This is a genomic window from Pseudomonas sp. GW822-FHT02G04, from assembly GCF_058802085.1.
On record NZ_JBXANU010000002.1, the window covers coordinates 226,705 to 337,814 of the forward strand.

Annotated in this window: 113 protein-coding genes and 2 pseudogenes (1 of these 115 running past the window's edge); 53 read left to right on the forward strand and 62 right to left on the reverse strand. The window is 58.0% G+C overall.

All coding sequences use genetic code 11. The features are described 5' to 3' along the window. The first annotated feature begins 132 nt into the window (after positions 1–132). Both AC1RO5_RS03505 and AC1RO5_RS03510 read left to right on the forward strand, forming a co-directional pair. Positions 133–585: an Lrp/AsnC family transcriptional regulator gene (locus AC1RO5_RS03505; protein WP_493172769.1), complete on the forward strand. Its 453-nt coding sequence runs from the start codon at positions 133–135 to the stop codon at positions 583–585. 164 nt (positions 586–749) lie between these two features. Continuing rightward, positions 750–1,733 carry a GlxA family transcriptional regulator gene (locus AC1RO5_RS03510; RefSeq protein ID WP_493173214.1) on the forward strand — a complete coding sequence of 328 codons (984 nt, stop codon included), beginning with the start codon at positions 750–752 and terminating at the stop codon, positions 1,731–1,733. A gap of 113 nt (positions 1,734–1,846) precedes the next feature. Here AC1RO5_RS03510 and AC1RO5_RS03515 read toward each other — a convergent pair whose 3' ends face one another. Next, positions 1,847–2,962 carry an alkene reductase gene (locus AC1RO5_RS03515; protein ID WP_493172771.1) on the reverse strand — a complete coding sequence of 372 codons (1,116 nt, stop codon included), beginning with the start codon at positions 2,960–2,962 and terminating at the stop codon, positions 1,847–1,849. 49 nt (positions 2,963–3,011) lie between these two features. Then, complete coding sequence (locus AC1RO5_RS03520) at positions 3,012–3,494, reverse strand: nuclear transport factor 2 family protein (protein WP_493172773.1); 483 nt, start codon at positions 3,492–3,494, stop codon at positions 3,012–3,014. A 135-nt stretch (positions 3,495–3,629) separates the two neighbouring features. Between AC1RO5_RS03520 and AC1RO5_RS03525 the strand changes: the two genes are divergently transcribed. Beyond that, complete coding sequence (locus AC1RO5_RS03525; RefSeq protein WP_493172775.1) at positions 3,630–4,556, forward strand: LysR family transcriptional regulator; 927 nt, start codon at positions 3,630–3,632, stop codon at positions 4,554–4,556. A 119-nt stretch (positions 4,557–4,675) separates the two neighbouring features. On the opposite strand, the gene AC1RO5_RS03530 is transcribed toward AC1RO5_RS03525, so the two are convergent. From AC1RO5_RS03530 to AC1RO5_RS03540, 3 genes are all read right to left on the reverse strand, one after another. After that, positions 4,676–5,602, reverse strand: coding sequence for a sugar ABC transporter substrate-binding protein (locus AC1RO5_RS03530; protein WP_493172777.1), 927 nt, complete (start codon positions 5,600–5,602; stop codon positions 4,676–4,678). Between the two features lie 69 nt (positions 5,603–5,671). Continuing rightward, the gene (locus AC1RO5_RS03535) at positions 5,672–6,460 is read right to left on the reverse strand and encodes a TIM barrel protein (protein WP_007936881.1); all 789 of its coding nucleotides are present in this window, start codon (positions 6,458–6,460) and stop codon (positions 5,672–5,674) included. Further along, on the reverse strand, positions 6,457–7,479 hold the full coding sequence (locus AC1RO5_RS03540) for a Gfo/Idh/MocA family oxidoreductase (protein WP_493172779.1): 1,023 nt from the start codon (positions 7,477–7,479) through the stop codon (positions 6,457–6,459). The genes AC1RO5_RS03535 and AC1RO5_RS03540 overlap by 4 nt, the downstream gene beginning before the upstream one ends. A 193-nt stretch (positions 7,480–7,672) precedes the next feature. On the opposite strand from AC1RO5_RS03540, the gene AC1RO5_RS03545 reads away from it, so the two are divergent. Beyond that, positions 7,673–9,703 (forward strand): sigma-54 interaction domain-containing protein, encoded by a 2,031-nt coding sequence (locus AC1RO5_RS03545; RefSeq protein WP_493172781.1) that lies wholly within the window; start codon positions 7,673–7,675, stop codon positions 9,701–9,703. 60 nt (positions 9,704–9,763) lie between these two features. Here AC1RO5_RS03545 and AC1RO5_RS03550 read toward each other — a convergent pair whose 3' ends face one another. Next, positions 9,764–10,813, reverse strand: a complete 1,050-nt coding sequence (locus AC1RO5_RS03550) for a substrate-binding domain-containing protein (protein WP_493172783.1) — start codon at positions 10,811–10,813, stop codon at positions 9,764–9,766. Between the two features lie 182 nt (positions 10,814–10,995). Between AC1RO5_RS03550 and AC1RO5_RS03555 the strand changes: the two genes are divergently transcribed. The 4 genes from AC1RO5_RS03555 to AC1RO5_RS03570 are packed head-to-tail and all read left to right on the forward strand — an operon-like array spanning position 10,996 to position 14,566. Further along, positions 10,996–12,108: a fatty acid desaturase family protein gene (locus tag AC1RO5_RS03555; RefSeq protein ID WP_493172785.1), complete on the forward strand. Its 1,113-nt coding sequence runs from the start codon at positions 10,996–10,998 to the stop codon at positions 12,106–12,108. 36 nt (positions 12,109–12,144) lie between these two features. Next, positions 12,145–12,465 (forward strand): MocE family 2Fe-2S type ferredoxin, encoded by a 321-nt coding sequence (locus tag AC1RO5_RS03560; RefSeq protein WP_019648621.1) that lies wholly within the window; start codon positions 12,145–12,147, stop codon positions 12,463–12,465. 18 nt (positions 12,466–12,483) lie between these two features. Then, positions 12,484–13,725: an NAD(P)/FAD-dependent oxidoreductase gene (locus tag AC1RO5_RS03565; RefSeq protein ID WP_493172787.1), complete on the forward strand. Its 1,242-nt coding sequence runs from the start codon at positions 12,484–12,486 to the stop codon at positions 13,723–13,725. A gap of 1 nt (position 13,726) precedes the next feature. Next, on the forward strand, positions 13,727–14,566 hold the full coding sequence (locus AC1RO5_RS03570) for a sugar phosphate isomerase/epimerase family protein (protein ID WP_493172789.1): 840 nt from the start codon (positions 13,727–13,729) through the stop codon (positions 14,564–14,566). A gap of 121 nt (positions 14,567–14,687) precedes the next feature. Here AC1RO5_RS03570 and AC1RO5_RS03575 read toward each other — a convergent pair whose 3' ends face one another. Together AC1RO5_RS03575 and AC1RO5_RS03580 are read right to left on the reverse strand one after the other, a co-directional pair. Next, complete coding sequence (locus AC1RO5_RS03575; RefSeq protein ID WP_493172791.1) at positions 14,688–16,217, reverse strand: sensor domain-containing diguanylate cyclase; 1,530 nt, start codon at positions 16,215–16,217, stop codon at positions 14,688–14,690. Positions 16,218–16,342: 125 nt separating this feature from the next. Further along, a complete protein-coding gene (locus AC1RO5_RS03580) occupies positions 16,343–17,581 on the reverse strand; it encodes an SGNH/GDSL hydrolase family protein (RefSeq protein WP_493172793.1) in 1,239 nt (412 codons plus the stop codon). A gap of 108 nt (positions 17,582–17,689) precedes the next feature. Between AC1RO5_RS03580 and AC1RO5_RS03585 the strand changes: the two genes are divergently transcribed. Further along, on the forward strand, positions 17,690–18,595 hold the full coding sequence (locus tag AC1RO5_RS03585; protein ID WP_493172795.1) for a LysR family transcriptional regulator: 906 nt from the start codon (positions 17,690–17,692) through the stop codon (positions 18,593–18,595). 128 nt (positions 18,596–18,723) lie between these two features. Continuing rightward, the gene (locus AC1RO5_RS03590; protein ID WP_493173216.1) at positions 18,724–19,635 is read left to right on the forward strand and encodes a bifunctional helix-turn-helix transcriptional regulator/GNAT family N-acetyltransferase; all 912 of its coding nucleotides are present in this window, start codon (positions 18,724–18,726) and stop codon (positions 19,633–19,635) included. On the opposite strand, the gene mug is transcribed toward AC1RO5_RS03590, so the two are convergent. Together mug and AC1RO5_RS03600 are read right to left on the reverse strand one after the other, a co-directional pair. Continuing rightward, positions 19,586–20,152: a G/U mismatch-specific DNA glycosylase gene (gene mug, locus AC1RO5_RS03595; protein ID WP_493172797.1), complete on the reverse strand. Its 567-nt coding sequence runs from the start codon at positions 20,150–20,152 to the stop codon at positions 19,586–19,588. The genes AC1RO5_RS03590 and mug overlap by 50 nt on opposite strands. An 8-nt stretch (positions 20,153–20,160) precedes the next feature. Next, a complete protein-coding gene (locus tag AC1RO5_RS03600) occupies positions 20,161–20,787 on the reverse strand; it encodes a TetR/AcrR family transcriptional regulator (RefSeq protein WP_493172799.1) in 627 nt (208 codons plus the stop codon). A 259-nt stretch (positions 20,788–21,046) separates the two neighbouring features. Here AC1RO5_RS03600 and AC1RO5_RS03605 point away from each other — a divergent pair, with 259 nt between their 5' ends. From AC1RO5_RS03605 to AC1RO5_RS03625, 5 genes are all read left to right on the forward strand, one after another. Next, positions 21,047–22,174, forward strand: a complete 1,128-nt coding sequence (locus AC1RO5_RS03605) for an HlyD family secretion protein (protein WP_493172801.1) — start codon at positions 21,047–21,049, stop codon at positions 22,172–22,174. After that, entirely contained in the window at positions 22,174–23,658 is a 1,485-nt protein-coding gene (locus AC1RO5_RS03610) for a DHA2 family efflux MFS transporter permease subunit (protein ID WP_493172803.1), read from the forward strand. The genes AC1RO5_RS03605 and AC1RO5_RS03610 overlap by 1 nt, the downstream gene beginning before the upstream one ends. A gap of 20 nt (positions 23,659–23,678) precedes the next feature. Next, positions 23,679–25,169 (forward strand): efflux transporter outer membrane subunit, encoded by a 1,491-nt coding sequence (locus AC1RO5_RS03615; RefSeq protein WP_493173218.1) that lies wholly within the window; start codon positions 23,679–23,681, stop codon positions 25,167–25,169. A 31-nt stretch (positions 25,170–25,200) separates the two neighbouring features. Continuing rightward, positions 25,201–26,151, forward strand: a complete 951-nt coding sequence (locus tag AC1RO5_RS03620) for an aldo/keto reductase (RefSeq protein WP_493172805.1) — start codon at positions 25,201–25,203, stop codon at positions 26,149–26,151. Between the two features lie 66 nt (positions 26,152–26,217). After that, the gene (locus tag AC1RO5_RS03625; protein ID WP_493172807.1) at positions 26,218–27,165 is read left to right on the forward strand and encodes a LysR family transcriptional regulator; all 948 of its coding nucleotides are present in this window, start codon (positions 26,218–26,220) and stop codon (positions 27,163–27,165) included. Between the two features lie 53 nt (positions 27,166–27,218). Here the strand turns inward: AC1RO5_RS03625 and AC1RO5_RS03630 are convergent, their stop codons facing one another. The 3 genes from AC1RO5_RS03630 to AC1RO5_RS03640 all read right to left on the reverse strand — a co-directional run bounded on the left by AC1RO5_RS03630 (position 27,219) and on the right by AC1RO5_RS03640 (position 30,550). Then, positions 27,219–27,491 carry a DUF2790 domain-containing protein gene (locus tag AC1RO5_RS03630; protein WP_493172809.1) on the reverse strand — a complete coding sequence of 91 codons (273 nt, stop codon included), beginning with the start codon at positions 27,489–27,491 and terminating at the stop codon, positions 27,219–27,221. 303 nt (positions 27,492–27,794) lie between these two features. Further along, a complete protein-coding gene (locus AC1RO5_RS03635) occupies positions 27,795–29,510 on the reverse strand; it encodes an amidase (protein ID WP_493172811.1) in 1,716 nt (571 codons plus the stop codon). Positions 29,511–29,713: 203 nt separating this feature from the next. Beyond that, positions 29,714–30,550: an SDR family oxidoreductase gene (locus tag AC1RO5_RS03640; RefSeq protein ID WP_493172813.1), complete on the reverse strand. Its 837-nt coding sequence runs from the start codon at positions 30,548–30,550 to the stop codon at positions 29,714–29,716. 80 nt (positions 30,551–30,630) lie between these two features. On the opposite strand from AC1RO5_RS03640, the gene AC1RO5_RS03645 reads away from it, so the two are divergent. Further along, positions 30,631–31,524, forward strand: coding sequence for a LysR family transcriptional regulator (locus AC1RO5_RS03645; RefSeq protein WP_493172816.1), 894 nt, complete (start codon positions 30,631–30,633; stop codon positions 31,522–31,524). Positions 31,525–31,532: 8 nt separating this feature from the next. On the opposite strand, the gene AC1RO5_RS03650 is transcribed toward AC1RO5_RS03645, so the two are convergent. From AC1RO5_RS03650 to AC1RO5_RS03710, 13 genes are all read right to left on the reverse strand, one after another. Continuing rightward, entirely contained in the window at positions 31,533–32,702 is a 1,170-nt protein-coding gene (locus tag AC1RO5_RS03650; RefSeq protein ID WP_493172817.1) for a (R)-mandelonitrile lyase, read from the reverse strand. A gap of 21 nt (positions 32,703–32,723) precedes the next feature. Then, on the reverse strand, positions 32,724–33,776 hold the full coding sequence (locus tag AC1RO5_RS03655) for an alpha/beta hydrolase (RefSeq protein ID WP_493172819.1): 1,053 nt from the start codon (positions 33,774–33,776) through the stop codon (positions 32,724–32,726). A gap of 63 nt (positions 33,777–33,839) precedes the next feature. After that, complete coding sequence (locus tag AC1RO5_RS03660; RefSeq protein ID WP_493172821.1) at positions 33,840–34,934, reverse strand: alpha/beta hydrolase; 1,095 nt, start codon at positions 34,932–34,934, stop codon at positions 33,840–33,842. Positions 34,935–35,094: 160 nt separating this feature from the next. Further along, positions 35,095–36,660 carry an amino acid permease gene (locus AC1RO5_RS03665; protein ID WP_493172823.1) on the reverse strand — a complete coding sequence of 522 codons (1,566 nt, stop codon included), beginning with the start codon at positions 36,658–36,660 and terminating at the stop codon, positions 35,095–35,097. A 127-nt stretch (positions 36,661–36,787) separates the two neighbouring features. Continuing rightward, on the reverse strand, positions 36,788–37,948 hold the full coding sequence (locus AC1RO5_RS03670) for an iron-containing alcohol dehydrogenase (RefSeq protein WP_493172825.1): 1,161 nt from the start codon (positions 37,946–37,948) through the stop codon (positions 36,788–36,790). 3 nt (positions 37,949–37,951) lie between these two features. Then, a complete protein-coding gene (locus tag AC1RO5_RS03675; protein WP_493172829.1) occupies positions 37,952–39,343 on the reverse strand; it encodes an aldehyde dehydrogenase family protein in 1,392 nt (463 codons plus the stop codon). 7 nt (positions 39,344–39,350) lie between these two features. Further along, the gene (locus AC1RO5_RS03680) at positions 39,351–40,724 is read right to left on the reverse strand and encodes a glutamine synthetase family protein (RefSeq protein WP_493172831.1); all 1,374 of its coding nucleotides are present in this window, start codon (positions 40,722–40,724) and stop codon (positions 39,351–39,353) included. A gap of 263 nt (positions 40,725–40,987) precedes the next feature. Further along, complete coding sequence (locus AC1RO5_RS03685) at positions 40,988–41,350, reverse strand: DUF6124 family protein (protein WP_493172833.1); 363 nt, start codon at positions 41,348–41,350, stop codon at positions 40,988–40,990. A 424-nt stretch (positions 41,351–41,774) separates the two neighbouring features. Beyond that, a complete protein-coding gene (locus AC1RO5_RS03690) occupies positions 41,775–43,451 on the reverse strand; it encodes an MFS transporter (RefSeq protein ID WP_493172835.1) in 1,677 nt (558 codons plus the stop codon). A 224-nt stretch (positions 43,452–43,675) separates the two neighbouring features. Continuing rightward, positions 43,676–44,056, reverse strand: a complete 381-nt coding sequence (locus AC1RO5_RS03695) for a RidA family protein (RefSeq protein ID WP_493172837.1) — start codon at positions 44,054–44,056, stop codon at positions 43,676–43,678. 170 nt (positions 44,057–44,226) lie between these two features. Beyond that, positions 44,227–44,553: a hypothetical protein gene (locus tag AC1RO5_RS03700; protein ID WP_413697176.1), complete on the reverse strand. Its 327-nt coding sequence runs from the start codon at positions 44,551–44,553 to the stop codon at positions 44,227–44,229. 65 nt (positions 44,554–44,618) lie between these two features. Then, entirely contained in the window at positions 44,619–44,918 is a 300-nt protein-coding gene (locus AC1RO5_RS03705) for a hypothetical protein (protein WP_493172839.1), read from the reverse strand. Between the two features lie 56 nt (positions 44,919–44,974). Beyond that, positions 44,975–46,063: a LacI family DNA-binding transcriptional regulator gene (locus tag AC1RO5_RS03710; RefSeq protein WP_493172841.1), complete on the reverse strand. Its 1,089-nt coding sequence runs from the start codon at positions 46,061–46,063 to the stop codon at positions 44,975–44,977. Positions 46,064–46,201: 138 nt separating this feature from the next. On the opposite strand from AC1RO5_RS03710, the gene AC1RO5_RS03715 reads away from it, so the two are divergent. From AC1RO5_RS03715 to AC1RO5_RS03730, 4 genes are all read left to right on the forward strand, one after another. Then, entirely contained in the window at positions 46,202–47,125 is a 924-nt protein-coding gene (locus AC1RO5_RS03715) for a TIM barrel protein (RefSeq protein ID WP_493172843.1), read from the forward strand. Between the two features lie 26 nt (positions 47,126–47,151). Next, positions 47,152–48,321: a Gfo/Idh/MocA family protein gene (locus AC1RO5_RS03720; protein WP_493172844.1), complete on the forward strand. Its 1,170-nt coding sequence runs from the start codon at positions 47,152–47,154 to the stop codon at positions 48,319–48,321. Positions 48,322–48,424: 103 nt separating this feature from the next. Then, the gene (locus AC1RO5_RS03725; protein ID WP_493172846.1) at positions 48,425–49,645 is read left to right on the forward strand and encodes a helix-turn-helix domain-containing protein; all 1,221 of its coding nucleotides are present in this window, start codon (positions 48,425–48,427) and stop codon (positions 49,643–49,645) included. A gap of 50 nt (positions 49,646–49,695) precedes the next feature. Further along, positions 49,696–50,328, forward strand: a complete 633-nt coding sequence (locus AC1RO5_RS03730; protein ID WP_493172848.1) for a Vgb family protein — start codon at positions 49,696–49,698, stop codon at positions 50,326–50,328. A gap of 159 nt (positions 50,329–50,487) precedes the next feature. Here AC1RO5_RS03730 and AC1RO5_RS03735 read toward each other — a convergent pair whose 3' ends face one another. Then, positions 50,488–50,721 (reverse strand): hypothetical protein, encoded by a 234-nt coding sequence (locus AC1RO5_RS03735; RefSeq protein WP_349747345.1) that lies wholly within the window; start codon positions 50,719–50,721, stop codon positions 50,488–50,490. 57 nt (positions 50,722–50,778) lie between these two features. Continuing rightward, positions 50,779–51,048, reverse strand: coding sequence for a hypothetical protein (locus AC1RO5_RS03740; RefSeq protein ID WP_493172850.1), 270 nt, complete (start codon positions 51,046–51,048; stop codon positions 50,779–50,781). A 455-nt stretch (positions 51,049–51,503) separates the two neighbouring features. On the opposite strand from AC1RO5_RS03740, the gene AC1RO5_RS03745 reads away from it, so the two are divergent. Continuing rightward, entirely contained in the window at positions 51,504–52,592 is a 1,089-nt protein-coding gene (locus tag AC1RO5_RS03745; RefSeq protein WP_493172852.1) for a hypothetical protein, read from the forward strand. A 16-nt stretch (positions 52,593–52,608) separates the two neighbouring features. Further along, complete coding sequence (locus tag AC1RO5_RS03750) at positions 52,609–52,962, forward strand: DUF1428 domain-containing protein (protein WP_007938783.1); 354 nt, start codon at positions 52,609–52,611, stop codon at positions 52,960–52,962. A gap of 13 nt (positions 52,963–52,975) precedes the next feature. Here the strand turns inward: AC1RO5_RS03750 and AC1RO5_RS03755 are convergent, their stop codons facing one another. Next, complete coding sequence (locus AC1RO5_RS03755) at positions 52,976–53,170, reverse strand: hypothetical protein (protein ID WP_007938782.1); 195 nt, start codon at positions 53,168–53,170, stop codon at positions 52,976–52,978. A 125-nt stretch (positions 53,171–53,295) separates the two neighbouring features. On the opposite strand from AC1RO5_RS03755, the gene thpR reads away from it, so the two are divergent. Continuing rightward, positions 53,296–53,835 carry an RNA 2',3'-cyclic phosphodiesterase gene (gene thpR, locus AC1RO5_RS03760; protein WP_493172854.1) on the forward strand — a complete coding sequence of 180 codons (540 nt, stop codon included), beginning with the start codon at positions 53,296–53,298 and terminating at the stop codon, positions 53,833–53,835. Positions 53,836–54,106: 271 nt separating this feature from the next. On the opposite strand, the gene AC1RO5_RS03765 is transcribed toward thpR, so the two are convergent. From AC1RO5_RS03765 to AC1RO5_RS03785, 5 genes are all read right to left on the reverse strand, one after another. Beyond that, positions 54,107–55,204 (reverse strand): polyamine ABC transporter substrate-binding protein, encoded by a 1,098-nt coding sequence (locus tag AC1RO5_RS03765; protein ID WP_493172856.1) that lies wholly within the window; start codon positions 55,202–55,204, stop codon positions 54,107–54,109. Between the two features lie 218 nt (positions 55,205–55,422). Beyond that, positions 55,423–56,307: an ABC transporter permease subunit gene (locus tag AC1RO5_RS03770; RefSeq protein WP_493172858.1), complete on the reverse strand. Its 885-nt coding sequence runs from the start codon at positions 56,305–56,307 to the stop codon at positions 55,423–55,425. Then, positions 56,304–57,185, reverse strand: coding sequence for an ABC transporter permease subunit (locus AC1RO5_RS03775; protein ID WP_177318290.1), 882 nt, complete (start codon positions 57,183–57,185; stop codon positions 56,304–56,306). The genes AC1RO5_RS03770 and AC1RO5_RS03775 overlap by 4 nt, the downstream gene beginning before the upstream one ends. A gap of 29 nt (positions 57,186–57,214) precedes the next feature. Next, positions 57,215–58,357 carry a polyamine ABC transporter ATP-binding protein gene (potA, locus tag AC1RO5_RS03780; RefSeq protein WP_018930104.1) on the reverse strand — a complete coding sequence of 381 codons (1,143 nt, stop codon included), beginning with the start codon at positions 58,355–58,357 and terminating at the stop codon, positions 57,215–57,217. Between the two features lie 244 nt (positions 58,358–58,601). Then, the gene (locus tag AC1RO5_RS03785; protein ID WP_493172860.1) at positions 58,602–59,363 is read right to left on the reverse strand and encodes a gamma-glutamyl-gamma-aminobutyrate hydrolase family protein; all 762 of its coding nucleotides are present in this window, start codon (positions 59,361–59,363) and stop codon (positions 58,602–58,604) included. A 279-nt stretch (positions 59,364–59,642) separates the two neighbouring features. On the opposite strand from AC1RO5_RS03785, the gene AC1RO5_RS03790 reads away from it, so the two are divergent. The 5 genes from AC1RO5_RS03790 to AC1RO5_RS03810 all read left to right on the forward strand — a co-directional run bounded on the left by AC1RO5_RS03790 (position 59,643) and on the right by AC1RO5_RS03810 (position 65,520). Beyond that, complete coding sequence (locus AC1RO5_RS03790) at positions 59,643–61,019, forward strand: glutamine synthetase family protein (RefSeq protein WP_007938775.1); 1,377 nt, start codon at positions 59,643–59,645, stop codon at positions 61,017–61,019. A gap of 188 nt (positions 61,020–61,207) precedes the next feature. Then, positions 61,208–62,698 (forward strand): aldehyde dehydrogenase, encoded by a 1,491-nt coding sequence (locus tag AC1RO5_RS03795; RefSeq protein WP_493172865.1) that lies wholly within the window; start codon positions 61,208–61,210, stop codon positions 62,696–62,698. A 52-nt stretch (positions 62,699–62,750) separates the two neighbouring features. Further along, positions 62,751–64,046: an NAD(P)/FAD-dependent oxidoreductase gene (locus AC1RO5_RS03800; protein WP_019648644.1), complete on the forward strand. Its 1,296-nt coding sequence runs from the start codon at positions 62,751–62,753 to the stop codon at positions 64,044–64,046. A 350-nt stretch (positions 64,047–64,396) separates the two neighbouring features. Beyond that, positions 64,397–64,945, forward strand: coding sequence for a cupin domain-containing protein (locus AC1RO5_RS03805; RefSeq protein WP_007938772.1), 549 nt, complete (start codon positions 64,397–64,399; stop codon positions 64,943–64,945). Positions 64,946–65,073: 128 nt separating this feature from the next. Then, positions 65,074–65,520, forward strand: a complete 447-nt coding sequence (locus tag AC1RO5_RS03810; protein ID WP_493172869.1) for an NUDIX hydrolase — start codon at positions 65,074–65,076, stop codon at positions 65,518–65,520. A 181-nt stretch (positions 65,521–65,701) separates the two neighbouring features. Here the strand turns inward: AC1RO5_RS03810 and AC1RO5_RS03815 are convergent, their stop codons facing one another. Then, the gene (locus AC1RO5_RS03815) at positions 65,702–66,127 is read right to left on the reverse strand and encodes a hypothetical protein (protein ID WP_493173221.1); all 426 of its coding nucleotides are present in this window, start codon (positions 66,125–66,127) and stop codon (positions 65,702–65,704) included. Between the two features lie 252 nt (positions 66,128–66,379). After that, positions 66,380–68,200, reverse strand: coding sequence for a di-heme-cytochrome C peroxidase (locus AC1RO5_RS03820; protein ID WP_493172871.1), 1,821 nt, complete (start codon positions 68,198–68,200; stop codon positions 66,380–66,382). Between the two features lie 315 nt (positions 68,201–68,515). Between AC1RO5_RS03820 and AC1RO5_RS03825 the strand changes: the two genes are divergently transcribed. Genes AC1RO5_RS03825 through AC1RO5_RS03835 form a run of 3 tightly spaced genes read left to right on the forward strand, consistent with a single transcriptional unit; the run spans position 68,516 to position 72,012 of the window. Next, positions 68,516–69,508 (forward strand): L-tyrosine/L-tryptophan isonitrile synthase family protein, encoded by a 993-nt coding sequence (locus AC1RO5_RS03825; protein WP_493172873.1) that lies wholly within the window; start codon positions 68,516–68,518, stop codon positions 69,506–69,508. Further along, positions 69,508–70,224: an HAD family hydrolase gene (locus AC1RO5_RS03830; protein WP_493172875.1), complete on the forward strand. Its 717-nt coding sequence runs from the start codon at positions 69,508–69,510 to the stop codon at positions 70,222–70,224. The genes AC1RO5_RS03825 and AC1RO5_RS03830 overlap by 1 nt, the downstream gene beginning before the upstream one ends. A 27-nt stretch (positions 70,225–70,251) precedes the next feature. Further along, positions 70,252–72,012: an isocyanide synthase family protein gene (locus AC1RO5_RS03835; RefSeq protein WP_493172877.1), complete on the forward strand. Its 1,761-nt coding sequence runs from the start codon at positions 70,252–70,254 to the stop codon at positions 72,010–72,012. Positions 72,013–72,894: 882 nt separating this feature from the next. On the opposite strand, the gene AC1RO5_RS03840 is transcribed toward AC1RO5_RS03835, so the two are convergent. The 3 genes and pseudogenes from AC1RO5_RS03840 to AC1RO5_RS03850 form a co-directional block, all read right to left on the reverse strand. Then, positions 72,895–74,091 (reverse strand): DUF6166 domain-containing protein, encoded by a 1,197-nt coding sequence (locus tag AC1RO5_RS03840; protein ID WP_493172879.1) that lies wholly within the window; start codon positions 74,089–74,091, stop codon positions 72,895–72,897. A gap of 630 nt (positions 74,092–74,721) precedes the next feature. Then, a complete protein-coding gene (locus AC1RO5_RS03845; protein ID WP_443200767.1) occupies positions 74,722–75,489 on the reverse strand; it encodes a methyl-accepting chemotaxis protein in 768 nt (255 codons plus the stop codon). Positions 75,490–75,576: 87 nt separating this feature from the next. Then, a pseudogene (locus AC1RO5_RS03850) lies at positions 75,577–76,677 on the reverse strand (HAMP domain-containing protein); the annotation flags it as partial. 375 nt (positions 76,678–77,052) lie between these two features. Between AC1RO5_RS03850 and AC1RO5_RS03855 the strand changes: the two are divergent. After that, entirely contained in the window at positions 77,053–77,475 is a 423-nt protein-coding gene (locus AC1RO5_RS03855; RefSeq protein WP_493172881.1) for an HD domain-containing protein, read from the forward strand. A gap of 515 nt (positions 77,476–77,990) precedes the next feature. On the opposite strand, the gene AC1RO5_RS03860 is transcribed toward AC1RO5_RS03855, so the two are convergent. Then, positions 77,991–78,785 carry an NAD(P)H-dependent oxidoreductase gene (locus AC1RO5_RS03860; RefSeq protein ID WP_493172883.1) on the reverse strand — a complete coding sequence of 265 codons (795 nt, stop codon included), beginning with the start codon at positions 78,783–78,785 and terminating at the stop codon, positions 77,991–77,993. Positions 78,786–78,870: 85 nt separating this feature from the next. Between AC1RO5_RS03860 and AC1RO5_RS03865 the strand changes: the two genes are divergently transcribed. The 5 genes from AC1RO5_RS03865 to AC1RO5_RS03885 all read left to right on the forward strand — a co-directional run bounded on the left by AC1RO5_RS03865 (position 78,871) and on the right by AC1RO5_RS03885 (position 81,800). Further along, the gene (locus tag AC1RO5_RS03865; protein ID WP_493172885.1) at positions 78,871–79,764 is read left to right on the forward strand and encodes a LysR family transcriptional regulator; all 894 of its coding nucleotides are present in this window, start codon (positions 78,871–78,873) and stop codon (positions 79,762–79,764) included. Positions 79,765–79,887: 123 nt separating this feature from the next. Beyond that, positions 79,888–80,676 (forward strand): DeoR/GlpR family DNA-binding transcription regulator, encoded by a 789-nt coding sequence (locus AC1RO5_RS03870; protein ID WP_493172887.1) that lies wholly within the window; start codon positions 79,888–79,890, stop codon positions 80,674–80,676. A 61-nt stretch (positions 80,677–80,737) separates the two neighbouring features. Continuing rightward, on the forward strand, positions 80,738–80,974 hold the full coding sequence (locus AC1RO5_RS03875) for a hypothetical protein (RefSeq protein ID WP_007942075.1): 237 nt from the start codon (positions 80,738–80,740) through the stop codon (positions 80,972–80,974). 123 nt (positions 80,975–81,097) lie between these two features. Beyond that, on the forward strand, positions 81,098–81,334 hold the full coding sequence (locus AC1RO5_RS03880; RefSeq protein ID WP_081628196.1) for a hypothetical protein: 237 nt from the start codon (positions 81,098–81,100) through the stop codon (positions 81,332–81,334). A 64-nt stretch (positions 81,335–81,398) separates the two neighbouring features. After that, positions 81,399–81,800, forward strand: coding sequence for a YfeK family protein (locus AC1RO5_RS03885; RefSeq protein ID WP_493172889.1), 402 nt, complete (start codon positions 81,399–81,401; stop codon positions 81,798–81,800). A 70-nt stretch (positions 81,801–81,870) separates the two neighbouring features. Here AC1RO5_RS03885 and AC1RO5_RS03890 read toward each other — a convergent pair whose 3' ends face one another. Further along, entirely contained in the window at positions 81,871–82,722 is an 852-nt protein-coding gene (locus AC1RO5_RS03890) for a CAP domain-containing protein (RefSeq protein WP_258668869.1), read from the reverse strand. Between the two features lie 182 nt (positions 82,723–82,904). Between AC1RO5_RS03890 and AC1RO5_RS03895 the strand changes: the two genes are divergently transcribed. Next, entirely contained in the window at positions 82,905–83,525 is a 621-nt protein-coding gene (locus AC1RO5_RS03895) for a cell wall hydrolase (RefSeq protein ID WP_493173223.1), read from the forward strand. Between the two features lie 34 nt (positions 83,526–83,559). Here the strand turns inward: AC1RO5_RS03895 and AC1RO5_RS03900 are convergent, their stop codons facing one another. After that, positions 83,560–84,906 (reverse strand): PAS domain S-box protein, encoded by a 1,347-nt coding sequence (locus AC1RO5_RS03900; RefSeq protein ID WP_493172892.1) that lies wholly within the window; start codon positions 84,904–84,906, stop codon positions 83,560–83,562. 565 nt (positions 84,907–85,471) lie between these two features. On the opposite strand from AC1RO5_RS03900, the gene AC1RO5_RS03905 reads away from it, so the two are divergent. Beyond that, positions 85,472–87,373, forward strand: a complete 1,902-nt coding sequence (locus AC1RO5_RS03905; RefSeq protein ID WP_493172894.1) for a potassium transporter Kup — start codon at positions 85,472–85,474, stop codon at positions 87,371–87,373. A gap of 75 nt (positions 87,374–87,448) precedes the next feature. Here AC1RO5_RS03905 and AC1RO5_RS03910 read toward each other — a convergent pair whose 3' ends face one another. Then, on the reverse strand, positions 87,449–88,033 hold the full coding sequence (locus AC1RO5_RS03910) for an isochorismatase family protein (RefSeq protein ID WP_493172896.1): 585 nt from the start codon (positions 88,031–88,033) through the stop codon (positions 87,449–87,451). 110 nt (positions 88,034–88,143) lie between these two features. Between AC1RO5_RS03910 and AC1RO5_RS03915 the strand changes: the two genes are divergently transcribed. Beyond that, entirely contained in the window at positions 88,144–89,025 is an 882-nt protein-coding gene (locus AC1RO5_RS03915) for a LysR family transcriptional regulator (RefSeq protein WP_493172898.1), read from the forward strand. A 235-nt stretch (positions 89,026–89,260) separates the two neighbouring features. Then, entirely contained in the window at positions 89,261–90,310 is a 1,050-nt protein-coding gene (locus AC1RO5_RS03920; protein ID WP_493172900.1) for an alpha/beta hydrolase family protein, read from the forward strand. Positions 90,311–90,446: 136 nt separating this feature from the next. Here AC1RO5_RS03920 and AC1RO5_RS03925 read toward each other — a convergent pair whose 3' ends face one another. Further along, positions 90,447–90,608, reverse strand: a complete 162-nt coding sequence (locus AC1RO5_RS03925) for a DUF2986 domain-containing protein (protein ID WP_413696483.1) — start codon at positions 90,606–90,608, stop codon at positions 90,447–90,449. 227 nt (positions 90,609–90,835) lie between these two features. Between AC1RO5_RS03925 and AC1RO5_RS03930 the strand changes: the two genes are divergently transcribed. Beyond that, positions 90,836–91,558, forward strand: coding sequence for a tetratricopeptide repeat protein (locus AC1RO5_RS03930; protein WP_493172904.1), 723 nt, complete (start codon positions 90,836–90,838; stop codon positions 91,556–91,558). An 87-nt stretch (positions 91,559–91,645) separates the two neighbouring features. On the opposite strand, the gene AC1RO5_RS03935 is transcribed toward AC1RO5_RS03930, so the two are convergent. Beyond that, positions 91,646–92,044 (reverse strand): hypothetical protein, encoded by a 399-nt coding sequence (locus AC1RO5_RS03935; RefSeq protein WP_305412344.1) that lies wholly within the window; start codon positions 92,042–92,044, stop codon positions 91,646–91,648. A 500-nt stretch (positions 92,045–92,544) separates the two neighbouring features. Here AC1RO5_RS03935 and AC1RO5_RS03940 point away from each other — a divergent pair, with 500 nt between their 5' ends. Then, a complete protein-coding gene (locus AC1RO5_RS03940; protein WP_413696481.1) occupies positions 92,545–93,474 on the forward strand; it encodes a malate dehydrogenase in 930 nt (309 codons plus the stop codon). 334 nt (positions 93,475–93,808) lie between these two features. Here AC1RO5_RS03940 and AC1RO5_RS03945 read toward each other — a convergent pair whose 3' ends face one another. Together AC1RO5_RS03945 and AC1RO5_RS03950 are read right to left on the reverse strand one after the other, a co-directional pair. After that, entirely contained in the window at positions 93,809–94,237 is a 429-nt protein-coding gene (locus AC1RO5_RS03945; protein WP_493172907.1) for a RidA family protein, read from the reverse strand. A 31-nt stretch (positions 94,238–94,268) separates the two neighbouring features. Continuing rightward, the gene (locus AC1RO5_RS03950) at positions 94,269–95,267 is read right to left on the reverse strand and encodes a cyclase family protein (RefSeq protein ID WP_493172908.1); all 999 of its coding nucleotides are present in this window, start codon (positions 95,265–95,267) and stop codon (positions 94,269–94,271) included. 97 nt (positions 95,268–95,364) lie between these two features. Between AC1RO5_RS03950 and AC1RO5_RS03955 the strand changes: the two genes are divergently transcribed. Further along, on the forward strand, positions 95,365–96,297 hold the full coding sequence (locus tag AC1RO5_RS03955; protein WP_493172910.1) for a LysR family transcriptional regulator: 933 nt from the start codon (positions 95,365–95,367) through the stop codon (positions 96,295–96,297). A gap of 272 nt (positions 96,298–96,569) precedes the next feature. Beyond that, positions 96,570–96,983, forward strand: a complete 414-nt coding sequence (locus AC1RO5_RS03960) for a PaaI family thioesterase (protein WP_493172912.1) — start codon at positions 96,570–96,572, stop codon at positions 96,981–96,983. A 141-nt stretch (positions 96,984–97,124) separates the two neighbouring features. On the opposite strand, the gene AC1RO5_RS03965 is transcribed toward AC1RO5_RS03960, so the two are convergent. Next, positions 97,125–97,526, reverse strand: a complete 402-nt coding sequence (locus tag AC1RO5_RS03965) for a DUF8617 domain-containing protein (protein WP_493172914.1) — start codon at positions 97,524–97,526, stop codon at positions 97,125–97,127. A 97-nt stretch (positions 97,527–97,623) separates the two neighbouring features. Then, positions 97,624–98,079 carry a hypothetical protein gene (locus tag AC1RO5_RS03970; RefSeq protein ID WP_123493965.1) on the reverse strand — a complete coding sequence of 152 codons (456 nt, stop codon included), beginning with the start codon at positions 98,077–98,079 and terminating at the stop codon, positions 97,624–97,626. A 243-nt stretch (positions 98,080–98,322) separates the two neighbouring features. Here AC1RO5_RS03970 and AC1RO5_RS03975 point away from each other — a divergent pair, with 243 nt between their 5' ends. Together AC1RO5_RS03975 and AC1RO5_RS03980 are read left to right on the forward strand one after the other, a co-directional pair. Next, positions 98,323–98,619 carry a DUF3144 domain-containing protein gene (locus AC1RO5_RS03975; protein WP_493172917.1) on the forward strand — a complete coding sequence of 99 codons (297 nt, stop codon included), beginning with the start codon at positions 98,323–98,325 and terminating at the stop codon, positions 98,617–98,619. A 119-nt stretch (positions 98,620–98,738) separates the two neighbouring features. After that, complete coding sequence (locus AC1RO5_RS03980; RefSeq protein WP_493172919.1) at positions 98,739–98,885, forward strand: hypothetical protein; 147 nt, start codon at positions 98,739–98,741, stop codon at positions 98,883–98,885. 20 nt (positions 98,886–98,905) lie between these two features. Here AC1RO5_RS03980 and AC1RO5_RS03985 read toward each other — a convergent pair whose 3' ends face one another. From AC1RO5_RS03985 to AC1RO5_RS04025, 9 genes and pseudogenes are all read right to left on the reverse strand, one after another. After that, entirely contained in the window at positions 98,906–99,265 is a 360-nt protein-coding gene (locus AC1RO5_RS03985) for a hypothetical protein (protein ID WP_493172921.1), read from the reverse strand. Between the two features lie 55 nt (positions 99,266–99,320). Beyond that, positions 99,321–99,671: a hypothetical protein gene (locus AC1RO5_RS03990; RefSeq protein WP_493172923.1), complete on the reverse strand. Its 351-nt coding sequence runs from the start codon at positions 99,669–99,671 to the stop codon at positions 99,321–99,323. Positions 99,672–99,694: 23 nt separating this feature from the next. After that, entirely contained in the window at positions 99,695–100,267 is a 573-nt protein-coding gene (locus tag AC1RO5_RS03995) for a hypothetical protein (RefSeq protein ID WP_493172928.1), read from the reverse strand. Further along, positions 100,227–100,565 carry a CHAP domain-containing protein gene (locus tag AC1RO5_RS04000; protein ID WP_493173225.1) on the reverse strand — a complete coding sequence of 113 codons (339 nt, stop codon included), beginning with the start codon at positions 100,563–100,565 and terminating at the stop codon, positions 100,227–100,229. The genes AC1RO5_RS03995 and AC1RO5_RS04000 overlap by 41 nt, the downstream gene beginning before the upstream one ends. Positions 100,566–100,604: 39 nt before the next feature. Continuing rightward, positions 100,605–100,724: pseudogene (locus tag AC1RO5_RS04005) on the reverse strand (RHS repeat-associated core domain-containing protein); the annotation flags it as partial. 211 nt (positions 100,725–100,935) lie between these two features. Continuing rightward, positions 100,936–101,373 (reverse strand): GNAT family N-acetyltransferase, encoded by a 438-nt coding sequence (locus tag AC1RO5_RS04010; protein WP_493172931.1) that lies wholly within the window; start codon positions 101,371–101,373, stop codon positions 100,936–100,938. A gap of 300 nt (positions 101,374–101,673) precedes the next feature. Beyond that, positions 101,674–102,156 (reverse strand): GNAT family N-acetyltransferase, encoded by a 483-nt coding sequence (locus tag AC1RO5_RS04015; RefSeq protein WP_493172933.1) that lies wholly within the window; start codon positions 102,154–102,156, stop codon positions 101,674–101,676. 167 nt (positions 102,157–102,323) lie between these two features. Then, positions 102,324–102,749 carry a GNAT family N-acetyltransferase gene (locus AC1RO5_RS04020; protein ID WP_493172935.1) on the reverse strand — a complete coding sequence of 142 codons (426 nt, stop codon included), beginning with the start codon at positions 102,747–102,749 and terminating at the stop codon, positions 102,324–102,326. A gap of 47 nt (positions 102,750–102,796) precedes the next feature. Beyond that, a complete protein-coding gene (locus AC1RO5_RS04025) occupies positions 102,797–103,651 on the reverse strand; it encodes a LysR substrate-binding domain-containing protein (protein WP_493172937.1) in 855 nt (284 codons plus the stop codon). 103 nt (positions 103,652–103,754) lie between these two features. On the opposite strand from AC1RO5_RS04025, the gene AC1RO5_RS04030 reads away from it, so the two are divergent. The 3 genes from AC1RO5_RS04030 (at position 103,755) to AC1RO5_RS04040 (ending at position 105,203) form a co-directional block, all read left to right on the forward strand. Then, complete coding sequence (locus tag AC1RO5_RS04030) at positions 103,755–104,396, forward strand: FMN-dependent NADH-azoreductase (RefSeq protein ID WP_493172939.1); 642 nt, start codon at positions 103,755–103,757, stop codon at positions 104,394–104,396. 164 nt (positions 104,397–104,560) lie between these two features. After that, positions 104,561–104,836, forward strand: a complete 276-nt coding sequence (locus tag AC1RO5_RS04035) for a hypothetical protein (RefSeq protein WP_493172943.1) — start codon at positions 104,561–104,563, stop codon at positions 104,834–104,836. A gap of 79 nt (positions 104,837–104,915) precedes the next feature. Then, entirely contained in the window at positions 104,916–105,203 is a 288-nt protein-coding gene (locus tag AC1RO5_RS04040; protein WP_493172946.1) for a hypothetical protein, read from the forward strand. 70 nt (positions 105,204–105,273) lie between these two features. Here AC1RO5_RS04040 and AC1RO5_RS04045 read toward each other — a convergent pair whose 3' ends face one another. Further along, entirely contained in the window at positions 105,274–105,738 is a 465-nt protein-coding gene (locus tag AC1RO5_RS04045; RefSeq protein ID WP_493172950.1) for an Lrp/AsnC family transcriptional regulator, read from the reverse strand. A gap of 150 nt (positions 105,739–105,888) precedes the next feature. Between AC1RO5_RS04045 and AC1RO5_RS04050 the strand changes: the two genes are divergently transcribed. From AC1RO5_RS04050 to AC1RO5_RS04060, 3 genes are all read left to right on the forward strand, one after another. After that, positions 105,889–107,154: a Zn-dependent hydrolase gene (locus AC1RO5_RS04050; protein WP_493172952.1), complete on the forward strand. Its 1,266-nt coding sequence runs from the start codon at positions 105,889–105,891 to the stop codon at positions 107,152–107,154. Positions 107,155–107,229: 75 nt separating this feature from the next. Then, on the forward strand, positions 107,230–108,444 hold the full coding sequence (locus tag AC1RO5_RS04055; protein ID WP_493172954.1) for a diaminopropionate ammonia-lyase: 1,215 nt from the start codon (positions 107,230–107,232) through the stop codon (positions 108,442–108,444). Positions 108,445–108,738: 294 nt separating this feature from the next. Beyond that, entirely contained in the window at positions 108,739–109,248 is a 510-nt protein-coding gene (locus AC1RO5_RS04060; RefSeq protein WP_493172956.1) for a hypothetical protein, read from the forward strand. Positions 109,249–109,502: 254 nt separating this feature from the next. Here AC1RO5_RS04060 and AC1RO5_RS04065 read toward each other — a convergent pair whose 3' ends face one another. From AC1RO5_RS04065 to AC1RO5_RS04075, 3 genes are all read right to left on the reverse strand, one after another. Beyond that, a complete protein-coding gene (locus tag AC1RO5_RS04065; protein ID WP_493172958.1) occupies positions 109,503–110,150 on the reverse strand; it encodes a helix-turn-helix domain-containing protein in 648 nt (215 codons plus the stop codon). Then, positions 110,147–110,308, reverse strand: coding sequence for a hypothetical protein (locus AC1RO5_RS04070; RefSeq protein ID WP_493172960.1), 162 nt, complete (start codon positions 110,306–110,308; stop codon positions 110,147–110,149). The genes AC1RO5_RS04065 and AC1RO5_RS04070 overlap by 4 nt, the downstream gene beginning before the upstream one ends. A gap of 118 nt (positions 110,309–110,426) precedes the next feature. Continuing rightward, positions 110,427–111,110: the 3' portion of a LysR substrate-binding domain-containing protein gene (locus AC1RO5_RS04075; RefSeq protein WP_019648690.1), read on the reverse strand. The gene runs 177 nt beyond the window's last position; only the last 684 of its 861 coding nucleotides appear in the window; the start codon falls outside the window, past its right edge; its stop codon occupies positions 110,427–110,429.

Genomic DNA, 111,110 nt, shown 5'->3' on the forward strand with positions numbered 1-111,110 from the left:
GTGGCGACCGACTTGTCTCGAAGTGCGGACGACCAACAGCGCTAAAGTTCGCGAAAAAGAATAATTGAAACCGGCTAGAATATTTTCCCTATTATTCCAATACAGATACTGGTTTTAGGGAGATTCTTCTATATGGACAGAATTGATCTGAAAATTCTTGCCGAGCTTCAGGCAGACGGGCGCCTGTCGGTGACTGAACTGGCAGAGCGGGTCGGTCTCAGCCTGTCCCCATGCCATCGTCGAGTGCGTGCCCTGGAAGAATCAGGCGTGATCCTGGGTTATCGCGCACAACTCGCCCCCAGCGCGCTCGGCCTTAACTTCTCGGCAATGGTGTTTGCGACGCTTCGCGAGGGCGATCACCGGGCGGTTGAAGCGTTCGAGGTTGCGCTTCAGGAGATACCCCAGATTGTGGAGGCGCAAAGGCTTTTTGGAGAGCCCGATTACCTGCTCCACATCGTCACTAAGGATCTGCCGGCTTTCCAGCAGCTTTATGATGAACGCCTCTCCACGCTGCCCAACGTCCAGCGCCTGACATCCACTCTGGTGATGAAACGAGTCATTCAGGACCGGTCCCTTCCTCTGTGATTTGAACCTGTCTTTTGAGTGGCGCCGGATCGGCTTTCAACTGGCTTGATCGGTCGCATAATGGTGCTAGGGCTTTTTGCGCTTCTACAGTTAGCATTAGGCTTTATCTACGCAGTAACCGAGTGGGTCGAACATTGATCGAACGACGCCAATTTAGCGGAGGCATGAAGGGGAAAAATCTCCGCTATCTGAATGAAAACCCTGATGAGCCTGCTCGTATGACCCGAGCAGGCTTTGTGTTGCTCGAGCATTTCTCGCTGCCTGCGTTCACCCAGGCACTGGACACCATTGTCACCGCGAATCTTCTACGACCCAGGCTGTTCTCTTCGCGAACGTTCGGCTTGAACGACGGCGAGGTCATCAGCGATCTGGGCCTGGTCATTCGGCCGGATGCACGTCTGGATGCTTCAGCCATTCACGAGCTGGATCTGCTGGTGATTTGCGGCGGCTACAGGACAGAGCTCAAGGCTAATGATGAGTTCATTAGCTTGTTGCGAATGGCGGCGGACCAGGGTGTCTGCCTGGCCGGGTTGTGGAATGGCGCATGGTTCCTGGGCAGCGCAGGTTTGCTCGATGGGTATCGTTGCGCCATTCACCCCGAACATCGCCCCGCACTCGCGGAAATCTCCAAGGCGACGCAGGTCACCAGTGAGCCCTACGTCATTGATCGCGACCGGCTCACCGCATCCAGCCCCTCGGGGGCATTTCATATGGCGCTGGACTGGATCAAGGGCCTGCACGATAAAGCCCTCGTCGAGGGGATCGAGGACATTCTGGCGTTCGAGGAGTCCCGTTATCGGCGCATCAAACCGGCTGAAAATATCTGTGTGAGCGCGCCCTTGCGCGAGGTGGTCAAGCTGATGGATGCCAACCTCGAAGAGCCTCTGGAGCTGGAGCAACTGGCGGTTTACGCCGGCCGTTCCCGGCGGCAACTGGAACGGCTGTTCAAGGAGCAACTGGGAACAACGCCGCAACGGTATTACATGGAGCTGCGCATCACCGAAGCGCGGCGACTGCTCCAGCACACCGAACTGTCCCAGGTCGACGTGTTGGTGGCTTGTGGCTTCGTGTCGCCCAGTCATTTCAGCAAGTGTTATAGCTCGTACTTCGGGTACAGACCTTCCAAGGAAAAGCGGCTCGTTAAATAAGAGCTGCTTTCTTGAGTCTTTTACGAGATCAAAAAGTGTCGCCTGGCGCGTAGCGCATCTCTGATAAAAAAGTCGGGGCAGTGAAGTCAAGTCGCCCCCAACTTCCGGATTGCTTAATTCGCCACAGTCTCGTTGTAGGCGGGATAGTCGGTATAGCCCTTGGTTGGGCTACCGCTGATACCGTAAAAGGTAGTCCGGTCGCCTTCAACAATCGGCCAGCCGTGTTGCATCCGCTCGACAAGATCGGGGTTGGCAATGAACGGGCGACCAAACGCGATCAGATCCAGATCGCCTTCGTCCAGCACCGCTTCTGCCAGCTCGCGATTGAAGCCCCCAGCGGCGATCAGGGTGCCTTGATATGCTTGCCGGAATCGGGTGGCGAAGCCCTCCGGAATAGCTTCTGCGCCAATAGTAAGTTGATCGCTCAAATGCACGTACGCCAGGTCTCGGTCATTGAGTGCCGACGCCAGGCTCAGCCAGGTATCGAATTCTTCCGCATAGGGGTGCATGTCGAAAAGACGACCAAACGGGGACAGTCGCACACCCACCCGGGCACTGCCGATTTCTGCGGCCAGCGCATCAAGAGTTTCGAGGAGAAAGCGTTGACGGTTGGCAATGGAGCCACCGTAGGCGTCGGAACGAGTGTTCAATGCGCCGCTCAGGAACTGTTCGAAGAGGTAGCCGTTGGCGCCGTGCAATTCGATGCCGTCAAAACCGGCTTCTATCGCTCGACGTGCAGCGTTTACAAAGTCAGTGGTGATCCGTTGAACTTCAGTTGTGCTCAGTGCTTTTGGGATGCTGGCTTGCACCGGGCCCGGCTTGCCTTTTTCAACCCACGCATAGGCATTGGAGTTTGCGGCAACGGTAGCGACCGAAGACACCGGAGAGCCATTGTCTGGCTGAAGTGACACATGGGACATGCGCCCGACGTGCCACAGCTGCGCGAAAATCCGTCCGCCTTTGGCGTGGACTGCATCAGTGACACGACGCCATGCCTGGGTGTGTTCGTCGCTATAGAGACCGGGGTTAAACAGATAGCCACATCCCTCTCGGGAGATAGGTATGCCTTCACTGATGATTAAGCCGGCAGATGCTCGCTGGGCGTAATAGAGAACAGTGTGCTCATCCGGGATATCGTTCAGGGCTCTTGCACGAGTCATGGGTGCCATGACCACGCGATTGGCCAGCTCGGTGCCGGCAAGGTCGTAGGATTTGAATAAATTTTTCATCAGGAACGCTCTGAGGGTGATGGGAGAGGGGTGGAAGACAGGGGATGGGTCAGGACGGCAGAACCAGGCCGTTGCCTGGATCACCACCGCCGACATTGGGCTCAGGCCATACGACATCCAGGCGGGTACGGCTGATCAACCACTGACCATCCACACGACGATATTCGTCGGCATACAGCCCAAGGAGCAGTAGCGGGTTCTCCCCGGTAGCCCTTTGGGTGGCGAAGTCGATCAGGTAGCAACGACCTTCAGCGCGGTTCTCATCGAGAATCTCAATCCAGTGATTCGACACGGCGTGAATGAACGGATACATCCCTCGTTGTTGTGTATCGAATGCCGAAAATGCCTGGGACAAGCCCTCCTGGATGGCCTTGCGCCCCTTCCAGCGACCCCGATCGACCTGGCAAATGGCATCTTCGGTAAACAACTGTGCGAGCGCGTCCATTCGGTTTGAATCGAGGTGATGGCAGTAGCGCAGTCGCAAGTTCCTGATCGCTTCAAGGGTGAGCAGTCGGTTCAAGTCGGCGTGCATGGGGGCCTCCATAGGGAAGTAGCTCAAAAGTGAGGCCCACCTTAATCCGATCTCTAAATTCTATTAATTAGCGATAATTACAATCAGTTGATCCTGTCAGGATAGAATCGAGTTTTGATTCGGCGGGAGCTGTTTATGGAATCCCTTCTATTTGATGGCATCCCGGAGTTCACACTGGCGGCTCAGTACCGGAGTTTTACGGCGGCTGCATTGCAACTGGGCGTAACCAGTTCAGCAGTGGGCAAGAGTGTGACCCGACTGGAAAAGCGGCTGGGCATCAAGCTACTGCACCGCACCACGCGCAAGCTGAGTTTGACTAACGAAGGTGAGGCTTACCTGGCCAGTTGCTTACGGGTTTTGGATGAATTACGGGGAGTTGAAGGCAGCTTTTTGAATGGCGTTGCTGAACCGAAAGGACGTCTACGAATTGATCTTCCTGCCGCGTTTGGTCGACGGCATATCGCTCCGATGCTGATCGCCCTGGCACGGCAATACTCACAACTCGACTTAACCTTGACCTTTGGCGAGCGCACGGTCGACATGATCGAAGACGGCATTGATCTTGCCGTACGAATCGGTGACCTCAAGGATGATCCGGAGTTGGTGGCGCGCCGACTCGGCGACCAGCATCTGGTGATCTGTGCTGCGCCGGCCTACCTGAGTAGATGCCCACCGATTCTGCACAAGTCCGATTTGCTGGGGCACGACTGCATTATTGCCTGGCGCAAAGGGCTGCGCATGGCATGGCTGCTAAGGAATGCCAAAGGCGGGGTTGAAGAACAGGAAGTGCGAGTGCGCCATGAGTTTGGCGATGGTGAAATGATGCTGCGTGCGACCCTGGATGGGGGCGGACTTTGTCAATTGCCCACTTGGCTGGTTTCGGATCACTTGCGCAGTGGTGCATTGGTAACCGTTTTGGACAGTGATGCTGGCGCAACAATGCCTATCCACGTCATTTGGCCACGTACGCGTTATATCCAGCCAAAGGTGAGAGTCGTCGTTGATGCGTTACTGAACATGGCCGAAGAGCAAACAGACGTGTTCGGTGTGCGCCAAGGCTAGCCACACGATCGGCGTGTCGTGTGCGAATCCCTGCCAGGTAGATTCATATAGCTATCAATGAGCGTTTCTGGCCCGATTGCTGCCCCGTCCCGCAGGGCAGCAATCGAACGACTGCGACGCTATTTATAACGCTGCTCAAACATCGCCACCTGATCCGGCGTGATCAGCTGAAAGGGCACCCAGACATCCGCTTCGACCGGCTCGCCCTTGATCATCTTGATGGCCGCTTGCACCGCGCTGGTCGCCTGGGCCTTGGGGTCTTGAAAGACGGAGGCGACCAGCATCCCGCGCTTGATCGCCGCCAGGCCGTCGGGCAGCCCGTCGATGCCGACAATCGCAATCTCGCCCTTGGCTTTGCCGGCTTGCTGCAGGGCCATGGCCGCGCCGATGGCCATCTCGTCGTTGTTGGCGACGATGGCATCGAAGCCGGTGCCGGCCAGCAGCCAGTTGCTGGTCAGGTCCATCCCTTTGTTGCGCTGCCACTCGGCACTTTGTTGTTCGATGATCTTGATCCCGGGGTAGTCCTTGAGCACCTGTTTGACCCCTTCGGTGCGGTCGTGCGTGGAGTTCTGCGCCAGGTCGCCCATGATGATCGCGATGTTGCCTTTGCCCCCCAGCTTGTCGGCCAGGTAGCGCATTTGCAGTTGCCCGGCCTCGATGTCATTGGACGCCACCGTGACCACGCCTTTGGGTAGCACGCGCTCGTCCGGGTGACGGTTGACGTAGACCAGCGGAATCTTCGCCTCGACGGCGGCGCGGGTCATGTTGGCGGTGGCGGCGGTGTCCACGGGCAGGACGATGACGGCATCCACCTTCTGACCGAGAAAACCCTGAATCTGATTGAGCTGGCGAACCACATCGCCCTGGGCATCCTCGAACTGGATCTGGACGTTTTCCTTCCTGGCAGCATTTTCCAGGCCGCTGCGCACATAGGTCATGAAGTTGTCGTCAACCCTGGCAATGCTGACGCCGATGCGATAGCTGGCGGCGGCCCATTGGCTGGCGAGTAATAACAGCGTGGCAAATAGAAGTGTGCAGCGACGCATGATGGTTTTCCTTTTGTTGTTATGAGATGAGCCAGTCAGTCAAGCCGTAACGCGACCCGTAGCGGCATTTCAATCCAGCGTGAAGGCTTGCCGAAAACGCTCAAGTGCCACTTCGCTGTCACCGCTGGCCCAGCCCTCGAGCCCGACGACCCCGGTGTATCCCATGCGAAACAAGGCTTTGGCAATGGCCGGGTAGTGGATTTCACCGGTGCCGGGTTCCATGCGGCCGGGGACGTCGGCGACCTGGATTTCGCCGATGGCGCTGCCGGCGCGCTGGATCAGTTCGATCAGGTTTCCTTCGCCGATCTGGGCATGGTAAAGGTCCAGGTTCATCTTCAAATGCGGGCTGCCCACGGCCTCGATCAGCGCCAGGGTATCGTCGGCGCGAGCGAAGGGCGTGCCAGGGTGATCCACCTCGGTATTGAGGTTTTCCAGCAGGAACACCCGGCCGGCGTCTTCGCCCAGTCGAGCGATTTTCTCCAGGGTCTTGCAGGCGCTCAACCACATGCGTCCCGTGGTGTGGGCCACGGGTTTGACCGGCAGGCCCTTGTCGCCCAGGCCGGTGCCATGCAGGTTGAGGCTCGGGCAATTCAGCTGTGCGGCCACGGCCAGCGATTCCCGTGCGCTGTCGAGCAGATGCTGGATGCCTTCGGCGTCGGTCAGGTTGCCTGAGATGTAGCCGGTCATGGAGGTGAAGTCAGCGCCGGTGGCGACCAGGGCCGCAATGTCTTTCTGGGTCCAGTCCCAAATTTCGGCGCTGAAACCCAGCGCGTGAATCCGTTTGACGCGTTCGGTGAACGGCAGGTCGAGGAACACCATCTCGGCACTGATCGCCAGTTTGAACGGGATGAAACTCATGAACGGGCTCCTTGCACGCGCACCGCTTTGCCCTGTTGGACGGACTCGATACACGCGCGGGCAATGGCCAGTGCCGCTCGGGCATCTTCACCGCTGGCCAGCGGTTTTTCACCGGTGCGCAGGCAGTCGACAAAGTGATTGAGCTCGGCCACATAAGCATCACGCAGCAGGTCGGTGTCCATGCGTTGGGTGTCGGCCTGGATGCCGTTGGCCAGATAGCGCAACAGGTCTGAGTCATTGACGCTGCCCATGGTCAGCATGCCGGCGCTGCCGAACACTTCGCCTCGAACATCGTAGCCATAAACGGCCTGGAAATTGGCCTCGGCGGTGGCGATGGCGCCGTTGTCGAAACGGATCGTGACCACGGCGGTGTCGAGAAACCCTTTGCTCTTGTAGTCCGGTGCAATCAGCGCATCGGCCATGACATAGACCTCGACCGCTTCGGCACCGGGATTGAGGTAGCGCAGGGTATCGAAGTCATGGATCAGGGTTTCGAGAAAAATCACCCACTGCGGCGAAGCGGCCGGATTGTTCAGCGCCGGATCGCGGGTCAGTGAGCGCAGTAGTTGCGGCGTACCGATACGGCCGGCGACCACGTCCAGATGGGCGGTGCGGAAGCTTTTGGCAAAGCGACGATTGAAGCCGACCTGCAACGGCACGCGGGCATCGGCGGCTGCAGCGATGGCGCGGTCGGCCTCATCCAGAGTAATGGCCATGGGCTTTTCACAAAACACCCCTTTGCCGGCCCGTGCCGCGCTGATCACCAGTTCGGCATGGCTGCGGGCCGGGGCGGCGATCAGGACGCCGTCAATTTCCGGGTCATCGAGCAGTTGCTGTGGATCGGTATAGACCTTCTGCACACCCAACTCTGCCGCCAACCGAGCGGCCTGGCCGGGTGTCGGGTCGGCGATGGCGGCCAGGCAGGCGCCGGGAATGTGCAGGGCGGCCGTCTGACCGTGAAAACTGCCCATGCGGCCGGCGCCGATGAGGCCCAGGCGGATGATTTTGGACGTACTCATGAATTGACTCCCTTTTATTGTTGTTCAATGACTTGGCCGCAGGAATGTCCTCGCTGGCATAACCCTTGGAGCAAGCGCTGTGCCAATATTTAACTCATTGATAGTTAAGGAATTAATCAATATTTTCTGAAAGAAGTGTTCATTCTCAGGACATGTCTACACTGACATGTCAAAAACATGAACATGGAAGCGGATGTCAATGATGGTCAACCCACAGGTAACAGCCTTCAGCGCGCAAGACCTCGATTACATCACCGCTCTCGGTCCTGCGTCGTTGAACGAAGGACCGATCGCCGAGCTGGAGCAGGCTTGGCTGGACTGCCTGAAAGGGCGCATCGATCGACCTGTCGGGGTCAGGCAGGTGATTTGGGATTCCTGGCGGCGCAGCGTCGGTACTGGCCTCGATCCTGAGGATGGCGAATACCGGTTTGTTGTTCCTGCCGTTCTGACCGCGACGCTGGCGGCCAATCGCACGTTGATTGCAGCGGCGGCGCAGGTCATGGGGGGATTGCTGGCCTACAACCCCAGGGGCCATATCAACCTGACTGATGCTCAAGGCACGACCCTGTATTTCTGCGGCCTGGACCTCACGCCGGTGGGTAGCCGGCTGCTGGAGTCGGTGCAGGGCACCAACTGCACGGGGCTGGCGCTTGCCGAAGATCGCTTGGTGTATGTGCTGGCCGAGGAAAACTTCGCCAGCGGCTTGCGTCGACGGCGCATGCATTGCGCCGCCGCGCCGATCAGGGATGCGCAGGGCAGGACGCTCGCCATGCTGACCCTGACCGCCGAGCCGGGCTGGTTTCATTTCCATACGCTGGGCACCGTCCAGGCTGCGGCCGAAGCGGTCTCGCGGCAGATGGCGCTGCAAACCCTGCTGGAAGAACAACAAACCGTGCTTGAAGTGCTCAACGAGGGACTTGTGGTGCTGGATGAGCAGGGCTGCATCAAGGCGCTCAATCGTTATGCCCGGCAATTGTTCCGCGTGGGCCAGGATCTGCTCGGCAGCCCGTTCCAGCGCCTGGGTCAGAGCGAACTGAACGATGAAATTTTGCTGCGTGGCGGGGAAGGGCAGCAGTATGAAGGGATAAGAGATTTGGATTGCACCTTCGAGCTGCATGATCGCAGCCACTTGGCGTGTCTGGTGTCGGTATGCCCATTGGAGCAGGGTGGGCGGATTGTTTCGTTGCGTGAAAACCGGCGCATCCGCGAAATTACGCGCCGGGTCATCGGCACTCAAGCCAGCTACACCTTCGAGACCATTCAAGGCAATTCGCGAGCGATACAAGACGCCTTGCACCTGGGGCGGATCGCCAGTCGCAGTGAATCGACCACGCTGATCCTGGGTGAGAGCGGTACCGGCAAGGAGCTGTTCGCCCAGGCGATCCATAACGCCAGCGAGCGTTGCGGCGGTCCTTTCGTGGCGGTCAATTGCGGAGCCATTCCGCGCGATCTGGTGCAAAGCGAACTGTTTGGTCATGTCGAGGGGGCCTTCACCGGATCGGCCCGCGGCGGATCTGCCGGGAAGTTCGAATTGGCCGATGGCGGCACGATCTTCCTCGACGAAATCGGCGACATGTCGTTCGATGCCCAGGTCAGCCTTCTGCGGGTCTTGCAGGAAGGCGAGGTAACGCGCGTGGGGGCGAAGAAGTTGCAGCAGGTGGATGTGCGCATCATCGCCGCCACCCACCGCAACCTGAGTCAGGCGGTGGCCGATGGAGCTTTCCGTGAGGATCTTTACTACCGGCTCAACGTCCTGAACCTGACGGTTCCGCCGCTGCGGATGCGCCGGGAAGATGTGCCCTTGCTGGCGCGACATTTTCTCGCTCGTTGCGCGCGGTCATTGCGCAAATCGGTGCAGGGCATCTCGCCAGAGGCGCTGGATATTCTTTCGGCCTACAGCTGGCCGGGTAATGTTCGCGAACTTGAAAACACCATCGAGCGCGCAACGAATCTGGCGATGACCGAGATGATTCAGCCAGGTGATCTGCCACTTGAAATCAAGCAAAGGTTACGGCCATCGGCGCCGGGAAGTGTGCCCGAACCCCGGGCTGCGCTGGACCTTGGCACCCATGAAATGAACGCGATCATTGCCGCCCTCAGGGATGCCCGAGGCAACATCCGCCTGGCCGCCCGGCAGCTGAACGTTTCTCGTGGTGGGCTGTACAACAAGATGAATCGGTTCGGGCTGAGTGCCGATGCTTTTCGTGCGAGCCCCAACCTCTGACAGGCAGCCCCCCTGTGGCGCGGGAGCAAGCTCCCTCGCCACAGGTTCAGTGTTTCACTGTCAGCTTCGAGTGTTCTCTGAGGTGATGATCTGCAACGGAATATGCACCCGATGCCGGAGCGGATCGAAGTCCGGCGTGGTCTGCAGCTCGACCAGCAACTCGACCAGCGCGGCCGCCAGCAATCGTGGCTGGGAATCGATGACCAGGCTGATTAATCCCTGATCCAGTGCTTGTCGCGACAGCTCGGTCGACTCCTGCAAAATGCAGCACAGCGACGGCCGCTTCGGCAGCTGCGACAGGGCGCTGATAATGCCGTCGCCGCCACCGCCGACCACGCACAGCCCTCGCAAGTCAGCATGGCGCGCGAGGAGTTCCAGCGTCGCCTCTTCGGTCACGTCGCAGTTGTCCAGGTTGATCACCGCTTCGAGTAGCCGCAGCCCCGGCGCGCGCTCCGCCAGGTAACTGCGCAACCCCTCGACCCGAGCCTGATGACCAAGAAAACGATGACCGCCGAGCAGCACGCCGACGCTGCCCTTGCGTGCACCGCAGGTGTGGGCCAGCAGCCAGCCCATGGTGCGTCCGACCTCATGATTGTCCAGACCAACGTAAGGTTCTTCCGCCGCCTCGTGGATGTCGGACAGCAGGGCGATCACCGGCACTCCCGCCGCTCTGATCTGCGCGATGGCGGCATTGATCAGCGGGTGAGCGAAGCTGACCACCGCCAGGCCATCGCACTGCACCGCCAGTTGTTCGATCTGGGCAATGATGGCGCCGGGTGTGCGATCGAAGACGTATTCGAATTGGCAGCTCAGGTTCGCGCCGGTCTGACGCTGTGCCGCCTCGGTGATGGCGGCGGCAACGATGGCATAGAACGCCTGGGCAGTACCGAGCAGCAGGATGCCGAAACGATAGCTGGGACGACGTTCGCGAATCCGCTGACCGATCAGCCTGGCAGCGAAATAACCAACGGCTTCGGCAGCCTGGAACACCTGCTCGGCGGTGGTCGGGCTGACCGGAGCCCTGGCGTTGAGTACCCGGTCCACGGTGGCGACACTCAAGCGAGCGTGCTCGGCGACGGTGGCGATGGTTGGGCGTTTATTGTTGTTCATGAGGGCCCCGAAAGCGCTTTGATAGAAAACTATCAAGCTGTACTGGGCCTGGATGATAGCTTGATAGGGAATGTATTCAAGGGCTTGAGGGGGATTTGCGCGCTCCCTATATTTTCTCCAGCGATGTCATCCCGCATCGAAAGCAAGTGCTTAAAACCATCAAGCTTGCGGAGAACAATAAAATGCCCGAACACAACGCAGCCTTTGAAAAAACCGATAAACCCGTGCCAAGGGATTATCGATTGACCGGCCCCGAAGCCGCCCGAGCGGCGCAAAAAGGTTTGGTATCGGCAACGTGGTACCAATCGCCGATCTCCCGTAAACGCATGAAAGAATTGATGCAGCGTCGCGATGGCCCGGCCTTGCGTGATACCGCAATCTGGCTGTCGGCGATGGTCGTCACCGGCTTCGGCGGTTACTGGTTCTGGGGTTCCTGGGCCTGTGTTCCGTTCTTCTTCGTCTATGGGCTGCTCTACGGCACCGCGTCCAATGCCCGTTGGCACGAAACGGGTCATGGCACAGCGTTCAAGACCCGCTGGATGAATGATGCGGTCTATCAGTTGTCGAGCTTCATGTTCATGTTCGAACCCCAGGTCTGGCGCTGGAGCCATGCGCGGCATCACACCGACACCGTTATCGTCGGTCGCGATCCGGAGATCGTCGAGCCGCGTCCGCCGAGCCTGATCATGATGGTGTTGAGTCTGTTCAGAATGCCTTATGCGTTGAAGACGATGGGGTCAGTCTGCCGGCATGCGGTAGGGCGGATGGGTGAAGAAGAGCAGACGTTCATCCCCGAATCCGAGTGGCCCAAGGTGGCGAGGGACGCACGCGTCTGGCTGGTCATCTATGGGCTTACCGTGGGCACGGCGCTGTATCTGCAGAGCTGGTTGCCGCTGATGCTTATCGGCTTGCCGACCCTCTATGGCGGTTGGCTGTCTTACCTGTTCGGTCTTTCGCAGCATGTCGGCCTGGCGGAAGACGTACTGGATCACCGCAGCAATTGCCGCACGATTTACATGAGCCCGGTGCTGCGCTTCATGTACCTCAACATGAACTATCACCTCGAACACCACATGTATCCAATGGTGCCGTTTCATGCGCTGGCGCAGCTTCACGAGGAGATCCGCCACGACTGCCCGCCGCCGTACAGCAACCTGTTCGAGGCCTTCCGGGAAATCCTCCCGACTATCTGGAAACAGCGCAAAGACCCGAGCTACTTCGTCTGTCGTCCTTTGCCACAACGCGCAGCATCGGCCGCCACCGTCCAGGCAGAACCTGAAGTAACGCCGGCCTGACACCTTCCTGTCTGTACCACTACCAGAGAAAACGCCATGACCGATCAATGGATCGATGTATGTGCCGTGGGCGATATCAACGAAGAAGACGTTATTCGTTTCGACCATGGCCCGCACACCTATGCCGTCTACCGCTCCGCCGACAGCGAGTTTTTCGCCACCGCGGGCCTGTGCACCCACGAGTCCATTCACCTGGCCGATGGCCTGGTGATGGAACACGTCATCGAGTGCCCCAAGCACAACGGGCGTTTCGACTACCGCTCCGGCAAAGCGCTTGGTGCACCGGTGTGCGTCAACCTCAAGACCTATGAAGTCCGGGTCGAGGCGGGGCGTGTCCTGCTCGCCATCACGGTTTAACTGCACGGAGTCTGTGCCATGAGTCCTGCCAATGCTCCACTGGTTATCGTTGGCGCCGGGCATGCCGGTGGCCGCGCGGCCCTGACCCTGCGCGACGAAGGTTATAGCGGTCGCCTGATCCTGATAGGTGACGAGTTTCACCCGCCCTATGAACGTCCGCCGCTGTCCAAAGGGTTGCTGCAGGGCACGGTCGATCTGGCGGGCTACAGCCTGTGCGATAGCGCTCGGCTCGCTGAACTGGACATCGAGCACCTGGCCGGCAACCCGGTAAAAGGCCTGGACCCGCAGCAGCATCGTCTGCAATTGGCCGACGGCAGCTGGCTGCATTACGCCCGATTGTTGCTGGCGACGGGAGGGCGCTCGCGCAGGCTTGCCTGTGTGCCCGAGCATCTGCGCAATGTGCTTTATCTGCGTAGCCACGACGAGGCGCTGGCACTGCGCGCTTCGTTGCGGCCCGACACTCGACTGGTGATCATCGGCGGCGGTTTCATCGGCCTCGAAGTCGCAGCCACCGCCCGAGCCTTGGGTTGCGCGGTGACCTTGCTCGAAGCCGGGCCGCGACTGGCGGGGCGGGTGTTGCCGGAACGCTTGTCCAGCGTTCTGTTGGAACTGCATCGCAGCCAGGGCGTGGATGTCCGGCTCAACGTGGCGATCGAGGCGGTGCAGGGCACTACTCATGTTGAATCGGTGCAACTGGTCGATGGCCAACTGCTGCCCTGTGACCTGGTGGTGGTGGGCATCGGCATGCAACCCAACATTGAGTTGGCCATGGCCGCCGGGCTTGAGGTCGGCCAGGGCATCCGTGTCGATGCGCAACTGCGCACCAGCGCGCCGGACATCTTTGCGGCGGGGGATGTCTGTGAATTCCGGCTGCACCCACAAGGGGTTTTCCAGCGTCAGGAAACCTGGCGCAACGCCGAAACCCAGGGCCGTCACGCCGCCCTGAATCTGTTGGGCGGCGAGTTGCCTTTCGAGGTCGTTCCCGGTTTCTGGTCCGATCAATACGACTGGGGATTACAGACAGTAGGCGTGATTGCAAACACAGAACCCACGGTAAGCCGGACAACCCCGGGCGGCGGTTTCCTGCTGTTCTACCTCGATGCCGAGCAGCGTTTGCAAGGTGCTTGCGGCTGGGGCCAGGGCAATAGCGTCGCCAAGGACATCAAGCTGTGCGAACGACTGATCGCTTCGCATAACCCCCTCTCGGTAGAGGCTCTGGCCGACGCCGAGGTATCGCTTAAACAACTGCTGAGGAACTGACATGCGCGAATTCCTGGTCTTCCAGTCCCTTTGGGCCATGCAAGATCACCGTGGCCAATGCGAGCTTGCGCTGGAAGCGCAGCTGGAGAAAATCGCCGCCGCCGGTTTCGACGGAATCACCGACCATTTCTGGGTGGCGAACCATGCCGCACGCCTGCATGCAGCCGCCAAGGCGCAGGGCCTGCAAATCGAAGGACAGGTGTTCCCCCGCACCGTGGATGATCTGGCGGCAGCGATCGACGTCGCGTCCCGCTACGGCTGCCACCATCTCACGCTGCAAGCCGACGTCCGGCCACGCACGCTGGCGCAAGCCATCAAGTTGATCGAGGGGTGGCAGCGACTGGCAGAGCAGGTGGACTTTCCGATCCTGCTGGAAACCCACCGTTATCGCCTCACCAGTGATCTGTTGTTCACCCTCGACATTCTCGCTGAAATGCCCGATCTCAAACTGTTGGCCGACTTGTCCCACTATGTCGTGGGCCGCGAACTGCCAGAGCCGGCTGCGGCCGAGGACGACGAACAGATCCAGACCATCCTGCGCAATAGTTGGGGTTTTCATGGTCGTGTCGCCAACAGCGAACAGGTCCAGGTGCCTCTGAGTTTTGCCCAGCATCGACCCTGGCTGGAGCGTTTCCTGGGCTGGTGGCGCTATGGGATCGAGGACTGGCTGGCCCGACCGGACACACCCGCCAGCCTGTCCTTCACCTGTGAACTCGGCCCGCCACCCTATGCCATCACGGGGGCCGACGGACGCGACATCACCGACCGCTGGGTCGAGGCGTTGATGTTGAAGGAATTGATGCGCGAGGTCTGGGATGACTGCCGGGAACGGTCTTGCTGAGCGACGAAAACCCTGTAGGAGCGAGGCTTGCCCGCGAAGAATGCACCGCGGTTTTTCAGGTATTCCGCGTCATCGTTCTTCGCGGGCAAGTCGGATCGCCGCACCGCTCGCTCCTACAGCCTTATCCGGCCTCGATCAAAGACAAACAGGCGGTCTGATTCCGGCCTGAGCGTTTCGCCAGGTACAGTGCCGAGTCCGCCTGTGTCAGCAGGTGCTTATATTCGGCAGCCTCCGGCACGCAGGTATAAACCCCTAAACTGACGGTCACACTCTTGGCCAGGTTGCCATCGTGTGCAATAGCAAGGTTCAGCACCGCGAGCCTGATGTCTTCGGCAATGGAGTAGGCACCTTCGGCATCTGTATCAGGTAGTAACACCGCAAACTCTTCGCCACCGTACCGCGCGGCTAAATCGGATGGCCTGTGAATGCATTGTGCGATTGCCTGCGCTACGGAAGCGATGCAATGGTCGCCGGCAATGTGCCCGTATTGATCGTTGAAGCTTTTGAAATAATCAATGTCGAGCATTATCAAACTGATCGGAGATTGATGTCTCACCGCGCGAAGCCATTCCTGTTGCAAGCTGTTCTCGAGGTGGCGCCGGTTTGCAAGTCCGGTGAGGGCATCTTGCAATACCAGTTTTTCAAGGGCTGCCCGGGTCTGCTTCAAATGATTCTCTACCGAGACGCCGTAACGTATTTTCTTGATGAGCAAGAGGCCGACAAGAAGGTTTACCAGCAGCACTGCACCGATCATCAATGCCATCTTGATTGTTCCGGTTTTCCACTCGGCAAAAATGGCTTCCCGTGAATTGGCGGCAGCGACGACCAACGGATATTTTTGAAGAAGCCTGTAGCCGAAGAGTCGATCAACGCCGTCGATAATCGATTTGATCATGACGGTATCAGCCGGAGACTTGGGTAAATAGATGGAAAATATTTCCCCTTTGGCTATCGATGCACCGATAAATTCTTCAGCAAAAGGTCGCCTGGCGATTATCGTTCCGTCGGGAAGGGCCAGGAAAATGGCGCCTTTGCGGTCAATGGAGAACGTTGAGAAGAACTTATCAAAGTAGGCCATTTTGATCGTGGCCAGCGCGACACCCTTAAAATGGCCTTCGCTATCGTTGACTCGTCGGGAGAACGGAATAATCCATTCGCCGGTCGTGCGGCTGCGTATGGCCCGGCCGATTCTAGGCGACAGGGTTACGTTGTTTTTGTGAAAGATGAAGTAATCACGATCGGCATTATTGGGGGCTTCAGGTTTCGAATCGAACGAAGTCAGGACCCAGTTGCCGTTTTCATCATAGTAAAAAAGGCCATGCAACTGCTCGGTGGTAAAGACTCTGCGCTTAAGCAGTTTTTGCGTTTTGTCGAGCTGTTGGGCGCTTGGATTGTCTTTTATTCTGTCGATCAGTTCATCCAGGATCAGGTTGGCTTCATCAAACGTGTCAGTCGCTTGTTGGGCTATCGACCACGTCAAATTACCTGACACCAGTTTTGCTTGTGAGAGTTCATAGGCTTTACTTTGTGCGGCTTGAAGCCAGTAAATACTCAGTATCGAGAGGGTGACTAAAGCCATGAACACGATGGAGATCGCTGTTGCCGGCAGTCTTCTCGGCTGGCGGGTCTTGTCTTCGGAGCGGTTTTCCACAAAAACCCCTAGGATGAATTTCTACTACATTATCTGCTGATCTCCATCGGTGCCAACAGTTCATGTCATTCTCGAACTTGGGGCAATTCAAGATTCATATGGGTTTCACGTTTTGTTCCAAACGACTAGATCAGCGTTTTCAGGTCGATATCCTCGGCCATCGCCTTGTTGCCGGCATCGCCGGGATGCAAGTGGTCGCCAGAGTCAATATGCGGCAGTAAGCGACTTGGGTGTTCAGGGTCACGGGTCATGAGGTCGAAGTCGATCACGGCATCGAATGCGTGACTGGTACGTATCCAGTCATTAATTGCCTGGCGCAGTTGTTCTTTCTCCGCGCTGTGATAATTCTTCACGATCGTTCCGTCCAGGGCGCCTTCGACCGGCATCAGGGTTGTTCCAATGATGCGAATATTGTTCAGGCGTGCTTGATCGATCAGTTGCCGATAGCCCGCCATCAACTTTTCCTTGGCTGGTAGGCGTTCGTTCGGTGCGAAGGAACTGCCCGGCCAACTGATGTCATTGATGCCGAGCATCACAATCACCGTTTTTACCCCGGGCTTGCCCAGAACATCGCGCTTGAAACGCGCCAGTGCGCTGGCACCCATGCCATCTTCGAGCAGACGAGCCCCGGATATCCCCGCGTTGAGCACCGCGAGCTTCTGTGTGCTCAAGCGTTGAGCGAGGAAGTCCGGCCAGCGTCGATTGCTGTCCAGGGTCGAGCCATTGCCATCGGTAATCGAGTCGCCGAGCACCACCAGGGCACGGGTGTCGACCGGTGCATCCACCAGGATGTCGCTGAGAAACAGCCGCGCCTCCACCTGCTCGCTACCTTCCAGTCGCTGAGCATCGACGTGTTTGCCGGGTGCGATGAATGTGGTTTGTTTGCCATCCCAATGGAAGGTCGTCAGCGGCGTGTGCTGTGGCAGATAAAGAGAGATCGCCAGTTCACTGAGTGCCGGCGCTGCCAGTTCTATCGGGTCACTGACCCGCGCTTCACCCGCAGCGAGGGTGACCTGTTCCTGATCACTGAACTTCAGGGTGTGCTCAGAGCCTGCGCGAATCTGGTCGACGCCCTCAACGAAGGCGATATGCGCGGCACCGATGACCAGCGGTTGCTTGCCATATTCGTTGGAAACCACCACCCGTACACGGCTTCCGCCGCTGCTGATGCGCACCCTCTGGTGAAGGGTGCTGTCGGTCAGCGCTTCAGGAATTCGCGTGGGCAGCGGTAATTCGTTGCCCCAGGTGGGTTGAGGGCTGGCCATCCAGGTGGTGATCCAGTTTTCCGCCGCCATGATGGGGCTTGCGGCAAGCAGGGCAGTCAAGGCGAGGGGCAACGGTATTCTCGAGTGAAAGGCATTCATCCAGGTGTCTCCTTGGGGGTAATGGATCAAGAAGTCCAGATTGGTCTATTCAAAATACGTGTGGTAGAAGATAAAACTGCATGCAGCCCATTCCAGAATAGAATGCCCATGGACAGTCTGAAAGCGATGCACTGTTTTGTCCGCGCCATTGAACTCGGAAGCCTGTCATCTGCCGCGCGTGAGTTGGGCAGCACTCAGCCCACCGTCAGCAAACTGGTTGCTGCCCTGGAAAAGCAATTGGGAGCCCGTCTGCTGATTCGTGGCACTACCGGGTTGACGCCTACCGAACAGGGAAAGCGTTTCTACGAGCGTGCCAAAGGCGTGTTGGAGGAGTACGGCGAGGCCGTTGCGGATGTGCGCGGCCTGACCGAACGCCCCGAGGGTTTTCTGCGCGTCAACGTTCCGGTCAGCCTAGGCGTGTTGCGTTTGAATGCGTTGCTATTGTCGTTCATGGAGCAGTACCCGGCCATTGAGGTGGAGCTGATCCTCAATGATCGTTTCGTCGATCTCACTGAGGAAAACGTCGACCTGGCCCTGCGGCTGGGGGGCAACCTGCCACCGAACGCCGTCGCCCGGCGCATAGCGACTTCACCGCGCTACCTGGTGGCCGCACCTGAATACCTGCGCAACCATTCCCCGTTGAAAAGCCCGGCAGACCTGAGCGAACACAACTTCCTGCGTTTTGCGTGGTTGACCGCGGGCGACCGTCTGGAGCTCAGCGGCCCGCAGGGTGAGCAGGTCAGCGTCACGACTCAGGGACGTTATCGAACCAACAGCTCATTGGCCATTCGCGACGGTCTTCTGCAGGGCGCGGGGCTGTGTATCACGCCTGCCTGGCTGGTCAGCGACCTGCTTGAAAGCGGGCAGTTGGTACGTGTGCTGACCGACTGGAGTGGCCCACCGAACGACGCTTTTCTGATCTATCCCGAACGCCGCTATCGCCCGCTGCGCACGCGTTTATTAATGCAGTATCTGGCCGAACGAGTAGGGCAGTTGCCTGGTTTCATGCCTTGACGGAGCACCCTTGATTTGACGGATATTTAGTTGTGCGATACAACTAAATACACATTTTGTTCGAGGTGCTTGCCGTGACCCGTATCCAGTCAGACCTGATCAGCCAAGTCCGTTCGGCGTCACGCCTCATGGTGCGCGAGTTGGGGTTCATGCAAACCACGCTGGCGGCGACGGACTATTCGCCTTCGTTTGTTCACACGATCGTGGAGATTGGGGATCGGGGTTCGCTGACGGCAGGGGAGCTTGTGGAGCTTCTCGGCCTGGAAAAATCCACCGTGAGCCGGATGGTGCGCAAGCTCATTGAGGCCGGCGAGATCGAAGAAATTCCACACGAGGAGGATGCGCGCTCCAAGAAGCTGCGACTCACGGCGCAGGGCAAGAAAACCCTGCAAGCCATCGATTCGTTCGCCAGGCAACAGGTGGACGCCGCCATGGTTTATCTGACGAATGAGCAACAGCAGGCGGTGAGTGAGGGTATCGCCAACTATGCCGGTGCCCTGCAAGCTCATCGACTCGGTACAGCGCCGCAGCCCCCGGCGCAGCTGGATATCGCTAGGGGCTACCGGCCCGGAATCATCGGCCGCATTGTGCAAATGCACGCGGACTACTACGCAAGGCATTCGAACTTCGGTCAGCCGTTCGAGAGCCTGGTTGCATCAGACATGGCGGAGTTGATGGGGCGTTTGCACAATCCACGCAACGAGGTTTGGGTGGCGCTGGATGGCCAGCGAATTGTCGGTTCCATCGCGATAGACGGAGAGGGAGAGGGCGGCGAAGCGATTCTGCGCTGTTTCATTCTGGATGACTCGGCGCGAGGCAAGGGCGCAGGCAAACGCTTGTTGGCCGAAGCGATAAAGTTCTGTGACGAGCACGGTTTCTGCGCGACGCGGCTTTGGACGTTCAAAGGTCTGGATGTGGCTCGCAAACTGTATGAAGACTTTGGCTTCAAGTTGGAACAGGAGCAGGAGGGCCAGCAGTGGGGGGCAACGGTTATCGAGCAATGTTTTGTACGACCTGGCCCGGTTGCTGCGCACATTTGAGTCGGCATTTATCTAAAGCCGCTAAATGGAGTTGGCGGTACGCATTCACCAGTTGATCCTGCGTGAACGCACGATTTCGCCCGCTGGGATTGGGCAGGACCCAGACCGAGGCATCACCAAAAGTCTTTGACTGAAGCCCCCATGCAATTTCCCGTTGACCGGATAACGCGCTGTACGCAGCTTTGCCGAGAAATGCCACAAAGCGTGGCGCATGGTGCGCGATCTTTTGTTCAAAATCCGCGGCGGCAGCGGTGAATTCATGCACGGACAGCTGATCCGCTCGCGCTGTAGGCCGTTCAACCACTGCGGTTAATCCACACTGATACTGCAAGATCGTCCGGTCGTTTTCCGGGTGCACCTCTGTAGGCGTAAAGCCAGCAAGATGGAGTGTGCGCCAGAAGCGATTGCCTCGACCCGCAAAATGATGGCCCAGGGCGGCGGCAGTCACGCCCGGATTAATGCCACAAAAAATCACCGCAAGCCGTTCGGTGAGAATGTCTTCGAGTCCTTCACCCACCCTACACCTCACACACCGCACATCACGTTGACCGCATTGCGGGCAAGCTCCGTCAATTCCGTGCGGGATTTGCCCGCTCGCGCCCGTATCGAAATGCTATGCAGCAAGGATGACGCGAGTACGGCGAGGGCGGCTGGGTCAACATCGTCTTTCAACTCACCGGCGCTGACTGCCGCGCGCAGACGTGTTTCGAGATCAGCATCGAGCCTGCTGAGCCGGTCCGAAAGAATCTCACGTATTGCAGAATCCTCGACGGCTTCGGTCGTTGCTGTGCCGATTGCAAAGCAGCCACGCGGTTGCCCCTCGCCCGAGAAGTAGATCGACAACTGCCCTTCATAGAAGCCCATCAGCGCCTGCTCCAATGTCAGGTCCTTGTCTGTAAGCGCCTCCTGCATGGCAGCGGAGGCAGATTCCCAATACTGCTCAAGCGCCTTGATGTAGAGCGCGTGCTTGTCACCGAATGCCGCATAGAGGCTTGGGCGATTCATGCCGGCGGCAGTGGCGATGCTGTCCAGGGAAGCGCCGGAATATCCGGTGCTCCAGAAAACCCCAAGTGCCTGTTGCAGCGCTGTCTGTGGGTCATACGCGCGGGGACGGCCTCGGCCTTTGCCCTCTGCAATCTTATTTTGTGCCATGTCGTACAAAATCCTTGTGTGGGGATAGGTAGCTCTATATTCTTACATCATCGCACAAAATTAAGGAGCCAGAAGTTCCTGAATTTCAGGTTTGTTGTAGCGGAGCTCGAACTGGGTGTTGCGGCGACGAAACCGGCGCGGCGGAGCGATCCTCCTGACCGCACACGGGTCTGCTTTCTCACAGCAATTTTTGCCATCAGGGCCGCAGGCGATTCTCGCAGGTACTGGCCCGATTTCCCGGTTAAAGGTGTATTCGATCATGACTAAACAGTTCGACATCCCGGCTACGCAGACCTTCGAGCACGCAAGGCCTGACGCGCCCATCAAAAAACCGTTCAAGCAGAAATTTCGGCCCTTGTTGATTGTCGGTTTGCCGGTGCTCTTCGCAGCGCTGGGCTATGCCCGCTATCAAGCAGGCGAGGCGTTCATTTCGACCGATAACGCCTACGCCCGAGTGGCGAAGGCGGCGATCAACGCGCGTATTTCCGGACAAGTCGTCGAAATCGCTGTCGAGGACAACCAACCGGTTCACAAAGGCCAGATGCTGTTTCGGATCGACCCCAAACCGTTCCAGATCGCGGTCGACCGTGCACAAGCACAACTGAGCGTCGCGCGACTGCGCATCGATGGGCTCAAGGCCGGTTACCGGCAACAGCAGGCAGAACTGCAATCGGCCAAAGAGTCAGCCGATTTCGATCAGCGCGAGTTTGCCCGCAAGAAAGCGCTGGTCGCTACCGAGTTCGTCTCGCGGGCGATTTACGAACGCGCCGACACCGACCTTAAAGTTGCCCGGCAACGCATCGCGTCGATCGAACAACAGATCGCCAGCACGGTCGTCGCGTTGAGCGGTAACCCGGACATCGAAGCCGATAGCCACCCGACGGTTCGTGAGGCCAAGGCGCAGTTGGATGAGGCCCAGCTCTACCTCTCATACACGACGGTGTATGCGCCAGACGATGGCATCGTGGCCAAGGTCGACGATTTGCAGGTTGGCAACTACGTCAACAACGGTGCGCCGGCCTTTGCGTTGTTGTCCGATCGGCAGATTTGGGTCGAGGCCAACTTCCGCGAAACGCAGGTGACCCACATGCGTCCAGGCCAGGAAGCGACCATCAGCATCGATACCTATCCTGATCACGTATTCAAAGCCCACGTGACCAGCATGAGCCCTGGGGCTGGATCGGACTTTGCCTTGCTGCCGCCCGAAAATGCGACCGGCAACTGGGTCAAGGTCGTCCAGCGGGTTCCTGTGCGACTCGAACTTGATGAGGTGGATCCTGCGCTGCCACTGTTTTCGGGCACCAGCGCTACGGTCAAGGTCGATACCGGGTATCACACGCCATGGTGGCATCCGCTCAAGGCGCTGTTAACCGCAGGTAACTTCTGATGAACGCCAACCTTGCCGGACCTCAAGGTGCGGGGACATTAAGGTTCGCCGCGCTGCTCGCGACTTATATGCAGTCTGCGAACCTGCCATTGCCGAATGCGGTACTCAGGTTTATCCAAGGCAGTCTGTCGATGACTGACGACCAGGCAGGCTGGGTATTCACCTCGTACCTCGCGGCGAGCGCCATCACTATGCCGGTTGCGCAGTGGCTGGCCGGGCGTTATGGCTTGAAGCGGGTTTATCAAGCCGCGTTAGCCTGCTTCATGCTTGGCTTGCTGCTCGCCACGGTTGCGACGACTCCGCTGGAATTCGTCGGTGCGCGAGTTATTCAAGGCCTGGCGAGTGGCGTGCTGGCGCCGCTGTCGATGGCGATTTCAATGGAGACGTTGCCACTGGAGAAGCGTGCGAAATTTGGCGCGACATGGACGGCAATCGTGCTCTTCGGCATCGTCAGCGGCCCGAGCATCGGTGGTTGGGTCAGCGAACATTTTGGCTGGCGGCCGATCTTCTACATCAGCCTTCCGTTGTCGGCATTCATCTTCCTGGTGATGGCGCTTTTGCTTGCCGAGAAGAAGGCCGAGCAACGTCCGTCGTTCGATTTCTTCGGCTTCGGCAGCTTCACGCTGGGGTTGATCAGCCTGCAAATGTTGCTCGACCGCGGTGAGCGCCTGGACTGGTTTGCCTCGACCGAAATCTGGCTGGAAGCGGCGGGCTGCGCGTTGGGGCTGTACCTGTTCGCCATGCATCTGTTGAGCAAGAAGGTGCATTTCCTCAACAAGCGTCTGTTCAAGGACCGCAACTTCGTACTGTCGACGATTATCTTTTTCGCCGTGGGTTTCGTGCTGTTGTCGACCATGGCACTGACGTCGCCGATGCTGGACGAGATCCTCGGCTACCCGCCTGATACGACAGGTTCGCTGACGATACCACGCGGTGTGGGGCTGGTAGGGGCGTTCCTGTTGATGGGCCGTGTTCCCGAGCGTTTCGACCGTCGATTGTTCGTGGCGGCAGGCGTGGCCGTGGTGGTTTACGCCAATTGGTTGATGCTCGGCTATTCGCCGTTGATGGACTGGTCGCCTGTGGCGATCGCCGGTGCGATCCAGGGGATTGGCATCGGCATCTTGATGCCGTCGCTCACCAAGGTCGCGTTCAGCACGCTCGACCCCAAGTTACGTCCGGAAGGCACCGGTTTTTTCAATCTGTCGCGTGTTTACGGGAGCACCCTCGGCGTTGCGATCGTGCAGATTTTCTTCTTCAACAATACGCAAGCGATGCACCTGGCACTGGTCAGCCATTTAACGCCTTATCGCGCCGCTGCGCATGCCGCGCCAATGTCCCTGCAAGCGCTGGCGGGGCTTAACGAAATGATCACCGGCCAAGCGGCTTTTATCGCGGTGATCGACCAGTTCAAGTTGTTGATGGTGGCGATGCTGGTGGTCAGTCCACTGGTTGTCTTTCTTCGCAAGCCCGTTCCGACCAAGTAGTTTTCGTGGAGTTTGCCCAAATTAAATCCAATGCGCGCTTCATCAACAGACAGACGTTCAAAACCGCGTTCGGTGCGGTGTCGGTTCTTGTGTTCCTGACGGCCTGTACTGTCGGCCCCGATTATCAAATGCAGCCGCCGAGCTTGTCGCAGCACTACGACCAACAGGCCGAGCAGCGTCTCGGCCAGAATGGCAACCAGCCTGGCGAGCAACACATCGACCTTGGCCATAAGGTCAGCGGTGACTGGTGGACGGCCTTCCATTCGCAGAAGCTCGACAAGGTTGTACGTCGCGCCATCGAGGGCAACCTTGAGTTGGTGGCGGCGGATGCAACGATCCGGCAAGCGGCGTCTTCAGTGGCGGCGGCGGAGGGGGCGCTTTATCCGCAGGTCGACTTTGGCGCTCAAGCGGGTCGCCAGCGGGTACACAACGCGAAAGAGCCTTCGATCTCCAATTTCTACGCGATCGGGCCGCGGGTCGGTTTCGACCTTGATGCGTTCGGCGGTAACAAGCGGCGGGTCGAGCAGCAGCAAGCGTTTGCCGATTTTCAGAAGCATCGATACGAAGCGGCGTACCTGACCCTGACGGGGAATGTCGCCAGCCAGGCGTTGTTGGTGGCTTCTGCCAACGCGCAGATGGAGGCCGTCGAGAAGCTGCTCGCCAATGACGCCAAGAACCTCGACCTGGTGCGCAGGGCACACGCCAACGGCGCCACCACGCAGATCGACGTTTCGTTGGCCGAGACCCGGCTGGCGCAGGACCGCACACTGTTGCCGCCCCTCGCCCAGCAGCGTGATGCCGCGCGTCATGCGCTGTCGATTCTCACGGGCAAAGGCCCCGGCGACTGGATCGCGCCGGACTTCGATTTTGCCGAGTTCGTATTGCCGGCCAACGTGCCGGTGAGCGTGCCCTCGGAAATGGCTCACGGCCGACCGGACGTACTGCAAGCAGAGGCGGAGCTGCACATGGCCAGCGCGGCAGTCGGCATCGCGACCGCGAACCTCTATCCCCACGTGACGCTGTCCGCGTCGTTGGTACAGGCCGCGTCAGGCAATGGCGGTGCCGCGCTCTGGGGCTTGGCAGCGGGGCTGGTGGGGCCGATCTTCGATGGCGGAACGCTCAAGGCTGAGCGTCAGGCTGCCGTCGACGGCTACAAGGCGACGCTCGCCGGCTATCAGCAGACCGTCATTCAGTCGTTCGGCCAGGTCGCGGACTCGTTGCAGGCGATCAACCATGACGCCGAGCAAAACCAGGCGCAGGAAGAGGCGTTGCGCGCTGCAGAAACCAGTTTTCGGTTGAATCAGCAAGCCTATGCGCAAGGCGAGAACAGCATTCTCCAGGTGCTGGAAGCGGAACGTGCCTATGAGCAAGCGTTGCTGGGTCGAATCCGGGGGAAGACCGCGCAGTATCTCGACACGGTGCAGCTGTATGTAGCCCTCGGCGGTAATTCCGTCGGCGCGTTTGAGCAACGGATTGCCAGTCGCGAAGCACAGAACCCTTCGTATCAATAACGGCTACGGCCCCGAACATTGGAGTCAAGAGATGTCTTACGAAGCTTTTCACGATGCACTTCGCGATACCCGGTTTGCGCTGAACCACGGCTCAGGTGAAATGCCGGCCGTTGGGTTTGGCACGCTGTTCAGTGATCTCAGCGTCACCACACAAGCGGTCAAGGACGCGTTGGAAGCGGGCTTTCGCCATTTCGATTGTGCAGAGCGCTATCGCAATGAGGAGAGTGTCGGCGCTGCGATAAAAGAGATGCTGGAGGCGGGCAAGATCCGCCGGGAGGACGTGTTCATTACCACTAAACTGTGGAACACCAACCATCGTCCCGAGCGAGTCAAACCTGCTTTCAAGGCCAGTTGCCGCCGCCTCCAAGTGGGCTCTATCGACTGCTACCTGATCCATACGCCGTTTGCCTTTCAACCCGGTGAGAATCAGGACCCGAGAGACGAACAGGGTCGAGTTATCTATGACTCCGGCGTGACACTGATCGAGACCTGGAGAGCACTTGAACGCCTGGTGGATGAAGGCCGCTGCAAGGCCATCGGCTTGTCTGATATCACGCTGGAAACGTTAAAAGAGATTGTGGCAGTGGCCCGGATCAAACCTGCCGTGGTGCAGGTTGAGTCCCACCCTTATCTGCCGGAATGGGAACTGCTTGAGTTCTGCAAACAGCATGGAATCGTCCTCCTGGCGTTCGCGCCACTGGGCCATGGCATGGAGCCGAAAGTGTTGGAAGATTCCGTGATTACAGGGATCGCCAAGCGCTTGCAGAAGACTCCGGCTCAAGTGGCATTGGCCTGGTCTGTTCAGCGGGGCGTTGCTTTTCTGACCACATCCGCTACACCGAGCCATATCAAGGAGAACTTCGATATTTCCACCCTGCCGCATAGGGCGATGCTTGAGATCAAGGAAGATATTACGACCAGGGTAAGATTCAACTCGGTAGTGGAAACCGGTGTGCCTGGATTTATTCCACGGAAAAAGTGACACACGACGAGGAGGGCGGTCTTCTGTAAGGCCGCCCCCGTTATCCACGCCCTTGAGGTGAAAACGATGGACGTTTTCCAAACCATGCGGTTTTTCATTGCGGTTGCTCAGAGCGGCAGTTTTACCGCGGCAGCCGAGCTATTGGACACCACGACAACCAACGTCTCCAAAGCCGTTTCCAGTCTGGAGGCCAGGCTTCAAACCCGCCTGATTAACCGCACCACCCGACGCCTGGCGTTGACCGAAGCGGGTGCACGCTATTTGCAACGATGCGAGAGGATTCTTGATGAGGTACGTGAAGCCGAGGAGGAAGCAGGGACCGCTCACACCCGACCCGTGGGCAGGCTGAAAATTCACGCCATGTCAGCCATCGGTAATCATTACGTGATCGATGCCATTGCCAAATACAGAGAGACTCATCCCTCGGTCATGTTTGATTTGACGCTGACCAATCGGCTACCTGACTTGCTCGAGGAAGGGTATGACATGTCGATTGTTCTAGCGCGCGATCTTCCCGACTCGGGGTTTGTCGCTCAGCGACTCGGCATCACTTACAGCATTCTCTGCGCTTCGCCTGCTTATCTGAAGAAGCGCGGAATCCCGGACTCTCCAGGTTCTCTTGGTGCACATGATTGTTTGAGGATTGTTAACACGGTAATGCCGGTTGAAAACTGGGCATTTGAGGGGCCTGAAGGCGTGGAGTCAATCAACGTTCCATTGTCTCCCTTTCACATTAACACCGCTGATGGAATGACCGTCGCTATAACCAATGGGATGGGCATCGGTATTCAGCCGATTGCTTCTGCGGTCGATGGTATCAAGGCCGGCACGTTAGTGCGCGTGCTGCCAGAGTATCGTCTTGAAGAGTTAAATTTGTTTGCGATATACCCATCACGAAAATTCGTGGATGCGAAAATAAAGACATGGGTAGAGTTTCTTAAAGATTACATCCCAGGCATGTTGGCAGCCGATGACAAAATCGCAGGCTCAACAAAAAACGTTCACAGGGTTTGAGCTCGCTGGCACCGCAGGCATGGAGTGTCGACCCTCCATCGTCCGCACAGTACTCAACCGTTTGAACATCCAGTGCCCATGACTTGATACTGCATGACATGCTGTTGATCGTGGGAGTCTTCATACGTCATTTGCACCGGGACCGGTTTGCACTCGTCCGCAATCGCGGTGATGTTAATGACTTTCTTAATGTCGAGCTTCGTTTCGTACGTGTAGATTTCAACAGGTGTTTTGCTGGTCGCGTTAGTTGAATGGCCATCGTCTGCAAAGGCGTGTGCGCCTATACCGGCAAGCGCAAGAAGAACCGCAATTTTTAAAGTTTTCATTATCTTCACCGTATCGTCCAAGGTTTACTCTGGGGTCGAGATGATCGTAAAGCTCATCTCGGATTCTCGAGTTGCTACCTCGTGAGCTAATGGATGCTTACTCCATTTGCTCACTGGGTAGAGACGATGCTAAGTGTTTAACCTTCCTTCAAATAGCGGCCCGATGGACAAACACTGTTGCCGGATTTCGCATGAATGGCCCAAAGATCGCAGCCTGCGGCAGCTCCTACATCGACCGTGTGCAACCACGATGCAACGGGTGTACCTAACCTCTGTAGGAGCTGGCGAAGCCTGCGATCTTTGCTATTTTTTGCCAACCGACAATGGCGGGGTGCGAGGCGGGATCAAGCGTTTCGTCCCTGTCGACTCGAATGCCGAAGCCAGGCGAAGCAGCGTCGAATCGTCATAGGCACGACCGGCAAATGTCAGCCCGACGGGCATGCCGATGTCCGGCATGACGCCCATCGGCACCGTGACTGTGGGAACACCCAGGTGGCGGATGGCGAGATTGCCGTTGGCGACCCATACCCCGTTACTCCAAGCGATATCCGCAGACGTCGGATCGACATCGGCATTCGCCGGCCCGACGTCGGCTACCGTCGGGAAGATCACCGCGTCGAGTCCCAGCCGATCCATCCAGTCTTCCAGATCGATTCGGCGCGTCTGTTCCAGTCCGCGCAATCCATCAGGCAGCGTGTCGATCTGATCCCACGGCGTAATGCCGCGTTCGGCCATCCGCACATACTCGTCCATGCCCGCGGCAAGATCGCCCTCGCGGTTGGGTAGAGTCCCCGGGTCGTGTGGAAAAATCAGCGGCCCGTTCACGTCGACCAGGCGATTCAGTTTTGGATCGCCATTGGCCCGCAGAAAATCATCGAACGCCCAAGCCGTCAGATCCCACAATTCATGGTGCATGAACTCTTCGGACACCAGACCCCGGTTGAACACCGTCGGTGCACCAGGACGATCGCCCTCGCAATTGGAGACCAGCGGGAAATCGACCTCGAGCACTTCAGCACCGGCCGCTTCGAGTGCCTTGCGCGCCGCCTCCCAAAGCCCGATCACGGAGGGGCGGGTGTTGATGCGCTGGCCCGTCGGGCCACCAATGCCAGGCGCATCGCTGGTGCCCGCGTCGGGATCGGCGTTGATGTACATGCGAGGCACGCCGAAGCGCTTTCCTTTGAGCGCATCGCTTTTCGCGGCCAGCGATCCGTAGGAAGCGGGACGCACCGAAGCGACACTCGGAATTGGCACCCAAGGTTGCATCCGCCATAGATCACCGCGTGTGTCGGGATCATCGGCCACCACCACATCGAGCACCTCGAGCAGGTCCGCCATCGTCCTGGCATACGGCACGACCACGTCCATCGTCGGCGTCAACGGCCAGTTGCCGCGCACCGAGATCACTCCGCGCGAAGGCGTATAGGCGCACAGGCCATTGTTCGAGGCAGGGCCACGTCCGCTCGACCAGGTTTCTTCCGCCAGGCCGAATGCCGAGAAACTGGCGGCGGTTGCGGTACCGGCGCCGTTCGATGAGCCCGAGGCGAAAGGTGCGGTGAGGTAGTCGGCGTTGTACGGACTCTCGGCACGGCCATACACGCCGCGCTGCATGCCGCCGTTGGCCATCGGCGGCATATTGGTCTTGCCCAGGCAGATCGCCCCGGCGGCGCGAAGCCGTTCGATGGTGAACGCATCGCGATAAGCAATCAGGTTGGCGAAGGCAGGACTTCCAGAAGCTGCGGTCAGCCCCTTCACCAGATAACTGTCCTTGGCCGTGTAGGGGATGCCATCGAGTGGCCCCAACGTCTCGCCCCTGGCCCGACGAGCATCGGACGCCTGCGCTTCCTTGAGCGCATCGGGGTTGCGAACCACCACCGCATTGAGGGCGGTGGGCGTGTCGGCGCTGTCGTAGGCGTCGATCCGGGCGAGATAGGCCTGGACCAGCTCAACCGCTGTGGTCTGGCCGGATTCGAGCGCAGCACGCAGCTCGGCAATGGAAACCTCGGTGACCTCGATCATGCTGTTACCACCGGCCCGGTAAGGACATCACTTCTCTCAAAACGGGTACTCGAATGGCGTTCGCCAGAAATAGCCACACCAACTTTTACAACGTGTACGCAGGTCATTATCAGCGCCTCGAAAATTGCTCACCGGTGAGAAGGATAACTGAAGTCCGCTTCTGCCATGGAGCCTTGATGCTGTCCGGCACAGCGGGACGGAGGTCATTCGGGAGCCAAATCGCCGTACCAGTAAGCCGCCGTGACGCCGCCATCCATCAGAAAATCGCTGCCGGTAATGAACGTGCCCTCAGGTCCCATCAGCAGCGCGCCCAAGGCGCCCACCTCATCCGGCGTGCCGCCGCGTCCTGCCGCGCTCAGTTCGATCATGCGCCGGTAACCCTCACCGCGTGGGCCGCTCAATTCGTCCCGCGCCAGCGGTGTAAAGATGATCCCCGGGCTGATCGTATTGACCCGCGCACCGCGTTTGCCCCAGCGCACCGCTTCAGCCATGACTCGCAACGAGTTACCACGCTTGGAAATCTGGTAAGCATTCAAAGGATCGGTGACTTGATCGGCTTGCAGCATCGGGAGCGCGAGCAGATCGTCCACCGGGGTGGTTGCCAGCGCTTTGTTTTGTTCAGCGCTCAACGCGGGCAAGCGGTGGCCGGATTGTGATGCGATCACAATCGCGGAGCCGCCTTCGGCGATGACGTTGCCGAACTCCTCAAGCACAACTGCCGTGCCATATAAATCAACTCGCAAAATGGTGGCAGCCGGCGCCTGGGAGGGTGAAACCCCTGCGGCGTGAATGACACCGGTGATGCTTCCAATGGCCGTCGCGGTCTGCACCAGCGCCTGCACCGATTCACGAGAAGAGACGTCTACGATGGCTGTGGTGACCTCGAATCCTGCATCAAACAAGACCTTTGCCGCTGCGTCGGCGTTCTCCTGCCGCAGATCCGCCAGTACAACATGCTTACCGGCACTGACTCTGCGGGCAATGGCCTGGCCGATTGAGCCGGCGCCAATAACGACAATCACCTTCGTAAGATTTTTCATGGGTCTATCTCTCATCAGGTTGAAATGGACTAAACCGGTTGATGGCATAATCGTCGAAGGTTCATAACCAGGGCGTATAAATGACCACTGAAAGCTACGACCAACTCGCGATCTTCGCGGCCGTGGCACAGGAGCGCAGTTTCACCCGCGCCGCTGCCAGGCTCGGCATGTCGCAGCCCGCCTTGAGCCGGGCCATGCGTCAGTTGGAGGAACGACTGGGCGTCAGGTTGCTTGCGCGCACCACTCGAAGCGTTTCCCCCACGGAAGCGGGCGAACATTTGCTGCAGGTGATCGCCCCCAGGTTCGAAGAAATCAACAGCGAGTTGGCACTGCTCAGCGAGTTCCGCGACAAGCCGGCAGGCAAACTGCGCATCACGGCCGGCGAGCATTCCGCGATCACGATCCTGCAACCGGTGCTCGCGAAGCTGCTGCCCGACAATCCCGATCTCAACATTGAGATCATTGTGGACTACGGCCTGACCGACATCGTGGCGGAAGGCTTCGATGCCGGTGTCCGCCTGGGTGAGCAGGTCGCCAAGGACATGATCGCGGTGCGCATCGGCCCCGACATGCGGATGGCGGTTGTCGGCTCCCCGGAGTATTTCGCCCGCCACCCGCGGCCAAAAGTCCCGAGCGATCTGATGCAGCACAACTGCATCAACCTGCGCATGCCGACTTACGGCGGCATCTTCTCCTGGGAGTTTGAGAAGAAGGGACAAGCACTGAAAGTGCGCGTCGAGGGCCAACTGGTGTTCAACAACATCGCCATGCGCCTGGATGCCGCTCTCAAGGGGCTGGGGCTGACCTACATGCCGGAAGACCTGGTGCAGACACATATCGCGCAGGGTCGGTTGATTCGCGTGCTGGCGGATTGGTGCGAACCGTTTTCGGGATATCACCTTTACTATCCAAGCCGTCGCCAGAGTTCTCCCGCCTTTACGTTGTTGCGCGATGCCCTGCGTTACGCGGGTTGATTCCTGACTCACGGCTGCCCGGCAGTTCTAGCCAGCGCCTCGCGGGCACGCTGGGCTGCATCGGCATCGCCGTGATCGGCCAGCACCCGGATCAGCTGACGCAATTGCGCAGCGCTCAGACCGACCCTCATGCTGGCGGCCATGTGCGAACGCAGTTGCGGCTCCACGCCGGGGGTGGCGGCCAGTGCTCCGACGGTAGCCAGCTCGCGACTTTGCCAATCCAGGTTATCGCGCTCGAAGATCTCGCCGAACAAATGCGCCTGCAGGTACTGGTTGATAACGGGGGCGAAGTCGAACAGCGGGCCCTGGACGGGCGCGCCCGCAATGCGCGTCTGGTTAGCCTTGCCCACCGCCAGCAGTTCGTCGCCGCTAGGAATCACACTAGCGGGTTCGCGCCCCGGGGCGTCCTGGAGGCCGCGTTGTTTGCGTTCCTCCAGCACCTTCATCAGCTCGCCGAGTGCGTTGAGACTGCGCGGAAAGCCGACATAGGCATAGAGTTGCACCAGGATTTCCTTCGCCTCGCTGACGCTCAGGCCCGCATCCAGCCCTTGGTTCAAAGCGGTATTGAGCCTGGGCATGTTGCTCGTGGCCATGAAAGCCGCAATCAACGGGATGGACTGCTGCTTGGCGGACAGCACCTCGGAAGCGGGTAGTTCGGCGGACATTGCTTGCGGCTTCACCGGACTTTGCGCATTGGATGGGTCATCGGTGACTTTCTCCAGCCATTGCACGCTTTTACCATCCACCACGCCGGTCACGGCCAAATGGGTCATGGCGCTCGTCGGTGCGGCACCGTGCCAATGCTTGACGCCCGGAGGGCAGACGATCACGTCTCCCGGATGGATTTCCTGCACGGGTTTGCCCCATTCCTGCGTCAGCCCCACGCCGGAAACCACCACCAATCGCTGTCCTGCGGGATGGGTATGCCAGGCCGAGCGCGCGCCCGGTTCGAAGGTGACGTAGGCGCCGGATGCACTGATTTCGCCGCTGGCGGGAAACAACGGATCGACACGCACGCGTCCGGAGAAATAATCCGCCGGTCCCGCTGCCGAAGCCTGGGTACCGGTGCGGCTGATCTGCTGGGCGGCCAAGGATTCGCCGGCAGTGTCCGGTTGGCTGGCCGCGCTGGCGAAGGGCGTCGCGGCGCACACTGCGATCCCGAAAAGGGTTTTGTTCATGATCACGGTTCCTTGCTCAGGTCAGAGTGTTCTGGCGTAAAACGCAGTCAACTTGCCCATTGCTGCGTCCACATACGCGGGTACCCAATAGGTTTCGATGTGGGTTGCGCCATCGATCTTGAACAACTCCTTGTCCTTCGTGCCGGTAGCCTTGGCGAACGCATCCTCGGTCATGTACAGGCTGTCAGCCTTGCTGCCGGCGATCATCAGCAGCGGCTGCCGGATCAGTTCAATCTGGTCGGTGGCGTCGAAGCGCATCAAGTCCAGCAAACTGCTCATGGTGTACTTAAAGGTCGAATTGGGATGCGCATGCGTCTTCCAGTAATACTCGTAACCTTGGCGATACAGATCGAACGGCAATTTGGCGATCTGCTCATCCGTCAGGTTGGCATCCCCGGCATAGAGAATTTCCCCGCCAGCAGCTTCCTGGGCTCGGGCAGCGGAAGCCTGCTCCAGGCGTTGCTGGACAGTGTCCAGTTGCGAATCGTTGTAGCCATTGCGACGAACCCGTCCGGAGTTGAACATGCTCACCGTCGCAATCGACTTGAATCGCTTGTCGGTTTTCGCCGCGGCCAGCGAGTAGCCGCCACCGCCACAAATGCCGAGCAAGCCCAGATGCGCGCTGTCGACGCCTGGATAGCGGGCGATGAAGTCCGCCATGCCATGGATGTCCTCGATGCGGTAGGCGGGTTTGTCGACGTTGCGCGGCTGACCGCCACTGGCCCCCTGATACGCGGCATCCGCGGCGATCGTGATGTAGCCCTGTTCCGCCAATCGCTGGGCATACAGACCGGCGACCTGTTCCTTCACCCCGCCATTGGGATGCGCCACGACGACGGCGTGGTATTTCTTCCCCGAGTCATAGTTCGCGGGGGTGTAAACGTTGGCGGCAATCTCCAGGCCGTTGAGCGTGTACGTGACCGGGCGGATGTTGACCTTGCCCGGTTCGTTCTTGGTAATCGCGCCGCCGTAGGTCAACGTGAAAGGATTCTGCTTGTAGTCCGCGGCCTCAACCTCGGCTGCCGAAATCCCGACCATGGCGGCGAGGAGGGTGGCCTTTATCGTTGTTCGCATCGTATGAGTACTCCTGCTGTTTCCTGTTTCTGAAGGGCACGGCAGCCATCGCCGTGCTCGTAGTCAATCCAGATGTTTCTCTGCAAGGAATTTCGAAACCAGATCCGCGATCTCGACGTTGTTGAGGTCCGAGAACGGGAAGTGGGTATTGCCCTTGATCCCGATCTCCGGCAAATGGATGAGCGTTACGTCACCGCCATGGCGATTCACCGTATCGCGCCACAGGCGCGCCATCTCGAGCCGGGCGCGCCAGCTGTCTTGTGCCGGTAAACGAACCGGTTTGGCGGGGATGTTGTCGCCATAGAAGATGACGATGGGGATGCGGGTCAGCGCTTCGAATTGCGCCGTCGAGACGACATGGGCCGAGAGAGTGTCGAACGCGCTGGGAATCGGCGCGGGAACCTCTCCCTCTGGAAACACGAAGCTGCTGCCCGGCTCGAACGCCACGATGGCCCGCACATTGCGGTTCTTGATCGCCGTCAGCCAACCGGGCCCGCCACCTTGCGAGTGGGTGAACAGGATGGCGGGGCCAGTTTTTTCCAGCAGGGCGGATACACCATCGGACACGACCTCAATGTCGTAGGGGCCGGTGTTGGGCGCCATCGAACGGAAGAATTGCTCCTGCGCTTCCTGCCCACGCGGAAACTGGCTGCCCTCGAAAGTGTCAGGCCACAGACCGATGCGGAACTGGTTGAACCACATCTGCTCGTCGGCAACCGGTTTGATTGTCGTTTCAACCAGGCTGCGACCTGCATCGCCACGCCGTGGCTGGTCGATCAGATACGTGGAGAAGCGGCGACGCAGGAAGATGTTCTGGAACCCTTCACGTCCATCGGCCGTCGTCTCCCAAGACTTCGCGGACTGTCCGGCGCCATGCCACATGACGATCGGGAGCGGACGTGCGTCAACCGGGACCTGGTAGAACGCATACACATGGTCGCCATGGTAGCTCTGGCCGTCGGGCTTCATGGGTTGGTAAGGATCAAAGACACCCGGCTGAGCGATCAGCCCACCGCCGGCAAACAGGCTTCCCTGATCCTTGATGACCAGCGGACTGCGATCATCCGCACCAGCGACCGCACCGGTGCACAGCGCGAAACAAAGGGTGCCCGCCCGGGCTGCTGCAGGCATGCACTTGCGGAGGATGTCTGGGGTCATGGATGGCTCTCGACTTGAAATCGCAGAGCAGCAACTTACCCTTGGGCCATTGATTGATAAATGGCGCTAATCGTATAGGACTGATATCAAAATCACATAAGTGTGGTGTGTACCAAAAAAAGCGAGGTGCTCAGCACCCCGCTTTTTGGGGCTGTCGGGCTCAGCTCCCAGCCTGTTTATTCAACGCCTCCTCAGCCGCGGCGATTTCTGCCTGACGCTTGATGATCATCTCGCCCACGGGCGGGCCCTGGAAACGTCGGGCTTCGAAGGCGAACCAGATGATTGCTGTCAGAATCAGAAAACCGATGGTGATGTACAACGCCCACTCGTTCGGCGGCTGGATGCCGATGATGAAGATCAGCACCATCGAGAGGATCGAGAGGATGGCGAACAACGAGTACAGCGCGCGTCCCATGTTCCACGGTCCCATGTGTGGCCACTTCGAGGTCCCGTAGGTAAACAGGCCCAGCACGATGGGAATGATGAAAGAGAAGAACAGGAAGATCACTGTGCAGGACACCACGATCGTGTACACCGGCGTTTCGCCGATCGACACCAGCGACGATCCCCAGACGAACAGTACCGCGAGGGTGGCACCGGTCCAGATCGCCGCCACCGGGCTGCGATGGGTCGGTGAGACCGAGGCCAGTGCTTTGGAGAAGGGCAGGCCGCCGTCGCGGGAGAACGCGAAGATCATGCGTGAGACCGAGGTCACGGTCGCCAGCCCGCAGAGGAACTGCGAGATGAAAATCGCTACGTAAAGCGCCATCTTGATCGCCGGGTTCACCTGGGTGTCCATCGCCCAGAAGAACACATTCCAGCCCTGTTTGGCGGCTTCGTCCATGCTCGGCAACATCAGTACGAACGAGCAGAGCATGACCCAGCCGAACAGCAACGACCAGGCCACCGACATGACCATCCCCAGTGGCACCGACAGCGCGGCCTGCCGGGTTTCTTCGGAAGTGTGCGCGGAGGCGTCATAGCCGGTGATGGTGTAGATCGGCAAGAGCAGGCCGAGCATGAAAATCCAGCCGTTCGACACCTGTGGCCAGACAGCGCCGCCGGCTGCGCCGGAATAGTTGCTGAAGGTCACCAGCCGGATGAACTCATAGCTGGGCGCGGCGATCAGGCAGACGACGGTCAGTGCGATTGCCGTGGCGAAAATCAGATAGCCCGAGAAGTCGGTGAGCTTGGCGGTCAGGCCGATGCCGAAGTGGTTACACAAGGCCTGGATGCCGGTCAGGATCGCCAGGAAAATGATCCGTGTGGTGATCGTGTCTTGCATGCCCAGGGTCGGTCCGAAGGCACCGAAAAAGAAGTAATAGGTGCCGACGTTGATCGCGCCAAGCACCGTGACCAGCCCCAACAAGTTGAACCAGGCCGTCAGCCAGCCGGTGAAGCGGTTACCGAGAATCGAGCCCCAGTGATAGAGGCCGCCGGCGGTTGGGTAGGCCGAGGAAATCTGCGCCATGGCCAAGGCGAAAACCCCGGAGATCAGGCAGCCCAGTGGCCAGCCGATACCGATGGCCGCGCCGCCCGCACCCGAGGTGCCCTGTGCGAGCGAGTTGATGCCACCCGAGAGGATGCAGATGATCGAAAAGGAAATGGCGAAGTTGGAGAACACGCCCATGCGTCGCGAGAGTTGCTGGGCATAGCCCATGCTGTGCAACACCTTGAGGTCGTCGTCTTGTGGCGCGGTGGCGCCGGGTTGGCTTACAGGACTCATAATGTGTGCCTTGTCAGGTTTGATACACATCCATCCGCGTAGTGCGTTGCCGAATGGGACTGTCTTCAACCCCCTGTCTTACTGCTCCTGCGTCTAATGGATAAAACCCATCCATGCTGTGGCCGTTCTAAAGACGGCCGTGATAAGCCGCTTCGAAGATTTCTGCCGCGCCATTGCGTGTCAATGGCAGCGGATTACCGCCGGCGCAGGGGTCGACAATCGCCATGTCGGCAATCAGGTCGGCCTGTTGATCATCCACCCCCAGCTCCATCAGCGTATGCGGCACGCCGATGTCCTTGCGCAGCTTGAGGACGAAGGCCATAAAGCTGTCGAAGCCCGGGGAGGGCAGGCGCAGGTACGCCGCCAGACGGGTAATGCGCTCCTCAATGGCCGGGCGATTGAACTTCAGCACATAAGGCATGAAGGTGGCATTGGTCATGCCGTGGTGGGTGTCGTACAGGGCGCCCACCGGATGCGAGAGGGCGTGCATGCCTCCCAGACCTTTCTGGAACGCAGTGGCGCCCATCGCCGCAGCCGCCAGCATTTGCGCGCGCGCGTCGAGATCGGAAGGGGTGTGTACCGCCCGCACCAGGGCATTGGCCACCAGGCGCATGCCTTCCACTGCGATGCCTTCGGCCATGGGATGAAAGCCGGGAGCGCAGTAGGATTCCAGGCAATGGGAAAACGCGTCCATGCCGGTGCCGGCGGTGACCTTGGCCGGCATGCCGACGGTGAGGGCGGGGTCGCTGATGACCACCCGCGGCATCATCTTCGGGTGGAAAATGATGCGTTTGGTGTGCGTGCGCTCGTCGATGATCACCGCCGCACGACCCACTTCGGAACCGGTGCCCGCAGTAGTCGGCACCGCGATGATCGGGGCGATGCTGCTTTCGTCGGCGCGTGTCCAGTAGTCGCCGATGTCTTCGAAATCCCACACCGGTCGGGTCTGGCCGCTCATGAACGCGATGAGCTTGCCCATGTCCAGGCCGCTGCCACCGCCGAACGCCACCACGCCGTCATGTTTGCCGTCGCGCCAGGCGTCGAGCCCACCCGCCAGGTTGGCTTCAACCGGATTGGGTTTGAGGTCGCAGAACAATGCGACACCGAGGCCGGCGGCGCGCAAGGATTCCAGCGCCGCCGTGGTGATCGGCGCGCGCGCCAGGCCGCTGTCGGTGACCAGCAACGGTCGCTGGATCCCTTGACTGCGGCAGATATCGGCCAGCTCGGCGATGCGACCGACGCCGAAGCGGATGCTCGTGGGGTAATTCCAGTTCGCGGTCAGGCTCATGGCTCAGATCTCGTGGCGCAGATGGAAGGATTTGGCTCGGGTCAGGTGTTCATAGCCAAGGCGCGACAGCGTTACGCCGCGCCCGCTGTTCTTCACCCCGGTCCAGGCCAGGGCCGGGTCGAGGTAATCGCAGCGGTTCATGAACACGGTGCCGGTGGCGATTTCGTTGCCGATGCGTTCGGCGGCGGTCAGGTCCTGGGTCCAGATCGAGGCGCTGAGCCCTAATTCACTGTCGTTCATCAAGGCGATGGCTTCGTCGTCGCTGGCCACCGGCATGATGCCCACCACCGGCCCGAAGCTTTCCTCGCGCATCACCGCCATTTGATGGGTGACGTCGACTAATACCTGCGGCGCGAGGTAGGCGCTGCCCGGCACGTCGGCGGGAAAGTCCTTCGGATCGATCAGCGCCCTGGCCCCTTGTGCCAGGGCATCGGCAATCTGCCGGCGAACGAACTCTGCAGCACTCGGTGTGACCAGCGGCCCGAGGGTGGTGGCTTCGTCCAGCGGGTTGCCCAGCACGTATTGACGGGTCAGGGCGGCGAAGCGCTCGACAAACGCCGGGTAGATTTTTTTATCGACATAAATACGTTCGACGGCGCAGCAGCTCTGCCCGGAGTTGAAGAAGCTGCCGTCCACCAGGTTTTCCACCGCGTGCTCAAGGTTGGCGTCTGCCCGGACGTAGGCCGGGTCCTTGCCGCCAAGCTCCAGTCCCACGCCAAGGAAACCGCCGACGGCCGCGTGTTCCATGGCCTCGCCGCCGCCGACAGAACCGGTGAAGTTCACCTGCTGCACCCGTCCAGAGGTAATGATCGCCGCGGCATAGACATGACTGAGCAGCAGGTTCTGGAACAATCCTTTGGGCAGATGGGCGCGGCGAAAGGCTTCGGCGAAACGCTCGCCCACCAACAACGTTTGCGTGGCGTGTTTGAGGATCACGCTGTTGCCCGCCATCAGCGCCGGGATGATCGTATTCACCGCCGTCAGGTAGGGGTAATTCCACGGCGAGACGACCAACACCGTACCCAGCGGCTCGCGTTTGATATAGCGCTGAAACCCCGCGACAGGCGCGGGCTCAATCGCTGCCAAGGCTTCAGGCGCAATCGCAATCATGTGCCGGGCACGTTCTTCGAAGCCGCGCAGCTCGCCAGCGCCGAAGCGTACCGGGCGCCCCATTTGCCAGGCCAGCTCTGGCACGATCTCGTCCTTCATCGCCAGCATCGCGTCCACGGCGGCGCTGCAAAAGGCGGCGCGTTCGCTCAGTGGCCGGCGTTTCCATTGCGCCTGGGCGGTTTCGGCGGCGATCAGGGCTTGCTCGATCTGCGCCGCATCGGCACGGCGGCGTTCGGCGTAGACCCGGCCATCGACCGGGGAGATAAGTTGAACGGTCTCAGTCATGGCGTGCTCAATAGCGCTCGAAGCCGCGCTGCAGTTCCCAGTCGGTTATCCGTCGGTCGTACTCTTTCTGTTCCCAGTCGGCGGTGTGCACGTAGTGGTCGATCACTTCGTCACCGAACGCTTCGCGCAACATGCTCGACGCCTTGAGGGCGGCGCAGGCCTCGCGCAAGGTCTTCGACACTTCAGGCAAATGCTCATCGACGTAGGCATCGCCCTCGAACGGCGGCGCGAGCTCGAGCTTCTCGTCGATACCGGCCAGGCCTGCGGCGATCAACGCGGCGAAGGCCAGATAGGGGTTGAGGTCGGCACCGCCGATGCGGCATTCGATGCGGATGGCCTTGCTGCCTTCGGCGCACAACCGAAAGCCTGCGGTGCGATTGTCCCGGCTCCAGACCGCCCGTGTCGGCGCGAAGGTGCCGGCCTGAAAGCGCTTGTACGAATTGATGTAGGGCGCAAGAAAACAGGTAACGTCGTTGGCGTATTTGAGCTGCCCGGCCACCCACGAGCGCATCAGCTTCGACATGCCGAACTCGGCCTTGGGGTCGAAGAACAGCGACTTCTTGCCATGCTTGTCCCACAGCGAATTGTGGATATGGCTGCTGGAACCGGCGGCGTCATAGCGCCACTTGGCCATGAACGTGATCGCCTTGCCCTGCAGTTGCGCGATCTCTTTGCAGGCGTGCTTGATGATCACGTGGTGGTCGGCCATGGTCATGGCATCGGCATAACGGATGTTGATCTCTTCCTGACCCGGACCCCATTCGCCCTTGGAATTTTCCACGGGAATGCCGGATGCCTGCAGGTGTTTGCGAATAGCCCGCAGTACCGGCTCCTCGCGGGTGGTCTGCAGGATGTTGTAATCCTCGATGTAATGGCCGGCGGTCTTCGGCTTGTGGTAATTGCGCTCGTGGATCGCCTGGTAACTCTCGTCGAACAGATAGAACTCCAGCTCAGAGGCGAACATGCCGGTATAGCCACGCTCGCGCAGGCGCTCGACCTGTTTTCTCAGGATCGCTCGCGGGCTGTGGGGCAGGTCCTTTCTGTGGTGATGATCGAGCACATCGCAGAGCACCAGCGCCGTGCATTCCAGCCACGGCACACGCCGTAACGTGGCCATGTCGGGTTTGAGCACGAAGTCGCCATAGCCTTTGCTCCAACTGGCCGCGGCGTATCCCGGCACCGGTTCCATGTCGATGTCGTCAGCCAGCAGGTAATTGCAGCAGTGGGTTTCTTCGTGGCCGCTGTCGATGAAAAACTCGACCTGGAATCGCTTGCCAACCAGTCGCCCCTGCATATCGACCATGCACACCAGCACGGTATCGATCTCGCCGGCGGCAGCGGCGCGTTTGAGTGCTTCGAAACTGAGAAGGGGCTCGGTCATCGCGTCAGTCCTGCGTGAATGATCTGGACCTGTCTGAAATAGCTGTTGCAGACGCTCTCCAGAAAAAACCAAAACCTGCAGACGCGAGCATCGTGAGCAATAAGCTGTTGAAAGCTTAGCTTACTGGTGGTGTGCGCAAGTTTTGGTGAGTGGAGCTTGATGAAGTTTGTCTGTTGCTGGGGCTGACACCGGTGTTGCTGAGGTCTTGGCGGGGTGGTGTTGAATGTGGCGAGGCACTACCGCCTCGCCACAGATCCCGTCGATTACTCCTTCGGTTCGACGTGATCCAGTGCCTGGTTCACCGCCAGTTCACCGAGCATGACCACTTGCGCAATGCCCAGCAGGGTCTTGCGATGTGAGGTTTCCAGCAGTGCTGCGAAATTGGTGAGCATGACGGTAGCCGAGCCGAGTGTTTCGCTGGCGTTGGCCAGCAGGGCTTCGGTGTTGTACTTCGGGTTGGCGAAGTACATGGGCTCGGGTTCGTTGGCCGTGGCCATGATCTGGGCGGCCGGGTTGAGGTAGTGGTCGAGGGCGCGTTCGGCGGCTTCGTGGAGCTTTTTTGAATCGAGTGATTCGTAGGGAGATGTTGGGTCTGTGATCGGCGGATTGGGCGTAGGTTTGAACATGGATGAAACTCCTGATACGAGTTTACTTAAATGGGAGCCATCACGTTCGCTACCAAACGAATTAGGGTGATGGCCATACGCGGGTTGGTAGACCGGTCGTATCAGGAACCCGGCGCCCTCGAAAGGGCCCCGCGCATGGCCACCATAATAGGTGAAGCCGTGCGTCGTGCGAGACGGGCTACCAAACCCGATCACTGTTTTTCAGTGACCGGGAAACGATAAAACCCGAGCCCAAAACGCACAAGCCGGCGGATTCTGGCGTAGTCGTAGGCAATGACGCAAGGCGTTGTAGCCTTGATGAAGTAACACCGGGTGTCTTTAAACGCGCAGCTTAAACATCGTTGGTGTATGCGGTGATTCGCCCCGTCAGGAACGGACTGACGGGGCGTTTTTTGTTGCGTTGGGTGCAAATCTATCGCTGCTCTTACGTGTGATGAATCTCCCGATCCTTGGTTTCCGGCAGGAAGAAAGTACCAAGGATGGCCGTCATCACCGCGATGACGATCGGGTACCACAGCCCGTAGTAGATATCACCCGTGGCCGCGACCATGGCGAACGCCACCGTGGGCAGAAAGCCGCCGAACCAGCCATTGCCGATGTGGTAGGGCAGCGACATCGAGGTGTAGCGGATGCGCGCCGGGAAGAGCTCCACCAGCCAGGCAGCAATCGGGCCGTAGACCATGGTCACGTAGATCACCAGGATGGTCAGGAGCAGCAGCACCATCGGGTAGTTGGTCTTGGCTGGGTCGGCCTTCTCGGGGTAGCCGGCGTCCTTGAGGGCGGTGCCGAGGGTGGCGACGAAGGCGTCATTGCGGGTCTTGAAGTCGGCGGCCGGCATGCCGGTGCCCTCGAAGCTCGGGATCACCTTGTCGCCGATACGGACCTGCGCGACGGCGCCAGGTGTGGCTTTCTCGTTTATGTAGGGGATGGCTCTCTTCGCCAGCACAGTCTTGGCGAGGTCGCAGGAACTGGTGAATTTGGCCTTGCCCACCGGGTCGAACTGGAACGAGCACTGGGCGGGATCGGCGACCACCGTGACCGGATTTTTCGCCTGCGCGGCGAACACGTCGGGGTTCCCGTATTCGGTCAATGCATGGAAGATCGGGAAGTAGGTCAGCGCCGCGAGGATGCAGCCGACCATGATGATGCCCTTGCGGCCGATGCGGTCGGACAGGCTGCCGAACACGATGAAGAACGGCGTGCCGAGCAGCAGGGAGCCGGCAATCAAAAAGTTGGCGGTCTGCGGGTCGATCTTCAGCGTCTGCAGCAGGAAGAACAGCGCATAGAACTGCCCGGTGTACCAGACGACGGCCTGGCCGGCAGTGCCGCCGAGCAAGGCCATGATCACAATCTTGAGGTTGTCCCAGCGGGCGAAGGACTCGGTCAGCGGTGCCTTGGAAGACTTGCCTTCTTCTTTCATCTTCTTGAACACCGGCGACTCGCTGAGTTGCAAGCGGATGTAGACCGAGACGATCAGCAGCAGGATCGACAGCAGGAAGGGAATCCGCCAGCCCCAGGCCTCGAAGGCTTCAGTGCCGAGGAGGGTGCGGCAGGCGAGGATCACCAGCAGCGAAAGAAACAGACCGAGGGTCGCGGTGGTCTGAATCCACGAAGTGAAGTAGCCGCGCTTGCCTTTCGGCGCATGCTCGGCCACGTAAGTCGCCGCGCCGCCGTATTCACCGCCCAGGGCCAGGCCTTGCAATAGACGCAGGGTGATCAGGATGACCGGTGCCGCCACCCCGATGGTCGCGTAGCCGGGCAGAAAGCCCACTATGGCAGTGGATGTACCCATGATCACAATGGTGATGAGGAACGTGTGCTTGCGCCCGATCATGTCGCCCAGTCGGCCGAACACGATGGCGCCGAAGGGGCGCACGGCGAAGCCTGCGGCGAACGCGAGCAGCGCAAAGATGAAGGAGGTTGTTTCGTTGACGCCCGCGAAGAAGTGCTTGGCGATGATCGCCGCGAGGGAGCCGTAAAGGTAAAAGTCGTACCACTCGAACACGGTGCCCAGGGACGAGGCGAAAATGACCTTGCGCTCCTCCTTGGTAATCCCTCGGTTAGGCGTGCTGCCCGTGGCTGTAGTGTCAATCGTGGCCATGAGTCTTCTCCGTCTTGCTCTTGTTGAAGGCCGGAGTACCTCACAATATTGCCGCACCCAGGCCCTAGGGCTGATGTCGTCGGATTACCAATTGCACGAATAATGGAAACAGGCTGACGGCCTCGCATTGCTGCAGGGTTTCTTGAAGCATAATCATCTTCTCGCAGATATCCACTCGCCAACGTGCCCGGCGATTGCCACTCCCACCGGGCACATTCGCGGATTTAACCCTTGGCCGCCATCGCGGTGACTTCCACAAGCATGCCTTCGACCGCCAGCGCAGCCACGCCAACAGCGGCGCGAACCGGCCAGGGTTTGGCGAAGAAACGCTTGTAGACCTCGTTGAACGCGGCGCGGTCGGCCATGTCGGTGAGGTAGATGGTCAGATGCAACACCCGGTCCATGGAACTGCCGGCGTTCTCCAGTGCTACCTTGAGCGCCTGCAGGGTGCACTCGCTTTGCAGGGTGATGTCGCCCAGTTCCAGGCTGCCGTCGGCGCGGGTAGGGATCTGAGTGGAGACCAGCAGGCCGCCGAAACCGGCAACGTCGGAGGAGATGGATTCCGCGTCGGGGTCGGGGAGGAAAGTGATGTCGTGGTTTGCCATGGGGATCTCTTGTTTGTGGGGGTGAAGGGGCGCCGGAGCATTCAATGACGCAACGCCTTTTTTGCGCGGCCAGTTTACAGCCCTATCGTCGGGCTGTTCGTGAATCAGCTCGAAAACTCGGAAGGCAAGCAGACGGACGCCCCCCACGGCATGGCAGCCGCCCAACGTAGTTAGCTGAGCGAGGTTATTTTCAATGTCGCAATAACATCTTTTGGATTGTGCTTATAACAACGAACCATGTGATTACAATAATCGCCGATCGTGTAAATGGTCAGGTTGCCAGAGCTTATGGTCTTGTATGTCTCTCTGTCACATACATCAAGAATATCGCCTTCAATTGCATCATATTCATTTCTTCTGAATAGACCGGTAGAGCGGGTGGCTTTCAAGTCTTCCCCAAATACGGCTGCTTCGTTAAGAAGGTCCACGGAAATGTTGAAGACATTCGCAATTCTCTGTAAGGCAAATTTACGAATGATTTCATCTGGATCGCTCATGATGCACGCTCATCTCGTCGCCCTCAATAAACGCGGTCGCCTGACAAATGGCACATTGCTCCAGGTCATGCTCCACGAGTGTTTAAAATTATAAATAGTGAAAGGAATAATACAAAAATGGCTACTACTAATGCATAGCAAAGACCAAAGCCGATTTTGATGAGGAGTATTTCATCTGCCAGGGCTTTATAGCCGATAGAGCCTCCAAGCAATGCAGATGTGGCGATTCCGATGACTAGAATGTAGTAGGTCTTATAGGTGGGTGCAAATGCCGGGATGACAACTGCATACGATCCGCTTATCAGGGTGGTGAATATCACAATAATTTTTATTGCCGACATAATGCTGTTTTTTGTCGTGCTCATTTTTTGTTTTTCTCCTGACAAAATACCCCGGGACATTCTGGGCCTGTTGCCGACCACTAAACACTTTCAGCCACATCAATCTGCAACGAAAGCATGAACTTCGCTGCACTGTCCGATGCTGGATCTATCGCGGCATCCACCATGGCCCTGACCGCCGTTTGCGCCAGTGCCTCGACCGGATGTGACAGCACGGCTTGAACGATGCCGTCGCGCAGGGCGGTCCGGGTGATGGGGGTCAGGTCGTGGCACACCACGACAGGCAATGCGATGTGCTGGGCTTTCAGTTCGCGCAGGGCGTTGATGACCCCCTCGATGCCGCCGCCCGCGACATACAGGCCGACCAGGTCGGGCTGGCTGGTGAGAAGGTCGAGCGTGCCGGCATAGGCGAATTCCTCGTCTTCCAGGGTCAGGCGCGTCGCCAGCAATTCCCAGTCCTGGGGTTGTGCCGACAGGTAAGAGCGGCAACTCATTTCACACAGCTCCTGGCACTGAAAGCGTTGGGTGCCGACCATCACGGCCACCGGCCCCGGTTGCGCTGCCAGGTGCTTGATGAACCAGCCGGCGGTGCGGCCCATGGCGCGGTTGTCGACGCCGACATAACCGGCGCCGGCCGAGGCGCTCAGCTCGGACACCAGGGCGACCACCGGGATGCCCGCCGCTCGCAACTGCGCCATGGCTTCGCGCACAGCCGGATGGTCGGCGGCCACCACGCCCAGGGCATCGACTTCGCCTTGCAACTTGAGAATGCGTTCTGCGGTGGCGGCGGGGGCCAGGTCGTCGATGTAGTGGATCATCACCCGAACCTGGGCCCGCACGCTGGCCGTCGCTGCCTCGGCCAAGGCCTTGGCCAGCCCTTGATAAAACGCCACGCCACGCTTTTGCAGCAGAAATCCCAAGCGCACTGTCGGGCGCTGCTGCAGCACTCGCTGCTCGATCACATTACGCCCGTAGAAGCCCAGCCGGGCGGCGGCCTCGGCAATGCGTTGCGCGGTATCGGCGCGCACATTGGCCCGCAGGTTCATTACCCGGTCCACGGTGGACAGGCTCACCCCGGCGGCCAGGGCCACGTCTTCCATGGTTGAACGACGACCGAGCGGGTTGTCGGCTTTTGACGAGGAATGCTCTGACGAAGAATGCTCTGACATGAAATGAAAGCCTATCTGAAATTTTTGACGGGTTTTGACAGGTATAGCCCAAGGACTATAGCAGCCGCAGACCCGCCGGCCTTAGGATTTCTCCCAGCGAAACATCGCCACTCATAACAATAATTATCGGAGCCTGACATGACCCTCCACATCTCCACCGCGCCTTGTTGCTGGGGCGTAGACGACGTCAACAATCCTCATCTGCCGGCGTGGCAGCAGGTCCTTGGCGAAGCGGCGCAAGCGGGTTATCGCGGCATCGAATTGGGGCCATACGGTTACCTGCCACTGGACGCCGACGCGGTGGGTTCGGTACTGGCCGAACACGGCCTGCACGTGGTGGCCGGTACGATATTCGACAATCTGGTCGACCCCGCCAATCTGTCCAGCCTGCTGAATCAAACCCGCAATATCTGCGCATTGCTCAAGCAGTTGCCGGCGATTCCACTGGAGCCGGGGCAACGCTTTGCGATGCCGTGTCTGGTGGTCATCGATTGGGGGCATGAGGAGCGTGACTACGCCGCTGGCCACTCTGACCGCGCACCGCGCCTGGCACCCGATGCCTGGCAGGGCATGATGGCTCACATCCGTGCCATCGCCGAGCTGGCGTGGACGGAATTCGGTGTGCGCACGGTGATTCACCCGCACGCCGGGGGCTACATCGAGTTCGCCGACGAGCTGGCCCGACTGGTCGAAGACATCCCTTACGAAGTGGGCGGCCTGTGCCTGGACACCGGTCATCTGTACTACGCCGGCATGGACCCGGTGCAGACTCTGCGCCAGTACGCAGAACGCGTGGATTACCTGCATTTCAAAGACATCGATCAGGCCGTGTTCGATCAGGTGTTGGGCGAACACATCACCTTCTTCGCCGCGTGCGCAAAAGGCGTGATGTGCCCGATCGGCCAGGGTGTCATCGACTACGGCGCCTTGCGCGAGCTGATCACCGAGATCGGTTACCAGGGCTACATCACGGTCGAGCAAGAACGTGATCCACGTAACGCCCACGGCAGTCTGCGCGACGTGGCTGCCAGCCGAGCCTACCTGTCCCGGGCAGGTTTCTGAATTCCCCTCATGCGAAGGACTTTTCGATGATCAATGGCAGCAAGCGTATTCCTCAACCGATCCGCTGGGCGATGGTGGGCGGCGGGCGTGACAGTCAGATCGGCTACATCCATCGTTCGGCGGCCCTGCGTGACCAGTCGTTTGCACTGGTGGCCGGCGCCTTCGACCTGGACCCGCAACGCGGTCGGGACTTTGGCGTGCAACTGGGTGTCGACCCCGAGCGTTGCTACGCCGACTATCGCAGCTTGATTGAGGGGGAAGCGGGGCGGGCGGATAGCGTCCAGGCCATATCCGTGGCGACGCCCAATGGCACTCACTTTGAAATCACCAAGGCCGCTCTGGAAGCAGGGCTGCATGTGGTCTGTGAAAAACCGCTGTGCTTTACCCTTGAGGAGGCGCAAACCCTGCGCGAAATCGCGTTGTCGCGAAACCGGGTGGTGGGGGTGACTTACGGCTACGCCGGGCACCAGTTGATCGAACAAGCGCGGGAAATGATCGCCCGTGGCGAGCTGGGTGAAGTGCGCATGGTGCACATGCAGTTTGCCCATGGCTTCCACTGTGAGGCGGTCGAGGCACAGAGCGAGGCGACCAAATGGCGAGTCGATCCGCGCCTCGCCGGCCCCAGTTATGTGCTGGGCGACGTCGGCACTCACCCACTGTACCTGTCGGAAGTCATGCTGCCCGAGCTCAAGATCAAACGGTTGCTGTGCACGCGCCAGAGCTTTGTCAAAAGCCGCGCGCCGCTGGAGGACAACGCCTACACACTGATGGAATACGAAGGCGGGGCCATGGGCAGTGTGTGGTCCAGTGCGGTGAACGCCGGCTCCATGCATGGCCAGAAGATTCGCGTGATTGGTTCCAGGGCCAGCCTTGAATGGTGGGATGAGCGGCCGAACCAGTTGTCATTCGAAGTCCAGGGCAAACCCGCCCAGGTGCTGGAGCGCGGGATGGGTTACTTGCATCCTCATGCGTTGCTTGATGACCGGATCGGTGCCGGGCACCCGGAAGGGCTGTTCGATGCCTGGGCCAACCTCTATTACCGTTTCGCCCTGGCCATGGACGCCGCCAACCGTGGCGATCATGAGCAACTGGCAACGCTGCGTTATCCGGACATCAATGCCGGTGTCGAAGGCGTGCGCTGGGTCGAACGCTGCGTCCAGTCCGCGGACCTTGGTGGGGTTTGGGTCGATTATTGAGGCATTGACGCACTCCCTGGCAGATCGGCGTGCGGCTGAGCAGTCGTGAGATAGACTGATCAGCGAACATCGGACGTAGGGGGTGCCAGGTGGCGCGATTCACATGGATTCGCTGATCACCGCTGCGGCGCGTGCGCTTGCGGCGGGTGATCCGCTCGGCGCGCTGAATCGCATCGCCTTGCGTGACGATGCACCTGCACTCGCCCTTCGAGGCATCGCGATGGCGCAACTGGGCGACCTTGTGCGAGCGAAGGCGCTGGTGCATAGCGCCGCTCGGGCGTTCGGTGCGAAGGAGACTTTGGCCCGCGCGCGGTGTGTTGTCGCCGAGGCCGAGATTGCGCTCGCCTCCCGTGACCTGAACTGGCCGGTGAAGGCGCTCGACGCCGCGCGGGCAACGCTTCAGGCGCACGGCGATTGGGTCAACGCCGCCCATGCACGGTATCTCGAGATTCGCCGCTTGCTGCTGATCGGGCATCTCAACGAGGCCGAGGACCGTCTCGCCAAACTCGATCCGACGCCATTACCGCCCGCGTCGAGGGCCGCCTACGAGTTGGTCGTGGCGGGCATCGCCATGCGTCGCCTGCAAACGAAGGCGGCGCGCGCGGCACTCGATCGGGCCGAGCATGCCGCGCAGCACGCGGGCATCCCGGCACTGATCGTTGAGGTCGAAAGCGCCTCGCGCATCCTCGACACACCGGCGGCGCGGCTGATTATCGGTGGCCAGGAACGGTCGTTGCTGCTCGATGAAATTGAAGCGTTATTGGCATCCCCCACGCTGGTGGTGGACGCTTGTCGATATGTGGTGCGCGACGCAGGCTCGGCGGTTTCACTCGCCCGGCGTCCGGTGTTGTTCGCGCTCGCCCGGGCGCTGGGCGAAGCATGGCCGGCCGACGTGCCAAGGGAAACGCTGATTGCGCGAGCCTTTCGGATGAAGCACGCGGATGAGTCCCATCGCGCGCGGTTACGCGTCGAACTCGGGCGGCTGCGCGGGGCGCTGCACCTGATCGCCGATGTGGTCGCGACGCCGCGAGGGTTTGCACTGGTGCCACGGCTTGCGCCTGACGTCGTGGTGCTGGCGCGGCCTGTCGAAGAGCAGCATGCGACGCTGCTCGCTTTCCTCGCTGACGGTGAATCGTGGTCGAGTTCGGCCCTGGCGTTGGCGCTCGGTGCCAGTCAGCGCACCGTGCAACGAGCCCTCGACACGCTGGCGGCTGGCGGCAAGGTGCAGTCGTTCGGCCACGGCCGGGCCCGTCGCTGGATGACCCCGCCGGTCCCGGGATTCGCGACGGGATTGTTACTCACGGCGTTGCTGCCCAGTGATTAGCATCCTCTTCACAACCCCAGTGAACGCAGTCAGTAAACGAGGAGCAAGAGATGAAACATTCAACTGCCGAAATCATCCGCGAATACGGGCCTTTTCCGGGCATCGACCATGTACACGGCGTCACCCATGACGGTCAGCGCGTCTGGTTTGCCTCCGACGACAAACTCAACGCCCTGGACCCGGCGAGCGGCAAGACCCTACGCTCCATCGACGTCGCCGCCCATGCCGGCACCGCCTTCGACGGCCAGCATCTGTTTCAGATCGCCGAGGATCGCATCCAGAAGATCGACCCGCAGACCGGCCGCGTGCTCTCCACCATCCCCGCGCCCGGTGGCGGTGGTGACTCGGGGCTGGCGTGGGCCGAAGGCACGCTCTGGGTCGGTGAGTATCGCGAGCGCAAGATCCATCAGGTCGATCCCCAGACCGGGGCGGTGTTGCGCACCCTCGAGTCCAATCGCTTCGTCACCGGGGTGACCTGGGTCGAGGGCGATCTGTGGCACGGTACCTGGGAAGGCGATGAGAGCGAGCTGCGACGACTCGATCCGGCCACGGGCGAGGTTTTGGAGAGCGTCCAGATGCCGGCTGGCGTCGGCGTGTCGGGGCTTGAGTTCGATGGCCACGACCGGTTTTTCTGTGGCGGCGGCAACAGCGGGAAGGTGAGGGCCGTGCGCCGGCCTGAATGAAAGGCTGCGACCATAAAACGGCTTTGTATCAGAGTGCTTGCAGAGTCAGCGAGTGTGACTGCCGCCTTTGGGACCGTGCCCTATGGGGGAACTTGGAAATAGCCGATAGGTCCGCTCCCTGAAAAATCTGTGGAATATTAGTTATTTACGATACAACCATTACCCATTCTTTACATTGGAACGGTGCTCAAACCCCCGCAAACACTGTCTGAAAGGGCGAGAAAGGTTGTTTTTCTCGCCTAAACAGAGAGTGACGTAATGAAGTTGAACAAAGTTGTAAAAGCGGCGGTGGTTTTCGCCTTGTTGTCGTCCCTGTCGGGCTGCTGGATGTTCTTCCCACCAGGTGGTGGTGGTGGTGGTGGTGGTGGTGGTGGTGGTGGTGGTGGCCATCATGGAGGTTTTGGGGGTGGGCCCGGTGGCGGACCACGCTGAGCAGCTTCACTCAGCGTGTCAAAAGGTGAACGCTTGCGCCGAGCGTGACGGACGCTGAGTCATCTCGGTCTCCAGCAGATGCTCAACCAGCACATCATTCAAAAAGCGGAACTGATCGTTGAGCCCGACCACTTCGTTACTGAAGTGGTTGGTGGCTGCGGGCATCAGCAAGGTTTCGAATTGCTTGTCGAACACCAGCGCGACGGCTTTGCGAGAGACCACCTGCTGCGAATAGTAGTTGCTGCCGAACACCGGAAAGCTGAACGCAAGGCTGACGGGATAAATCATGATGGGCCCCTCCGATGCGGGGTTTACGTGGTAATGAGTTGATCCTGCACCAGGCGGTTTTTTTGCGGAAGGCATTCGCGGCGATGGTGAGTATCGACGTAGATGATGGTGGTAACAGAAGTCGGAAATCTGGCGATCCATTGTGGCGAGGGAGCTTGTCGGATCGCCGCACCGTCCCGCTCGGCTGCGAAGCAGTCGCAAAACGGACTGTTGCGATCTATCTGAATCACCGCGGTGGCAGGTTTTGGGGGCGCTACGCGTCCCAGCGGGACGGTGCGGCGATCCGACAAGCTCCCTCGCCACAGGTGTGATGTTTCCTTCGAGCCTGCAATGAAATTTTTGAGGGCGCCACCACGCTTCCTGACGGACGGCCCCTGGCCCCGATCTATACTCAAATCAACATGCTTTTACGCGTCGAACGCTCCGTTCGACGCAGACTGTAGGACACTGCGATCTTGAACCTGCGTTCGCTGATCGTCGCTGTGTTGGTGGTACTGGCGGGATGCGTAACGACTGCGCGTGCCCCGGTAGCCGTGGCGCCGGTGGTAGTTTCCCAGAGCACCTGGCAGCAGGTGGACCAGGAGATTGTCGCGGCTTCGCAGCAGGCCACCGAACAGACCAGGGTGTATGCCCGCGGGTCCATGGAACATTGGCGCACGCGGGTTTACGAACAGACCGAAGAAGTCTTCATTCCGTGGTTCAGCAGCTACTGGACCCAGGAATGGCTGTCGTTAAAGGTCAGCTGGTACACCATCAACGCCGGGGGCGAGCAAGATGCCTCGGCCAAACGCCTGGCGGCCTATCTGCTGGAGCAATATCACCAGAAAGTGCTGGACCCTGTGGCGCTGGAGATCGATCCCGACGAGATCCTCGGGCAGGCGACGGCGTTTTACGTGCAAGCTCTCGGCCAGCAACTTCAGGTCATCTCCCAGCGTCATGGCGTGCCGATGGCGCAGCTCAACGAGCGTATCCGCAAAATTCCGGCGATTTCGCTGGGCCCGCCGCCCGCCCGTGACGCTTCGCTGTATCAGGTGGTGCACAGTGAGCCGCTGACTACGTTGCCGGCCTACGCGGCATTGATCGACAAGATCCACACGGCGGGCGGTGAGAAGGGTATCGCCTCGACGGACGCCGGCATGACGCCGGTGGCCAAGCGTGCCAGCAAACGCATGGAAGCCGAAATGGCCCCACGAGGCGCGGCCGGTGCCGTGGCGGCAGCGGCGGGGAAACTGGCCGGGGCGTTGATTTCCCTGGGAGTGGCGGGGGTGCGTGCGGTTATTCAGGCCAACGACCGACCCGATAGCGAGGCGCTGATCCGCAGCAGCCTGGGCGACTCATTCGACAAGGCGTGGCTGAAGCTGGTGCAAAACCCTACCACCGGCGTCATGGCCGGAACGCTGTACATGGCCGGGCAAATCGAAGGCAGCCTGGCCCAGCCCGTTGCACAACCCCTTGCACAGCCCGTCGAACCGTCGGTCGGCTTGGGTGCGGGATCTGTCGATTGGAGCCACGCTGGATCGACTACCCAGCAGATCAACCCATAACCCGAGGAGAACGATCATGGCTTACGTTGATGGCTTCGTCGCGGCAGTACCCAAAGCCAACCGCGAAAAATTCAAGAAACACGCGGAGTCCGCCGCCGCGATTTTCAAGGAAAACGGCGCGCTCAGCCTCGCCGAATGCTGGGGCGACGACGTGCCTGATGGCAAAGTGACGTCGTTTCCCATGGCGGTAAAACTCAAGGAAGACGAGACCGTGGTGTTTTCCTGGATCGTCTGGCCGGACAAGGCCACCCGCGACACCGGCATGGCGAAACTGATGAGCGATCCGCGGATGCAGCCGGACGTCAATCCGATGCCGTTCGACGGCCAGCGGGCGATTTTTGGCGGTTTCGAAATGCTCGTCAAAGCCTGAAGACGCGGCAGGATCACTCCGGCGTCGGGGTGGTCCTGCAGCTTTTGCGGTTACGGATCTCGCTGTCCGACGGCCGCTCCTTGATGAACTCGAAGCGCGGTTCGCCTTCGTTGTAATGAACCAGCCAGCCCCATTCCAATTCGGACTCATCCTGGCCGGGCTTCGGTGGCACGGCCCACCATGGCTCTTTGCTGATGACCTGACGCATGGCGCCCTCCCGTCGATTCGGTTGCTTCAACTATAACGCGCATGCCCACAGGTGCCAGAAATGCACTTGCTGGCGTGGTATCCCTTTGTAAAATCAAAGGGTCCCCGAGCATTGAGGTGCCAGACATGAGCGATGAAACCCGCGAGCCGTTCAAACGGCTGTTTTTCGCCCTGAACTGCGCCCCCGAACAACGCCGGGCCATCGCCCAATGGCGCAGCGCGCTGGGGCTCAACGTCGGGCGTCCGGTGCCGGCGGAAAACTTTCATCTGACCCTGCTGTTTCTCGGCACGGTCGGCATGGCGCAGATAGCGGGTATCTGCAAGGCCGCCGCGAATGTCCGCACCCCCGGCGCGCCGTTGACGGTGGTGCTGGATCGGCTGGACGTCTGGCGTCGCTCCGGGGTGTTGTTGCTGGCACCCGCGCAGGCTGCGCCGGAGTTGCTGCGCCTGGTGTATGCGCTGGAGCAGGCCATGCTGCCGTTCGGCATTGAAGACACCCGTCGGGAATATCGTCCACATTTGACCCTGATGCGCGACTACCGGGCGCCGATCCCTGAATCCGCGACGCCACCGGAGTTTTACCTGCGCGCCGATCGCTTCAGCCTTTTCGAATCCCATAAAGGCCGGTACATAGCGCTGGCCGAGTGGCCACTGGTCTCTGCCTGAACGAACACAAAAAAAGGCGCCCGAGGGCGCCTGAATTCACCTTAACCGAGGAAGCCAGGTGAAGCCGTTCTTCTTAAGAGGAGTGCAGCGGTGGTAAGGCGCTGCGTGAACGGAAAAAGATCGCTTTCGCGAATGAACTGATCGTTCCCACGCTCCGCGTGGGAATGCAGCCCGGGACGCTCCGCGTTCCCTCCAGAGCCGAACGCGGAGCGTCCGTGGAGGCATTCCCACGCGGAGCGTGGGAACGATCAGTGAGGCAGGCAGGACGGGGTTATTTGCCCAACTTCACCCGCGTCCAGCCCCGAGTCATGATCCGCTGCGTGGCAATCGGCATGTCAGGAATGGCATACAACGTCGCCATCACCGCTTGCGGCGGATACGACCCCGGGTCGTCGCGGATCGCTTCATCCACCAACGGCGTGGCCGCTGCGTTGGCGTTGCTGTAGCCGATGCTGTTGGTGACTTCGGCGATGATGTCCGGGCGCATCAGGAAGTTCATGAACAGGTAGGCGTTGTCGACGTTGGCGGCGTCCCGGGGAATGGCGACCATGTCGTAAAAACTGCCGGCGCCTTCTTTTGGGATGCTGTACTCGATCTTCACCTTGTCGCCGGCTTCCTGGGCGCGGGCCTTGGCTTGCAGCACGTCGCCGGAGTAACCGACGGCGACGCAGATGTTGCCGTTGGCCAGGTCGGAGATGTATTTCGACGAATGGAAGTAGGCCACCGACGGCCGGATCTTCATGAACAGCGCTTCGGCTTCGGCGATTTGCGCCTTGTCCCGGGAGTTCACCGGGTAGCCCAGATAGTGCAGGGCAGCCGGAAGCATTTCCGTCGGCGAATCAAGGAAGCTGATGCCACAAGCCTTGAGCTTGGCGGCGTTTTCCGGTTTGAACAGCAAGTCCCAGGAATTCACCGGGGCATCAGTGCCCAGCACTTCCTTGACCTTGGCCGGGTTGTAGCCGATGCCGATCGAACCCCACATGTACGGGAAGGCGTGGCCGTTATCCGGATCGCTGGCCGAAGCATTTTTCAGCAGCACCGGGTTGAGGTTTTTCCAGTTCGGCAGCTTCGATTTATCCAGCGGCTGATAGACGCCAGCCTTGATCTGCTTGGCCAGGAAACTGTTGGACGGCACCACGATGTCATAGCCGGATTTGCCCGCCAGCAGCCGTGCCTCAAGGGTTTCGTTGCTGTCGAACACATCGTAGGTCACGCGGATGCCGGTCTCGTCTTCGAACTTCTTGACGGTGTCCGGGGCAATGTAATCCGACCAATTGTAGACGCGCAGAACCTTGTCATTGGCCTGGGCGCCAGCGGTCATTGCGCCCAATAAGGACAGTGTCAGCAGAGTCCTGCCAAACATTTTCATCGGTACAACTCCATTCTTTTTATTCAAATCACATAAAACAAAAATGCGGTGAACACAAAACCTGTGGCTAGCGGACTTACCTGTGGCGAGGGAGCTTGCTCCCGCTGGGCTGCGTAGCGGCCCCAAAATTCTGGCAACCCATGCCTATTTGTGAGTGCTGCGCACTCAAGCGCGAGCAAGCTCGCTCGCCACAGGTCAGTGCTCACTTAACAGTGGCGCTAGGCTGTCGCTTGCGCCATTTGCTTTTTCGGTTGCTGCCACGATTCGCTGGCGGTCTGGTCCATCGCTTCCTGGATCGCCCGTTTGCGGGTGGCTTCGGCCCTGCGGCTGAAGTACCAGACCATGAACGTGACGATCGACACCGCCAGCAGAATCAGGCTGGCCACGGCATTGATCTCAGGCTTCACGCCCAGACGCACCGCCGAGAACACTTCCATCGGCAGGGTCGTCGACCCTGGCCCCGACACAAAGCTCGCCAACACCAAATCATCCAGCGACAAGGCAAACGACATCATGCCGCCGGCCGCCAGTGACGGCGCGATCATCGGGATGGTGATCAGGAAGAACACCTTGAGCGGTCGCGCACCGAGGTCCATGGCCGCTTCTTCGATCGACAAATCCAGCTCACGCAAACGCGCCGACACCACCACCGCCACATATGCGGCGCAGAACGTGGTGTGAGCGATCCAGATGGTGACGATGCCGCGCTCCTGCGGCCAGCCGATCATCTGCGCCATGGCCACGAACAGCAGCAACAGCGACAGACCGGTGATCACTTCCGGCATCACCAGCGGCGCCGTCACCAGGCCGCCGAACAGCGTGCGGCCCTTGAAGCGCGTCACGCGGGTCAGCACGAACGCCGCCAGCGTGCCCAGCGCCACCGCCGCAATCGCCGTGTAGCAGGCGATTTCCAGCGAGCGCACCACCGAGCCCATCAGTTGCGTGTTGTCGAGCAGGCCGACGTACCACTTCACCGACCAGCCGCCCCATACCGTCACCAGTTTCGAGGCGTTGAACGAGTAGATCACCAGAATCAGCATCGGCAGGTAGATAAACGACAGGCCGAGCACCAGCATCAATCGTGAAAATCCGAAACGGTTCATCCCCGTCCCTCCATCTCTTTGGCCTGGCTACGGTTGAACAGCAGAATCGGCACAATCAGGATCGCCAGCATCACCACCGCCAGGGCGGACGCCACCGGCCAGTCGCGGTTGTTGAAAAATTCCTGCCACAGCACGCGGCCGATCATCAGGGTTTCCGGGCCACCCAGCAGCTCTGGAATCACGAACTCACCCACCACCGGAATGAACACCAGCATGCAACCAGCGATGATCCCGTTCTTGGCCAGCGGCACAGTGATTTTCCAGAAGTTGTTGAAGTTGCTCGAACCCAGGTCCGACGCGGCTTCCAGCAGGCTGCCATCGTGCTTCACCAGGTTGGCGTACAGCGGCAGCACCATGAACGGCAAGTACGCGTAAACCACCCCGATGTAGACGGCGGTGTTGGTGTTGAGGATCTCGATCGGTTGCGACGTGAGCCCGGTCCACATCAGGAACGCATTGAGCAAACCGTTGTTGCTGAGGATGCCCATCCACGCATAGACGCGGATCAGGATCGCGGTCCAGGTCGGCATCATGATCAACAGCAGCAAGACGTTTTGCGCTTCCTTGCTGGCCTTGGTAATCGCATAAGCCATCGGGAAACCGATCACCAGGCACATCAGCGTGCTTAAAAACGCGACCTTCAACGAGCCGAAGTAAGCCGAGATGTACAGCTCATCCGCGGTCAGCAGCGAGTAGTTGCCGAGGTTCAACAGCAGCTGAAATTTCTGCTCGGCGAAGGTGTAGATCTCTGAGTAAGGAGGAATGGCCAGCGCTGCTTCCGAGAAGCTGATCTTCATCACCAGGAAGAACGGCAACAGGAAAAACAGGCACAGCCACAGGAACGGAATGCCGATGACCAGTTTGCGGCCGCTGGGCACCAGGCGCAGGAACTGCTGATTGAAGGTTCTCATGAGCGCAGTACCACGCCGCTGTCGTCTTCCCACCACACGTAGACCTGATCGTCCCAGGTCGGTCGTGCGCCACGGCGTTCGGCGTTGGCCATGAACGACTGGACGATCTTGCCGCCAGGCAGCTCCACATAAAACACCGAGTGGCCGCCGAGGTAGGCGATGTCGTGCACCTTGCCTTCGGACCAGTTGTAGCGGGTCTCGGGCTTGAGCGTGCTGACCAGCATTTTTTCCGGGCGGATGGCGTAGGTGATCGACTTGTCCTGCACCGAGGTACTCACGCCGTGACCGACGTAAATCTTCTGCGCAAGGTCCGGGCTGTGAATGATCGCGTGGCCTTCCAGGTCTTCCACAACGGTGCCGTCGAAGGCGTTCACGTTGCCGATGAATTCGCAGACCATGCGGCTGACCGGCGCTTCATAAATGTCCACCGGGCTGCCGATCTGGGCGATCCAGCCCAGGTGCATGATCGCAATGCGCTCGGCCATGGTCATGGCCTCTTCCTGATCGTGGGTCACCATCACGCAGGTCACGCCGACGCGCTCGATGATTTCCACCAGCTCCAGCTGCATCTGCGAGCGCAGCTTTTTATCCAGTGCGCCCATCGGCTCGTCGAGCAACAACAGCTTCGGTCGCTTGGCCAAAGAACGCGCCAGCGCCACACGCTGACGCTGACCGCCGGACAACTGATGCGGCTTGCGCTTGGCGTACTGGGTCATGTGCACCAGGCGCAGCATTTCTTCGACACGGGCGTCGATTTCGCTGGCGGGCAAACGGTCCTGCTTGAGGCCGAAGGCGATGTTCTGCGCCACTGTCATGTGCGGGAACAGCGCATAGGACTGGAACATCATGTTGATCGGCCGTTCGTAGGGCGGCATGTCAGTGATGTCGACACCGTCGAGCAGAATTCGCCCTTCGGTCGGGCGCTCGAAGCCGGCGAGCATGCGCAGCAGCGTCGATTTGCCCGAACCGGAACCACCGAGCAAGGCAAAGATTTCGCCCTGATGGATCTCCAGGGACACATCGTCCACGGCGGTGGTTTCGTCGAATTTCTTGGTGACGCGGTCGACTTTCACCAGCACCTTTTTCGGTGCCTGGTGACCATCAAGAGCCTTCCTGTAGATGCTGGAGGCGTTTGCCATATGAAACTCCCAACAGGTTTCAGTCGTCGGGCCAACACGGCCTGACTTAAGAGTGGATTGCAAACCCGGGCCGGGCGATGCCATTGAGTTCAACGCTTACCGCTCGGGCTTATTCGGCACCGCCGTCCTGGCTGCCTGGTCGTGCTTGTTGTTATTGCGGTTCATCTATTACGTGAGCCACCGGCGCGCAAAGGCACGCCCGCCAGGCTCACGGGGGCAGTAAATCGATTAGTAATGTTTGAAGTCAGCGCGTATTACGCAGCGCCGCCCGTTGCCGGCACGCCTCGCCAAACGCCTGGAAAATACTCAAATAAGGGGGATTCGAAAGCACCTGCCATTCCGGGTGCCACTGCACGCCGACGGCGAAGGTCTTGCTGTGCTCGACGGAGATCGCCTCGATCAAACCATCCGGCGCGATCGCCTCAGCGCGCAGGCCGGGTGCGAGCCGATCGATGCCCTGGCTGTGAATCGAATTGACCATGAACTCAGCAGGCAACTCCAGCGCCTCGAACACGCCGCCCGGTTGCACATTCACTGCATGGGCCGGTGCGTATTGCACCGCCAAATCCGGACTGTCCGCTTCCCGGTGATCGAGCATGCCGGGCAGCTCATGCACCTTCTGATGCAGGCTGCCGCCGAATGCCACGTTCATTTCCTGAAAGCCCCGGCAGATGCCGAGCACCGGAACACCGGCGGCAATCGCTGCGCGTAATAAGGGGAGGGTGGTGGCGTCCCGTTGCGGATCGTGATCCGTACCGGGAGCGCTGGCCGGGCCTTGATAGTGGAAGGGCTCCACATTCGACGGCGAGCCGGTCAGCAACAGACCGTCGAGCTGCGCGAGCAGCGCATCGGTTTCGGTCAGATCGCCTAGGGAGGGAATGACCACTGGCAGCCCCAAAGCCGCGACGCTGACAGCACGCAAGTACTTGTCGCCGCTGACGTGGTAGGGGTGCAGGCTAATCTGTTTGACGCACGCAGTAACGCCGATCAATGGCTTGAATGCCATTTTTATCACCTCGAAGTTTCACACTTGAACGAGCTTTTCCGGAGCTTAGCCTTGTTGATTTTAATTAACAACTCTCATGTAAAAAATTCTAAACGCCGATCGTCCGGTGCTGAGGATCTACGCGGTGCGCAAGCCTGATTTGGCACTCTGGTGCCCAAAAATGGCCAGAAAATAAAGGGTGAAAGGCCAGGTGTTCGCTATTGACTTCACTTTGCCGTTCGGGTTGACTGGCTCTCGCAAGTGAAGTGAACATAATAATTAACAGCTAATAGGTGCATCATGTCGGTCCCTCTGCGTGCCGTTCAACTCAACGAAGCAAACGCATTCCTTAAGCAACATCCTGAGGTTTTGTACGTCGACCTTCTGATTGCGGATATGAACGGCGTGGTGCGCGGCAAGCGCATCGAGCGCACCAGTCTCCACAAGGTCTACGAAAAAGGCATCAACCTGCCGGCCTCTCTATTTGCTCTGGATATCAATGGCTCGACGGTGGAAAGCACCGGCCTGGGTCTGGACATCGGCGACTCGGATCGCATCTGCTATCCCATCGCCGATACCCTCAGCATCGAACCGTGGCAGAAGCGCCCGACTGCGCAGCTGCTGATGACCATGCACGAGCTCGAAGGCCAGCCGTTCTTCGCTGACCCGCGTGAAGTGCTGCGTCAGGTGGTGAGCAAGTTCGATGACATGGGCCTGACCATTTGCGCGGCGTTCGAACTGGAGTTCTATCTGATCGACCAGGACAACGTGAACGGTCGTCCGCAGTCGCCACGCTCGCCGGTGTCGGGCAAGCGTCCGCACTCGACGCAGGTGTACCTGATCGATGATCTGGACGAATACGTCGACTGCCTGCAAGACATCCTCGAAGGCGCGAAAGAGCAGGGCATCCCGGCTGACGCGATCGTCAAGGAAAGCGCCCCGGCGCAATTCGAAGTCAACCTGCATCACGTCTCCGATCCTATAAAGGCCTGCGACTACGCGGTGCTGCTCAAGCGTCTGGTGAAGAACATCGCCTACGACCACGAGATGGACACCACGTTTATGGCCAAGCCGTATCCGGGCCAGGCGGGCAACGGTTTGCACGTGCACATTTCGATTCTCGACAAGCAAGGCAACAACATCTTCGCCAGCGAGGATCCCGAGCAGAACGCCGCGCTGCGACATGCGATCGGCGGTGTGCTCGAGACCCTGCCGGCGCAGATGGCGTTCCTTTGCCCGAACGTCAACTCGTACCGTCGTTTCGGCGCGCAGTTCTACGTGCCGAACTCGCCAAGCTGGGGCATCGACAACCGTACCGTAGCGGTGCGTGTGCCCACCGGTTCGGCGGATGCCGTGCGCATCGAGCATCGTGTCGCCGGCGCCGATGCCAACCCGTACCTGCTGATGGCCTCGGTGCTGGCTGGTATTCACCACGGCCTGACCAACGAAATCGAGCCGGGCGCCCCGGTTGAAGGCAACAGCTACGAGCAGAACGAGCAAAGCCTGCCGAACAACCTGCGCGATGCATTGCGCGAACTGGACGACAGCGAAGTCATGGCGCGCTACATCGACCCGCTGTACATCGACGTGTTCGTGGCGTGCAAGGAAAGCGAGCTGGCGGAGTTCGAGAACTCCATTTCAGACCTTGAGTACAACTGGTACCTGCACACGGTTTAACGGGGGCTGACACTAAACTTGTGGCGAGGGAGCTTGCTCCCGCTGGGTCGCGAAGCGACCCCTCCTTCTACCTGAAAAGAAGGGGACTGCTGCGCAGTCCAGCGGGAGCAAGCTCCCTCGCCACAGGTTACTCATCGCTTGCCCATCGGTTAACACGATCACTTATTCCTCTGCGTAGAGTCACAACCATGACAAACACTCGCAGCGACTGGGAGCAACGCTTCCAGTCCTTGACACTAGAAGGCCGCGCATTCATCGACGGCCAATACCGCCCGGCACTCAGCGGCGACACCTTCGAATGCATCAGCCCGGTCGACGGCCGCTTTCTGGCGAACATCGCCAGCACCGACGAAGCCGACGCCAATGCGGCAGTCGCCGTCGCGCGCCGTGCATTTGAATCCGGCATCTGGGCGCGGTTGGCACCGGCAGAGCGCAAGCGCATTTTGATTCGCTTCGCGGACTTGATCCTGGCCAACCAGGAAGAACTGGCGCTGCTGGAAACCCTCGACATGGGCAAACCCATCAGCGATTCCATGGCCATCGACATTCCAGCGGCCGCCAACGCGATCCGCTGGAGCGCCGAAGCCATCGACAAAATCTACGACGAAGTCGCCGCCACACCGCACGACCAATTGGGCCTGATCACCCGCGAACCAGCAGGCGTGGTCGCCGCCATCGTGCCGTGGAACTTCCCGCTGATCATGGCCAGCTGGAAGTTCGCCCCAGCCCTGGCGGCAGGTAACTCGTTCATCCTCAAGCCTTCGGAAAAATCACCACTGACGGCGATCCGCATCGCGCAACTGGCCCTCGACGCCGGCATCCCCAAAGGCGTGTTCAACGTCCTGCCGGGCTTCGGTCATACCGTCGGCAAGGCGTTGGCGTTGCACATGGATGTCGACGTGCTGGCCTTCACTGGCTCCACCGCGATTGCCAAGCAACTGATGATCTACGCCGGGCAAAGCAACATGAAACGCGTGTGGCTGGAGGCGGGCGGCAAGAGCCCGAACGTGGTGTTCGCCGACGCGCCGGACTTGCGCGCAGCAGCACAGGCAGCGGTCAGCGCAATTGCCTTCAACCAGGGCGAAGTCTGCACCGCCGGCTCGCGCCTGCTGGTGGAGCGCTCGATCCGCGAGCAGTTCATTCCGTTGCTGGTGGAGGCACTGCAAGCCTGGAAACCGGGGCATGCGCTCGACCCTGAAACCACCGTCGGCGCCGTCGTTGATCAGCGCCAATTGGACAATGTGCTGCGCTACATCCAGGTCGGCAAAGACCAGGGCGCGCAACTGATTGCTGGCGGCAATCGCACCCTCGAAGGCACCGGTGGCCTGTACGTGGAGCCAGCGATATTCGACGGCGTGACCAACGCTATGACCATCGCCCGGGAAGAAATCTTCGGCCCGGTGCTGTCGCTGATCACCTTCGAAACCACGGAGGAAGCGCTGCAGATCGCCAACGACAGCATCTTCGGCCTCGCCGCTGGCGTCTGGACCAACAACCTCAGCAAGGCCCACACCTTCGCTCGTGGCTTGCGCGCCGGCAGTGTCTGGGTCAACCAGTACGACGGCGGCGACATGACCGCGCCGTTCGGCGGGTTCAAGCAGTCGGGTAACGGTCGGGACAAATCGCTGCACGCGTTCGACAAATACACCGAACTCAAAGCGACCTGGATCAAGCTCTGACACCTTTACAGCGGCGGTCGCCGGCGCATGTCGGCGGCCCTCGGAGAAATGTATGAAACACAGCTCTACACAAAATCATGTAAACAGCTACTACGCCGCGACCCGCAACCAGACTGGCGATTACCCGGTGCTTGAAGAGTTGGTGGAATGCGACGTCTGCGTGATCGGCGCCGGCTACACCGGCCTGTCCTCGGCGTTGTTCCTCAGCGAAGCGGGCTACAGCGTAACGGTACTGGAAGCCGCCAAAGTCGGCTTCGGCGCCAGCGGTCGCAACGGCGGCCAACTGGTCAACTCCTACAGCCGCGACGTCGATGTGATCGAAGAGCGCTACGGCGACAAGACCGCCGAAGTGCTCGGCAGCATGATCTTCGAAGGCGCCGACATCATCCGTTCGCGCATCAAGGAATACGACATCAAATGCGACTACCGCCCTGGCGGTATCTTCGCGGCGCTGAACAAGAAGCAGCTCAACGGCCTGGCCGAGCAGAAGCGCAACTGGGAGCGCTACGGCAACAACAACCTGAAAATGCTCGACGCCTCGGACATCCAGCGTGAAGTCGGTTGCGACAACTACGTCGGCGGACTGCTGGACATGCAGGGCGGCCACATCCACCCGCTGAACCTGGCCCTCGGCGAAGCTGCCGCGATCATTCGCCTGGGCGGCAAAATCTACGAACAATCCGCCGCCGTGGACATCTCCTACGGCGAGCCGATCACCGTGCGCACCGCCAAAGGCGTGGTGCGGGCCAAGTACCTGCTGATCGCCGGCAACGCCTACCTGCCGCAAGACCTCGACAACCGCGTGACCCGCAAAAGCATGCCCTGCGGTTCGCAAATCGTCGTCACCGAGCCGCTGTCCGAGAAGGTCGCCCGCAGCCTGATTACCAATAATTACTGCGTCGAAGACTGCAACTACCTGCTCGACTACTACCGCCTCACCGCCGACAACCGCCTGCTGTATGGCGGCGGCGTGGTCTACGGTGCTCGTGAGCCGGACGACATCGAACAACTGATCCGCCCGAAGATCCTCAAGACCTTCCCGCAACTCAAGGACGTGAAGATCGACTACCGCTGGACCGGCAACTTCCTGCTGACCATGTCCCGCATGCCGCAATTCGGCCGCATCGAGAAAAACGCCTATTACATGCAAGGCTACAGCGGCCACGGCGTCACCTGCTCGCACCTGGCTGGCAAACTGATCTCGGAAATGATCCGCGGCGACGCCGAACGCTTCGACGCCTTCGCCTCCCTGCCACACATGCCGATGCTCGGCGGCCGCACCTTCCAGGCCCCACTCACCGCCATGGGCGCGGCGTATTACGCCTTGCGAGATCGCTTCGGCATCTAGGTTGAGTCTTAGGCGGCCAAGGCTACGCATCACTCCTGTGGCGAGGGAGCTTGCTCCCGCTGGGGCGCGAAGCGGCCCCGCTTTTTGCCATTGATGCAATCCATGCGGGAGCAAACCTTCGTGGCGAGGGGGCAAGCCCCCTCGCCACAGTTTCGACACCAGAACTGACTGACATCAGAAGCCAACAGCTTTTTTGCCAGCCGTTTATCGAACCTGCTGAGCTGCACCAACAAACGTGATTTAATACCCGCCTTCCACGGTTCCGGGACGGGAAACGGCGTACTCCGCGGCCACCAGTCGCCCGCCACCCACCCCCATTACCCCTTAAGTAGTTCTCACATAAGGCTGTCATGGACACGGGCTCACGACTCAAATTAGTACGCGAAAGCTACAAACTGTCCCAGCGCGAGCTGGCCCGGCGTAGCGGCGTCACCAATGCCACCATCTCCCTGATCGAACAGAATCGCGTCAGTCCCTCCGTCAGCTCCCTCAAAAAACTGCTCGAAGGCATCCCCATGTCTTTGGCGGACTTCTTCACCTTCGACCAACCACCGCGCGAGCATCAGTACGTGTTTCGGGCTAATGAACAGCCGGACCTCGGGCGTCATGGGTTGCGGTTGTTGCTGATTGGCGCTTCGGTGCCGAGTCGGCAGATGCGGCTGTTGCGTGAGCAGTACGCGCCTGGGGCGAGTTCGGGGGAAGAGCCGATTGTGCATGCTGAAGGGGAGGAGTGTGGGCTGGTTACCCGTGGCACGGTTGAGCTGACTGTTGATGGTCAGGTGAGCGTGCTGAACGCAGGGGATGGGTATTACTTTCCGACGACGCTGCCGCATCGGTTTCGCAATATTGGGGCGGATGAGGCTGAAATCATCAGCGCCAACACCCCGGCTAACTTCTGATATCGATAGCGAACATCAATCCTGTAACGGCTGCCGAAGGCTGCGTCGTGACGCGACACGGAATGCCGCCTGGACGCAACGTTCGGTAGCGGCTACAGGCACTTTTCAAAATAAATGGACTTTAATTGATGGCTGAACAACGTATCCGCCCCCTCGCACTCTGCATCTTTCATCATGACGGGAAGATACTGGTCAACGAAGCCTGCGACCCAATCACAAAACAGACATTCTTCCGCCCGGTCGGTGGTGGTATCGAGTTTGGTGAAACCAGTGCCCAGGCCGTTGTGCGAGAGGTGCAGGAGGAGCTCGGCTTACCCATCACTGATGTCCGCTTGCTCGGGACGCTTGAAAGCCTCTTCACGTATGCCGGTACTCCAGGACATGAAATTGTTCAGGTGTACGATGCGAAATTTGTGAATGCGAATGTCTACGAGTTGCCGCATTTAAACGCTCAAGAAAGTGATGGCGCTGCCTTCGTGGCTAAGTGGCATGACGGCGCAAGCTTCACTAACGAGTCACCATTGGTTCCTGATGGGCTTTTCGAACTGCTGAAGAAAGTTGCATTGCTGGATTGATGCCCGGAATAAAAATCCGTTTTTATGGCGAGTTAGGGTCCCATCATCTTGGAGCAGGCAGAGCCAGGTGGTTTCCAAAAAATCCGATGCCTGAACGGGCATCGGATTTTTTCTTACGGCTGGTGTCAGGCCTTACGCCGGCCTCATTTTCGCTCTTCGATTTGTCCGGCGAGTCGTTCGATTATTGCGTTGTGGCTTTGCACTGATTGCGCAGGCCGTCGTCCTTGATGTTTTGGCAACCCCCTCGGCCCTGCTTGGCCTTGCAATAGTTACGCTGGTCATCATCGCGGATGTTTGCGCAATCACCGCCATCTGTTTCCCCTTTGCAGGCATTGCGCATGTCGTCATCTTTTATATTTTGGCAGCCGCCCCAGCCTTGCTTGGCCTTGCAATAGTTGCGCTGGTCATCGTTGCGGATGTTTCCACAATCACTGCCGCCCGTTTCCGCTTTGCAGGCATTTTTCAGGTCGTCGTTTTTAATATTTTCGCAACCACCCCGGCCCTCCTGAGCCTTGCAATAGTTACGCTGATCATCGTTGCTGATGTTTTCGCAATTGGCATGGGCATACCCGCTTAGCAGCAACAACAACGCAATGATTAGTCTCATCACACACTTCCATGATTTGCCAGGAAACAGCCTGACGCTGATTGCGCCACGATGATTTGATGTCGTGGTGCGCCATTATATCGACATCACCTTGTAGAAAAGTTCCAGGACAGAAAAGGCGGACGAATGCTGCGGAATTGAGCGAAGGCTGCCCACATGGCGCCCCGGGGCGGGAGGGGCGACCACTGCTTTCGGTCGCCCCTATAAGCAATTACCACTCCATGCCTCAAGTGAGGACGTCTGCGACGCCGTTCAAAGTGACTTCAAGTAGTCGAGAAGTTGTGACCTTTGGACATCACTGAGGCTGCCCACGCCATAGTCATGGCCGGCGTTGCTATTGCCCTCAAGCTTGGTATCGAAAAGAAACCAATTCTTGTCCGATTTCTCGGTCTTGAATCCAACCCTTTTGTTATCGAACTCATTGCTCCCTGTATAAAAAGTCGAGGGGCGCTGATGGGGTGGCAGGAGAAGGTCGTTGAGGGTCGGTACAGAGCCGTTATGCAAATAGGGAGCGGTGGCCCAGATGCCGGTGAGGGGTCTTGCTTTATAGGCGAGAAGAGGAACGGTTGAGCTGGCACGGTAGCAGTTGTATAGCCGTAGCGCTTTCTCATCCAAACGACTGAACAAGGCACGGTCCTTGAATCCAGGGACTTTTTGAGGTTTGGTATCTATTCCAAGCAATCCATCGAAAGCCAGTTCGGCGACATCACGTCCTTTACCCAGTAATGTCTCCAGGACGGTCACACCCAGCATGTTGTAGAGAAGGTCATTTGATTTAATGGGTCCTGTTTTATCGACTTTGGAGTAACCCGCCAACACTCCAGAATCCGCTTTAAATTGATAGGCATTGCACGCCATCCAGGGATCCGTGCCAATGGTCGAGTCTTTTGGGCTCTGGGCATTGAAATTGTCATTCGCAGAGATTGGAATCATGACCGCTGTGATGGCCGTGGTGAGATCGTCTCTAACAAGGTGGGTATGGCAGCCGGCACAATTGTCCTTAAACAATTTGGCGCCAGACGCGAGGTCTTGTGGCAACTGTCCAGGCCACCGCGGAGGCTTCAGGCTATAAAGAGAACGTTCTAAAACGTCCAGATTTTTCACGTTCACACTGGAGACAAATCCTGCCTTGGCCGGATTTTCTTTAACCGGTCGAATGTCGGCGAATACGCCAATGGCCTCTCCAGCATTACGCCCCAGACCTCCCGCATCCAGGCCGCCGTCATTTTTAATCGAAGGGAGTTGGTGTTTACTGACCATTCCGTTCCATTGGAGGACGTTGTGTTGATGCGTATTCCAGAGAAATGGATAACTCACCGGCGCATCAGAGGGATTAGGGGTAGGCGGTTTCGCTTGGGTGACTTGACTGATTTTGTTGAGAATGTGGCCCACGGCATCAAGGCGACCTGGGCCATATTGCAGATCTGTGGCATTCAGTGTCTCGTTTTGGGCATAAAACGCATTCAAGCTATCCAGCGATTTTTTCAGCCGTTGACGATTTCCTTTTGACAGGTCATCACCCAGGACACTCTTTGCAAAGCGTTCAAATTTTTCAGGATCGGAAGCCGTTTTGCTTAAGGCCTCTCTAAAATATTTAAAGAAATTTTGAAAGTCGGCGTTCGTTGGCCCGCCATGGATCACAAGATTCTGCTCTTCAAATTTGATCTGAGCCGTGTGACAAGCAGAACAGTTCATCCCCACCCACGGCTCTCTCGACCCTTGTCCAAAAAACCAGCGGAGTTTGGTGAAAGACAACTTGCTGTCGTGACTGTCATCCAAAACGAAACCCATCGGCAATGTAAGACGCTTACCGTTATAAGACGGATTGTAAGGCGTGTAACCGTAGGCTGAGATCGTTTTGTCACTCATGAACTTCTCCTCTGAACCGGGCACTTCCAATGCAAGCGCCCAGGAGAGAGGGAGAATTCTCGATCCCTGTGAAAGTTCATGCCAATTGGACAGGGTGGTGTCACTCCATCCCTGATCCAGAATGTCGGCAGCCTGAGCCATTGAATGAGCGCCGAAAAACAACAATGCAGCGCAGGCAAACGGGGGGGCTTTTAATTTGTTCATCAGATTCCCTTCTACTTGTAATTTCCTGTTGGGACCCATCACGTTGGTAGCCAAAAGCTACCAGCCATGAGTGTAGCCACAAAAAAAACACCGCTTTAACTTTGTTCTATGGCATTCGTGTGGCCGCAAGATGGCTTTGCCAGCTTGGACGTTGCATGAGCTTGTGTGAGGGGTTTCGGTGATTTTGGTGCCGTAATATTCCGGATTGCCACGATTGACAGCCCTTATGACTTGTAGGAATTTAGCCGCCCGCAGGTAAGGGATATCTGCTGATGGCCAAAAGATGGCCGTTGTTCACCACACAAGGGATTGTCTATGCAAGGTTCAAACACCGCTCAACAGGTGTGCGGTCAGCTGGTGCACGAGCATCAGAACACCCCACACATGAACATTGCCGAGCAAATCCTCGAATGCCTGTTTCGCCGTCGTAGCCTTGCCCCGGGGCAGGATCACGAACTTTCGTCGCAGGTGCTGGAGCCCCATCTGACCAAGGTCATGCAGGCGGTCGAAAGCGGTCGCAAGATTGAAATGGTCTTGCCAGCCTTTCCCGGCAAATCGCCCAGCCGCAAGAAAACCCTGAGTCATCTACCCGATCTTGCTGAACATCATGCAATCGATGAGTTAAACCGCCTGTGCACAGAGATCCAGGAGATCTACGCACCCGGCGCGCTGATTCATATTTGTTCCGATGGCTATGTGTTCTCTGACTTGGTGCATGTTCCCGATTCTGACGTCAAGGCCTACACCGACGCTGTCCAGCACTACGCCGAGGAGCACTATCGCGGTACGTTTGCCCATTTCGACCTCCGGGATGCCTACCCTCAACTGGATTGTCTGGACGCCATGCGTGAAGAGATGATGATTGAGCACGGTCAGTCATTGATCTTGTTGCAGCAGCGCTTCAAGGATGATCCGCACATGATGTTGATGTACTGCGGCATCCATCGCTTTCTTTCCGAGGATTACTCGGGACTGAAAGTATTCGCCGGTATGAGCCTTAATGCGGTGAAGAAGGTCGCCAAGCCAGCCTCGCAGCGGGTGATCCAGCGCAGCGAAGCCTGGGGTGCGCTGTTGCAGGCGCGCTACCCGCATTGCCTGCGCCTGTCGATTCACCCGCAACTGGCGGTCTCGACGAAGATCGGTATCCGGTTGGTGCCAACCAGTGACCTGTGGCGCACGCCCTGGCATTCGGTGGCCATCAAGCGACGGGGTGTGGTCACCCTCGAAAAACGCAGCAATGTCGATGAGCGCTATCACCGCCTGGTGTTCCGCAAGGGGCGTCCTTGTCATTACGCCAGTGCCCAATGATGACGTCTCGGTTACGGGTCGAAGCCGTACTCTTCGATTTGGACGGGACTCTGGTCGACACCTTGCCCGACATCACCTGGTGCTTGAACCAAGTGCTGCTCGAACACGGTTGCCCGGCGTTGACCTCGGCAACAGTGCGCGGGTATATCGGCGGCGGCACCACAGCGATGATCGAGCGGGTGGCCACGCAGTTCGGCATCGCTGATGCGCTCGCCATGCACCAGCGCTATGTGATGCTCTATCAGCACAACCTGGTTCAATTTTCCCGTCCATTCAGCGGTGTATTGGACTTGCTCGAAGGCTGCCGACAGTTACAGCTACCGCTGGCTATCGTGACCAACAAGGCCGAGGAAATGGCCTTGCAGGTTTCCAAAACGTTGCTGCCGCAGAATGCTTTCGGGCCGATCCTGGGGCATCGCGCAGGCAGGTCGCTCAAACCGCAACCGGAGGTGGCATGGGAAGCCGCCCGGTGGTTGTTGGTTGATCCGCAACGCTGCTTGTTCGTCGGTGACACGGAGATCGATCTGCAAACGGCCCGTGCCGCAGGCATGTACTCGGCGGCAGTCACTTGGGGCTATGGCCTGACACCTGACTTGCAGGCCCTGGCCCCGAACTTCTGCTGTGAACACCCGGCCGAATTGCTGCGCATTCTGCAGCAAACCTGCGGGGCCGCGCATGCCTTCACCGAGCATGGCGACACCGTCAAATCCTATTGATACACACACCCTCAAGGAAGTTGTTCTATGGAACATAGAGACGCCTGGATCGCTGCCGTCAGCGATTTGCTGGCCGGTTATCTGCTCAAGGGCACGGATGATTGTTTCGACACGCAAGGCAGGGCGCATCTGGCGCTTCGATTGGGGCACTGCTTCGATCAGAGCTTGCCGGTGCGTCTGGTTTTGCCAGGCTTTCCCTGCAAGTCGCCAAACGCCAGCGACCAGACCTTCGGCGTGCTGCCGGACTACGGCGAGGTCATGGCCATCGAGCGCCTCGATCAACTCGGCCAGGCCATCGCCGCCTTGCACGCACCGGGCTGCGTGGTGTCGATCCTCAGTGACGGCACGACCTTTAATGACATCGTCGGCGTGGCCGACGACGTTCGCGCCGCCTACAACCGGGCGTTGCGTGAACTGTGCACCACCCACACGGTTGAGTGGGTCAGCATGGAAGACCTGTTCCCCCAGGCCCAAAGTGCCGAGTCGGTTCGCGCCAGCCTGATCAAGCAGGCCCGTTTACCGTGGAAAAACCTTGGTGAGCTGATCGAGCAGAGCCGCGACGATGAATCCCTCAGCCGGGCGCATGACAACCTCTGCAGTCACCTCTACAACGACCTGCGTCTGTGCCGCGAAGAAGGGCAGAGCGAGGACGAGTACCTGCAACAAATCAACTTCAAAGCCTACCAAATGATGTATCGCGGGCAGGCGTTGAACGCGGCAGTGGACCGTTTCTTCGGCGATGACATTCGCTTGTCGGTGCATCAATACAGCAATGCCGGGCCCAAATTCACCTTCGGTCTGGCCGAAGGGCTGACCCGTGTGGACAGCCCGTGGCATGCGGTGCCGGTGTGCAACCTCGACGGTAGCCAAACCCTTCGCGCCCGCGCCCAGGTCGACCTCGACCACCATGTGCTGGTCACCTATGAAGGGCGGCCATGGCTCTACCACCAAACAGAAAACCCGCAGGCCCAAGGCTTCGAATACGAACTGCAAAAACTTCCGCTGTTTGGCCTGGTGGTGCGAGACCCGTTGGGGTTGGGTTTCGAACGACTGTCCACCGGCCTGCTGGAAGCACTGGTGGAAACCTTCGGTTTCGTCTGCCTCAAGAGCTGCTGCTTCGACGACCAGGACAGCTTTGCTCGCAGCTGCGAACGCTTCGGCACGCTCTACGAATGGACCTTCGGTGCCGTGCACGTGGTCAAGCCTGCAGACAAACCCCAGGGCGTGGTGCACTCGCTGGAAAAAACACCGTTGCACTGGGATCTGAACATGCTGCCCGACAGCGACGCGCAAGTTCAACGCAACCCGAAATTCTGCGCCAGCAAATTCATGCTGTATTGCAAGACCGCGCCGCAGCCGGGCGAGGGCCAGACCACCATCGTCGACAGCCGCAACGTACTGCGCAAAGTCGGGCAGCAAGTCGCCCGACAATGGCTGGGCGTGAACATCACCTACTACACCAAAATGACCTACTTCGGCGGCTCGCCGCGCATGTACAGCCTGGTGGATCACCACCCCCGCAGCGGCGAGCTCATCCTGCGCTACCAAGAAGGTACCGACTCGGCATTGCAGACATTGAGCCAGTCGGTGCAGGACCATGACGAGCAGGCTCAACAGGCGTTGCTGGAACAGGTCAATGCGCTGGTTTATGACCCGGAGTGTCTGATTGCTCATCAATGGAGTGAGGGTGATCTGGTGCTGATCGATAACTATCGGACGCTGCATGGGCGGCTGCCGATGTCGGCGGGTTCTTCGTCGCGGGAGTTGTGGCGGGTGCAGGTTTACTGATTGCTGTTGTCTGGGAGGCCCTGGGGACAGGGCCTTGCAAGAAATCCCCTTTGAGACTTTTCCCCAACACTGCGCGAGGAATGAAAAAAGCCACGGATTTATTTGTCTTGGAAGTAGCTTTGGCGTAATCGCCAATCGCCAATCGCCAATCGCTATTGCGTATGGGTTGTCGATGAGGTGCTAAAGGTGGATGAACTCTATTTGTATAAATGATTCAATGTGTCTGTTTCTGCTTATTGCTTCAGGCTGAGGCGAATCGATCGATTTTAATTTTATTCTGAGTAGGGCGACGAAAGTTACGTAATTCCCATTCTGAAAGAGTTGTCGGCATAGCGATAAAACGCAGGGCAGCGATTGCTGCTTTGTAGTCGTTGATGGAGTCGGGCTGTGTCCAATCATAGTTAAGTCCCGCTAAATTGCGAACAATACCATCTAGAGGGCAATGTGGTGGCGTAGGCACTAGACCCGCGACCCAAAGGTATTTGAGGTGTAAATTAATTAGCTTTTGTGCGATGCCGACTCTGAAGCGTCCATTAAATAGAGAGGATTTAAGCTCTGTTGATAGTAAATCGGCAGTGCTGGAAATTAGGTTTATGTGTTTTTCTTTACTGATGGACTCCTCAGTATAGAGGGTTTCTAGATTTTGAAGAATTTCTCAGGTTGCGTTTTGCACCGTACTTTGCTGATGCTTTTTTTTTGACGGACAATAAGTAGGCCTTGCAGAATTACGTGTTGAAAGCGCAGCGTTCATCATAAGCAACCCCAGCTAATAGCTGAGAAATATTTTTTGTCAGGGGAGAGGGGTTTTTCTGTTTTCATGTCATCTGCGGAGCTTAAATAAGTTGATGTTGGAAAGGGTGTGTTTTCGAGGTAATTGCTTTGCTAGTTGTCGTAGTATATTGCGCCGCAAAGGCTGAAAGATTTCAGCTTTCCATCTTCAGAGCGCTCGACCTTTGCCAGAGCTCTAACCGCTGGTTTGAGTACGTCGGTGGAGGATTTGCAGGCGTTCAAAAAGTGTTTCAAGAGTTCTGCGCTTATTCCAAACAGCTTCAAGGGCGCACTAAAGCTTTCACCTGTTTGGAGAGTGACATTGACGGTGTTGTCTGTACTTAATGAAGCAATGGTTAATACCTCAATGCCAAGCTCCTTTGCACCCAAAATTAACGCTTCAGCTCTATGTTGCATGAGGTCTTTTTCAGGTAGCTCAGCATCTAAGGCAGTCAAAATATCGTTTGTTATTATTGTGTGTTCAGTGTTTTGTGGTAGTTTCGATATCAAGTTGTAAACTATGGAGCGAAGATGGTTTTCTGCAGGCCGTTGTCCATTGAAGTGGTGGGCCAATAAGCTAGCAGCCAATGCATGTGCACTAGTACCGTCGCTACCCCAGCTAAATGAACCATTATCTTGATAAAGCTCCCTGCGGTGCTCGAGTAGGTACTTGCTTCCAGTGTTTAGGTCCTTGCAGATTACTAGAGGTACGCCCTCAATATGTTTCAAATAGTATTCGAATCTTGGGTCTTCAGAGTGGTGTTGCGTAGGCCTGACATAAATTCCGAACATGCGCTCTATCAAGTCAATGTTTTGTTTTGTTGCTGAAGTTTGCATGTGCTCTCTTATCCTTTCGAGAACATCCCATCGGTCATCGAATTTGAATTTTTCAGTTTTTCGGGCCTGCGCCTCTCCAAAACGATAATATTTTCCACATTGAGATATATACCAGTTTTTTAAGATGTCTGCGGAGGTAAAAAAATGAAAGTCGTAATGACATTCGCGAGAGTTGCGCTGAACAAAAACAAAAAAATTCTCTCGGGGGGCGAGATCTGTAATGACGTAGTCACAGGAAATCTCCAGCGTCGTCCCACTTTTCATATATTTTGCTTGGATGATGCCGAAAGTGCTTGCTTGCTCTGCTGTCCGGTTTAATTCGCTTATGTTGTTAACTGGAATTTGTATCAAGAAATCAGCGCCCGCAATATCAATAGAGCGTTTAAGTACCCAAAACTCTTCCAGCAGGATTGACTCAGTACGTTCCTCGCCCAAGGTGCCATTCTCCTGACGAGCAATTTGATCTTTCTTCACTACTTTCTTCCTTCACAGAAATCTAATGCAATCCATAGGTGCTTTCCTGCCACATGTCGATTTGCTCGCACTAATCCTTTTTCATCCTTGCGGTGATGGACTCAACGGGCTTTTTCTGAGCTACGAGATGTCAAAATCCACTGGGTCGAGGATCGTCGCGGTTGAGCACGCGACCAGGTTAAAAAAGAGCGACCAAAGCCACTTTTGCATAGAGATATCCCTTCCTTTGTGACTGGTGCTGTAAATGTAATTTGAGCTGGACCGTGTGTTTGTCGCTCAACGTTTGCCTAGGTGGATAGCAGAGTGCCATTAAGTTTTTGTCAGTGGAAGAGGGTGAGATAAAAGTCGATATTGATTGACGCGAGCGGACACGCTCTTGAGTGCAGGGGCGCTCGTGGCGTTGTTTAGGCATCAGTAATAGTTGGGTAGCTGTGTGCAATTTACAGACCATGTGAGCTCACCGCAGACGGCGCGCCGGGGCTGAGCAAATCGTCTCGGATACCCTGAGGAAGAAGAAAAAAGGTGACAGATCTATTTGATAAATAGACCTGTCACCTTTTCTTTCAGAAGCACATCAAGGCACTCCGCCGACGGAGTCCCCATAGGTTTACCACTACAACCACAATGCCCCTACGACTTGAAACGCCCCACCAACCCGTTCAGTTCATTCGAGAGGTGCGACAGCCGGCCTGAGTCTTCTTGCGCGGAGTTGGCCAGGCTTTCGACCAGTCGCGCCTCGTCGTAGATCTGCTGGATATGCCGATTGATCTCTTCGGCCACGCTGTGCTGTTCTTCCGCCGCCGCCGATATTTGCAGGTTCTGATCGCGGATTTCATTGACCGACAACTGGATGCCTTCAAAGCTGTCGCGTGCGTTCTCGATCGAGGACACGCTGGCACGGGACAGGTCCAGGCAACTTTCCATCTTTTGCGACACTTCCTGGGTCTTGCTGCCGAGCGTGTTGAGCAACTGGTCGATTTCCCCGGTGGAGTCGGACGTGCGCTTGGCCAGGGCCCGGACCTCATCCGCGACCACGGCAAAACCCCGGCCTTGGTCACCCGCCCTGGCAGCCTCGATCGCCGCGTTCAGCGCCAGCAGATTGGTCTGCTCGGCGATGGCGCGGATGGTGCCCAGAATCTGGTTGATGCTGCGGCTGCCTTCTTCCAGCTCCACCATGGCCTGGGAAGACTCGGTCAAGCGACGACCCAGGCGGTTGACGTTCTGGGTGGTCAATTCGATTTGCTGTTTGCCTTCGGCCACACGGTGGTGTCCGTTCTCGGCGGAGTCGGCTGCGGTGCTGCACGAACGGGCCACTTCGTTGGCGGTAGCGACCATTTCATTGAATGCAGTGGACACCAACTCCACCGCTTCACGCTGACGACCGGCCGCCTGGTTCATGTTGTTGGCCACCTCGCTGTTGACGCGTGAGGCATCCTGCAGGTTGGTCGATGCTGCGCCGATGCGTTGTATCAACTGGCGTATCGCGGCGAGAAACTTGTTGAACCAGCCTGCCAGCTCTGCGGTTTCGTCCTTGCCCTGCACCTCGAGATCGCGTCGCAGATCGCCTTCGCCCTCGGCAATCGATTGCAACCCGGTGCTGACCTGGCCGATAGGCTTGACGATCACCTTGGCGAACGCCGCAGCGAGCAGCGCAAAGAACAGCACCAGCACCACCACGATAACCGCCGTCAGGTAGGTCATGCGAGTGGCCGCGGCCATGACTTCGCTGTACTCGATCAAACCGACGTAGCGCCAACCAAGGCCCGGCGATGTCCAGATATTGGCCATGTACCTGACCCCGTTGATTTGCACCTCGGTGGAACCCTGCGCGGTGGCAGCCAGTTTGGCGTAGGGCTCGCCCAGGTCCTTGAGCTGCTTGAAGCTGTGCCCGGCGTCACGCGGGTCGACCAGCACGGTGCCGTCCTCGATCAACATCACGTAGCCGCTTTCGCCGAGCTTGATGCTTTTGACCAGTTCGGTGAGGTTTTTCAGCGAAACGCTCACGACCAATACACCCTTGGCGTTTCCAGCGTCATCGAGCAATGCCCTGGCGCTGCCGACCAGCGCCACAGCGTCCTTGTCATAGTAGTAAGCGGGGGTTCGTACCGTTTTGCCGGGGCTGGCCATGGCGGCTTTGTACCAGGGGCGCGAACGCGGGTCGTAGTTCGACAGCTGCGGGTCGTCCGGCCATTTGGCGTAGCTGCCATCTTCCAGGCCGATGGAAAGGATGGCGGCGGCCGGGTGCATCGCGCCATAACGGGCGAACGCATCAATGACATGCCGGGCGGCCGGTGTCAGAGGCTGGCTGGCGGCATCGGCGGCCTGATAGTGTTTTAGGCCTGCGACCGATGTGTATACAGGGTCGGTGGCCATTTGATCGACATTTTGCTGCGTGCCGTCGAAAAACTGCCGCATATTGCCGTCAATCTGACGTATTTCACGGGTGCTGCCATCGAGAAACTGATCGACCGCCTGACCCCTGATATTCAGCACCGATATCACCGCCACCAGGCTCACCGGAATGAAGGCGACCAATACAAAGGCAAGGACGAGCTTGTTTTTTATTTTCATTATGACGATCACCATCCGAGGAAGTGCGGTGCAAATAGCCGGATCACACGGATGAGTGGCGATTTGCTGTTTAGTCTTTTTCGGCTGGTTTGGTGGAATCTTTACGATTTATTCGTGCACAAAAAAAGTAAAAAATGTTCTCAATCTGAGCGCTAGACAAGAGGCTTCCATCTTCGTGCTTCAGCTTTGGTGAGCTGATCTCTGGAGCAGCTCAAATCAGCTCAACAAGATGCTGGTCGTGTGTCTGAGGAAACGGGCTAGCAGGGTTTGGGGCCGCTTCGCAGCCCAGCGGGAGCAAGCTCCCTCGCCACAAGGGGCAGATTCCTACATATTTTGCAGACTTCAAAATCATGGCCGCGCCGTTACGGCATTTAACCCGAGGAGAATCCCATGAGTCAGACACTGGAACGCGCCATTGCCATCGCCGCCGCGGCGCATGAGGGGCAGGCGGACAAGGGCGGGGCGCCTTACATTCTGCATCCGCTGAAAGTCATGCTGCGGGTGAACACGCTGGAAGAACGCATCGTGGCGGTGCTGCATGATGTGGTCGAGGACTGCGGCATCAGCTTCGACGATCTGCGCAAGGAAGGCTTCAGCGAAACGGTGCTGACGGCGATTGCGTCGGTGACCAAGGTGCCGGGTGAGTCTTACGAGGCGTTCGTCGAGCGCGCGGCGCAGAACCCGATCGGGCGGGTGGTGAAGCTGGCGGATCTGGAAGAGAACAGCGGCTTGTCGCGCATTGCTCAGCCGTCTTGGGAGGATCTGGAGCGCGTTGAGAAGTATCGGCGGGCGATGGGGGTGTTGCGTTCGTAGCGAGTGGGTCTAGGGTCGGAGGCGGCACGGAAGGCCGTTCCGCGGCGTTAGTATTTTTCCATTTACCCATCATGCCCCTTGAAAACAATCAGTCTAAAAACTCCGGCCCAGGCTTCGAATGGTTTGCTATTCTGAGGTTGTAGGTGAAGACGCAGACTGATGCGCAAAGGGATAGCGAGGAGGCGTGGGGCGCGCTCCCAAGGGTACACGGTTAGAAAGATCTCCGCGCTGAGATCCAGCCCTTATGCCGTGTGAGGCAGAACAGCCTAAAGCTAAAAATCCTGTTCTGTGAGAGGCCCGATAAACCTTGTAAGCCAGAGACCAGCGCTGGCCACCTACATCGATTTCCAAAGCCCGCCTTGTGCGGGCTTTTTCGTGTTCGCCGTAGCAGCTGCCGAGCTGGCGAGGCTGCGTTCGGCTGCGAAGCAGTCGTGAATCCGGCTGACGCGGTCTGCCTGACACACCGCGAGTTCTGGTTTGACGACTGCTGCGCAGCCTCGCCAGCTCGACAGCAGCTACAACGAGTGTGTCGCCTGTTTGATGTGAGCTGCAAAGCCAGTCTGATCCACAGCAATCTCATCGCGTAACGTGAGTTGCGGAATGTCATACGCCCCTGAATTCTGCGGTCGGAAAGCAATCGGTGCGGTCTTCTCGAGGTCATCGAGCCGTTGGCCGAGTGCTTCACAGGTCGTTGTAAATCTCGCCTCATCCATTCGGCCGGTCCGATAGATCACGAACGGTGGCAGCACGTCGAAGCCGGGGTAAAACAGTACGCCATGGTGAATGGGGAATAGCACATCGTCGATGGGCCCATTGATGCCCCGGGGGCTGTAATGCGACTCCCATCCGCCCGCGGTGACGATCAGCATCGCCCGTTTGCCCGCCAGCGTGCCTTCCCCATAGCGGTCGCCCCAGCGGGCATCGGAGTGTTCCCCCACGCCATAGGCAAAACCATAGGCGTAGACGCGTTCCACCCAGCCTTTGAGGATCGCCGGCATCGAGAACCACCACAGCGGAAACTGCAGAACGACGGTATCCGCCCAGAGCAGTTTTTCCTGTTCGAGGGCGATGTCCTGTCGTTGCCGACCCTCTTCAAAGGCGCGCTTGGACTCCAGCGAAGGATCGAACCGTGCGTCGGCGGGCCGGCCCGGGCTGTCATTGGCGTCCAGCGAGGCTTTCCAGTCCATCGCGTACAAATCGGAGACCTGCACCCGGTGGCCGGCTGCCTCCAGGCGTTTGACGGCAAAGTCCTTGAGCGAACCGTTCAATGATTTGGGTTCGGGATGGGCATAAACGAGCAGAACATTCATCGCTAAGTCTCCGGTGTCAGAAGCCAGCAGAATCGGACGTTGCCAGGTATATTGGAAATGAATAACCAATATGCCAGGTATTGACATGAATAATCTGCGACGTCTGGACATCAACCTGCTGCTGACCCTCGATGTCTTGCTCTCGGAACACAACGTGACCCGTGCGGCGCAACGCCTGAATCTGTCTCAACCGTCGGTGAGTGTGCATCTCGCCAAATTGAGGGACATTTTCAGCGATCCGCTGTTACTGCCTGGGCCGCGGGGCATGCGGCCCACGGCCCGGGCCGATGAGTTGCGCGAGCCGCTGCGCCAGGCTCTGGAAGCCCTGGAGCGCGCGGTGTCGCCCGCCAGCCCTTTCAACCCGGCCGAGGCACGGCATACCTGGAACGTCATGGCGTCTGATTACGGCGAGTCGACCATCGTCTTGCCCGCATTGGCCAGGTTGCGCTCGGCAGCTCCCGGCACGCGTTTGGCGCTGTTTGACCTGGTGCCGTCACAGCTGGCCAGGCAAGCGGAGCAGGGCGCAATCGATCTGGCGTTTCATACCAGCGAGGACTCTCCCCTTGGTTTACGGCGTCGAACGTTGTTTACCGAACACTATGTGTTGGTTGGGCGTGCCGGCCATCCGCAGTTGAAAAAGCGGCCGACCCTTGCGCAGTTTTGCGAACTCGACCAGGTGATTGTGTCGCCGGATGGCGGGGGCTTCCAGGGTGTCACCGACAAGGCGCTTGCGCAGGTGGGCCTGACGCGCCGCGTGGTGCTGTCGGTGCCGCATTTCCTGTTTGTCCGGTCGGTTGTGGAGAACACCGACATGGTCGCGATGCTGCCGTCGCGGCTGGTTCGCGATGGGCGTGGGCTGGAGGTGGTCGAGCCACCGCTTGAAGTTCCGGGTTACGAGATGTCGATGCTCTGGGCCGAACGCTGTCACCGCGACCCTGGGCATCAATGGTTGCGTGAGTTCATCGTGAATGCGTTGTGATTGATATCAGTCAGCGCAGAACCTGCGGGAGCGCCTTGTGTTGATTGAGGTGTTTGGCTAATCTCGCATAAACACGCATAAACACGCATAAACACGCATAAACACGCAAAAACAGGCATAACCATGCACACCGAGCATTCCTCCGCAGAGCTCCCCCAACTTCGCCGCCAAAAAATCCTGCTAATCCTCGAACGTGATGGCAAGGTCATGGCTTCCGAGCTGAGCCAGCATTTCGCTGTGTCCGAAGACACCATTCGCCGGGACCTGTCGGAGTTGGCCAGTGCCGGGCTGGTGCAGCGGGTGCACGGCGGGGCGTTGCCACGGCCCAAGGACACGGGCAAGGATTACTTCACCCGGGTCAGCGAAACCGACGAGGTGAAAACCCGGTTGGCGCAACTTGCCGCGCGCCGGGTCAAAGACGGCCAGATCGTGATGTTCGATTCCGGGAGCACCACGCTGCAGATCGCACGCTCGCTGCCCGCTGACATTGTCATCACCGCTGTCACCGCGTCGCCGATGATCGCGATCACGTTGGCCGAATACAAAGGCATCACGGTGATCGTCGCCGGTGGTCAGCTCAACCCTGCGACGATGTCTTCCAGCGGGCATGAAACCCTGCGGCTGATCGAGGGCATCAAGGCCGACCTGGTATTCACCGGGGTCTGTGCCATTCATCCGGAAGTCGGCCTCAGCTCGCTGCATTTCGATGAGGTGCCGGTGAAACAGGCGATGCTCGCCAGCGCCTCCCACGTGATTGCCGTGACCACCGCAGACAAACTGGGTGCGGTGGAGCCCTTCGTGGTTGCGCCTTGTGCCCGTGTGCATACGCTGATTACCGAACGTCATGTGGCCTCGGGCAATCTCGAGGATTATCAAAAACTGGGGATCGAGGTGGTGCAGGCAGACGCCTGAGCGTCATCGCGCTCGGCGCTGCATGGTTTACGCTGATAGCAACGTCGGGAGGAATGCAGTCATGACTGAGCGCCATATAACCCACTCGGAAACGCTGTCGAACGGATGCACGATTGAGGTTAAAGCCGAGATATTGAGAGACGGTTCGCTGAAGATGTTCATGGGGGTCTATTGGCCGGACGGCTCGGCCATCGTCGAGGACAAACACCCCTCGCCGCATCTGCTGGATATGGAAGCGGCGATGGAATGGGCCATCGAAAAAGCCAAAACCATCGGTAATAGTCAGAGAACGCTGTAAGGCCCGGCGATAACGGAATCATTGACCGGCTGGAAGGTCGTAATTATGGGTTTGAACGCACTGCGATCGATTCGCCGCCAGCGTCACCTCATCCCCGTAGTTCTGACCTTTTAGGACATTAAAATGAAGCGCACCGCGATAATGACCCTGGCCATTGCAAGTACTCTCCTGCTGGGAGGTTGCTTTCCTTATTGGGAAGAGGGAGACAGGTACGATCGGGATCACCGTGAATACCGTCGCGACCATGATCGTGGCTATTATTACCGTGATGATCGAGGGTATGACCGGGATTACGATCGTCGTGATGATCGCCGTCGGCACCGCGACCGTGGCAACGATGATAACCAGGGCGACGATTGACGCTTGATCGCCCGGCTTCAGAGCGGGGTGATAACCGCTCTGAACCTCCTCCTGAGGAATAACCATGCGAAGGCTGACTGGGTATGTTGCTGCGCCTCTCACTCAATGGCTGATCGCAGCAGGTATCGGCCTGACCGCCGTGGTGTTCAATGCGCAGGCACAAATCCCACCTAAAGCCACTCAAGAAATAAACAGCTTGCTGGACTTTGTCGAGCACAGTGAATGCCGGTTTGTGCGCAACGGCAGCGAATACGCTGGCCCTCAGGCCCGGGCGCATCTAGAGAAGAAGTTGGAGTACCTTGAAGAACAGGAGAAGGTGAAGAGCGTAGAAGACTTCATTGAGCTGGCGGCCACTCAAAGCAGCATGAGTGGCCGCGCCTATGAAGTGCGCTGTCCGACAGGCACACAACAACCGGCCAGCCTCTGGTTGAAGACCGAGTTACAGCGGCAACGGCAACCTCATTGATGGTTTTGTCGGGCGCTAGCGCAGCAGATGCACCGCCAAAATGGCGATTCCTTTTTCCGATGACGACTCTTCACGGCGTGCCAAACATCGCCGTCCAGTAAATGCCTGCGTCACTCTTCGGGTCCACCGCGTAGGCTGCACCCAGTTCGCGAAACTGTGGGTTCATCAGGTTGGCGCAATGGCCTGGGCTGGCCAGCCAGCCATCGACCACCTTGCGCACTGTGTCCTGCCCGGCGGCGATGTTTTCACCAACCTGCTGACCGGCGTAACCCGCCAGTTCAGCCCGATCACCCGGCGTGCGGCCGTCGCGGTCCTTGTGATCGAAAAAGTTATGGTTGGCCATGGCCCGGCTGTGGCCTTCGGCGGCTGACCCGAGCGTGGCGTTCCAGGCCAGCGGTGTGGTGGCGGTGAAGGATTGGGCGCCGCACTGGCGCGCTTGCGTGCGGGCGCTGTTCATCGCTTCGAGCAGTTTCTGGCCCTCCGCTTGCCAGTCGCCCAAGCGCCCGGTCAACAGGGGGCGTGCCAGCACGATGCGCCATTCACGGCCCTCTCGGCTGACGCCGATATCGACAAATTGCGGGTCCAGCACCACCCGGCAGAAGCTCTCCTGAATCGCCTTCATCGCGGCGGGCGCATCACGCGGGCCGGATAAGCTGATCGCCTGCACGTTAACCATCGGATATGCCGCGCGGGCCAATGCCTGCTGCAGGTCGCCGATGCTGTTGGCGGACAGCACCAGGCGCGGATCGCTGGCCAGCGGTGGCAACTCCGACGACGCCTGACCGGCACAGCGCTGCACCTGGCTGCGGTAAACGTTGATCGACTCGACCAACTGCTGTTCATCGGCCGCCGACGCGATGACGCTGAACACCAACCCGAATGACAACACGCCAAGATGCAAAACGGATGACAGGCTGCGCATGAAAATCTCCCTTGAACGATCTGTGCCCATGATGCGCGATGTCCCCCCTCCTGATGCAATGCCTTTTCGCGCTCAAATGCAGTTTATTGCCTGCCTGTTGGTATGAATTCCGGCTACTACAATCAACCCAGGTCTGCGATCGTTTCATTGCTCAAGCCGGTTTCAATCGGAAGGCTCGGAACATGCGATTCAAAGGGGTAGCCACCTGCTTCGCAATCATCCTTCTGTGCGGTCAGGTGTGGGCGACCGATCAGGAGCAAAAAAAGGAAGTGGCCGAAGAGAAGGCGCAGGTCCTGGAGCAGAAAGCAGCAGAGAAGGGCAGCGAAGTTCCGGTGCCCAAATCCGAGGTCATCACCCCCTCCGAAGCGCAGGCGGTCGACCCGGCGGGCACGGCGCCGCTGGAGGATGCCATTACGTGCCTTGCACGCAGTATTTACTGGGAAGCCAAAGGCGTGGCTGCTGCCGACATGGAAGGCGTCGCCAGCGTGGTCATGAACCGGCTCGGTCACGAAGGTTTTCCGGATACGGTGTGCGCCGTGGTCAAGCAAGGTTCCGAAAAGCATGCCTGCCAGTTTTCCTGGTGGTGCGACGGGCGTGCGGATCAAGTCAAGGAAGACGACGAATATGCCATCGCCAAGGAGATCGCGCGCAAGGCACTCAACAAGCAACTCACGGACCGCACCCACGGTGCCTTGTATTTCCACGACAGAACGGTGAAACCCGACTGGGCGAAGGAGTACATCAAGACGGGCGAGACCCGGAAGTTTCTGTTCTATAAACCTGGTGGCGGGACGGCCAAGTAGGTGCGAATCGCTTCGCACCACCTAGCCCCGCCCTTTACTGACCACGAATGCTACGGGTGGGAAACGCTACGGTGATGGTCAGCCCCTCGCGCTTCCAGTCACGGCGGATTTCGCCGTGAAGCTGGCCATGCACGGTCGCTTTTGCGAGAAGTGTGCCGAAACCGGTGCTGTCGGGTTCCCGGTCAATGAGCGGCCCATTCCTTTCGCTCCAGACAACGGTGAACACCTCCTCACTCTCGCTGCAGGAAATATCCAAAAGCCCTTCAGGCAAAGAGAGCGCCCCATATTTCGCGGCGTTGGTTGCAAACTCATGCAACAGCAGCGCGAAGCTGGTGACTGACGCACCGTCAATCGTTACGTCAGGGCCGGTCACGAAAGCGCGTGACTGGCTGTTGTCCTCGCCACCGGCATAAGGCGCGAGAATGGTTTGAATGAGGGCATGCAATGTCGTTGGCTGCTCGTTACTCAAACCGTGCGGGATGGTCAGGGTATGCGCTCGCGCCAATGCGTTCAGCCGTGCGCAAACGGCGGAGGCGAGTTCACCGGGGGTCGTTGCCGAACGGGCGCTCAGTGAGACCACGCTGTTCGCCAGGGTGAACAGGTTTTTCACCCGGTGATCCATCTCTCTGATGAGCAGGCTCTTTTGTTCTTCCGCCTGTCGACGCTCGGTGATATCGCGAGCGATTTTGGCCGCTCCGACAATACGGCCTTGCCGATTTCTGATGGGGGAGACGGCGAGAGAGATCTCGACAAGGCTGCCGTCTTTGCGCCGCCGGAGGGTTTCATAGTGTTCGATGCGCTCGCCTCGACGAATGCGCGTCAAAATGCTGGATTCCTCATCCAGTCGATCCAGCGGAATGAGCATGGTAATGGGTTGGCCGACGGCTTCCTCGGCTGTGTAACCGAAGAGTCGCTGGGCACCAGCATTCCAGTTGGTAATCGTGCCGTTCAGGTCTTTGGCGATGATTGCATCGGCGGACGATTCGACCAGCGCGTCATGCCTCAACGCGGCTTCGTCGGCGACGGTCTGCTCGGTCAGATCGATCAGCATGTTAACGGCGCCTATCAGGCCGCCTGCTGCATCGAAGATCGGCGAGGGGCACGCCAGAAAACGAACGCGTGTGCCATCCGGACGCTCGGCGATGGCTTCAAGCCCTCGGACAGGACGTTGTTCCTTTAATGCCATGGCCATGGGGCATTCATCGTGGGGCAGCGGCGTGCCGTCAGGCCAATAGAGCTTCCAGGAGCCGCAAAAGGTGCTCTCCCCAAGCGCCGGGCTCACTCCCCACAGCGCCACCGCTGCATGATTGTAAAAGGTGATCAGACCCTTGGCATCGGTTGTGTAGATCGCCTCGGGCAGTGCCTCAAGGACATCGCTCAACCCCAGGTCGTGAAGGGATGGGGAGGTTTGCTCGCTACCTTCTGAGGAAATACAGGTAGGTCCTATAGCGGTGTCGTCCTCATGGATAGGTCCTTGGCTCATTCGCAAACTCCATGCTGGTGGTGCCTTGGCACTCGATTCAGGTGATTCGGGTTGAAATACAGGATATAGCGATGTGGCCAGGTCCCGGAAAGAACCTTGTCTCCAATTAAGGACTATTTTCGGTCGCGCACAAGAAATTTGATCGAGCTTCGCCCGCTGATCTGATAGCAGCTGCCGAGCCTGCGAGGCTGCTGCTACACAGGGCTTGCCCGTACATTTTTACGGTTTCTTTACGGTAGGTGTTTTTCCCCGCGAGGATACTTGCCGCGTTTTTTTGATCGTCGACAGGCCTGCAACACTCGCCAGGTCGCCTGAACGAACGGCATGACACCCCATGGACTAATCTCATTATCAAGCTGTGGGATTTCATGGCTGAGTCCGAACGTTTACCGGGTGACCTCGCAAACCCTCTTGCTCGAAGGTGGCATGCCATTTCTTTCCTTCCATTTCAGAGAAGCTACCCGTGAGCGAAACAGCGATACCCTCCCATGAAGACTCCCACGGCAAAACATCAGCAGTGGGTTTGCTCGTTGCCGCAGTCGGCGTGGTTTATGGGGACATTGGCACCAGTCCGCTTTACACCCTCAAGGAAGTGTTCGCCGGTCACTATGGCGTCCAGGCCAATCACGATGGTGTGCTGGGTGTTCTGTCGTTGATTTTCTGGTCACTGATCTGGGTCGTCTCGATCAAGTACGTGCTGTTTATCCTGCGCGCCGACAACCAGGGCGAGGGGGGCATCATGGCCTTGACGGCACTGGCACGTCGGGCCTCGGCGCCGTATCCGGAAATGAGCAGGATCCTGGTGTTGCTCGGCCTGTTTGGCGCGGCACTGTTTTACGGGGACAGCATGATCACCCCGGCCATCTCGGTGCTCTCTGCGGTTGAAGGGCTGCAGCTTGCGTTCGAGGGAATCGGGCATTGGGTCGTTCCGCTGTCCGTTATCGTGCTGGTCGCGCTTTTCCTGATCCAGAAACATGGCACCGCGCGTATCGGCATCCTGTTCGGCCCGGTCATGGTGCTGTGGTTCGGGGTGTTGGGCGCCCTCGGCATTTACGGCATCCTGCAACGGCCGGAAGTCCTACAGGCGCTCAATCCTGCGTGGGCGGTGAATTTTTTCGTGGTTCATCCGGGCATCGGCGTGGCCATTCTGGGCGCCGTGGTGTTGGCGTTGACCGGTGCGGAAGCGCTGTATGCCGACATGGGCCATTTTGGTCGCAAACCGATTGCCCGTGCCTGGTTCATCCTCGTGCTGCCCGGCCTGGTACTCAACTACTTTGGCCAGGGCGCGTTGATCCTCGGGAGCCCGGAAGCGGTACGCAACCCATTCTATCTATTGGCACCCGACTGGGCGCTGCTGCCGATGGTCGCGCTGTCGACACTGGCCACCATCATCGCCTCCCAGGCGGTGATTTCCGGGGCGTTCTCACTGACCCGCCAGGCCATTCAGCTGGGTTATGTGCCGCGTATGTTTATCCAGCACACCTCCAGTCAGGAGCAGGGGCAGATTTACATCGGCCTCGTGAACTGGGCGCTGATGGTCGGTGTCGTGTTGCTGGTCATCGGCTTTGAGTCGTCCAGTGCGCTGGCAGCGGCGTATGGCGTGGCAGTGACGGGGACCATGTTGATTACGACCATCCTGTCTTCGGCCGTGGTTTTGCTGCTGTGGAAAACACCGCGTTGGCTGGCGATTCCAATGCTGTTGGGTTTTCTCATGGTCGACAGCCTGTACTTCGCCGCCAACGCGACGAAGATCTTCCAGGGCGGTGCGTTCCCGGTGATTGCCGGTATTGCTCTGTTCATTTTGATGACCACCTGGAAACGCGGCCGAAAGATCATTGTCGAGCGACTGGACGAAACCGCTCTGCCGCTGCCGTTGTTCATCAGCAGCATCGGCGCGCAACCTCCCCATCGAGTGCAGGGTACTGCGGTATTTCTGACGGCCAGATCCGACGCTGTCCCCCATGCCCTGTTGCACAACCTGTTGCATAACCAGGTGCTACACGAGCAGGTGGTGTTTCTCACCGTCGTCTCTGAAGACCGCCCGCGTGTGCCTGCAGATCAGCGGTTCGAGGTCGAGTCCTATGGCGAAGGGTTCTTCCGGGTCAGTCTGCACTTTGGTTTTATAGAAGAACCCGATGTGCCGCTGGCGTTGAGCCTGTGCCATTTGAAAGAGCTGGATTTCAGCCCGATGCGCACCACGTATTTCCTCAGCCGCGAGACGGTCATCCCGACCAAGCGTATCGGCATGGCCCGTTGGCGCGAGACCCTGTTCGCGTTCTTGCTGAAGAACGCCAACAGCAACCTCAAATACTTCAATTTGCCGCTCAATCGAGTGATCGAACTGGGTACGCAGGTTGAGATGTAGACGGCTGCAATCAGTCAAACGCATATCCCTGTGGGAGCGGCGGTGCGCCACTCCCACAGGATTTGCAGCCAATTTTTAGCCTTGCAACGCTTCCATCAGCACTTGCACCAACTGCCCACCCTGCGGCGTTGCCCAGCTTCCGGCGAGTTCAGCGATCAGCTGGTTGGTGGTGGTCAGCGTCACGCCGCCCTTATCCATCCGCCGCAGGGCGATGTCATCGGCCATCACACTCGGTGAACCGCCACCGTCGGCCACCACCTGAACGTCATACCCTTCGCGCACCAGACTCAGCGCCGGATAAACCGTGCACACGTCATTGGTGACACCGGCAATGATCAGCTTTTTACGGCCCGTGGCTTTGACGGCGGCAGCGAAGTGTTCATCGTCCATGGCGTTGACGATGCCCAGGCGTTTGACGCGGGAAGCGAACTCGGCGGGCAGGATCTGCTCCAGTTCACTCAGCAGCGGCCCCTGCGCGTACTCTTCCATGCTGGAGGTCAGCACCACCGGAAGTTTCAGAATGCTGGCCGCTTTGGCGAGCATCAGCGCGTTGCGTTTCAGTTCTTCGAACGGGATGGATTTCACCCAACCCATCGTTCCCACCTGGTGATCGATCAACAGCAGGGCGGCATTATCGGCACTGAATTTTTCGTAGGTCATGATGATTCTCCTGGCAGTAGGGTTGCGGCATGGGGCTATCATTGATCAATCCGAATCCGGGATAAACCGGGTAAAATTGAAATGACTGATCCACTGGTGGAGCAATAGCTTTGGAGTTTCTCAACGACATGGCGCTGTTCGTCGAGGTTGTGAAGGCGCGCAGTTTCCGCCGCGCGGCCGAGGCGATGGGCATGCCGAACTCGACGCTGTCGCGCCGGATAAGTGGCCTCGAGAAAGAAATCGGGCTCAGGCTTTTGCATCGCACCACGCGCAAGATCGAGCTGACCGAGGCAGGGCAGTTGTACTTCGATCGCTGCAAACGCATCGTCGAAGAAGCCCGGCTCGCGCACGAGCAGCTCGGTGAAATGCTGGCCCGCCCCAGCGGTGTGCTGCGGGCCTCGCTGCCGGTGGATTTCGCCAATATCTACCTGGCGCCGCTGATAGCGGAGTTTGCCCGGCTGTATCCTGGCATCAGCTTCGAGTTCGATCTGACCCCGCGTCAGGTCGATCTGGTGAGTGAGCCGATTGATGTGGTCATCCGCATGGGCGAACCCGCGAGTTCGAACCTGATCGCCCGCAAGCTCGCCAGTTTGCGCCGCGGTCTTTACGCCTCACCCCGATATCTCGAACAGTACGGCGATCCCGTTCAGCCCTCGGACCTGACCCACCACCAATGCCTGCGTCTGCGCGGAACCCGTGCCGAACGCTGGATGCTCTCCAGCAGTGAAGGGGAGGTGGAAGTTGAGGTGGGCGGTCGATTTGAACTCAACAGCGTGGGAATGATTCGACGTCTGGCGACGCTGGATCTGGGGGTCGCGTTATTGGCCGAAGGCATCGTTGCGCAAGACCTCGCCGACGGCACGCTGCGCAGAGTCTTGCCACAGTGGCAGGCTTCGCCCGTCTCGGTTTACGCCCTCACCGAGACGCGGCTGTTACCGGCGAAAACCCAACGGTTTATCGAGTTTCTGCGTGAGAAATTGCAGGATGCTTAGCGGGTGGTGAGTGCCTTTCACTAGGCAAGACACGCGGGAAAGCGGACGTTCAGCCTTCTCTCTAAAAGACCGCGAACAGAGTTAACGATGAAATTTATGCCCGTGGATTCGATTGTGGGCTTTAATGTCCGTGCTCACTATGCAGCCACGTTAGCTTCGACTCCGTACGAAGGTGGATTCGCCTGACGGCGGGTTCAGGTTGCCATGTATTTGTCTAATCAAGGAAGAAACGACATTGAAAATAGCTTTCGGCGTCCTGCTGTTCACCTGGCTGACTTCTATCGCACTCGCTGACGAGAACCCTGTCGGCTTCCAATCTTCCACACTGGCGGACTCGCACAATGACCGCGCACTGGAGATGGTCGTCTGGTACCCCAGTGCGACTGCCGCCGCAACGCAATTGATCGGCGATGATGTGGTGTTTGTCGGTGCTTCTGCCGTTCGTAACGCGCCGCCAGCTGCGGGCAAGCATCCATTGTTGGTGCTCTCCCACGGGTACAGGGGGAACTGGAGCAACCAGATCTGGCTTGCCAGTGCTCTGGCTCATAGGGGTTATATCGTTGCCGCGATCAATCACCCTGGCACCACCACTCATGACCGTAGCCCTCAAGCAGCGGCGCAGTTATGGCAGCGGCCCGTTGATGTGCGTCGAGCCATTGATAGCGTCACGACTCAACCTGAAAAATTCGGCTTGGTCGCCAATGACCGAATTGCAGTAGTGGGCCATTCACTCGGCGGCATGACCGCCTTGGAGATCGCCGGTGCTCGTTTCGATCCAGACCGCTTCGCCCATGACTGCAAAGCCCACCCGCAATTAGCAAGTTGCACCGTCTATGGAAAGATAAACCCTGCAAGCACCTCAAAATCAAAGGCCGCGTTGGCCGCCGATTTGCGCGATAAACGCGTCACTGCTGTGGTTACATTGGACATTGGCCTTTCACGGGGCATGACCGATGAAAGCCTGGCGGCGCTGCCGGTACCAACGCTGGTGATCGCTGCCGGCGTACCGTCGCACGACCTTCCTGCTGAACTGGAGTCTGCCAACCTGGCCAAACGCTTGCCTGCGGCGTCAAGCCGTTACGTCGAAATCAGCGACGCAAGCCATTTCAGCTTCTTGTCGATGTGCAAACCTGGCGCGGAGGTCTTGCTCGAAGAAGATGTACCAGGCGATGGCATCATTTGCCGGGATGGCGACGGCGGTCGCTCACGTGGGGTGATTCAGCAGCAGATCACATCGCTGATAGCAGAGTTTCTTCAGTCACCCTACAAAGAAGAAAGTTTGTAAACTCGTGGTAAGGGAACTGCTGCAGCTCAACAAAAAAACCGCTGTAGCAGTTTTGACGTCCGCGCAATCTGTCAGATCGGTTGGGCAGGGAAGTGGGCTCTGCGGCGGAAGCGGTCGGTCGCGAAGGCTACGTAGATCAGCTCTCAGCGGAAGTGATTGAGTCCTGACCGGCTTCAGCCGCCAGCTTCAATCGGTCAGCTTTACTAATGTATTTAGTCTTGCTTTTCGGTGCCAATTTGGCGCTGGCCTTTTTGGCATTAGCCTTTAATAACTGATTTATTTTTTTACGACGATTCATATTTTCTGCTCGGTTTGTCAGTGCTTGAATGATACCAGCTTAAAATTTCAGGTAAAAATTGATACCGGTGCGGCGGCCTGCGAATTCCACTCCGTCCGCAATGGCCGTTGCGGCGGGAACTTCAGGGTACTGGCCAGGTCAATGGGGGCCCTGTGTCGCAGATGCCGAGCAGTGCTGGTGGCCTGTTTTACGACAGTGCCGTCCGAGATCAGCCGAGTCCGCCCCTGATGCCAACCAAGATTTTTCTGCCGGGTCTTATCCTGGCGTTCTGCGTCGTCACGTCGCTTTGTTCGGTTGCTGCCGAGCGAAGGGCGCCCTCGCAAAGTAACAGTGCATCAACCACCCTGATCGAAACCGCTTCGCGGCAGTATGGAGATGGCCAGCTGGACCTGGCCGCTGCCACGCTGGAGCGTGCCCTGCATATCCAGCCGAACAATCCCGCGACGCTGCATTACCTCGGTGTGTTGCGTCTTCAGCAGGGGCAGTACCAGCAGGCTGAAACGTTGGCGGTGCGCTCGAACATGAGGGTTGGTAGCAACGTGCAGTTGCGTAACCGCAACTTCCAATTGATCCAGGCGGCGCAACAGGCCGAGGCTTCGAGTACCTTACCCAACGCCAAAGAGGACCAGGTCGCAGTACAGAAGGGGCTCGAAGAGGAGGCCCAAAGGCTCCGCGAAGCAGAAATGGCCGCTGCTGAACAATCCACTCCGGACACTGGGCGCGACGCTGGCAACTTCGCTCGCGCAACGCCCGAAGGAGAATTGCAAGTGGCTTCCGCCGAGCCAGCGCCCGCGTACGATGGCGTTGAGATTCCCCGCGGCCATTGGCCGCCACCGGGTAAATGCCGAATCTGGTTTCCTGATCGACCGCCCGGGCATCAGCCCCCACCCGGCAAATGCAAGAAGCTGCGGCATCGGGTTCCGTCGGGAGCCTACCTGGTGCGCGGTTGAGTTTCTGAGTGGCCTTCTGGCTGGTCGGCGACGGTCCAGCTTCGACCGTCGCGTTGAATGGTCAGACTTCCGTCTCGTGGCGTCGCACTAGCGACGATAGTAGCGGTGATCGTCCTCGTAGCGGTGCCGCATGGGCCGATCATCGTGGCGCTCCCAATAACGATGGCGTTCAGCTTCTCGACGGGCTTGCTCTCTGCGCCACTGTTCTCTACGCCATTCGTCTCGGCGCCAATCGTCTCTACGATCGTGCCAACGGCCGTCATGCCAGTATCGGTCGTCATGGGCCAGCAATGGACCCGGCTGTTTGCCAGCCATACTGGCCAAGGTTGGCCAAGGGTTGCCGGCAGCCTCGACCGGAGCCTGAACGGCTGCCACTTCAGTTGCGAAAACAGGGGTTGAGGTCTTCATTTGTGTTGCTGATGCGGAGCCCACTGCCGCGAGCGCGAACAGGCCGAAGAGCACCATCCGTGGGTCATGGAATTTCATGAGCGAAGACAACCTCTGATTGACAATGGACGTGTGGCCATCTGACTGCGGGAAGCCTGCGAGGTCGCGCTTACCGAGGATGTGCCTGTCCACATAGACCGATAAATGGAGAAAAGTTCTAGGACACCGCTGCTTAAATAGCCGGCGACCTCATTGTTCGGTCTCTTTGAGGTTTGCTATCTGGTTGTCGGCTTCTGGTCGGTTGCCGCCACTCACCACGGGCAGCTATGGGATGGTTGCAGCCTTTCGCGACAGGCAGAAATCCACAACCCATTGCGGACGATGGCAAAGGGCTGCGATAGACCTGGAGCAGTCCGCTAAGGGCGCGCGGCTCGGCCTACGGGGGTTATCAGAGGCTGAAGTAATGCCGCCATGGGAATGGCGAAAAGCAGGTAAAACAAATACAGGCCACCTTCGGGTGGTCTTTTAGCATTAGCGGGTAATACTTCTCTGTATAGGCGGGCGTGTTGCTGGTGGCGCGAGCCGCAGGGAGGTGTGAGGTGAATAAGCTATCAATTGTGGGTGCCGGTATGGTGGGTGAGGCTGCGGCTCAGATCATCGCCCGGGAAGAGTTCTGTCGTGAGTTGATGTTGATTGATGTGCAGGGTGAGTTGGCACAGGGCAAGGCGCTGGACGTCTGGCAGGCGGCAGTTGAGTCAGGTTCTGATACCAGGGTTTACGGCGGGTCCAATGCCGAACTGCTGCAGGATTCTGACCTGGTGGTGATTACGGCGGGTGTGCCCCGCAAGCCTGGTCAGTCGCGTCAGGATGTATTGAGTATCAATCTGCCAATTCTCGATAGCATCATGCTGGATATTAATCGTCATGCTCCGGCGGCGACGGTGTTGGTGGTGTCGAACCCGGTCGACGTGCTGACCTATCGGGCTTGGTGTCTCAGTGGGCTGGGACGCAACAGAGTGTTCGGGCAGGCGGGGGTACTGGATACAGCGCGCATGAAGTGTTTCATTGCCGAGGAGACAGGGTTTTCTGCTCGGGATATCACGGCGCTGGTGCTGGGAGGGCATGGCGATAGCATGGTGCCGCTGATGCGATACTGTGCGGTCGGTTCGGTGCCGCTGTCTCACTTCCTGTCCAATCAGCAGATAGAGCAGATTGTGGAGCGCACACGTCAGGGTGGCGGCGAGATTCTGGGTTTGAAGAAGGTGGGGAGCGCCTGCGATGCGCCGGGCGTGGCAATTGCACAGATGGTGGATGCTATCGCCAATGGGCGAAACCGCATTTTGCCGACGGTCGCGATTCTCGAGGGCGAGTACGGGCGAACTGGTATTGCCATGGGTGTCCCCTGTGTGCTGGCAGAGGATGGTGTTGTGCGGGTGATCGAGTTGTCTCTGGATGCGCAGGAGCAGGCGATGTTCGACCGCTCTGCAGATCAGGTGGTGCGTGATATTGCTGAAATGAATGCTTTGTGAGCGGGGCTATATGAGGGGGGCAACGGGGAGTGGAGCGCCGGTCCCTGGCGCTCGGGGTCATGGTGTTACCTGGTGTCAGGCAGTGGCACTATGATCTTTTATGGGGCTGAACAGGCCGGATTGGCGCGGACGACCGATGCATGTTTCGACTGTCCCCATACCCTGTCAGGCCAATCCTGATTGTGAATCGCCCCTGAATAAGTAGACATTGCGACCCGTCTGACAAGCTCCCGGAGCCATCCGCCCGAAGCTTGCCGCGTCTGCCTGCAATCATTAGCGGGGCCGAAGCCGCCAGGCCCGCGGGCATAATTGATATGCCCCGGGCCGGCCAGGTTCAGGCGGGCAGCACAGCCACTGCCTCGACTTCAAACAACATGCCATCCAGGGCCAAGCGTGGTACCGGTATCAGGGTACAGGCCGGTGTTGGCGAGGAGCCCCAGAGTTGCTGCAATTGCGCGCCAAAAATCCCAAGGCGCGCATGACTGTGATCGACGATCAGCACCGTCAGCTTGGCCACCTGGCCGACCTCGGCGCCGACCGAACGCAGGGCCGTCTGCAGGTTGGCCAGAGCCTGGCGTACTTGATCGGAAAAGTCAGCCGAAAGTTGGCCATCGGCGGTCTCCCCGCCTTGGCCGGCGATAAACACTAGCCGGGTATCGGCAGCCACTTGGGCCACATGGGAGTAGCCGTTGGCGCTGGGGTCATACAGCCCCGGCGGGTTGGACAAGGTAAGCGGGTGTGAGGGTGCTGAGTGCATTGACATGGTGATCTCCTGAATAAATAACGCCGTGTGCTCAGTGGACGGGCAGGGCCATTGGGCGAATCGGCGCCGCATCGGCTCCGCGCAGCTTCAAAGAGGCCCCCACAAAGGCGAATTGGTAAACGCGGTCCCTGGACAAGCCCTCCAAATTCACCAACTCAATGATCGGTGCGCCCTGCATGGCCAACAGATAGGTGTGCAGCGGCAGGTAGTTGCCATCGACCTCGGAAGGGAAAGTCTCAAAACTAAGATTATCGGCACCGACTACCATGGCGCCGCCGTCCTCCACCAGGAACTTCGCCGCATCCAGGCTCAGGCCTGGCGGGTTGGCCATGTAGGCTTGGGCGTGCTCATAGTCACGCATGCGTCCGGTGCGGATCAGCACGACGTCACCTTTCTCCAGCGTCACTCGCTGCTTGGCCAGCGCCTGCTGTAAATCGCTGCGGGTGATGCGGTAGCTATCCGCCAGTTGCTCCAGGCCCTTGGCTGCCGGGACATCGATCATCACCCCGCGGGCGATGATCGGTGGCAGTTTTTCTGCTCCAGTGACATTCCAGCCACGGTCGCCCAGGTGCTGATCGGCACGAAAGCCGTTCCAGATCTTGCCGTCCAGGCCAAAGTGGTTGAGAGCGTCTATATGGGTACCCATGTGGGCATACATGGACACCGCCGAGCCGCTATAGCTGACGTGCTCGTTCATCGGTTCTCCGACCTTCATCGGGTCGGCGATCACATTGCCGTGGGGGGTGTGAGTCATCCACATCTGGTAGGGCGGGTCACCCGCCGCTTGCCAGCTGGGCATGCCGACGAAGTATTCCACCGCCAGGTCGTAGGCCTGGGCACCATTGGTCCGGGCCATGATCGCCGCTTGCGACTGAGGGGTCATCAGGTTCAGGCGCCCGATCTCGTCCTTCTGCCCCCAGGGGCTGATACCCACCTCGGGCTTACCCAGCGTGCCAGCGCTGCACAGTGAACTGAGCACAGACAAGGCGGCCAGCCCGGTAAGATTTTTGATCCACGAATACCGCAACATGACATGACTCCTTAAGGGGGAGCGGTCATGTTATTGGCTGATAAATCATAGATAATCAGCCGCTTCATTGATTGAGTTTCAACCCAGGAGAAACAATATGGATGTATTGGTGGCCATGCGTACCTTTCGCCGCGTGGTCGAGCGCGACAGTTTCAGCCTGGCCGCTCTCGACCTGGGACAGTCCACAGCGGCGGTGAGCAAGCAGGTGCGGCAGTTGGAGGAACGCTTGGGCAGCTTGTTGCTACTGCGCACCACCCGCCGGATGAGCCTGTCCGAGGCTGGGCAGGCGTATTTCAACGAATGCTGCCACCTGCTCGACGAACTGGAAGCCCTGGAACGTGCGACCCAAGTCGGCGCCAGTGAACCCAGCGGTCGTTTACGAGTGAACGCGCCGCTGTCGTTTGGCCTCAAGGTGCTGTCGCCGATCCTGGTGGCATTCATGCAGCGCTACCCAGAGCTGAAGGTCGAGCTCACCCTCGACGACCGCCTGCTGGACGTAGTCAGCGAGGGCTTTGATGTGTCGCTTCGGATTCGCAGCCACCTGCCAGACTCCTCGCTGATCTCCCGACGCCTGGGCGAAGTTGAACAAGTGATCTGTGCCGCACCGGCTTACCTGTTGGCCAACGGCACGCCGCATAGCGTCGACGACCTGCGCGAGCATAGCTGCCTGGCATATCGCCTGGCCGAGCATCCCGGCAGTTGGCACCTACAAGGCCCGCAAGGCAGTAGCCGCCTGGAACTGCCAGTGCGCCTTGCGGTGGACAACAGCCTGATGCTCAGCGACATGTTGCTGGCCGGCCTGGGCATCGGCGCCTTGCCTTCGTTCATCGCCAAGCCCTTGCTCGACAGTGGCCAGTTACTGCAACTGCTCCCCGGGCACTCGATGCCTCGGCGCGCGATCTATGCGCTGTACGCCAGCCATAGGCATGTGTCGCAGAAAGTCCGGGTGTTTGTCGATTTCCTCGCCAGTGCACTGGAAACGCTACCGCCAACGAGCACGTCCACAGGCGCAATGGCACTGCTGGACTGACCCTGCTTCAGTCAAGGTTAAATCACCTTTCGTCTTAACCTGGCGCTGCACCTGTTTTCGATGAGCGAGATGTGCCGATTACGAGCGGGAACAGGGGAGGAAAAGTGGACGGATTTATTTTTAAGCTGGCCATTCAGGGCACATGGTTTATCACTGCAAATTCTGCATACGTATAGTTCTTGCCCCATTGCGCGATTACAAATAAACCCCCGAGTTGGAATCGATGTATTCAGGTCAATGACACAGGTTAGTAGCCGGCACAAGGAGGGACCATGAGCGCCACAGCAATTCCCGAGGGTTTTACCCCGTTTACCCGCAGTAGTCCGTTGCTTGATTTGCTTGGCCCGATCTACGCGAGGGGCAACGGGCTGCAATTGGAACTGGGATTATTGACTGACTCACGACATGCCAATGGCCGCGGCACCTTGCATGGAGGTGTATTGGCGACATTAGCCGATGTGGGTATGGGTTACGCCATGGCATTTTCCAGCGACCCTCCGCAGCCATTGATCACGGCGAGCATGACCTTGGATTATCTCGGCGCAGTACAAATCAATGAGTGGCTGGAAGTGCGTCTTGAGTACTCCAAAAAAGGACGTCAACTGGCGTTTGCCGCGGTCAGTTTGCATGTCGGTGAGCGAGCAGTTGCGCGCGCCAGTGCGGTGTTCGCTGTGCCAATGAGTTGAAATGCTTGTCCATCAAGGCGTTGGTAGTCAATAGACCGCATCATGATGCTCAGCGGGTGAGTGTTATCGAATCGCCTTGAATGACTGCTTCTGGCCGAATGCAGCCAATTGCAACGGCAGCTTTCGGCCAATCGCGCACGCTCAATTTCGATTTTCAGACTCTCCTGATGCCACTGCCAGGATCGCCCCATATGCGCCTTCCTCAGGGACATAGGAAACAAATCTGTCACTGGCATCCTTTTGCACCCAAAGGCGTCCACAGTTCTGGCATTCGTAGGCAGTCGACATTCGATGAATGTAGATGCTGGATATCCGGCCTTGCAGTTCGTCAGTAGCGCTGATCCAGGGTGCGAACTCGCCAAATGCTTCAGCTATCGCAGCCTTGTCTCCGGATTCCGCCGCCTCTATCAGAGGTTTGAGCTCACGGTGCACTTCATCCCAGAATTCATTTTCTACTTCGTCGCGAAGCAGGCTCGCCTTAAAGGGCGAGCTGTCGGTCTGATCGGTAATCACATGGCCACACTTGCAACCCAGTTTGCTCATTTGCGGTTCATCACCCTGGCGTTCGATCGCTTCGTTAAATGGCGGACAACTCTTTGGCAAAACTTTCGACTTGAGCAGGAGTAATTCACTCAGCTCCTCAGGCTTTCATCAGCCTGTAAAAGTCCTCTAGCGCCTCGCGAAATTCCGCCAGGGAAAAACTGATCGGGCGATTCTCGGCGTCCCATCGAGTGGTAATACCGACTTCCAGGCCGCTGGACACGCTCAACCCAAAACGGCGCCAGTGCAGAGTATCTCCGTCAATCACCTGTTCGGTCATCAGCACAAAGCAATCGAAGTCCATGTCATCGCCGCAGACCAGCAGCGGAACCGGCGTCGATGTGCCGTCTTCTGCAGGCGCGAAACGCCGTTGGGCGAGCGCGTCTTCTTCCTCATCCAACAACCACATCAATGAAAGACCGTTCAGGTCTAGATCGGGGTATTCGAGGTGACTGTTTAGCCACTCCTCGATAGGTACATCGTCGATAAACAGCCAGGCACAGCGGCTACGGCTAAACTTCGCTTGATGGTAAGCGGCATGGATGCGGTGATGCATAGGAAGTCCATTCAACGATAGAGGGCCAAGGGATCACTCGGTGGGAAAACGCTCGAGTCCGCGTGAGTCGCCGAACAGGTTATCGCCAGGTTCAACGCTTGCTGAAGGGCAACCGCGCGATAAACGGCTCGTACCAATAGCGGACGTCAAACCTTGGTATTTATCGTTTACGTGTCGTAGCTAGCCGATGCGGGAAGTGTTCCAATTACGGAATTTCCGAAAATGATTGAAAGGTAATCAGCAATGCCAGATGCGACCGATGAAGCATTCTATGATCGTGCAGACGCGCATATAAACCTGTCGAACAAGCAGCTTAGGGCGTTCGGAGACCTTGGCAAGGTAAGCGCGTCGATGATGTTTGGCACCACTCGATTCAACGCTTGGGTGAGCGCTCGCAACTTCAAATCAGGCGAGGAAATGGCGCAGGCTCGCGAAGCAATGTTGAAGTATTTTTGTGAGCAGTACCGGATGATGCTCGAGGATAATCTCGACGACCATATCAACAACTTCAGCAAGTACATGACTGCGAAAGACGCTTGATTGATCTTGGTTGCTCTCGATGATTGACTGTTTTTGGTCGTTGGCAGTCGGTCTCGATGCACCGCTATCGACCAGAAGCACGCCGACAGCAAGTTATCTTAATCGAAGGAGTGTTTTTAGTGAGCGGCCATAACCACGACTTGAGAACCGACTTCATAGAGGCGCTCAAGGAAATCACCGCGCTGATGTCCGTGCTGCAACCGACCCGGAGGTTCAGCAACCAGAGTCAGTACGGAAGCCGGGGCTCGAGCCCTATTCTCCACTGAGAGCCATCGCGTTCTTCCGGCTACCACACCAAGATGGGGAATATATCGCGCCGCGTACTCACTACATAAGACTCCAATCCATTTTTCTCAGGAAAGATTTTCAAGATCATGTTCGTACTGAAAGTAATGGTGAAAACCCCAAAATTATCAATTGAAAAACCTTCTACATCGAGGTTTAGAAAGTCGAAAAGTAAAGGGCTGGTGGCAGCGTCTTCACCATGCCCCCACCTGCATACCCTATTGATATCACAAACGAATGGGCACTGAATTAACACGCTAGCCATATCACCAAAAAGCAGGATCTGCGAACCGATCCCGACAGTTACACCCGTTAGCGCGGAAGGAATCATTTCGGCTAAATCTGAATCATTTATCATCATGCCGTGCTCTTTTCATACAGGTGGTTATTGAAGAATCATAGGCCTGAATTGGCTCTCATTTGGTAGGCAGATCATATCTCCATTTGTTAGGACGGCCACCCAGGCTGATCGTCCGATTCTGGCGGAAGCGGCTCGGGCGAACGTCTTCTTCTGGCTGTGGATTCGACCGGTCGACGCAACAGGCAGCAGTCGACCCGAAGCAGTTAGCATTCGCGGAGCCGCTGCTGCTGGTTTGGCCATAAGGGTCATAGGTGAATGGTACTTTCTTAGAAGTTGGCCAACTGAATTTAAAGAAAAAAATTAAGAAAGGCTGGTCTTGATCTACATTTAATGGGTTGTCTTTGACATAGGCCGTATAAAGCGCACGAATCAATATGTCGAAGTCAATCCTCGCAAGCATATGCATTAATGCTCCGGTGATGTCATAATTTATCTTTCCAGAAGATTCTTCAGTGATGCATGACTGCCAATATATTTGATATCTGCAATTCTCCATCCTTTCGGAGAGTCAATCATTACATACGAAAGCTTGATTTTTTCATGATTTGATGGATAAACAAATTGCACGTCAACGCGCCTTGGATTGATGCTCTTTATGCTTAATTCTGATGCGGACGCATCTTGTGAGGCAAATATTGGATTAAACTCTAACTTGCAAAGCTCGCCGGATTTTTTTGCAATACAATCTGCCTCCTTTAAAATGAGGTGCACAAGTTTGTCATCAAAATATTTCTCGAGTTCTTCCTTCGATTGCATTAGAAGAGGGTCTCCAATGCTCTTCTTGGCATCATCTGGAGATGAGAATAGCGCCTCCCAACCATAATTCTTATATAGTTGATAGACAACATCTGTTGATTCAACACCTTGTGGGTAGGCAGGTTGTGCAAATAGAAGCGGCACTCCAGCGACATGCAGGAATACCAGGTTCCGCAAATAGAATAATATTATAGATTTTATATTATTAATTTGATGCTCGATATATTTGATATGTCGAGTTTTCATATTCGATACCTGGTAAGAAATGATTTTGGTTGAAATCCGATACCCATCGATCACCATTGAACATTTCAATATGTCCAGACGGATTTCCGCCGGGACATGGTTGAAATACTACGGTATCACCTGCTTGAGGAGTGTAATTTTCTGAAGGAATAGGCGTAAACCCATTGTTTGTCAACGTCAGCCCATAATTTTTCGCATCACTAGGGTGCCCAGTAGTATCTGCATCTCCAGCTTCGAGACCTCGCCGAACATACTTCGCACATTGATGCTGAGAACTTGTATGTGCGTGATCATTCATCCATTGGCTATAAGCGAGGATATCGAAAAGACCTAATGGATCAATTCCACTCAACGGATTCCCACGAACATATGCATAGATATCAAGCCCGCCAGCCAAGCCAATCGGATCTCCCGAGATAAACCGTCCAAAGCTAGGAGAGTAATACCGTGCCCGATAATAGTAGCCCCCCCCGTGCCATCATTTTCCCGCCCGGTGTAGTCATGAAGCAGGTGGCCGGCACCCGGCCTAGATCTAACGGCAGCTTTTGGCCGACTGCTGCCTGTTGCGAAGGGCAGCAGTCGACCCAATGCGGACGCTGACCAGCATTTGGTTAAGGGGCGGGCTTTAGCCCGTCCCAGTGATCGAAGCGAACGGTTTGAACCAGTTGTTATGCGTGTTTTACTAGCCGTTTCTTTAAATGATACAGGTTAGTCCCGATTGGTCGATCCTCAAGAACACCATAAATCTCATACCCATGCTTCTCGTAGAACTGTTTAGCATCAACGGTTTTTAAGAATGCAACTACTGCCCCATTGTTGGCGCCAATCGTTTCTGCTTTTTCCAATAGCATAGAACCGACTTTTCTACCGCGATGAGATTCCTTAACCCAAAAGGTATCAATTTCTAAGCCATCCCAGTAACAATTACAGCTTATTGCTCCGATGTAGTCGCCTACTTCATCGCGTGCAACCACCATAAATATTTTATCTTCCGATTCTGGCGGTAGATTTGGATATTGAATTCGAAGATATTCTGAAAACCTATTATTCAGAACTCCTTGATCCTTTTCTGTTGGAGAATCCAATATATCAATCTTGATTTCCACTTTATTGCTCCGATCATTCAATTTTTAGTTGTCGTACGGCTTGTGGCATCACAATTAATTTTGCGACATGCGATGTCGCATAATATTCCATGTTCATGCGTAATCCCTTGAACAATCAAAAAATCGAGTCTGTAAACGCGACATCAAGAAGGGAGAAAGCGGCATTTTTTTTTGCACATTACTGACGTATTAGCTGCGTGTCCATGGTCTGCTTTTGGCCGATTGCTGCCTGTCGCGACTAACCGAAATCGACCCAAAGCTGTAGCTCAAAGTTCTTTTTCACGTTGGAGGGAATCACCCTTACACGCGCATTCCCATTTCGAATGCACGGGTTTCGAACCCCAACTCGGTGTACATACGCGTAGCACGTGCATTGAACGCCCATACAGACAGCCTTATGTCTTGGGCGTTATGCTCGATTGCCCAGTTTTGAACGAGTTGTACCAAGGTTCGACCAATGCCTTTTCCCCAAAATTGCTCGGCTACGCAAACCGATCCGATTCGAACAATAGCCAGCGGTTGCATCAGCGGTCCGGAGCTTGTCGACAGGCTGGCAGAAATGAAGGCTGCGGCTTGGTGAGCGACATTCGCAATGAATACAACCTGACCCGGTTTCTCGAAAAAACTCATCCAGTGAGGAAGGTCGCGCGAAAAATCCTGGGTAGCAGCAGTATAAATATCGGGACGGGCAGCGTGATGTACCGCGTTAAGCAATTGGCCGAGTTCACAAATGGTTAGTGCATCCTCTACGGCTGCCGTTCGGTACGTAATGGCTTCATCCATGATGTGCAATTCTCCTTGATGTATTGGTGCTCCGCAGACTCCCGGTCTTTGTCTCATAGCGGGGAGGATATTCCATGGCCGATTCCGGTGTGTCATGACTGACCGAAATCCACAGCCCATGGCGGACAGTACGAAGCACAGCTATCGGCCCAAGATCCAAAACGCGGTCAGCGCAACGACTTCTGGTAATAGAGCCGGGTATGTCCCGGTGGATAGTCTGCCAGGCGTCCGAATTCGGAGTAACCAAGTTTTCGATAAAAACCGGGAGCCTGAAAGCTGAAGGTCTCCAGCCAGATACCAATGCAGTGTTTTTTCTGCGCAACTTCTTCAGCCATGCGCATTAGCCGTTCTCCGATGCCCTGACCACGCATTGACTCGGGAACGCTGACAAGATCGATGAGCAGCCATCGATAAGAGACCTTGCCGTACAGCCCACCAATAACTTCGTTACTGTCAGCGTCTCGTAGCAACAGAGCAAAAGTTTCATAGGCGTCGTCTCCACCGTTGGCCAGGTTATGGGCCAGCAATGGGGTCAAAATTCCTAGTCGCTCTGCTTCAGTCGCATTTTCCGAAAGCTGGATTTCTACAGACATGGCGCTCTCCCTGAGCAGTGAGTAATTGGGTCAACAAGGTATGATTCTTAAGTCCTGCGCGTGGAGCAATACTCCACAATGAGTTGAGTGACCGCTGCCACAATCGCCTGATCCGCTTCAGGAGCGCTAAACAACCGAAACTGCGCATCGGGCAAGTCCGGCAACCCTTGTTCTGCGCCAAGAACCGCCAACCCTTGCCCCAACTGGCTGACTGGCATGGGTGCTACTGCGAAGCCAGCCAGTGCCGCTGCTCGCAATCCGGCCGCGCTGCTGCACAACATCGCCGTTCGTTGGGCGATCCCTGCCCGAGCCAGCTGCGTCAGGGCTACCTCGCGATAAGGGCACGGCTCGGGGAACAGGGCCAGCGGCAACGGCGTCGGTAACTGGGTGACGGGTTGCGCCGACCAGGCCCACACCAGTGGTTCTTGCCACAGCAGCAGCCCCGTGTCGCTGGTTTCGCACAGAGAACCGATGACCAGTTCCAGATGCCCTTGTTTCATCGAGGCCAGCAACGTGCCCGGAATGCCCACCTGCACGTCGATCTCCATCCCCGGGTACTGCGCCGCGAAATCCTGAAAAGTCCGCATTAATCGCGATTCGACAAAGTCTTCGGATACCCCGATCCGCAGTCGCCCGTGAAACGGCGTGCGTGTCAGTTCTGCCCAGGCATCACGGTTCAGCGCGAGGATGGTGCGTGCATAAGCCACCAGGCGTTCGCCATCGGGCGTCAGTTGCTGGGAACGGGTGGTACGCCTCAACAGGGGTTTACCAATCTGTTCTTCCAGTCGCCGCACATGCCCACTGACCGCAGACTGGGTCAGGTGCAGCTTCTCGGCTGCACGGCTGAAGCCTTCTTCATCGACGACCGTGACAAATGTCTTGAGCAGCAGAGCATCGAACATAGTTTGATCTGTGATTAATGGATGATTTATTTGCGATTTATATTCTAAATAAAACTATGTTGCAATGTTCATCGCCCCCATCTCCCACTACCCGAGGCGTGCCATGACTACTCTTCTGCATATCGAATGTTCCCCGCGCAAACAGCGCTCGGCCTCCCTTGAAGTCGCCCGCAGCTTCATTGCGCGCTATCAGGAAAACACCCCGGACACCGAAATCATCACCCTTGACCTTTGGAACATGGCGTTGCCGGAATTCAATGATCTGGCCATGGAGGCCAAATACGCCGGACTCAATGGCACGTCCTTGACCCCGGGGCAAGAAGACGCCTGGAACACCTTGAAGGATCTGGCCGCGCATTTGCACAGCGCGGATGTGCTGGTGATGTCCGTTCCGCTGTGGAATTTCAGCATCCCGTACAAACTCAAGCACTTCATCGACCTGGTGTCGCAGAAAGACATCCTGTTCAGCTTCGATCCGGAGCGCGGTCTGGAAGGCATGCTGCACAACAAAACCGCCGTGGTGATGTACGCCCGTGGCCTGGATTTTTCGGCGCAATCGATCACCCCGGCAGAGCGCTTCGACTTCCAGAAGCCCTACGTGGAAGCCTGGCTGAAATTTATCGGCGTGACGGATGTGCATTCAGTGATTGTGGAGAAAACCATCCTGGGGGAAGACGTTGACCTCAGCGCGCGTGAGGCCGCGACTCAGCAGGCCAGGAGATTGGCAGATAGCCTTGGTCGCTGAGCCATCAGGATCTTTCGCACGAAGAGGCCTATTGGTCCCCAGTCACGGGGGCCAAGAGCAGTTATTGGACAGAGTGATGGCCCTGTACTAGCATCACCCAGAATGTTGCCTATTTGAGTTGTCACGATCACCTTTAGATGTAGCTTTAATCAGGGTGGATCCACATGATGCTACTTATAATTGTTTGTGCGGTTGTTATTTCAATGATGCTTGGAGCTCTATTTTACATCGTAAAACAACCATTAAATCCAAGAAAATCTTTGCAAAACAGCATTTATAGTGGTGTTGCATTTACTGCGCTAATAAGGCTTGTTGCTACAACTAATAAAGTTAACTCATCTATTCTCGTGCTTGCTGCAGCGGCGATAGGGATTGTTGTCTGTTTTTTTCTTGGTTGGTCTTTGATCGGTATAAGAAAAGAGAAAAAAGAAAGCGCTTGAGAAAAGCAGGGGCGGATTTATTTGGTGAGGGCGAGGAGGTTTTTGCTGGACAGACGAATGATGTTCCTAGACCGGTTGGATGTCTATGGTGATGAGCATAAAAATGGTTGTTTTAGTTTCTAAATTTTTAGCTGGAATTTCGGCTGTCTTACTGTTTTTTTATCGAAATAGCTTGTTTGTTCGATATGCGGGGGAGGGCGCGAAAAGTCCAGATGCGACACATCAAGTCCTGGTCAACAATCACGGGGCATATTCATATATAACCTTGACGCAATCCGACCATCTTCGTATGTTGATTTTGGCAGCGGCTGCTTTATTTGCAGTAGTGGTCGCCATCGATCTTATACAACGGAAATACCTTCATTAATTTACAGGGAAAAGGGGGGCGCAGAAAAAATCCCCCAGAGCTATAGTTGCGAATCCTGCCCCGTAGGTTATTAAACGCCCAACGGGATATTCAAACCCAGCTTCACGGTGCTCATCGAAACAAGGGTTTTGAATCGTTTGACGTTGTTGTTCTCAAAGAACAGCTCGCGGGTCAGGTCGGTGTATTGCTGCATGCTCCTGACCGCGAGGATCAGCACAAAGTCCCACTCGCCCGCAACGTAGTAACACTGCTGTACTTGCGGACACGCGGCAAAGCTTTGCTTCATGGCATCCAGCAAATCTATGCGCTCGCTCTCGACCTCGACCTCAGCAATGATCGTCAGCGGATGCCCCATGGCCGCTGGCTCGATCACCGCGATGGTCTTCTTGATGACGCCTTCGTCATTCAGGCGTTTCAGACGGCGGTTGACGGCTGCGGAAGACAACGAAACCCGTTTGCCCAGCTCAATCTGAGAGAGCGTTGCATCTTGCTGTATTTCAATCAGCAACTTGATGTCGAACTCGTCGAGCGTCATTTCCGCATCCCGGTAATTTTATTTCGATAAAGCGCCAATATTTGCAACAGAAGTGCGTGCGCGATACCAAATTGTCAATTTGTAGAGCATCTCATTGAATTAATATTTACGAAAGCCCGCCAAGGGCATCCCGCGTCACGGAGAAGTTTGATGAGTGTTGCAAGCGCCAATGACGGATTAAACCTGGACGGGTCAAAGCTCCTGGAGCAACTCGCGACGCTGGGCCAGATCGGTGTTGACCTCAAGGACGGAGGGCGTACCCGAATTGCGCCGACTGACGCCGAGAGGGAGGGCCGTGATCAGCTCGTCTGCTGGATGAATGAGTTGGGCCTGGACGTCAAAGTCGATCGCATCGGCAATGTGTTTGGAACCCTCCGCTCAAGCACCGATGACGGCACAGAGGCGCCTTTCATGATGGGCTCGCACATCGACACCGTGACAAACGCCGGTGCTTTGGATGGGTGTTATGGGGTTCTCGCGGGGCTTGCCGTCATTCGTGCTTTCCGTGCCGCTGGCGTAACGCCTGAGCGCTCAATCACGGTCGGCGCGTTCACCAATGAAGAGGGTGTGCGTTACCAGCCGGACATGATGGGCTCGCTGGTTTTTGCCGGTGGCATGAGTGTCGACGAAGCGCTCAACACCATCGGGACGGACGGAACCCGTCTTGGCGATGAGCTCATCCGTATTGGTTACGCTGGGGATATGGAACCAGACGCGCTGATTCCGCACGAATATGTGGAACTGCATATCGAACAGGGGCCGATCCTGGAAGCCGAGTCAACGCTGATCGGTGTGGTCGAAAATCTCCAGGGGATTTCGTGGCAGCAGGTGACGATTCAGGGCAACGCCAACCACGCGGGCACCACACCCACTCATTTGCGTCACGATGCCGGTTATTGCGCAAGCGCGGTGGTGAATCACTTGCGCGAGATCGCCAGTGAGTCGGGTGGTACTACCTTGGCAACCGTTGGCTGCATGCAATTTGAACCCAATGTAATTAACGTCATTCCTCGCAAATCGACGTTTACGGTCGACCTTCGTGATCCCGACGAGGCTCGTTTGCAAGCGGCTGAGACACGTTTATCCCGATTCCTCGCCAACATCGCAGAGCGTGAGGGCGTACGGGTTTCCACCGAGCAGCTGGTGAGATTTCAGCCGGTCGTGTTCGACTCCGAATTGGCGCAGGTCATCGAAGACAGCGCCAGGCGTTTCGATTTCACCCATCGACGCATGACTTCCGGGGCAGGGCATGATGCTCAGATGATCGCGCGCGTTGCGCCATCCGCGATGATCTTTGTGCCAAGCAAGGGCGGCATCAGCCATAACCCTCGGGAGCACACCGATGAAGATCAACTGATCAAGGGCGCTCAGGTACTGCTGGACGTGGTTGTTCGACGACTCGCTACAACCCGATAGCTTTCTCGCTGCAACACACGACGCCTGTTTTCAAGACCCGGCGGTGGTATCTCTTTGCCTGACATTGGAGGTTTTATGCTTTTTTCCAACCCAAACGCCACACGCGAAGCGTACCCAGAGTCACTTCAACACATCATGAGCATCAAGCAGGCTGATGAGAGTCGTCGCTGGCTTTCGACATGGGATCAACTCAGCGCTACAGCGACGCCGCTGTGGGATCTGCATGAACTGGCGAAGCAGCTTAATGTCGGGCAAATCTGCGTGAAAGATGAGTCGGTTCGCTCACCGCTGGGTAGCTTCAAGGCATTGGGCGCGCCGATTGCCCTGGTGCGGTTGATTTTGCGATTGTTCCCGCAAAAGAACTTTAATCCTCAGGCATTGCTCGCGGGTGAGTACCGGGACCAGCTCGGCGTCTTTACGGCGATCAGTGCAACCGACGGTAACCATGGACGTGCACTGGCGGCTGCGGCACAAAGCGTTGGCTGTCGGTGCGTTATCGTCCTTCATGCCAACGTGAGTGTTGAGCGCGAGCAAGCCATTGCCGCTTATGGTGCAGAGATTGTCCGCATTACTGGCAACTACGACGAGTCGGTCGAGCGTGCCGCGACGTTGGCCAGAGAGAACCAGTGGCAGGTTGTCTCCGACACCTCGTATGAAGGCTACGAAGTGATTCCGCGCGATGTCATGCAAGGCTATGGCACGATCGCCGCCGAAGTCATCGAGGCGTCAGAACCGTTCACGCATATCTTTGTGCAAGGCGGAGTAGGGGGCTTGGCGGCAGGTGTGGTCAGTTACTTCTGGGAGCGCTATGGCGCCGATCGCCCGACCCTGGTGATGGTTGAGCCCGTTCAGGCTGATTGCCTTTATCAGAGCGCGCTGAAAGGGCGGGCTGCCCATGCGACCGGCTCCGTGGATTCCGTCATGGCAGGTTTGGCCTGTGGCGAAACGTCACCGCTTGCATGGAAATTCCTGAGTGAGAGCGTTGACCATTTCATGCTCATCAATGACAGCGATGCGGTAGGCGCAATGCGGCTGCTCGCTGCGGGCTCAGGTGATGATGTTCCTGTTGTCGGAGGAGAATCCGGCGTCGCCGGGCTCGCTGGTTTGATCAATCTCGTGGGTGTTCCTGCCGATGCCGAAAAAGTCGGCCTGAACAAGAGCTCGAGAGTGCTCATCATCAACACCGAGGGGGCTACCGCGCCAGCTGTCTATGAGGAGCTGGTCGGCGAGTCAGCTGAGTCTGTGCAACAGCGCCAGCAGGCCTGGTTGCGAATCCACAAGCGGTGCTAGCTCCTGGCACGGATAAAAAACTCTGCGCTGTTTAGAACGATTATTTCTTTCGGTTCTTTATATAGCGCCGGGTCGAATATCCATAACCGATAAAACCACGCCTTCGCTTTGATTCTGTATGCGATCAATTCCATAGGGGCGCTATAGCAGATAACGGCGTCCCCGCCACGACACTAAAGCGGTTTCAACATCAAATCCTGCTGCTCGGCCATCATCTTGTCGTCCCTTCGCCAGTCCTTAGAATCCGCCCCCATCAGCTTCGTCCAACTATCGAATCGCTTAGGGAGTTACACCATGATGAACGCCATGCAGATGCCAATGCCGATGATGAACGCCAACATGCCGATGATGCCTATGATGGGCATGCCGATGATGATGATGGCGACCATGAGCTGCGAAATGATGGACGACGGCATGATGTGCAAAATGATGCCGGCCGCTGGCATGGACATGGCGATGTTCAAGAACAGCGCTGAAATGATGCAGATGATGATGAACTGCGGCATGCCGATGATGATGCATTGCGGCAACATGAGCATGATGTGCATGTCTCAGGCGAGTATGGCCATGCCAATGATGAACATGATGATGCCCATGATGGGCATGCCGATGCCGTCGATGAAGTGCGTGATGGAATGCACGATGATGGCCGACGGCATGATGTGCAAAATCATGCCGATGGCCGGCATGAACATGGACATGATGAAAAGCTGCTGCGCCCTGATGATGAAAATGATGAACGATTGCAGCATGCCGATGATGATGAGCTGCAACGGCATGCCAATGATGTGCTGCACCTGCTGATCCCTGGCAGCAGACATTTAAAAGCCCCCGCGACCTGACGGTTGCGGGGGCTTTTTCATTCCATCAGACACCGCAGATCCCCTGTGGGAGCGGGCTTGTGTGGCGAGGGAGCTTGCTCCCGCTCGGCTGCGAAGCGGTCGTAAATCCTTTACATGCGGTTTAACTTTGAAATGCCGGGGCCGCTGCGCGACCCAACGGGAGCAAGCTCCCTCGCCACACAAGCCTCACTCCTAGAGGTTCATGGCTTCAGGTGCTTAGTCCAGGCGTTCCGGGTAGGTCACCACCAGATAAGCCACCGCCTCACTGTCGGCGGGGTTGCGATAGCGGTGGGGCTGGTCGGCGTAGAACAGGATCGAGTCGCCGGTGGACAGCAGGTAGCGTTCATCGTTGACGCTGATTTCCAGTACGCCCTGCGACACCACCAGGTTCTCCTGCACACCGGGGCCATGCCCCTCGGAGTGGTCTTCGCCCAACGGGCTCAAACGCAGTTCGTAGAATTCCGATTGGCGTGCCACGTCGAACGGAAACAGCGCGCGGCTGACGAAGGCGCCACTGGCGCTGACCAGGCGTTTGCTCTGGTTCGCCGACAGCACCGCCACACCTTCAAAAGCCCGGTGCTCGAGAAACGCCGCCACCGAAACCTTCAAGCCCTTGGCAATTTTGCACAGCACTTTGATCGACGGCACGCTGCGTCCGGATTCGATCTGCGCCAGCATCGCCCGACTCACGCCGCATTGTCGCGCCAGGGCGTCGAGGGACAGATGACGCTTGCCTCGCAGCCGTTGCAGGTTCTGCGCGACCCGCTCGCAGATCGGGTCTTCTTCCAGTTGTTCGAGGTTATTCAAGTCCGTCACGGGTTCGCCTGCGCTCACCAGAAAGCGCGAGGGTTGCTGCGCGCTCATGCGTGAAGGGTCTCGGTCGACTGGGCGGCCTGGATCCACTGAAAGGCCTGTAGACCCGCGTTGCGTGCGTACATTTCCCACATGGCCCGTGCCCGTTGCTGAGCCTGTTTGCGTTTACGGTAGCTGGCGAAGTCGATGAGGTTGTCAGTCGGATTCATGGGGCACTTCACTGTGGTGATGAATGACGGGATGAGCTGAGAGTACGCGGATATTTTTATAACTATAAATACTGTTTTTGTATTTATTAATGCTCTTTGGTTCTTATGCGTGGCCGCGTCAAAGCCCCCGACTGCTCCTGATCAACTCATAGGCCCGACGTACCAGCGGATTCACCGTGTTGGGCCGAATCCACAAGTGGTAGGTCACGTCCGGCAGCCGTGGCAGGCCATCGTTTTCGCCGAGCACGCGCATGTCCGGGCCGAGCATTTCCATGCTTCTGGGCGTGACACCCAGCCCGGCACGCGTTGCGGCCTTGATGCCGATCAGGTTCGACGCCAGGTACGCCTGGCGCCATGGAATATTGGCGCGCTCCAGCGCCTCCAGGGCGTAGCGCCGATAGATACTCGGTTCATCCACCAGAATCAGCGGCAAGGGTTCTTCCGGCGTATGAATGTACTGTGCAGAGCAGATCCACCACACCGGCGAGGTGCGCAAGGCGAAGCCTTCGAGGCTCGGGTCTTCGCGGGTGGAGATCACCATGTCGACCTTGCCCCGGTGCAGGTCATCCATCAGGAACGGGCTGCGGCCGACGTCGATCTCCAGGCGCAAGCGCGGGGCCGAACGGGCGATGTGGCTGAGGATCGGCGGCAGGATGGTGTCGGCGATGTCATGGGGTGAGCCGATCCGCAGCACACCGCTCAAGTTGCTTTCGCGCAGGGAATTCAGCGCATCGTCGTTGAGCGAGAGCATCTGCCGCGCATGACGCAACAACTGCAAGCCGGCTTCGGTGAGTTGCTTCTG

Coding starts and splice junctions, on each gene's coding strand:
- AC1RO5_RS03860 (WP_493172883.1), bottom strand. CDS start 78,785: ATGAATGTTCTGCTCGTTTATGCCCATCCCGAACCCAAATCATTGAAC.
- AC1RO5_RS03890 (WP_258668869.1), bottom strand. CDS start 82,722: ATGCGCAGCCTGTCATCCGTTTTGCATCTTGGCGTGTTGTCATTCGGG.
- AC1RO5_RS03640 (WP_493172813.1), bottom strand. CDS start 30,550: ATGAAAAATCTTACGAAGGTGATTGTCGTTATTGGCGCCGGCTCAATC.
- AC1RO5_RS03800 (WP_019648644.1), top strand. CDS start 62,751: ATGAAACACAGCTCTACACAAAATCATGTAAACAGCTACTACGCCGCG.
- AC1RO5_RS03520 (WP_493172773.1), bottom strand. CDS start 3,494: ATGCACGCCGACTTGAACCGACTGCTCACCCTTGAAGCGATCAGGAAC.
- AC1RO5_RS04000 (WP_493173225.1), bottom strand. CDS start 100,565: ATGAATGATCACGCACATACAAGTTCTCAGCATCAATGTGCGAAGTAT.
- AC1RO5_RS03835 (WP_493172877.1), top strand. CDS start 70,252: ATGGAACATAGAGACGCCTGGATCGCTGCCGTCAGCGATTTGCTGGCC.
- AC1RO5_RS03690 (WP_493172835.1), bottom strand. CDS start 43,451: ATGGCCACGATTGACACTACAGCCACGGGCAGCACGCCTAACCGAGGG.
- AC1RO5_RS03565 (WP_493172787.1), top strand. CDS start 12,484: ATGAGTCCTGCCAATGCTCCACTGGTTATCGTTGGCGCCGGGCATGCC.
- AC1RO5_RS03660 (WP_493172821.1), bottom strand. CDS start 34,934: ATGACCCCAGACATCCTCCGCAAGTGCATGCCTGCAGCAGCCCGGGCG.
- AC1RO5_RS03855 (WP_493172881.1), top strand. CDS start 77,053: ATGAGTCAGACACTGGAACGCGCCATTGCCATCGCCGCCGCGGCGCAT.
- AC1RO5_RS04065 (WP_493172958.1), bottom strand. CDS start 110,150: ATGAGCGCGCAGCAACCCTCGCGCTTTCTGGTGAGCGCAGGCGAACCC.
- AC1RO5_RS03670 (WP_493172825.1), bottom strand. CDS start 37,948: ATGAGCCTGACCGCGAACTGGAATTACCCCACGAGCATCCGCTTCGGC.
- AC1RO5_RS03765 (WP_493172856.1), bottom strand. CDS start 55,204: ATGAAAATGTTTGGCAGGACTCTGCTGACACTGTCCTTATTGGGCGCA.
- AC1RO5_RS03785 (WP_493172860.1), bottom strand. CDS start 59,363: ATGGCATTCAAGCCATTGATCGGCGTTACTGCGTGCGTCAAACAGATT.
- AC1RO5_RS03590 (WP_493173216.1), top strand. CDS start 18,724: ATGGTGCGCGAGTTGGGGTTCATGCAAACCACGCTGGCGGCGACGGAC.
- AC1RO5_RS03645 (WP_493172816.1), top strand. CDS start 30,631: ATGACCACTGAAAGCTACGACCAACTCGCGATCTTCGCGGCCGTGGCA.
- AC1RO5_RS03935 (WP_305412344.1), bottom strand. CDS start 92,044: ATGAAATTCCATGACCCACGGATGGTGCTCTTCGGCCTGTTCGCGCTC.
- AC1RO5_RS03635 (WP_493172811.1), bottom strand. CDS start 29,510: ATGATCGAGGTCACCGAGGTTTCCATTGCCGAGCTGCGTGCTGCGCTC.
- AC1RO5_RS03995 (WP_493172928.1), bottom strand. CDS start 100,267: ATGAAAACTCGACATATCAAATATATCGAGCATCAAATTAATAATATA.
- AC1RO5_RS03990 (WP_493172923.1), bottom strand. CDS start 99,671: ATGCATATGCTTGCGAGGATTGACTTCGACATATTGATTCGTGCGCTT.
- AC1RO5_RS03880 (WP_081628196.1), top strand. CDS start 81,098: ATGAAGCGCACCGCGATAATGACCCTGGCCATTGCAAGTACTCTCCTG.
- AC1RO5_RS03625 (WP_493172807.1), top strand. CDS start 26,218: ATGGACGTTTTCCAAACCATGCGGTTTTTCATTGCGGTTGCTCAGAGC.
- AC1RO5_RS03555 (WP_493172785.1), top strand. CDS start 10,996: ATGCCCGAACACAACGCAGCCTTTGAAAAAACCGATAAACCCGTGCCA.
- AC1RO5_RS03515 (WP_493172771.1), bottom strand. CDS start 2,962: ATGAAAAATTTATTCAAATCCTACGACCTTGCCGGCACCGAGCTGGCC.
- AC1RO5_RS03740 (WP_493172850.1), bottom strand. CDS start 51,048: ATGATTTATCCCGTCAGCCTTGCGTTCAGCTTTCCGGTGTTCGGCAGC.
- AC1RO5_RS04015 (WP_493172933.1), bottom strand. CDS start 102,156: ATGGATGAAGCCATTACGTACCGAACGGCAGCCGTAGAGGATGCACTA.
- AC1RO5_RS03885 (WP_493172889.1), top strand. CDS start 81,399: ATGCGAAGGCTGACTGGGTATGTTGCTGCGCCTCTCACTCAATGGCTG.
- AC1RO5_RS03525 (WP_493172775.1), top strand. CDS start 3,630: ATGGAATCCCTTCTATTTGATGGCATCCCGGAGTTCACACTGGCGGCT.
- AC1RO5_RS03735 (WP_349747345.1), bottom strand. CDS start 50,721: ATGATGGCCACCACCACCACCACCACCACCACCACCACCACCACCACC.
- AC1RO5_RS04040 (WP_493172946.1), top strand. CDS start 104,916: ATGTCTATGGTGATGAGCATAAAAATGGTTGTTTTAGTTTCTAAATTT.
- AC1RO5_RS03925 (WP_413696483.1), bottom strand. CDS start 90,608: ATGAATCGTCGTAAAAAAATAAATCAGTTATTAAAGGCTAATGCCAAA.
- AC1RO5_RS03975 (WP_493172917.1), top strand. CDS start 98,323: ATGCCAGATGCGACCGATGAAGCATTCTATGATCGTGCAGACGCGCAT.
- AC1RO5_RS04020 (WP_493172935.1), bottom strand. CDS start 102,749: ATGTCTGTAGAAATCCAGCTTTCGGAAAATGCGACTGAAGCAGAGCGA.
- AC1RO5_RS03580 (WP_493172793.1), bottom strand. CDS start 17,581: ATGAATGCCTTTCACTCGAGAATACCGTTGCCCCTCGCCTTGACTGCC.
- AC1RO5_RS04025 (WP_493172937.1), bottom strand. CDS start 103,651: ATGTTCGATGCTCTGCTGCTCAAGACATTTGTCACGGTCGTCGATGAA.
- AC1RO5_RS03715 (WP_493172843.1), top strand. CDS start 46,202: ATGACCCTCCACATCTCCACCGCGCCTTGTTGCTGGGGCGTAGACGAC.
- AC1RO5_RS04060 (WP_493172956.1), top strand. CDS start 108,739: ATGATGAACGCCATGCAGATGCCAATGCCGATGATGAACGCCAACATG.
- AC1RO5_RS03510 (WP_493173214.1), top strand. CDS start 750: ATGAAGGGGAAAAATCTCCGCTATCTGAATGAAAACCCTGATGAGCCT.
- AC1RO5_RS03560 (WP_019648621.1), top strand. CDS start 12,145: ATGACCGATCAATGGATCGATGTATGTGCCGTGGGCGATATCAACGAA.
- AC1RO5_RS03535 (WP_007936881.1), bottom strand. CDS start 6,460: ATGAGTTTCATCCCGTTCAAACTGGCGATCAGTGCCGAGATGGTGTTC.
- AC1RO5_RS03950 (WP_493172908.1), bottom strand. CDS start 95,267: ATGTTGCGGTATTCGTGGATCAAAAATCTTACCGGGCTGGCCGCCTTG.
- AC1RO5_RS03805 (WP_007938772.1), top strand. CDS start 64,397: ATGGACACGGGCTCACGACTCAAATTAGTACGCGAAAGCTACAAACTG.
- AC1RO5_RS03725 (WP_493172846.1), top strand. CDS start 48,425: ATGGATTCGCTGATCACCGCTGCGGCGCGTGCGCTTGCGGCGGGTGAT.
- potA (WP_018930104.1), bottom strand. CDS start 58,357: ATGGCAAACGCCTCCAGCATCTACAGGAAGGCTCTTGATGGTCACCAG.
- AC1RO5_RS03930 (WP_493172904.1), top strand. CDS start 90,836: ATGCCAACCAAGATTTTTCTGCCGGGTCTTATCCTGGCGTTCTGCGTC.
- AC1RO5_RS03620 (WP_493172805.1), top strand. CDS start 25,201: ATGTCTTACGAAGCTTTTCACGATGCACTTCGCGATACCCGGTTTGCG.
- AC1RO5_RS03750 (WP_007938783.1), top strand. CDS start 52,609: ATGGCTTACGTTGATGGCTTCGTCGCGGCAGTACCCAAAGCCAACCGC.
- AC1RO5_RS03960 (WP_493172912.1), top strand. CDS start 96,570: ATGAGCGCCACAGCAATTCCCGAGGGTTTTACCCCGTTTACCCGCAGT.
- AC1RO5_RS03695 (WP_493172837.1), bottom strand. CDS start 44,056: ATGGCAAACCACGACATCACTTTCCTCCCCGACCCCGACGCGGAATCC.
- AC1RO5_RS03665 (WP_493172823.1), bottom strand. CDS start 36,660: ATGAGTCCTGTAAGCCAACCCGGCGCCACCGCGCCACAAGACGACGAC.
- AC1RO5_RS03550 (WP_493172783.1), bottom strand. CDS start 10,813: ATGAACAACAATAAACGCCCAACCATCGCCACCGTCGCCGAGCACGCT.
- AC1RO5_RS03815 (WP_493173221.1), bottom strand. CDS start 66,127: ATGAGACTAATCATTGCGTTGTTGTTGCTGCTAAGCGGGTATGCCCAT.
- AC1RO5_RS03820 (WP_493172871.1), bottom strand. CDS start 68,200: ATGAACAAATTAAAAGCCCCCCCGTTTGCCTGCGCTGCATTGTTGTTT.
- AC1RO5_RS03605 (WP_493172801.1), top strand. CDS start 21,047: ATGACTAAACAGTTCGACATCCCGGCTACGCAGACCTTCGAGCACGCA.
- AC1RO5_RS03585 (WP_493172795.1), top strand. CDS start 17,690: ATGGACAGTCTGAAAGCGATGCACTGTTTTGTCCGCGCCATTGAACTC.
- AC1RO5_RS03675 (WP_493172829.1), bottom strand. CDS start 39,343: ATGACTGAGACCGTTCAACTTATCTCCCCGGTCGATGGCCGGGTCTAC.
- AC1RO5_RS04055 (WP_493172954.1), top strand. CDS start 107,230: ATGCTTTTTTCCAACCCAAACGCCACACGCGAAGCGTACCCAGAGTCA.
- AC1RO5_RS03865 (WP_493172885.1), top strand. CDS start 78,871: ATGAATAATCTGCGACGTCTGGACATCAACCTGCTGCTGACCCTCGAT.
- AC1RO5_RS03955 (WP_493172910.1), top strand. CDS start 95,365: ATGGATGTATTGGTGGCCATGCGTACCTTTCGCCGCGTGGTCGAGCGC.
- AC1RO5_RS03610 (WP_493172803.1), top strand. CDS start 22,174: ATGAACGCCAACCTTGCCGGACCTCAAGGTGCGGGGACATTAAGGTTC.
- AC1RO5_RS04030 (WP_493172939.1), top strand. CDS start 103,755: ATGACTACTCTTCTGCATATCGAATGTTCCCCGCGCAAACAGCGCTCG.
- AC1RO5_RS03600 (WP_493172799.1), bottom strand. CDS start 20,787: ATGGCACAAAATAAGATTGCAGAGGGCAAAGGCCGAGGCCGTCCCCGC.
- AC1RO5_RS03705 (WP_493172839.1), bottom strand. CDS start 44,918: ATGAGCACGACAAAAAACAGCATTATGTCGGCAATAAAAATTATTGTG.
- AC1RO5_RS03755 (WP_007938782.1), bottom strand. CDS start 53,170: ATGCGTCAGGTCATCAGCAAAGAGCCATGGTGGGCCGTGCCACCGAAG.
- AC1RO5_RS03830 (WP_493172875.1), top strand. CDS start 69,508: ATGACGTCTCGGTTACGGGTCGAAGCCGTACTCTTCGATTTGGACGGG.
- AC1RO5_RS04035 (WP_493172943.1), top strand. CDS start 104,561: ATGATGCTACTTATAATTGTTTGTGCGGTTGTTATTTCAATGATGCTT.
- AC1RO5_RS03720 (WP_493172844.1), top strand. CDS start 47,152: ATGATCAATGGCAGCAAGCGTATTCCTCAACCGATCCGCTGGGCGATG.
- AC1RO5_RS03530 (WP_493172777.1), bottom strand. CDS start 5,602: ATGCGTCGCTGCACACTTCTATTTGCCACGCTGTTATTACTCGCCAGC.
- AC1RO5_RS03895 (WP_493173223.1), top strand. CDS start 82,905: ATGCGATTCAAAGGGGTAGCCACCTGCTTCGCAATCATCCTTCTGTGC.
- thpR (WP_493172854.1), top strand. CDS start 53,296: ATGAGCGATGAAACCCGCGAGCCGTTCAAACGGCTGTTTTTCGCCCTG.
- AC1RO5_RS03680 (WP_493172831.1), bottom strand. CDS start 40,724: ATGACCGAGCCCCTTCTCAGTTTCGAAGCACTCAAACGCGCCGCTGCC.
- AC1RO5_RS03825 (WP_493172873.1), top strand. CDS start 68,516: ATGCAAGGTTCAAACACCGCTCAACAGGTGTGCGGTCAGCTGGTGCAC.
- AC1RO5_RS03730 (WP_493172848.1), top strand. CDS start 49,696: ATGAAACATTCAACTGCCGAAATCATCCGCGAATACGGGCCTTTTCCG.
- AC1RO5_RS03910 (WP_493172896.1), bottom strand. CDS start 88,033: ATGACCTACGAAAAATTCAGTGCCGATAATGCCGCCCTGCTGTTGATC.
- AC1RO5_RS03700 (WP_413697176.1), bottom strand. CDS start 44,553: ATGAGCGATCCAGATGAAATCATTCGTAAATTTGCCTTACAGAGAATT.
- AC1RO5_RS03810 (WP_493172869.1), top strand. CDS start 65,074: ATGGCTGAACAACGTATCCGCCCCCTCGCACTCTGCATCTTTCATCAT.
- AC1RO5_RS04070 (WP_493172960.1), bottom strand. CDS start 110,308: ATGAATCCGACTGACAACCTCATCGACTTCGCCAGCTACCGTAAACGC.
- AC1RO5_RS03655 (WP_493172819.1), bottom strand. CDS start 33,776: ATGCGAACAACGATAAAGGCCACCCTCCTCGCCGCCATGGTCGGGATT.
- AC1RO5_RS03875 (WP_007942075.1), top strand. CDS start 80,738: ATGACTGAGCGCCATATAACCCACTCGGAAACGCTGTCGAACGGATGC.
- AC1RO5_RS03970 (WP_123493965.1), bottom strand. CDS start 98,079: ATGCATCACCGCATCCATGCCGCTTACCATCAAGCGAAGTTTAGCCGT.
- AC1RO5_RS04045 (WP_493172950.1), bottom strand. CDS start 105,738: ATGACGCTCGACGAGTTCGACATCAAGTTGCTGATTGAAATACAGCAA.
- AC1RO5_RS03795 (WP_493172865.1), top strand. CDS start 61,208: ATGACAAACACTCGCAGCGACTGGGAGCAACGCTTCCAGTCCTTGACA.
- AC1RO5_RS03630 (WP_493172809.1), bottom strand. CDS start 27,491: ATGAAAACTTTAAAAATTGCGGTTCTTCTTGCGCTTGCCGGTATAGGC.
- AC1RO5_RS03870 (WP_493172887.1), top strand. CDS start 79,888: ATGCACACCGAGCATTCCTCCGCAGAGCTCCCCCAACTTCGCCGCCAA.
- AC1RO5_RS03545 (WP_493172781.1), top strand. CDS start 7,673: ATGTCAATGATGGTCAACCCACAGGTAACAGCCTTCAGCGCGCAAGAC.
- AC1RO5_RS03985 (WP_493172921.1), bottom strand. CDS start 99,265: ATGATGATAAATGATTCAGATTTAGCCGAAATGATTCCTTCCGCGCTA.
- AC1RO5_RS03650 (WP_493172817.1), bottom strand. CDS start 32,702: ATGAACAAAACCCTTTTCGGGATCGCAGTGTGCGCCGCGACGCCCTTC.
- AC1RO5_RS03710 (WP_493172841.1), bottom strand. CDS start 46,063: ATGTCAGAGCATTCTTCGTCAGAGCATTCCTCGTCAAAAGCCGACAAC.
- AC1RO5_RS03965 (WP_493172914.1), bottom strand. CDS start 97,526: ATGAGCAAACTGGGTTGCAAGTGTGGCCATGTGATTACCGATCAGACC.
- AC1RO5_RS03685 (WP_493172833.1), bottom strand. CDS start 41,350: ATGTTCAAACCTACGCCCAATCCGCCGATCACAGACCCAACATCTCCC.
- AC1RO5_RS03845 (WP_443200767.1), bottom strand. CDS start 75,489: ATGAACCAGGCGGCCGGTCGTCAGCGTGAAGCGGTGGAGTTGGTGTCC.
- AC1RO5_RS04050 (WP_493172952.1), top strand. CDS start 105,889: ATGAGTGTTGCAAGCGCCAATGACGGATTAAACCTGGACGGGTCAAAG.
- AC1RO5_RS03540 (WP_493172779.1), bottom strand. CDS start 7,479: ATGAGTACGTCCAAAATCATCCGCCTGGGCCTCATCGGCGCCGGCCGC.
- AC1RO5_RS03770 (WP_493172858.1), bottom strand. CDS start 56,307: ATGAACCGTTTCGGATTTTCACGATTGATGCTGGTGCTCGGCCTGTCG.
- AC1RO5_RS03790 (WP_007938775.1), top strand. CDS start 59,643: ATGTCGGTCCCTCTGCGTGCCGTTCAACTCAACGAAGCAAACGCATTC.
- AC1RO5_RS03945 (WP_493172907.1), bottom strand. CDS start 94,237: ATGTCAATGCACTCAGCACCCTCACACCCGCTTACCTTGTCCAACCCG.
- AC1RO5_RS03505 (WP_493172769.1), top strand. CDS start 133: ATGGACAGAATTGATCTGAAAATTCTTGCCGAGCTTCAGGCAGACGGG.
- AC1RO5_RS03570 (WP_493172789.1), top strand. CDS start 13,727: ATGCGCGAATTCCTGGTCTTCCAGTCCCTTTGGGCCATGCAAGATCAC.